Origin of the sequence: Salegentibacter sp. UBA1130, assembly GCF_002311535.1 — a bacterium.
Lineage (GTDB): Bacteria > Bacteroidota > Bacteroidia > Flavobacteriales > Flavobacteriaceae > Salegentibacter > Salegentibacter agarivorans.
Genome location: NZ_DCAP01000038.1, coordinates 346,028 through 440,664, shown reverse-complemented (window position 1 = coordinate 440,664; position 94,637 = coordinate 346,028). Strand labels below are relative to the sequence as shown.

The following is a 94,637-nucleotide window of genomic DNA, read 5'->3' as shown; positions in this document are numbered from 1 at the left end:
GGTCCAAAATGCGGCAATTGAATATCTAAAAGACCTGGGCTACCGGCACCGGGAGGGAAATTCCCTAAACCGGGACCTTAAAAAGGTAGTGCTGGAAGACGAGCTTAGAGATTTTTTGGTTTCCACTTATCACGATGTTCCGGCTACAGCCATTAATGAAGCGATGGCTAGTTTTATACAGCATTCCGGGATGGATTTAGACCACCGCAACCGTGATTTTCACCGTAAACTTACCCAGGGAGTTTCTGTTTCCTGGAAAGATAAAACCGGCAAAGAACTGGCCAAACATATTTATCCTATCAATTACCGTGAACCGGAGAAAAACCAGTTTATCTGTTCCGATGAAGTAAAGGTGATCGGGAAAAACAGTAGGCGGGCAGATTTGGTGATCTTTATCAATGGCCTTCCGCTTATCGTTTTTGAGTTCAAAAATATGTTTGATGCCGAGGTTGGCGTAGACAACGCCCACCGGCAAATTGGCCATTACCTGCAGGATATTCCGCAACTATTCGATTTTAACGCTATTACCATCGTTTCAGACGGGATGCAAACGCTGCACGGGATGTATAACTCTTCCCTAAAATGGTTTGCTCCCTGGAAAAGTTTAAAGGGCGATGATATAAAACAGGAAACCGAGCTTCAGTTGGAAACCTTGCTTAACGGCCTTTTCCCTAAAGCCACGCTGTTAAACTACATTCAGAATTTTATTTTCCACGAAGATCACAACGGGAAGATCATCAAAAAAGGAGCGAAATACCACCAATATTGGGGTATTCAAAAAGCCGTAGAGAGTGCGGTTGAAAATATAAAACCCCGGGGTGATGGTCGGTTGGGAGTCATCTGGCATACTCAGGGATCGGGAAAAAGTATTTCAATGGCCATACTTACCGGGATATTACGCCAAATGCCGGAAATGAAAAATCCTACCATAGTAATCCAGGTAGACCGTTCCGATCTCGACCAGCAGTTATACGAAAATTTTGTGCTGGCCAAAGACCTGGTAGGCGATGTACAGCACGCCGACACTACAGAAGAATTAAGGAATCTGTTACATTCAGATGGGGGCGGGGTAATTTTTACCACCATTGAGAAATTCCGTTTAAAAGACCTGGAAACAGGAAAAGAAACCCGGCACCCGGTACTTTCAGAAAGATACAACCTAATTATTATGGCCGATGAAGCCCACCGTACCCAATACGGGTTTCACGATGGCGGCTTCGCACAAAACATACGAAGGGCTTTGCCAAATGCATCTTTTATCGGGTTTACCGGTACGCCGGTAGACAGCAAAGATGCCGATACGCAAATGGTGTTTGGTCCTACCCTGCACAGCTATGATATAGAACAGGCGGTGAAAGATGGCGCTACAGTGCCAATTTATTACGAGCCGAAGATGGTTCCTTTAAATATAAAAGCCGCCTATAGCGCGCAGCTCGATGAAATTGAAGACGATGAAGATAATCCTTCAAATGCAGTTTGGGCTGCGATAGAAGATGCCGCAGGAGCACAGAGCCGGGTAGAAAAAGTGGCCGGGGATATCCTGGAGCATTTCCTGGCAAGAACGGCTACGCTGGAAGGAAAGGCGATGGTGGTTTGTATGAGCAGGCGGAATTGTGTAAAAATGTATGATGCATTAACTGCTTTAAATGGTTGCCCTGAAATTGCAGTGATAATGACCGGAAATATCAGTAAAGATCCACCGGAATGGAATAAGCACATTCGCACTAAAGATGCAATGGAAGCGATTAAAAAACGTTTCCGAAATCCTGATGACCCTTTAAAAATGGTAATTGTACGGGATATGTGGCTTACCGGATTTGATGCGCCTATTATCCATACGATGTATGTAGATAAGATTATGAAAGGTCATAACCTTATGCAGGCCATCGCCCGGGTGAATCGGGTGTTTGAAGACAAGCCCAGCGGTCTGGTGGTTGACTTTATTGGTATTTCGGGCTACCTGGCAGAAGCTACTAAGAAGTATACTTCAGGCGGGGGAAAAGGAAAGCCCGCAGTAGATATTGAAATGGCCGTCAACTTATGTTTTGAGCAGCTGGAAACGGTAAAGGAGTTAATGGGCGGTTTTAGTAAAGATGAAATTGATCAAATGGACGATCGTGAAAAACTGCGGTGGTCTAAGAAAGTGATAAACGATCTACTGCAAACCGATCCTATAACCGATAACTTTCTACGGGAAGAAAGAAAATTGTCGGAGTTGGTGTCGATGACCAGCTCAGATAAGCGCATTTGGGAAATTCAGGATGATGTGGCGATTATTCAGAAAATAAGAAAGACTATCAGGAAGATTAAATTTCCGCCGGGCCCGCAGCGAGAGAAAAACGAGCGGATTAAAGATCTTATCAGTAAATCTTTGGAATCCCAGGAGATTGTAGACCTGGCAAAGATGTATGACCTGGACAAGATTGATATCTCCATTATAGATGATCGCTTTCAGGCAACAGTAAAAGAAAAAGGAGATGAGAATGTAAAAATTGAATTGCTGCGGCGCATTATCAATGATGAGTTGCGGGTACGAATGCCCAAGAATATTAAAAAAGCCAGGAGACTTCGAGACGAACTTGAAAAGGTGCTGAGTAATTATCATAAAAACAGCCTGGATTCCATAGCCGCGATTAAGCATTTGCTTGATATAGCCGATGAGTTCCAGCAGGATGATATTAGAACCAAACAACTCGGTTTAACCGAGGATGAACTGGCTTTTTACGATTTGCTTTCTGCCAATGAAAAAATATTGAATAAAGCAGGGCCTATACAGGATTTAGTACATAAAGTAGTGGATTCTGTAAAGAAAAATCTGCAACTGGATTGGACTAAGAAAGAAGATGCGCGGGCAGCCATACGCCTGGCCGTAAAAAAAGAACTCCGCGGAAAAGTGGCATTTTCTGAGCTGGATAATTTATTGAAAGAAGTAATTGAACAGGCAGAGGGGCAGTATAGGGATTGGCCGGTGGAGGCTTAAATTTTAAAATGAAAGATTACATAAAATGAACTCTGTTAATTAAAAAATGAAAAAACAAATCTTATCTCTTGTTGCATTAAGCCTATTCCTATTTTCATGTTCAAAAGACGAGCAAGAACCAGAATCCGAACCTTTATTTGAAATACCTGCGGGTAATGACCAACTTAATATTGATGATTTTAGTATTAAACTCAATGCCCAACTAGATGCTTCACAGATGGGGGGCTGGACTATTGTATCTGGACTCATCGATGAAAAAGTATTTTTTGATAAGGTAGATGAACCACAAACAGTGTTTCATGGTTTACCGGGAGAAGAATACCAATTGGAATGGAGAGTTACCTCAAGAGGAATGGTATCTCGAGATACAATTACCATTAGTTTTGAACCTCTAAAAACGGAAATTACTGATAAAAGTTTAGACTTCTACACCACTAGAAAACATCTTGAAGCAATAGAGTACGATGGGGGGATTTGGAAAATAGAAGGAGACGATTACCGGTGGATATGGAATCAAAATTTTGGAGGAACTGTTATACCAGATGAAGAGTCTAATCATATAAAGTTCTTCGGATACGAAAATAAATCATATAAAATTATTTGGGAAACTTGGTATGGTAGCGTTTCTGCAACTGACACCCTATATTTTGACAGCAAAGAATATCATCAATATGAAGCTTTAGAGTCACTCAACATATTGGGAAATGAATATTATTACAAATTAGATGATAATGGCAATGTAGTCCAATTATTGCTTGGTGGTGATATGGAAGGAACCAAATTCGATAGAATAGATTCCTATCCCAGTCTAAAATCACTGGTACATCTAAAAAGGCTTGATTTATCAGGAGACGGTTTACACGAAAGTCCGGAAGTAATTACAAATAATTATCTTGAACTCGAATATTTAGACCTGGGGGCAAATCATTTTGAAAGAATACCAGGGAATATTGGTAACCTTAAGAAACTGGATACTTTAATTCTTGATCATATGCAAGGCGGGCATAAAATGAAAATGTTGCCCGAAAGTTTTGGTCAACTGGAATCACTCAAGTTTCTTGAATTGGGATCAATGGGCCTTGAAAGTCTACCGGAAAGCTTTTCTGAATTGACTAATTTAGAGTTTTTAGACCTGGAAGGAAATCATATTGCTAGCCTACCTACGGAATTCGGTAATTTGAGAAAATTAAAGCGTTTTCGCGGACCAGCAATTTATACAAATTTACCAGAATCATTCTCTGAATTGGAAAGTTTAGAATTTGCCTTCTTTTATCTTCAAAATTCTAATCCTAGACTGCCTGAAAACTTTGGTGACCTGGATAATTTGGAAACCCTATGGCTTTTTTCAGACATTCATCAGTTGCCTGATAGTTTTACTGATTTAGAAAAAATAAAGGATTTAGAATTTACTGGGGCTACGGAATTGCTTCATAACCTACCCGAAGATATAGGAAAGCTAAATACTCTTGAAAATCTTAGAATACACGGTAGTTTTAAAACCCTACCAGAATCAATAGGCAACCTTAAAAAGCTGAAATTTTTACATATCTCTGGAACACTGGAAAATTTACCAGCTAGTATTGTTGATTTAGAACAATTGGAATACTTGAACCTATATGCAATGAATGTAAAAGCTTTGCCAGAGGACATAAATAAGCTAAAGAATTTAAAAACTATTCGCCTAGGCAACAATAAAGTTGAAGCTATTCCTGAAAATCTCGGATATATGGAAAGTCTTACAGAATTGGATTTGAGCTATAATAGACTTTCAAGCTTTCCAACAAGTCTTTCAAATCTCAAGGATGTTCTAACAAAATTTTATATCAGAGGTAATAACTATTCTAGCGAGGAGTTACAAAAACTGAAAGAAATGTTACCCAATACATATTTATACTATGATTGATTTTCAATTACTCCTAAGTTGAAAATAATTAAAGAATGTTGGTATAAAATATAATTAATAAACCTAAAAGAATGGAAAATAAATTATGGATGGTTAGGTCTGGCGAAAGCGGATATCTCTTTGAGAAGTTTATGGAACAGAGTATCGTTGCCATAGGATGGAATGAAATTGGTGATATCTCTAAAAAACTGAACCTTGAAGATTTAAAAGATAAAATTCAAGCTAGCTACCCTAACTATAAAATAAGCCAGGTCAATAACTTTGCCGGTCAAATTTTTAGGTTTAAGAATGAGTTTCAAAAAGGAGATCATGTGATTACTTATAATCCCGAAACCCGCCAGTACACTTTAGGGAAAATTACTTCTGATTATAAATATTCTGCTGAAAAGGAATTTAACCATTACCGCGAGGTAAAGTGGGAAAGAACCATTCCCAGGGATAATTTAAGTACTAAGACAAAAAACACTTTAGGTTCTGTTTTAACTATTTTTAAAATTACCGGGAATGCCTGGGAAGAAATTCTTGGTAAAACCAGGACTGCAACTTCCAGTGAAAGTTTAGAAGATAATTCAGAGGATGAAGAAGTTGAAGAAACTCTAGATTTACTAAAGGAGAATTTTGAAGCTAAATCCCACGAGTTTATAAAAGACAAAGTGCAGGCACTGGACTGGGAAGAAATGGAGGAGTTAATAGCCGGGATTTTAAGGGGAATGGGATATAAAACAATCTTAACTCCTAAAGGCCCGGATAGAGGAGTAGATATAGTGGCGTCACCAGATGGACTAGGTTTAGAGAATCCTAGAATTAAAGTAGAAGTAAAACATCGTCAAAATGCTATGGGAGCTTCCGAAATAAGAAATTTTATAGGAGGGCTTAGAGCCAATGATAAAGGACTGTATGTTTCAACCGGAGGCTTTTCAAAAGATGCCAAATACGAAGCAGAACGATCCAATAATCCATTAACCTTAATTGACCTCGATTTGTTGGTACATCTCATAGTTCAACATTATGATCAGTTTGATCCCGGTCCCAGGTCCCTTATTCCTTTAAAGCGAATTTATTGGCCGGTATAATTTTTTAGAAATGGATAATTTGCTTAAAGAAGTAATTGACCAAGCCAAGGGACAATATAGGGATTGGCCGGTGTGGGCTTAGATATTAATTAACAATCTTCAACAAATGACAAAAGTGGAATATTTGAAGAAAATGGGTTTTGAAATAAACCCTTTTCAATATACAAACGCAGATAAAGAAAAAGACTATATTGAAAGATACTTTATATTCCCAGACTATTTTGAGGACGTTTGGGGAGATCCTGTAAATCCTGTTTCGAATATAATATATGCTCCAAGAGGAGCGGGAAAGACAGCCCAGAGGATAATGATCGAAAAGAGAGCTCAAAAACATGAGAATCTTATAACTATTACTTATACCGATCATGATTTATCAAATTTCACTAGTGCATCTGAGATTAGTTTAAATTATCATTTAGAATATTTAAATAGGTTACTTTTACTTTCATTCTTTACAAGATTATCAACTCTTGAGGACATTAAATTTGTCAACCTTTTTTCCTTCAATGAGAGACAGTACTTATATAAACTTTGTAAAATCTATTTATATGATACTCCAGCAAGTTTCCCTAAACAGGCACTGAAATCTTTAAAAACAATAGAAGACATTGGACTTGATTTATGGAAAAAATTTAAAGCTCCTTTTTCTGAAGTTATAAAAAACATAAGTAAAGCTAAAGGGGTGGAAATTGACTTATCAAAAATTGAGGTAGATAAAAGTCTAAAATTCTCACATAAAGATAATTTAAGTAATATTTTAAGCCTATTAGGAAAATTAAATATAGATTCAGTTTATATTCTAGTGGATAAAGTAGATGAGCAGAGCTTAACAGGAAACGATCCAAAGGCTAGTTATCAGTTTATATCATCTCTAATTAAGGATCTAGAATTATTAGAAATGCCAAAGCTGGCCTTTAAGTTTTTCCTTTGGGATGCGTTAATACCATTGTGTGCCATTGATGCCAGACCGGATCGAGTGTTCTCATTTAAATTAAAGTGGACCGACCATCAAATTAAACTTATGCTTGATAAGAGGTTGGCTGCATATAGCCAGCAGGCAGTCACTGATTCTTTTAAATTATTCCAGGAGAAGAAAAACTTAGGACGAATAGTTTTATTCTCAGAATTTTCTCCTCGCGACAGCATTAGGATATGTAATCGTATTCTTTCTGAGCAATATAAACATGATTTTACATCACCGATTTTTCAAAGTAGTATTGTTAATAATGCCATAGATGAATTTTCGAAAGAAAAAATAAAAGAAATATTACCGGATTTAAAGAGTATTAATTATCTGATTAAAACAAATACCGCATCTTTTACCAATGGACAGCTTGTAAATGACAAAGTTGCTGGTACTGCGGCAGCCATTAGAAATATTACAAGACCTTGGGCGTCTCATAATATTTCAAAAAAAATAGGTTTAGTAACTAGAAAAGGTAAAAAAGCAGTAAACGAATATGCCTTTATCGATATTAGAGCTGCGCGAGTAGCTTGTTCTTCAATGAGTTTAGACAATTTTATAAATAATAAAGTCAGAAGATGTTCAGGGGAAAATTGTTCAGAAATCTACTATAGAAACTTTGATAATGCAATATATACTTGTCCTGAGTGTGGAACTATTGGAGATCCCCATTAATAATTATCGTTAAAATTAAGTTAAAGGTGTCGAATTAGGAGACACTCTAAAATTATCTATTCTAAACCCATTATAAATACTGGCTACAAGAGATTCCAAGCACTCCCGCCTCGAGTACTTTTTAGACTTCAAATAACATCAAAATCCCGTAAAACGCCCTGTTTACGGAGTTTTTCTTTTTTTACAATATCAAATCATATCATTTAAACTGGTATTAAAAGTGTTCATGTGGCGGAGCCTTCTATTTATAATTAGCTGTCAAAATTGAGTATAAACAGGATCGGCTAATAGTTGAGAAATGAATTTCAATATCCCGCGATAAACTTGTTTCTAAATTTTTAAAATAAAGAAGAATTGTGAAAAAAGTTCGCATCTTAAACTCCTACCAATACTGGTCTCATATAAAAAGTAAGGATTTTCCTTACTTTTAGTAAGGATTAAATTTCTACTTTTTGATTATCAAGGTTTAATTTTCCGGTCTATTAACTTTTTAATCAAACATTTTATGAAGACCCAAAATCTATTACTAGGCATCCTGGCAACAGGTGCATTATTCACTTCCTGCCAAAAGGAAGAAGCTACAACACCCGAGCAAACTCAAATGGAGGAAACCACTCAGGAAACTAAAATCTCTAAGGAAGACCTTAAACAAATTGCAAATTTACACTTTAACACAGAAGATGCTGAGACTATAGATTTCCTGCTTCCTAGTGGGGAGACTAAAAAATCTTTCCTTATTGAAGGAGATATTTTACTGGACGAGCAGCAATTAGAAAGTATGAGCTCTGCCAGCGTAACCGATAAACAGTACCGAACTTACAATTTGGTTTCATCACCAAGAAACGTAAATGTAATTGGTTTTACAGGTGGTTCCGGGCAGGGATTAACCTCAAAACAGCGTACCGCCTTGCAGCGAGCAATTACCAATTATAATTCCCTGAATATCGGACTTAACTTCACGCTTACTTTTGGTACAAATTATGGGCCGTACGACATCGTAGTATACCAAAACTCTAATGGCCAGGCTGGCGGGGTAGCCGGTTTCCCAAGTGGAGGAGATCCTTATAAATATGTACAAATTTTCTCTGGAATGGAAAACTACAGTACCGCAACTAACGAGCACGTGATTACTCACGAGATAGGCCACTCGGTAGGTTTACGTCATACCGATTGGTATAGCCGCCAAAGCTGTGGGCAAAGTGGTGAATCAGCCGGTTCTGATGGAGCTGTTCATATTCCCGGCACCCCAACGGGATTTGACTCCAACTCTATTATGCTTGCCTGCTTTAGCTCAAGCGAAAGCGGAAATTTTGGTTACTATGATGAAGTAGCCCTGGAATATCTTTATTAATGTTAGACAATTTGAAATAGTCTTAATTTGTTAGCAGAAAATGGATGTCTGCAAAGGCATCCATTTTATTATAAAACCCGAAACACACGAACGGGAAAAAATTCTATAATTTAAAAACATAAACGATTATGAAACTTAGAGCAACATTATTTGGTACACTTATTTTAGCAACTTTTTTTATGTCTTGCGAGCCGGAAGCGCTGCCCGAAGACCAACCTCAAATGGACCACGAAATAATAAATATTGAAAAAACTGCTTCAGGGGATGAAAGCAACCCGATTGATGATGATAAAAGTGATGATTAATAGTGAAAATATTGATTAATTATATTTTTCTATTTTTACCTGCATAGATGCAGTTTCCCAAATTTACTTATTTTAAATTCTTAATACTATATTTTCTATTCTGCGCCTGCGGCTCCAAAGAGAAAGAAAATAGTAGGGAGTATAATGAGTTAAAAATTCTGGCTAATCAAATAATATCAGAAGATAAGCCCGAAGATTACAATAAGAGAAAAAATAAGTTTTTAAGCACTCCAAATGATTCTATAAAGAATTCCTTAATTTTTGATATTAGTTATCACTTCTACATTGAAGATGATTCTGTGAAATTTAGGGAGTGGAATAAGTATTCTTATACGAATTCCAAAATGCAGAAAAATGAATCCGGTACTGCAGAAGCCTTTTGGGATCTTGGTAATTTCTTTTTTAAAAAAAATATAATAGATAGCTCCTATTACCATTATAATCTTGCCTATGAAAAATATTTAGAAGCAAATGATGATCTAAAGGCAGGCCGGATGTTGCTTAATATGGCTATTCTGCAAGAAAAGGTAAAAGATTATATAGGTAGTGAAAATACCACCTTTCAGGCGCTGGATTTAATAGAGGAATCAACTGATAGTCAAAATTATGTTTATCCTGCAAATAATAATCTTGGTATTATTTATAATGGTTTAGGAGATTATTCACAGGCTCTTAAATATCATCGAGCAGCACTGAAAAATGCGGAATTTTTGGAAGATCGAGTAAAATCGGCACGATCTCTAAATAATCTGGGCGTTGTTTATCAAAAATTAGAAGACCATAATAATTCTATTCTTAATTATACCAAGGCTTTACAAATAGACAGTATTCTTCAGAAGGATACCGAGCTTTACGCAATGCTTACCGATAATTTGGGCTATTCAGAATTTAAACTTGGCAATTATCAGGTAGCATCATTTCTTTTTCATAAAGCCCTTAAAATTAGAGATAGCATTCAGCACGAATCGGGAATTGTAATCAATAAACTTCATTTAGGGGAATATTATCTTAAAAATAGTGATACCACTAAGGCATTGCAATATACCAAAGAGGCTAATAGCCTTGCTAATACAACTAGCAATAACCGCGATTTGCTAGCGTCCTATCGTCTTCTAGCAAAAATTGAACCGCAAAAAGCACCAGAATACCTGGACAGCTATATTCAGTTAAACGACAGTTTATTGCAAGAAGAACGGGCTATTAGGAATAAATTTGCCAGAATTAGATTTGAAACCGATCAATATATTCAAAAAACACAAGAGCTTAGTAACGAAAAATTGTGGCTTGGTTTAATTGCCGTAATTCTAGCTTCAGTATTATTCCTTTTATACCTGTTAAGCTCACAAAGGGCAAAGAATAAAGAACTTAAATTTCAAAAAGAACAACAGGAATATAACGAAGAAATTTATAAACTTCTGCTTAAACAACAAACCAAACTGGAAGAAGGTCGACAAGAAGAACGGGCACGAATTTCAGGAGAATTACATGATGGTATACTGGGTAAACTTTTTGGAATTAGAATGAATTTCGGCTTGTTAAATTTAAATGCTCCCGGCCAGGTTTCAGCTAAATACAACCAACTTTTAGATAAATTACAACTTACCGAAGAAGAGATTAGACAAATTTCGCATAACCTTATTAGAGAAGTTTCTGGCTCTCATCTTAATTTCGCAAAACTCTTAAAACAGCTTGTAGCCGACTACCAAAACCTGACTTCAGCAAAAATTGAATTTTCTTTTGATGAAAATATTGATGGGGAATTAATTGATGAAAATATTCAAATTAATTATTATCGTATTTTACAGGAAGCTTTACAAAATGTGGTTAAACACGCTGAAGCTACGCTAGTAAACATAAAAATAACCCGGGAACAGGACGTGCTTGTAATGGAAATTAAGGATAACGGAAAAGGTTTTGACAAACGAAAAAAAGTTAAAGGTATTGGTTTAAAAAATATGCGGGACCGAATGGAAAAAATTGATGGTATGTTTACATTTAAAACTTCAGCGATGGGTACAGATCTCTTATTTAGAGTTAAAGTTTATAAAAATGGATAAATCGGTTTCCGTATTAATTATAGACGATCATCCAATTATTGCCAATGCCTACGAGTCTGCCTTAGAAAGTTTTGTAAACCAGAATGCCTCGTACAATTTTAAAATTACCAGCGTTTATAGCCTGGACGAAGCGCAGTTATTGCTTGATAACACCAATTTTATAGAAGATCTTGATCTGGTTTTTTTAGATATGCGTTTACCGGCGAGCACCGATGGAAAGCTTGTCTCTGGAGAAGATTTTGGAAAGGTGCTTAGATTAAAGAAACCCAACATTAGAATTATAGTTTCTACTACTTTTAATGATAATTACCGGTTACACAATATCCTCCAGTCATTAAATCCCGAAGGTTTTTTAGTGAAAAATGATATTAATCCTAAAGAATTATTAAGCGCTATAGAAAATGTTCTTGCAGGTTCTCCTTATTACAGCAAAACGGTTTTAAACCTCCTTAGAAAACAAGTGGGAAGCGATATTTATTTAGATGAAGTAGATCGTAAAATGCTTTATGAACTTTCTATTGGCGCGAAACTAAAAGATCTAACAGATCTTCTCCCATTATCTATTGCTGGGATTGAAAAACGCAGGAGAAATCTAAAAAAAATGTTTGGTATTTCAGGAGCCGAAGATCGGGAGCTTGTAAAAATCGCCAGAGAAAAGGGTTTTTTATAGTCTGGGCTAAACCTTAATCACATAACAGGCTAAAACAAAAAAACCAGCCTTTTTCAAAACTGGTTTCTTCTGTTTTGCTCCCCCTCTTGGGCTCGAACCAAGGACCCTCTGATTAACAGCCGCGAAAATGGTGTTTCAGATAATTTCATTTAGCTTCTTATATGTTGATAATCAATATTTTACAACTTTTTCCTTGTCATTTAGTTTTACAATATTTACCTTTATTTGCCCATTTGTTGTACCTATGTTGTACCCAATTTAAGCCGTATGATTACTATAAAAATTGTACAGAGAACAAAGAAATTAACCGATGGGTTGTACCCAATCTTCTTGCGTGTCACCAAAAATCGGCAAACTAAATATTATAAAACCCCATTTAGTTCAGAGATTTCCGAATGGTCAGCTTCAACAGGAACCTTTAACAAAAAACTGAAAAATCATTTTCAGTATAATCGGTTACTGGTAAAAATTAAGGATCGGGCTTACCAGGTAGCAGCGGAAATTGAAATTCAAAATCCTGACTATACACTTGAAGATTTTGATAAGCTTTATAGAGTAACCTACAACCCGGTTAAAAATGATGTCTTTGCCTTCTTTGATGAATAGTTGAAGAAATGACCTATGCTGGGCGTGTAGGAAATGCAAAGTCTTATAAGGATACCAAAACCTCGGTGCAAATATTTCATAAGAGCAAAAAACTTAGTTTTCGCGAAGTGAACTCTACTTTTTTAAGTAAATATGATGCTTTCTTAAGGTCCAGAGGTGGAACCGACGGAGGGGTTGGCGTAAAGATGAGAGCTATAAGGGCATTGTTCAACAAAGCCATAAAACGCGGTATTGTGAAAGAAAGTTTATACCCCTTTAAGAAATATAAAATTTCAGGCTTGAGAGGCAAAGGTTTTAAACGTGCCCTGGATTTTGAAGAAATAATGCGCATTGTTAATGTAGATTTGAATAAGCATCCGCATTTAGTTGATACCAGAAACTACTTTGTTTTTAGTTTCTATACCAGGGGAATGAACTTTGCCACATGATGGGGCTCGAATGGAAAGATGTGGAAAAAAATGTTATTTATTACACCAGGGCTAAAACCAAAGGAAATTTCTCAATTGCCATAATGCCCCCTGTAAGAGAAATTCTTGACCATTACCGAATTACTGGGTATGGAAATAAATATGTATTTCCATTACTGTATCGTGAAAACTATACTCCTACCCAACTTGCAGATCGAAAACATAAAATGTTAGGGGTCTACAACAAAAATCTAAAGGAACTGGCTACAATTTGTGAGATCACGAAAAATGTTAGCAGTTATGTAGCCCGGCATAGCTTTGCAAACTGCCTTAAACAAAAAGGAGTTGCTACTGATGTGATTAGCGAATCTCTAGGACATCAAACCTAACTGTAACCCAAGCATATTTAAAAGAATTAGATACTCAGGTTGTTGACAAAGCGCTAGAAGTATTGTTGTAATGGTACTATATCCAGATCTCATTTAAAATGGAAGTACAGATTTATATTTTTTAATTATTCCTTATTATGTAAAGCAAATTCCTTAAGACTTTATAATTAAGCATTTTTGATTCATCCTGATACTTCATTCTGTAATTCCTGTTTTAAATTCAAAAAGGATTTCCTGAGCCAAATCAAAATCCCATTCTTCAAGACTAGCCCATTTTTTTTAAAAATCAGAAGAAGCAGCCGATGAGGTATGTTTTTCAAGGATTTCCAGGACTCTTTTTTTCAGCCTTTCTGAAGCATTAAGATACTTGTGGGCATTTCTCCCCAAGACACGAGCAGCTATTTTTAACTTTCCTGTTTCATCTAATTCCCCTTTCGGAAAAACATCATTATGTTCTTCCAGAATTTCATCAAAATTATAATCAAAGTAATGCTTAATTATCTTAAAGATATCCCCCGGGTCCTGGCCCCGGTCTTCAGGCCTGTCACTCCAGGCAACCAGTTTTAAAATAATCATTCCCGGGAGCGGAGGAATTTGTCCTAATTTTTCGTCTATATACACCTCCCGAGAATCTTCCAATACTTCCTTTAGGCCAACAACGTGAAGATCTATTTGGCGTTTATCAAAATTCTGGTTGAATTCCTGCTCAATTTCTCCAAAGGGAAGCACATCTATTACAGCATTAAAAGCTTTATTATAAAAGGTCCAGGGAGCTTTTACTTTTGTAAAAATTTTTTCCTCCAGGTCTTTGGTGATTTTTTTATAATCCTCACCGAAAGAAATCATAACCGCAAAATCGATATCCTTGGTACCCCGGCTGGGTTTAATGCCCTCTTTTAATAATTCCAACGCAATGGCATTAACGCCGATTAAATAATAAGGAATTTGGTCTTTTGCATTCCTCATCGATTAATTCAAAAACCTCTTTAAAATAAGGAATGGCAAGTTCTTTATAGGTCTGTTTGGATATACTCATCAAAAATCTTTTGTGCGGTTTCCCGGCAGCGTTTGTCTTCTTTTAGAAATAGGTCAGCATAGACTAGATAAGGTGGTACAACAGGACCTGAATCTCCTTTCCAGAACTTTTCATAAACGAATAATTCTCCTTCAGCATTAGGTCTAAGATTGTAATTTTTCATCAGGTTTACCGAAGACTCGTTGCTATACAATATGAATTCTTCCGGCCTCAAATAACCGGTCAATAAATCACCTGCAGGCTCTCCTCCCCATTGGGTTTTTCCCTAAGTTAATTCGAGGTTTCGCCAATCTTTCCGTAGTTCATAACGAGCCCGAAATAATTTAGGTTTTAGATGTTGGTCATAATCGTTAGTCCAGCGATCTAATAAACCTTTACAATCTTCCCAGAGATAGTGGTTTTTGTGGGCGATTAAAAAGCCTTGATCTTTTAAAGTTTTAATCACTTTAGGCACTGTTCCCAGACTCACACCACTCTTTTCTGCTATGGTTCTTTGTCTGGCATTTACTAACTCAGGATGAATTAAAAGACTAAAGACCAGTTTTAGTCCTGTTTTAGTAAAAGCTTTTTTGCTGCTGCTTTTTTCTGTTTTTAAAGGTTTATTGGTATCGATAAAGACATAAGTTCCATCAATTAAGATATATATATTACCATTCTCTTCCAGGTAAGTTATCCTTTCTTCCTGCAAGCGTTTTTTTATCGCCGGATGTAATTTTCCCGCTACCAGCATAAAATTCTTATATTCCTGCTTTCTCTCTAAAAGCTGGAGGATTTGATGGTGGCGTAACTCCTTTTTGATCTCTATTACTAATCTAAGTGGAGGCTGGTAGGGAAAATGTAGAATGATTTCCCCGTCTAAGCTATCTCCCTGTTCAAATTGCCCGGAGATATCTCCGGGATTTTCCAGGTTTTTCAAAGCATTATGAACGATTTCTTTTTCCATCTGTTCACATTTTTTCTTTGTTCACGATTCGTGAACAGTGTAAATTTATGAACAAATATACAATCCCATTCTGTTCTATACTCTTAAAGTAGCGATATCATAAAATTGTAATAGACCTTCATCTTCCATAAGCAGCTGATTTAAGAAAACCAAACGTATACTATTCCAAGTAATTCAATGAAAAGCTCGGGATTGATTAGTTTTTTTCCTTTTTGGTGTTTTTCTGCCCTTCTACGAAAATGGCCAGGTCTTGATGTTTTATATATGTATTGCCTACAACATCAATATAATTTATGCCTCGTTTTTTAAGTTCCTGGGTGGACTTTTGTGAAATAAATTAAGCAAGTAAAATAATAGATTTGCTAAGATTATTTTTCAGTTCCTCTAGCTGAGATAAGACATTGATTAGAGGTCCTAACTGCAAATCTACTCTCGACGATGAACTTTGTAAGTCAAAAGCACTTCATTGGGCTCATTGGAATCTACTGAATGGAAACTATGCTAAGTTCGTCAAGCTTAGAAGCCGCCTGGTAAATTAAGTCATTATTCTTATACATTGCTCTTTACGTTCATTATTATACATTGTTCAGTGACAATGAACATTAAAATATAATGAACATATTTTAAGGTAAAGAAGATAAATTGGTTTCTCTCACAATCTTCTGCACCTCTAAATTAGTTGCAGATTCGTGATTACTGATTTTGATTGTATAAGCTGCACCCAACAGTTTCAATTTAGTGTGCTTTCATTCTTGTGGATGCTGACCTCGTTAAAAAAACGATGAAAGCTAGTATTTTAAATTATTTGGGAGTATGTTGACCCCTGGCGTAATTCTTTTTTTAATACAAAACCCAACCCTCCAGCTTCTTCTCAATGACTAATGGAGGGAATTACTTTTGCGGTTTAAGAAATACCGAAAAAATTGAACCTTCCCCTACTTTACTGGTTACTTCAATTCTACCACCGCGGTTTTCTACCATTCGTTTAACAATAAAAAGGCCTAATCCAGATCCTTCAACAGCCCGGTTAATTCTAAAGTATTTATTGAATAAATCTGGAAGATGTTCTTCCTTTATTCCGCCACTATTATCTTCAACTTCGAGAAGAATTTCTTCAGAAATAAGCTTTGTGCGCACCGATATAATCGGAGACCTACCGGGAGGCCCATATTTTATGGCATTGGAAATAAGGTTAAACAAAATACTCCGTATTTCTTTACGGGGATAGTGAATATCCCGAACCTGAAATTCAAATTTTATTACAGTTCCGGTTAGTTTAATTAGATGTCCCAGATCGTTCTTAATTTCCTCTAATAAAACAGATAAAGTTATATCATGCATTCCATTGCTACCCTTGGCTGTTTTAGCAATCAGGGTCATGTCGTTAACAACCTCTTTAAAGTGCTTTACCGATTTATCTATTAAGCCAAGTATTTCCTGCTGATCTTCTTTAGTGTTTTTTGCTTGTTTTAACAGCGCAATAAGCCCTTCCAGGTTATTTAAGGGAGTTTTAAGGTCGTGCGATGCAGAATACACAAAATTATCGAGCTCAAGGTTTATTCGACTTAATTCTTCAAAAGATTTATTTAAATCCTGATTCGATATTTTAAGTGCTTCTTTAGTTCTTTCCCGTTCTTCTAAGATTTCTTTTTGCTCCTGAATATCGGTACAGGTGCCGAACCATTTTAGAATTTTACCATTATCATCTTTTAGTGGTTCGGCACGGGCAAGGAACCAGTTATAAGTCCCATCAAACCTTCTCATGCGATATTCTATATTGTAAGGCCTGCCGGTATCCCACGAATGTTTCCATATTTCCCAGGCACGTTCATAATCGTCTGGATGAAGAACCAGGGACCAACCTTTATCTTTAGTCTTTTCATAAGTTAAACCGGTAAAATCGTACCAGCGTTGGTTATAAAAGTCGTGATAACCATCCGGTCTAGTTGCCCAAACCATATGCGGCATAAGATCTATTACAAATTTAAATTCCCTGGCATTTTGCTCTAAAGACATTTTTGAGAAACTACGCTCAGAATCGGTGATATTATAAGGCATGATATAGGTTAAGGGTTGGGTAATGAACCTACCAAGATAGGTTTCTCATAATTTAACAATAGGTAACTACTTACGAAGTAATTTTGAAAGTTTAACTATGATAATGTATAATATTTAACAATTGAAGATTTCTATAGGTCGTTTTTAATCTCTTCAAGGTTATTAATTTTTAAAGGTTTGGAAATAAATCCTTTTATACTAGTATAGATCTCTGCTTTCTCCTTAAAATCTTCAATAGAGGATGAAAGTATATAGATGGTAAATTGATTTTTCACACTTTCTTCAAATTTCAAAAATTCATCCAGAAATTCCCAACCAGTCATAGTAGGCATATTCACATCGAGAAATAGAATAGTTGGCCGTTTCTTGTTTTCTACACTGTATTCTTCTGCTATAAAACTAAGTGCTTCTTCCGGTATCGAGAAAATTTTTATATCTCCAGCGCTATCAAAACGTTTAATAGTAAACTCACAAATCATATTATTGGTAGGGTCGTCGTCTACTACCATATAGCGTTGGTTATACATATTCAGAAATATAATTATAGGTTTTCTCCTTAAAGGTAATTATGAATTTGGTCCCGCCATTAACTTTACTTTCAATTGAAATTTTCCCTCCAAGTAGTTCAACCTGGGTTTTTACCAAGAACAATCCCATCCCCTTACCTTCTACATGATTATGAAATTTTCTATAAAGACCAAAAACCTGATCTCCTTTCTTTTCCAAATCTATTCCAAGGCCGTTATCTTCAAAAGCTATAACTATTGTACCATCCTTAATTTTAGAACTTATTTTTATTTGAGGAGGAATATTTGTTTGACGATATTTAATACTGTTAGAGATAAGGTTGTAAAAAATACTATGTAGATAACTCTGTACCGTATTTAAGGTAGATACCTCAAAATTGGTCTTGATCTGAACTTTTTCTTTTTCAATTAAATTTTGAATACTGCTTCTTATATCTGCTACTAAATTATTTAAAATTACCGGCTCTTTTTTTGCATCCATTTCTACTTTTACCTGTAGAATAGTATTCAAATCTGAAATTACTGTATCCAGGCGCTTCACATTATCAAAGAGAGATTGCAAGAATTTATTTTGCACCTCCTTGGGGTAATCTTCTTGATTAATCAAATCTGAGAGACCAATAATATTAGCCACCGGAGACCGCAGGTTATGCGATACTATAAATGAAAACTGCTCTAAGCCCTTATTGGCTTCTACAAGCTCCTCTGTATAGATTTTGAGATTTTTATTAAGCTCTCTAATTTGTAATTCTGCTTCTTTTCTTTCGGTGATATCTCTAAAATATACTGAAAGTCCATTCTGGGACGGATAGGCAGTAACTTCAAGCCATTTATTTACTCGCTTAAAATAGGCTTCAAAATTTTCTATAGTCTGTTCTTCTACAGCTTTGAAGTAGTGGGTTTCAAACATAGTGCCCAGGGCATCACTAAACACTTCCCAAAGGTTTCTTCCTATTATCTGCTTCCTGGGACAATTCAATACTTTTTCAGCATGTTTATTCCAGTAGGTCACCGTCCAATCGTTATCTACCATCCAAAAGGCGTCTCCAATACTTTCAAGAATTTTTTCTTTTTCTTCCGAGGCTTTTAAAGCCTGCATTTCTGACATTTTAAGGTTGGTAATGTCCTGAAAACTTCCGTTTATCCGAACGCATTTTCCATTAACAAAAGTTGGTCGACCAATTTTTCTAACCCATCGTTCCTCTCCTTTTGCGGTTATTAACTGTAACTCAAGATCATATGGAATGTTATCTTTGTAAGCTCTTCTATAGGCATTATTCATAGCCGTTCGGCTCTCTCCCTCCTTATAGAAATAAATTCCTTTTTCCAATGTAGGCTTATAATCTAAAGGTACCCCGTGAATTTCTTTAGTTACAGCAGACCAATACAGGGCTTCTTTCTCGCAATCTATTTCAAAGCTTCCGATTTGCGCTAATTTGGTGGCTTCATCTAGTAGCGCTTCCAGCTTCTTTCGCTCTGTTATATCTTGCATAGCTCCCACCATTCTATATGCCATTCCGTTTTTATCGCGAAGGATAAAGCCTTTTTCGATTACAGTAGCGTAGGTCCCATCTGCTTTTTTAAACCTGTATTCTTCTTTCCAGCGGTTATCTTTTCCTTCAATTACGCGGGTAAGACTTTTGGTTATTTGATCTTTCTCGTCAGGATGAATTTTTTCCAAATAGGCCTCTATTGTTGGCTGAAATTCATCCTGAGAATACCCGAAAATAGCATAAAACGCCTTCCCCCAAATTAAAAAGTTTGCGTTGATATCCCAATCATAAATTGCATCTGAAGTGGCCTTAGATACCAGTTCGTAGCGAGTATTGCTTTCCTTTAATTCTCGTTGTGCTTTAATCCTGTCTGTAATATCTATACCTACTCCCTGTACTTCAAAAGGGTTTCCCTTGGTATCTGGAATACAAATAAAATCCCATAGCGTTGTCCTTTGGCCACCATCCTCTTTATATTTATCTATTTCCAGCTGAAAGATGGTATTAGGATTAGCCACGCATTTCTTAAAGGTTTCCCTTACCCTATCGTGATGGTATGGCTTTACACTGGAGAGAGCCGATTGCTGTTCTATTTTTTCAGTTTTATAAAGCCACTTAAAATCTATTACAAACTTATCATTCACATAAGTATAGTTTCCCTGTAAATTTATACGAGTGAGATAATTTGTTTGAGAATGGAGAATTCCACGTTGCCTTGCTTCACTTTGCATTAGTTTTTCCAGGCTGTTTCTTCGTTCCGTAACGTCTTGTACGGTTCCTTCAAAAGTTGCTTTACCTTCCCTGTTTTTAATCAATTTTCCTCTCTCGTGCACCCATTTTATTTTACCATCAGGTAAAATAATTCGGTGCTCAAAATCCAACAGTTCCTTGCCATTAAGTGCCAGTTTATTTGCTTCAATAAAATTTTCAAGGTCTTCGGGATGAATTGTATCTCTAAAAGTGCTTACGCTTGGTTGAAAAATCTCCTGATCCCTTCCCCAGATATTAAATACCTCATCAGACCAAAAGAATTTATTGTTCTCCAGGTTATGAGTCCAATAACCCATTTTTGCAATCTTTTGGGCAGTAATAAGTTTTTCAGTTTTATCTTTTAATTTTTGAAGGGCAATCTCTTTTTCTGTAACATCAAGTAAGATTACTAGCCTACAGTTTTTATGTTGATACTGCATTCCATACCCAAAAGTTTCTACAATAATGCGTCGTCCATTTTTTTCTAAAGTTATATTACGATGGTGGGCGACCTCCCCTTCTTTAAAAGGAAGGGTGAAAATATTCTTCTTAATATCAGTGATCTCTTCTGTCGGAATAAAATCAAGTAATGAGGCGTTTAAAAGATCATCGCGGCTAAAACCATAGTTTTCTGATGTAGCTTTATTAACATCAAGGATTTTAAGGGTATCTTTATCATAAATAATATTTGGAAGTGGACTGTTTTGAAATAATTTACGGTATTCTTTTTCGGATGCTTTGAGTTCTTCCTCAGCGCGTTTAGATTCTGAATTATCCCTAATAATCATTGAAGTAAGCTTTTCACTTTTAGCACCTTCAAAAATTGCGGAAGACAATGCTGCTGAAAAAATACTTCCGTCTTTTCGCCGCATATTTAATTCAGCGTTTACTTTTCCTGTTCTTTCCCTTTCCCTAATAGCTTCTTCTACCCTCGGATCATTTAAATCAACCAAACCATTTCGGCCAATTTCACAAATTTCCTGTTCTGTTCTTTGAAATAGTTTGCAGGCTGCATTATTGGCAGCGAAAATTTCTCCATAAGGGTTGGTAAGTAAGATTCCATCCAAACTGCTTTCAAAAAAAGCCCTGTATTTCTCTTCATTTTCTTTTAATGCCTTTTCTGAAAGTATTCGATCGGTAATATCGTGGGAATTAGTTACAATTCCTGCTATTACTGGATCATCGATAAGATTAGTTGCTTTTGTTTCAAACCATCTCCATTCTCCCTTTGCATTTCTATACCGAAAAGGCGCTATTGCAACCTGGTTTTTCGTTTCTAATTCTGAAAAATTAGTTATTACTCTTTCTTTATCTTCAGGGTGAATAAAATCAAAAGCCGTTTTGCCAATAAACTCTTCGGGGGTAATACCAAGTACCGAATAGGAAGTTTCACTTACAAACTTATACTTACCCTCTAGGTCAAGAATACCTATAAGATCAGAACCTTCCTGAACCAGGGCTTTAAATTTTCTTTCACTTTCTAAAAGAGCCACTTCACTTTCTTTAAGCTTTGTAACGTCCTTTGCAATTCCATAAACCCCTGTTATAATTCCATTAGATCTAAAGGGAATTAATGAAATATCTAAAACCATTTCCCTGCCTCTACCGGAAACGAATTTGGCTTCAAATTTTTGATTTTCACCCTTCAAGGCATTATTAAATCTCTCCACAATCCTATCCCGATGTTCCGGATCACAGAAAGGTAAAAAGTTCATTTTAATCAATTTCTCTTCAGGAGTTTCAGTAATATCTATTAATCCCTGATTAAGACTAACAAAATACCCATCCTGGTCTAGGGTATAAATACCATCGGTATTTCTTTCTATAAATTTTTTGTGCTTTTCAGTTTTAGCGTCTAATTTAACCTGAAGCAAATCACCCCTGTCTTTTTCAATAATTTGAGTTGTAATATCTTTCACTATATTTAAAATATACCAGGTGTTTTCAACCTCATCAAACACGGGTATATTTTCTACTTCCCAGTACTTGAGGTCATAGGTTATATTTTGATTATCATAAAGGTCATATCGAAGAACATCTATCCTGTGAGATTCCTTACTGGTATAAGCATTATTGAAAGAATCCAGAATATCTTTTAAACCCGAAAAAGTAGGATTGTCAGGAAAAACTTCTTCTACAGTTTTCCCAATTAATTCCTTTTCAGATTTATCTGTAACCTTACAATAGAGGGAATTAGCCTCTTTGATTACATATAGATTTTTCTTTTTTTCAAACAACAAGCACGGAAAGGGTAGATTTCTGAAAATACTCTTATGATAACTCATTAATTTGTTTTTATAATTTTTGTTAACGGATTGGAAATATAACCAAATTTTAAAGTTTTTGAGAGTGATTTATTATCGAAACACTAATTTTGACGTTTTATTTTTTATTTTGTCGATTTCTATATAAACCGTCTGTAATCTTATTCCTTCGTAAATTTCTTAAACATTACTCTGGCACATTGAATAATTGTTCTACACTGAGTTTAAAAATTTGCAAATAACATTAGCGTATTTTACTTAAGTTTTTTGCTTATTCTGAAGGAGAAATAACCGCGGAAGTCAAATAGAAGTGTTCATAAAACTGTTGTAGTATGATAAAACATTTTAATAGCCCTCTGCCGAACCAAATCTCCACACTTAGATTACAAAGAGATCATTTTCATAACTGTATTGGGATTATTCACAAAACCTCCTGCCCCATATCTACCATAACTGGCGCGGGATCCTATGCTGTTTTTATAGTGTACGGGAAGTTAAGCGTAAAGTAAAAACAGCATAGAGCGCAACCTATTAGATTTTTTAAAACCAGTAAATTTTAACCTGTTTTTAGGCTTTCCCAAGCCATTTACTGGTAATCTGCTCGCTTTTGACCACTCATTTAAAAAAAATTGCTTTTTTTACTAAATTTTTGACGCAATTTTCAACGGTTTTACTGAGGGTTTCAGGGCATTTGCCGCAATTTTACTAAGTTTTTCAAAGGGGCATTTGTCATTACAAACCTTGTTTTTCATTGGGTTTATACATACCTCACTAATAATTCTATTAAAATATTATTTCAGTTCGATATTCCATTCAATGGTCAGCAACCTATCCCTAAGGTTGTTTAAAGTTGAGAACAGTTCCTTTTCATCGGGAAATTCCCCATAGACCAAATTTTGAAATTCATCCAAATAAACTTTCTTTAGCTCTGTTCGGAGCTTATTTGAATCACTAAATATGAGAGCTTTTGAAGGATGGTATATTAACCACGCATTATCGTTCCTATAACTTTTCACATCATCATTTGCTACTTTTAAAAGCATCTCCTCAAAATCCTTAGAATTAAAAAAGTTTGCAAATTCTTTTTTCTGTAAGAGTTTATGCAAATCATAAAGATGCCTTATCTTTTTCTTTAAATCTTCAACGGGATTATCACTATATGAAAAACGCACAAGGCTCATTATTTTTTCACAAATTGTTCTTGTAGGTTCCAGTACTAAAACTTCAAAAGGCAATAGCTCATATTCATTTACAATATCGACTTGATCATTTTCAATCATCATTTCCCCGATAAATGAAGAGATTTTCTTTTTTGTATATGGTTCGAAATATCCCAACCAGGTGGCTTCAACTATGATGGCGTCTCTAACCTGACCGTAGTTACCCTCGAATTCTTTGGAATAAGAATGGGCAGTTTTACGATTCATACCCATTTTTTGTGTGAGTCCTTCTATATTAATTTCCGGTAAAACTTCTTTAACTACCTTACTAATTTCTCTAATTTTTGTAGTTAGCATATTATTGGACTCTCCCTCATTTCTTAGAACCACCAAGTCAATATCCTCAGAAAATCTTTCAATGATCTTATAACATTTTGACAAAGCTGTACCTCCTTTAAATATCGTATCCTTTCCTATTCTATTATTATATATTGTATAGAGTACATATGTTACCCAATAGTCTTTTTCAACATGTATAGGTCGTATTTGCATCTGGTCAGAAGTAAATTGTATGGCTTGCTTAAAAAGCTTTTTATTCTGATGAAGTCTCATATAATGTTCCAAAGATTTGTATTTGACAATATTCTAGAAGCTCCGGGAATTTTATACTTTGTAATTGGATTCAGAGAAGCTTTTAAGGATTTTGTAGACACTTCGTTTAGTTCATCTAGCATTGCACCTAGCAGTGCTCTAGTAGAAGGTGGATATTTTAAAGATAATCTGACGAGTTCCTTCTTGTCATTATCTGATAGTTTTTCTATTATTTTCAACAGTCGTTCTAAAGATCCTTTTAAAGTGCTATCAGGTATTTTTTTGATGTACCTTATACTATCTAAAATTTGAAGTAAAGGAATGTTCTGCCTGGTGATTATGTTTTTCTGTTTTATAAAAGAAATTGTGTAACGTTCTCTTTTAAACTTTGGCCGTACTTCATTTCTTCCAATCTGAATAGTATTACTTACCTGGCTGGTCAAACCTAATTTATTATAAATACTATAACCGGTAAGATAGCCTATAGGCTTTCCATCATCTTCCAATAGATCTTTTACAACCTGTTCCTGATCCGGTTGCAATTCTCCAAATGGAGTTTTTTCCGGTTTGTAATATTTTCCTTTGGATAGTTTAGAAATTTTCCCTGCTTCCACCATTCGGTTCAAAGCTTTAATCACAGCTTCTTTTCTTTCCACCTCTATACTAAAATCCTCATAGGTGAAAACATAACCTTTTGGGAATCTATTAATCTTATTTGTTATATATTCGGTTGTTTTCAAGAATTATACTTTTTCAAATATAATATTTTGTCCAGTTTATTAAATAAATAACTGGACAATTTTCAAATATTTTTATTGAGTGTATTAAAAATTTTAAACTAATCTCATGACATATCTACCATAATCTGCGCTGGATCCTCTGCTGTTTTTATAGTGTACGGGGGGTAAGCGTAAAATAAAAACAGCATAGGACGCATACAATTAGATTTTATCAAAAACCAGTAAATTTTCGCCTGTTTTCAGGCTTTCCCAAGTCATTTACTAGTAATGTCCACTCCTTGTCCACTCACTGTCCACTCATTTAAAAATTTGCTTTTATTTTTTACTAATTTTTTGCCGCAATTTCGACGGTTTTACTGGGGGTTTCAGGCCATCTGACGCAAATTTACTAATTTTTTCAAAGGGGCATTTGTCATTACAAACCCTGGTATCCACCCTGTAGCCACTCGCAGTATGCCTCCTGGATTCCCGGATATGCTGCAAAATAATCTTGGTAAGATTTATTCCGTGATTCCATAATCGTTTGGTAAACTTCAAAGTTTTCTTCTACATTTTCTTTCGAGGTATACCCAAAATAACCCACTGAACTCAAGGCAATGATTCCTGAGATTCCAAAAAGGATCAGGAGGTAATTAGGTATGATCCTGGCGTGTTTTAATTTTCTGTCTATCTCCTTTAGGATTTCATCTGTTTTTTCTTTTTCTGCCTGCTGCTTTAGCAGGAATGTGTTCAGGTTCTTTTCCACAGCTTCCGTGCTTATGGGGATGCTCATCTTGACCAATTGTCCCGAAAGCTTTTGAAGCTCCAGCACTGCCGTTTTGAAATCCTTCATTTCATCGGCCATCAATTCCATAATTTCATCTAGTTTTTTCATCACTTAAAGTTTTAATATCCTATACCTATTCCGGTATCTTTTATAATTTTTATTGTTCCTTTTAAAATCTCTTTAGCTATTTTGGTTGAAAGGTTGCTGCTTAGTTGCACTGTCTTACCCAATACCTGAAAAGTTTTAGGTACTTCTTTTAGCCTTGTGAAACTTTTGTTTTGGACGATCTGGGGAATTAATCTATTCCCGCTCATCGACCGGTCCACTTCACTTGCTTTGAGGTTAACTCCTTTGTATTCCACTCGAAAGCCCGGTAGTTGATTCGCTTTATTGATGGTGGGAATCACTTCAACCTTTTGGGCTTTCATTTTACTGATATATTCATCCAGGGATTTTGGTCTCGACTGAAGTACGCGGTCATGTATATTTTTGATCTCCTGTCTGAGGCCCTTCAACTCATTAAGTCTTTCCTGCTGTACTTCCCGAACCCGTATATTGTGCCAGGTCTTCCACGTTCATTACTTTTTTGGTGTGGGAGAGAAGTACTTTAATATCTTCCAATAAACCCACTACTTGTTCCTGCTCATTCATAATTATATGGTTAAAATTAGAAATGAGTAAAAGGCCTTTTACTTTTTTGTACAGGACAAACTTAGGAAAGTAAATACCTATAAATCAATAGGATAAATCAAATAAGAAGCGAATTATGCTATAATTATTCTTTATTTAGCATCTGCCGGATGAATTTTCGCTGATTTCGGGAATTAATAGTAAATATATACCCCAGGAGTCACTTTTTGACACTTATATAAACAGTGATCTATTAATCCAAAAAGAATGTCTGACTAATTAAAACTGTGCAATAAATAGCTTATGAACCTATGGTTGAAAGTGAATAAAATATCATATTTTTAACTTCCTAGCAATCTATTTGCCAGCTCATACTTATAATATTTAAAAATTTTTAATGAAATCATTACTTTTCACTTCTCTGTTTCTCCTCTCATTTACCATTAATGCCCAGGAGGAAGAAGTCATCAACTGGATCAATCAAAATGCGATAGAAATTGAAGATGCAGATCCTAATACAGACCTGCCAAATTTCAATGACCAAATCCCTGAAAAGTTTAAAAACGCGAAGATTTTCGGGTTTGGAGAAGCTTCTCATCATGGAAAGGAGTTTTTCAATATAAAGGCAAAATACTTCAAATATCTGGTAAAGAACCAAGACGTAAAAGTCTTCATAATGGAAGAGTCTTACCCCGCGGAAGCTGGTATTAATGAGTGGATAGGCGGTGGCAAAGGGAACGCTAAGACCATAGCCAACAATTTCAGTATCCTACCCTGGTATAATCGGGAAGTTGTAGATCTTTTGGAATGGATGAGGAACTATAACCTTGCACATCCTAATGAAGAAAAAATCCGTTTTTATGGAATGGATATTCAGAATGTAGAAGGCATAAACCAGGAAATTCGTGATTTTGTAAAGGAATATCAAGTGCCTGTGAGAGAAGAACTTCTTTCTGTAGTAGACAGCACTACTCACAAGAAAATTGATTATGATAAATCGACAAACTGGGCCGATATTCAGCTCCCTAAACTTCGGGAAGTTGAACAGATTATTACAGATCACCAGAAAAACCATTATCCGAAACAAGAAGAAGAATTCACTGCCATTCTAAGGGCACTTAATTACTTGAAAGCTTATACCTACTATTTACAGCATTCTAAAAGTGACGTTAGGGATCGTAAAATGTTTGAAAGTGTAAAATGGATCATTGATAATAATACAAGCAACGGGAAAGCATTTATCTGGGCTCATAATGAGCATATCAATAACCACGAAATGCTATCCTACGGGAGTGGTTGGATTAGTGCGGGAGGACATTTAAAGGATTTCTACAAAGAGGACTATTATAGTGTATATTTTGATTTTGGTACGGGTAAAGCAATAGGCTTTGTTACCAGAAAAAACAAACCAAATTACTGGGATCTTTATGAAATAGAAAAACCATATCGCAGAACTTACTCAAGAACACTTTATGAAGCAAATAAGGATATTTACTTTATAGATATGGATATGGCTTTGAAAAATATTCATATGAACGATTTTTTTAGTGACAAGAAGAAACAATTACTATTAGGCGGTCCAGGTTTTGATCCAAAAAATAAAACGCTGATTTCGAAAAAATTCTCTAAGATGTTTGATGGCTTGATCTATATCAAGAGTATTTCCAGTGCTAATTATGACTTGAATTAGGAATAATATATGCGAAATGAAGAGAATTCTACTATTAATTATGATTATCGCTGGGTGTAAAAGTCCAAAACAGCAAAAAGAGAAACTCAACCTCGGATTTGAAACCCATACTAGCACGAGTAATTTACCGGAAGGTTGGATCAAATGGGGTAAATACAATTTAGAAACGGATACCCTGGAAGTCTATTCCGGGAAAAGCTCTGGTAAAATAGTGGCAGATGGTGGTTCCTTTGGAAGTATAGCCTATAAAATTCCTGCAAATTACACCGGAAAAACCATTCGGCTGGAAGGCTATATGAAAATCAGAAACGTGGAGAATGGATATGCAGGGTTATTGATGCGTATTGACGGAAATGGCATTCCACTGGAATTTAACAATATGCAGGATCAAAGTATTACTGGCACCAAAGACTGGAAGCAATATAGCATAACCTTAAATTATCCCGAGGATGCCCAAAACATATATGTAGCCGGGATTCTGGCCGGTGATGGAGAGGCCTGGTTTGATGATTTTGTAGTAAAAATTGACGATAAGAATATTCAGACCTTAAAAGAAGTTAATAAAGAACGAACTAAAGCTGAGTTAGACACGGAGTTTGATAAGGGTTCAAATATTGAATTATCGGAATTAACCTCGGAAAAGATCAATGACCTGGAGCTTTTAGGTCGGGTTTGGGGTTTTTTAAAATATTATCATCCTGCCATCGCGCAGGGAAACTACAACTGGGATTATGAATTATTCAGGTTTCTTCCTGGCTATATGGAAATTACAAGTGAGCAGGAAAGAAACAAATGGCTTATCAACTGGATCGATTCCCTGGGTGAGCTGACACCACGTGAAAACTGCGAAACCACGGCTAAGAGTTCACCTATTAAACCTGATTTCGATTGGATAAAGGTTCAGGAAGAAGAACTTCAGGAAAAATTGCGCTCCGTTTATGAAAACCGCTCACAGGGTAAGCATTTCTATTTGAGGACTGCTCCTACAGGAAATGCCATATTTAAAAACGAAAACGCCTATTCAGAAATGACTTATCCCGATGATGGATTCCGGTTGCTAGCACTTTACAGGTATTGGAATATCATTAATTACTTTTTTCCCTATAAACATTTAACCGATACAGACTGGAACCTAGTGCTTGTTCAATACATACCAGATTTTATCAACTCAGATAACGAGCTGGAATATGAGCTAACTGCACTAAAGATCATTGCGGAAGTCCGGGATACCCACGCAAATTTAAGTGAGGGAGGTGATAAAATTCAAGAATGGAAAGGAAAAAATTACCCTCCCTTTCAACTTCGCTTTATTGAAAATAAACTAGTGGTGACCGAATATTATAACAGTGAGCTAAAGGACGAAGGAGTTTTAAAAGCTGGTGACATCATCACTCACATAAATGGGAAAAGCATTGAAGAAATCATTGATGAGAAAAAAAAATATTATCCTGCTTCGAATATTCCTGCCCGATTAAGAGCTATGGCTTCTGATCTCTTACGTTCAGATTCCTCAGAAATTACAATTAAGTATACTTCCGCGAATTCCGAAAAACAAAGTATAAACCTAAAATTATATCCCAGGAATGAATTAGATATCTCACAATGGTATAATAAAAGTAAACCAGAATCTTATAAACTATTAGAAAATAATATTGGCTATATATACCTCGGCACCATACAGAAAAATGATATTCCCAAAATTAAGGAAACCTTCAAAGACACCAGGGGAATTATCATAGATATCAGAAATTACCCTTCCACTTTTGTACCTTTCAGTTTAGGTTCCTTCTTTGTTTCGGAATCTACCCCATTTGTCAAGTTTACAAAAGTAGATATTGATAACCCTGGAGAATTCACCTTCACCGAACCCATAGAAATCCCGGGCACAGCTAATTCTTATAAGAACAAACTTGTTGTACTAGTCAATGAAGAATCTATAAGCCAATCTGAGTATACTGCAATGGCTTTTAGAGCCGGGGACAATACCACTATAATTGGAAGTACGACCGCAGGAGCAGATGGAAATATCTCTCAAATTCTATTACCCGGGGGACTAAAAACTATTATTTCAGGGATTGGGGTTTATTACCCTAATGGGGAGGAAACCCAGAGAACAGGTATTATTCCGGATATTAAAGTGACTCCAACCATCCAGGGAATTATAAACGATGAGGATGAACTGCTGGAAAAAGGGATCGAAACAATACTAAAAGAATAATAAACAGCCTAATTCTTATCAACTCCCAACATCTGACGGATGAATTTCCGTTGATTTCGGGGAGATTACTTTTGCCTGGTCATTTTTCCAGGCGGAAAAACTGGTTTTTAAAGTGTTTTCTTTAAGTGGTTCGTTGTTCATCAAAAAGGAATTCATCAGCAGCTGGAAAAAGTCACGTTTCCTTTCTCCCGAGAAATCTTGAATTCCACCAACTAACAATTCATCGAATAAGACAAAGAGAATCCTATGGTTTGCAGAATCCCCGCTTTTATTACCAACGGTGAAATTTATCTTCTCCTGTACCTTTCGGCCTTTGAGCAGTCTAAGAAACTGCTCTTTAGCGTTTTTATCAAGATTGATGTATTCTTATCTGGTATTTATCAATAGGTTCCACCTTAAAATAATGCCGATCGGTCTCCAGGTGTTTATCTGATTCATAGAATATGGCCAGCCAAACCAAAACTACCGCCAGCACTATAAGAAGTACTAGAAAATAGACGTAACTGTCTATTATAGTTTCTACACCAAAAATTAAACTGAAACTTAAAACGACAAGGATAAAGAAGGAAAGGATAAAAAGAATCAGATTGGTAGTACTCCCCTCAATTTTATCTTCTATGAAATCATTGATTCCAGATCTTAACCTGGCCACTGCTTTTCAGACTCAAGAATAAATTTTTCCATAGTTACCAACTACCTTTCAGGCTATTAAATATAGTAAAAAGAAAAATAGGTGGGAAATCATAATAACGCTCAGACCACCCAGTATGAAGTTTCCATCTGCAAATTATCTACCAGAAAGAGTAGGCCTTTATACGTGTGGGAATACATCAAATGGAGTAAAATCTACAATTGCCATAAGAAGTTTTGCGTTATTCTTCAATCTTTGAAACTTAAAATAAAAGAAGTCCCAACTCCGGTTTTGCTCTTAACATCAATATCACCACCTAAGCTATTCATATAACTCTTTACCAGATATAGACCAATTCCCTTACTGTCCTTATGATCTGTAAACTTTTGGTGCAATTCAAATAGCCTGTTCTCACTTTTTTCCATATCGAAACCAGTTCCGTTATCTACAAAATGAATTTGAGAACCGGTCTCATTTTTTTTAGAACTAATAGAAATTATGGGTGGAATTCCCGGTTTAGCATATTTTATGGAATTGGTGATTAGATTTAGAAAGATGCTATTCAGGTAAAATTTGTTAACCTTAAGAAATTCAATTTCAGAAAAATCAATTTCAAAACTAGTCTCGGTTTCTTCAATTAGAGATTGTAACGAACCTACAATGTTGTGAATTATATCTTTTAAATTCACCGGTTCGAAATTGCGATTTAGCAAACGGTTTTCCTGAAGATGATCAACCTGATCGTTTAAAGTAGCTTTTAATTTATGAACCGATTTTTCTAATAACTCCAGATACAGCAAGGTTTCATCATCCTGAATTTTGGAGCGATCTAGTAGATTAACAAGAGAAATTAGATTGTTTACCGGAGACCTTAGATCGTGAGCCGTAGTATAACTTAATTGTGTAAGCCCTGAATTTTTTGATGTAAGGTCTCGTATTCGGATGTGACGATCTTCTTCTAGCTTTTTAAGATGGGTAATGTTCTTGGAAATAGCGTAGATTAATTCTTTATCAGGTACCGGAATGGAGGTCCAGGTGAGCCACACAATTTCACCTGATTTTTTTAAATAACGGTTTTGAAAATGTAACAAGGGTACTCCTTCCAAAATCTTTGCTCGCGTATCGGCCGTATTCTTTTTATCCTCGGGATGAACAAAATGACTAATGGGATTCGCAAATAACTCTTCCTGAGTATATCCCATTAATTTTACGAAGGCTGGATTTATTTTTCTAAAGTATCCATCATATCCGGCAATACATAAATAATCGTGCGAAAGCGAAAAGAAGGGTTCCAGATCAAATTCATTTTTAATATTTTTTATTTCCATTTTAGCTTAGGGCTTCAGAAGTAAAAGTAGATAAAAATATTACGAATTTTTGGGATAATTCCTGGCAGAAAAAAATGTTGTACCTATGTTGTACCCAGTAAAAAAAGAAAGCCTTCCGATTTCTCGAAAGGCTTGTCTTTACTAAGCTCCCCCTCTTGGGCTCGAACCAAGGACCCTCTGATTAACAGTCAGATGCTCTAACCAACTGAGCTAAGGAGGAGTGTTTCGCTCTTTTGCGGTTGCAAATATAAACCAAATTTTAAATCACCGCAAAACAAAAATTGAATTTTTTTCAGGTTTTTTTCGAGAAAAAATTCAATCTAATTCTATCACTCAAATAACCAACGGTATACATCATTCCCATTGGCATAAAGTACCAGTGCGATTAAGATAAAAAAGCCAACCATTTGGGCAACTTCCATAAATTTATCGTTAGGTTTCCTGCCGGTTACCATTTCATATAAGAGGAACATCACATGCCCGCCATCTAAAGCCGGTATTGGCAAGATGTTCATAAATGCAAGGATTATAGAAATTAAGGCTGTAGTATGCCAAAATCCCTTCCAGTTCCAGGTATCGGGAAATAAACCGCCAATGGCACCAAATCCACCTAATTGTGTGGCTCCTTTTTGAGTAAAGACATATTTAAACTGGGCCACATAGTCGTGTAAAGTCCAATAACCATAGTCAAAACCTTCTTTTATACTTTCAGCTAAACCATATTTTTGTTGTTTAATTTCAAAGTTACGTTTAACCGAAAAACCAAGAATGCCTTCCTCATCTGGCGCTATCATCACACTCTTAATTTCATCACCTCGCTTAAACACGAGTTCCATTTCCTTTTCCTTATTTTCCAGGCTTATTTGCTTTATTTCATGCCAGTAACCAATCTCCTGTTCATTTAATGCTATTAAGCTGTCTCCTTTTTGAAGTCCGGCAATTTCGGCAGCCTGCTGGGGCATCACACTATCCAATACCGCATTCTGAATAGGAATAAAAGGTATCATAATGCCTTTCTCCCACATTTGCTCCCCTATATCTTCAGGAACTTCAATAATTTCTTCTTCGCCATTTTGGTGTAAAACGGTAATACTATTTACATCGCGCATAAATAAATACCGATTTACATCGTCGCTATTTTGAAGGTCTTCCCCGTTTATTTGCAAAACGCGGTCGCCATCTTCAAACCCGTATTGTTTAAATTCTTCAGCAATTGCAAAACCTTCAGGCATTTCATCTGGACCCACATAATTCTTACCCCAAACAAACATGATCATCATATAAATAAGAAAACCAAGTACCAGGTTTACGGTAACTCCTCCCAGCATAATTATGAGACGCTGCCAGGCAGGTTTACTTCTAAATTCCCAGGGTTCTGGCGGTTTTGCCATTTGCTCCCTGTCCATGCTTTCGTCTATCATTCCTGAAATTTTCACATAACCTCCTAAAGGCAACCAGCCAATACCGTAAACGGTACCGCCAATTTTCTTCTTGAACAATGCGAATTTCACATCAAAAAAGAGAAAGAATTTTTCTACTCTGGTTTTAAATATTTTAGCGGGAATAAAATGCCCAAGTTCGTGTAAGACTATAAGTAAAGACAAGCTTAACAGTAACTGTATGGCTTTAACTATAAATGGATCCATGCGTAATGCTTCAAATTTTAAATCGCACAAAAGTAAACTTTTATAATCTCCTAAAAAAGTTTAAAGCCCTCCTGTTTTAGACATCTGAAATTTTAAGTTTTAAACTGCGACTAATTGATTGTTAGCACTTAATTTTGCAGTAAACAATTGTCTAATTTTCGAGACAAACCTCGGAGCATTAAAATCTCGATTATCGAGTAATTTTGCCTGAAAATCTAAAAGTATGCGTGATCTTTTTGCCTGGCTCAAGAAATTTGCCATCGTCCTGTTTATACTTTCGGTAATTATAATCTATAGTATTTACACGCTCTTAAATCCCAAAGAACGTTTGCCTGTTTTTCAGCCCGATATGGTAAATGCCGAATTGGTAGATTCTACCGTTCAATATGTTCGTAAATACCACACCGTAAAAGATTTTAAACTCATTAATCAAAACGGCGATACTATTACTGAAGATTTTTATGAAGATAAAATTTATGTAGCCGATTTCTTCTTTACAACCTGCCTAACCATTTGCCCAGTGATGACTGATCATATGCTGAAAATTCAGGAGAAAATTAAAGACGATCCTGAAGTTTTATTACTTTCCCATACTGTTTTCCCAAAAACAGATTCGGTACCGGTTTTAAAAGAATATGCTATAGAAAAAGGGGTGCTTGATGAAAAATGGAATCTTGTTACTGGGGATAAGAAACATATTTACGACCTCGCCCGCAAATCTTACCTCGCTTCAAAAAGCAATGGTGATGGCGGACCGTATGATATGATTCATACCGAAAATTTTGTGCTGGTAGATAAAGAAAAACGCATTCGAGGTTTTTATGACGGAACGGATGCCGAAGCTATAGAAGACCTTTTACACGATATAAAAGTGTTAAAAGCTGAATATAAATAACTCCGAAAGTTTAACTGCAGCCAGAAGCACTTTAAGCCATAATTAAAGGCTAAACCGACTTTTTTATCTGAAATTTTTTCCTGCTGAAATTTTACCTTACTTTTGTCTTGTTTAAAATCAATCTAAATAAAAAGTGAAACTAACCCTGGCCGATTTAAAACGTGGTGAACGCGGAATTATCAAAGATTTTTCTGAAGAAAATATTCCGCTTAAATTACTCGAAATGGGTTGTTTGCCGGGCAATGAAGTTCAAATGCTGCAAATGGCTCCTTTTAGGGATCCAATGTACCTTAACATAAACGGCAGCCACCTGGCCATTAGAAAAGAAATCGCTTTACTTATAGAAATTGACCTTATAAGCTAACATGGCTAAACAAATAAATGTCGCTCTCATAGGAAACCCCAATACCGGGAAAACCTCTGTTTTTAATCAGCTCACCGGGCTTAACCAAAAAGTGGGAAATTATCCCGGAATTACGGTTGAAAAAAAAGAGGGAATCTGCAAACTTCCCCGCGGACTTAAAGCTCATATTTTAGATCTTCCGGGAACTTACAGTCTTAACGCTTCGTCTTTAGATGAAAACGTGGTCATAGAATTATTGCTGAATAAAAGCGATAAAGATTATCCCGATGTTGCTGTTGTTGTTAGCGATGTAGAGAATTTAAAACGAAATCTGCTTCTTTTCACCCAAATTAAAGACCTTGGGATTCCAACAATCCTGGTAATTAATATGGCCGACAGGATGGAGCGTAAAGGAATTTCTCTGGATGTAGATTTACTTGAAGAGCGTTTAAAAACAAAAGTTACCCTGGTCAGCGCCCGAAAAAATACCGGGATTGATGAGCTTAAAGAAGCAATAATCAATTATCGCCATATTTCAGACGAGCCTTGCGTAAATGCCTCAATTATTGCCCCAGAATATTTTGACAGACTGCGCAAAGCATTCCCCAACCAATCACTTTATAAACTTTGGTTAGTAATTACTCAAGATGTAAACTTCGGTAATATTAATAGAAATGAGATAAGTAGTTCTGAACTTTTTGAGACCAAATCTCACACCGAATTAAAGAAACTTCAGCATAAAGAAACCATTTTAAGGTACCAGTTTATAAATGGTGTGCTAAAGGAAACTATGAAGGTAGACGCGAGTTCTGCCAAAGATTTACGTTCTCGGTTAGATCGTGTTCTTACGCACAAAGTTTGGGGTTACGCCATATTTTTTGGAATTCTTTTATTAATTTTCCAGGCAATTTATAGCTGGTCCAGCTACCCAATGGATCTCATTGATGAAACTTTCGCTTTTTTAAGCGAATGGATAAAAACCACCCTACCGGCTGGAGCTTTTACAAATCTTATTGCTGAAGGAATTATACCAGGCCTCGGCGGAATTGTAATTTTTATTCCCCAAATTGCTTTCCTGTTTTTCTTTATTTCAATTTTAGAAGAAACCGGTTATATGAGTCGGGTGGTATTTTTAATGGACCGAATAATGCGAAAATTCGGACTTAGCGGAAAAAGCGTTGTCCCCCTGGTTTCAGGAACCGCCTGCGCAATTCCGGCAGTGATGGCTACACGTAATATTGAAAGTTGGAAAGAGCGTTTAATCACCATTTTAGTGGTGCCTTTTACCACCTGTTCAGCACGATTACCGGTTTATTTAATAATAATCGCCCTGGTAATTCCAGATCGCGCCGTATGGGGTTTTAACCTGCAGGGATTAACCTTAATGCTGCTGTATCTTTTAGGATTTGGTGTGGCCATTGGTTCTGCCTGGATTTTGAATTTAATTCTGAATATAAAAAACCGAAGCCATTTTGTAATTGAAATGCCCAATTACAAGTTACCAATGGGAAAAAACATTGCCATAAATGTGGTTGAAAAAACCAAATCTTTCGTCTTTGGAGCAGGGAAAATAATCCTCGCAATTTCAATTATTTTATGGGTTTTAGCCAGTTATGGGCCGGGAGATAATTTTAATAACGCGAGTGAAATTGTGAGCGAGCAATATGACGAGCAAAGCAATATCACAGAAGATGAGCTTGACGAAGAAATTGCCTCATTCAAATTAAAAAATTCCTATATCGGGATTATGGGAAGAGGTATTGAACCGGTTGTAGCGCCTTTGGGTTATGACTGGAAAATTGGAATTGCGATAATAAGTTCTTTTGCCGCTCGTGAAGTGTTTGTAGGAACTTTGGCTACAATTTACAGTGTAGGTAGCGATGAAGAAGAAACCATTAAAAACCGGATGGCCGCAGAGATCAACCCAATTTTAGGTGGGCCGCTATTTACTTTTGCCAGCGGGGTTAGCTTGTTGCTTTTCTATGCTTTTGCAATGCAATGTATGAGTACTCTGGCCATTGTGAAAAAAGAAACTAATACCTGGAAATGGCCTGTTTTGCAGTTGGTGGTAATGACCTTATTCGCCTACTTTGTAGCTTTAGCGGCTTTTCAATTATTAAAATAAGTGTAAGTTAAATATTATAAAACGACTTAAATATTATGGAATTAATACAGGAAATTCTCGTTTTTATAACCTTCGCGATCGCATTAGGATATATCCTAACAAAATTTATATGGAAACCTGCATTCTTAAAGAAGAAATCTGAAAAGACCAAAGCTTGCGGAGTTTCGGGTTGTGGTTGTGATTAGCGCTTTACTGTTTCAGTTATTTTAAACTGAAGTTGATAATCTGAAGCTTTTATCTTTCTTGAAGTTTTTGGATATAGGGAAAGCGACAGGAATTCTATATCTAATTCTTCCTCAAAAAAAATAGCCAGGCTGGTTTTAAAGGAATTTACATTTGCTCCCAGGCTAATAGTTTCTTTTCCCAAAGATTTTTCACCTTTAAATATTTCTACCAGAATTTTTGCCTCCCCGGCTCTCACACAGGTTACATCGCTGGGACATCTTGAATCTACCAACACTTCTTTAAAATGGATTGTTCTTTCATTAAAATTAAAAGATTCTCCCAACTTAGTTTCAGCAAAATATGTTTCAATTTCGGCCTCATCTTGCGCTGATGCAGAAATAGCAAAAAGAAAAAGACTGAAAACCAACAAAGCTGGTTTTAAAAGATGAAAAACGCTGTTAGCGTAAGTCAATTTCATATTTCTGGGGTTTACTTGCATAGTTCTTTATTATAAAGACTACACTTCAACTTAAATGTTGCAAGAGATTTTAACCTAAACCAACATCCAGGGTCATCATCACCATAAAGCCTACAATAAAGCCCATAGTTGCAATATCGGTAAAATTCCCCTTTTGAGATTCCGGAACAACTTCTTCTACCACCACAAAGATCATCGCACCGGCGGCAAAAGAAAGTGCATAGGGTAAAATAGGCTCAAAAGTCATCACCGCCCAGGCACCAAGCACCGCGGCAAAAGGCTCTACAATAGCCGAAAGTTGACCAAAATTAAAACTTTTCCAACGGCTCATTCCCTGCCCACGAAGCGGCATGGCAACCGCAAAACCTTCAGGAAAGTTTTGTAAACCAATTCCTATGGCAAGAGCCACAGCACCACCAATACTGGCCCCTTCCAGACCCGCACCCGCAGCTCCAAAAAGCACCCCTACGGCCAATCCTTCAGGAATATTATGCAAAGTAATGGCAAGGGTAAGTAGAACAGATTTATGCCAGGGGGTTTTAATTCCTTCAGTCTCACTCATTTTAAAGTTTACGTGCAGGTGAGGCAGTACTTTATCAAGTCCGAATAGAAAAAGTGCTCCCAGTCCAAATCCCACAAGCGGCGGAACTGTTTTTTCAAAACCTTCTCCGGGGCTCATTTCTATCCCCGGCGCCAATAAACTCCAAAAACTGGCAGCCACCATAACACCACCGGTAAACCCAAGCATCCCGTCAAATAATTTTCTATTCATGTTTTTAAATAGAAAAACCAAAGAAGCTCCCGCAGCGGTAAGTAACCAGGTGAAAATTGTAGCCAGTAATGCTGCCATTACCGGGTCTAATTGTTCAAAATAAGCGATTAATTCTTCCATCTATTGGATTTTTATATATAGATTATTTGATATTAATTGTGAAATTCTCAATTCTCTTTCTTCTATTAGAATTAGCATAGACCCATCAAAAGCTTCCTTTTCAAGCACTTTTATATCTTTCCCCAAGGCAATATTATTCTTGTCTAAAAACCTTAAAAATTCAGATGAAGAATCTTTTACGCCTACACAAATTCCCTTTTCTGCTTTCCCCAATTCAGAAAGCAGCATTTTATTAGCTACACTAAAGTTTCCTTCAGCATCAGGAATTGGATCTCCGTGAGGATCGCGTTTAGGAAAACCGAGAAATTTATCTAATTCGTGGGTAAGTTTTTCAGATTTAATATGTTCCAGTTGTTCGGCTATATCGTGTACTTCATCCCAATTAAAATTGAGTTTTTCTACCAGAAAATATTCCCATAAGCGGTGTTTTCTAATTACCTGGATAGCGGTCTTGTCTCCTAATTCACTTAGTTTTACTCCCTGGTATTTCTTATAGATCACCAGTTCCTTTTCCGATAGTTTTTTAATCATATCAGTCACCGAGGAAGCCTTGGTATCCATTTCTTCCGCCAGTGCGTTGGTGCTTACACCAGCCTGGTATTTTCTTTCTAAATGAAAGATTGCTTTAAGATAATTTTCTTCTGAAAAACTAAACATACTTCAAATTTGCTCGATAATCGCGATTTAAAACCAATAGCACCTCGTTAGCTTACTCCGAGGCAGTTTTCATTTCCCAAAAATACATTTTTAAAATTAAAAACCTATTTTTAGACTTATCTAAATATATTTTATAGTTTTGGCAAAAATGAGAAAATGAAAACATTAGCAATAATATTTTTGACACTAATCAGTTTTTCTGGCTTTGCCCAGCACGGAAAACTTTCGGGGGAAATTACTTCAGAAGGCAGTACTGTGGCTTTTGCAAATGTTTATATCAAAGCTTCCGCCCTTGGTACTACGGCCGATAAAGACGGTAAATTCCTATTGAAAAATATTCCGGCAGGGAATCATAGTATTGAGGTTAGCGCTATTGGTTTTAAAAAGTTTAGCCGTGATATTCTAATAAATGAAGGACAAAGCAAAACGCTTAATGTACAACTGGAGAAATCTTCTGAAGAACTTAATGAGGTCTTGATTGTAGATACACAAACCGGGCTTACACGCCGCACGCCTTATAATGTGTCCAGTATAGATATGCAGGGCATTGAAAGCAAAGGAAACCCTAACGGGATGATGGGAAGTTTACGAGAAGTTCCCGGTGTTTATGGAGCAGAATTCGGCCAGGGTATAGTGAAACCTTTTATCCGCGGACTTGGATTTTCCAGGGTGGTTACTATTTACCAGGGAAATAAGCTGGAAAATCATCAATGGGGCGCAGATCACGGCCTGGGAATTAACGATCTCGGCATTAAAAAAGTAGAAGTTATTAAAGGTCCTGCTTCAGTTTTATATGGTTCCGGTGCTTTGGGCGGCGTTCTACTCACTCGGGATGACGAATTTTACAAAGAATCCCCAAGGTTTTCCGGAAATATTGGTGCCACTTTTAATAATGTTTCCAACGGAATTCGCACCTATGCTTCTCTAGGGAAATCTTTTGAATATGGGATTTTTATAGCTACCGATCTTGCTTATGAGAATCACGCAGATTATAAAAACGGGAATGGAAGATTAATTGGAAACAGCCGATTCAATACAAAGACACTTAGACTACACACCGGAATAGAAAAAGAAAACTTTCAGAATAAATTATCATTTTCTTTTAATGATCAAAATTTAGGAATTATCCTGGATGAAGAAATGGAGGATTCAAAAAGCCTCGCCACCGGTCGAAATGACAGGGATATGCAATTGCCGTTTCAGGAGGTAAAAGACTATTTGCTTTCTTATAATCAAACTACGCAACACGAGAATTTTGAGACCTCTCTACACCTTTCACACCACTCAAATAATAGAAAGGAAGTGGAGCAGGATTTTGATCTTGTAGATCTTGGATTGCAGCAAAACCACAGCTTCTACAATGCAAGAATAACTTTTCCTAACGGAAAAATAAAGCATAGCCTGGGAACACAGGGAAGTTTTGTAAAAACCCAGAACATTAAAAATTCACAGGAATTTCTAATTCCTGATGCCGAAATCTTTGAAAACGGAATCTACTACCTGGCGAGTTTAGATATTGACAGTTGGTTTCTCCAGGGCGCCCTTCGTTACGATTATAGAAATGTTACCGCAGATGCCAGTTCAGAAGAACTAATTGCAGACGACTATATCCTTCCCGGGAATCCTCAAAATCGAAAACTTACCAGGACATTTAACGGATTTACCGGTTCTATTGGCGCCACTAAAAAATTTAACGCCAAGAATCAACTAAAGTTTAATTTTTCCACCGGTTTTAGAGCTCCAGATCTGGCTGAATTATTCTCTAACGGTCCACATTCCGGCACCAGCCGATTTGAAAAGGGAAACGATCAATTTGGCAGGGAACAAAGCATACAGGCAGATTTAAGTTATACTTACCGCAACAACAGGTTTGAAAGTACTTTTTCAGCATTTGGTAGCCGGGTAAACAATTATATTTATTTCACCGCTACCGATGAAACATTGCCAGATGAAAACATGGAAATTTGGTCTTATCTCCAAACCGATGCTAACTTATACGGATTTGAATTTGAGATAAAACATACCTGGCTTGACCAGCAACGCCTGGAAACAAAATTTTCAGGAGCTATTGTAAGGGCAGAAGATCTTAAAAACGATAGAAATTTAAGTTTTATCCCACCGGATAATTTTAACCTGGAAGTTGGTTATTTCGGCTTAAATGATAGATCATTCTATGCTTTTTCAAAATTAAGAATGGTAAGCGACCAAAACAGGGCAGGTTTCAATGAAGAAACTACAGCCGGTTATTCATTGCTTAATTTAGGAATAAGTAAGAAATTTAATTTAGGAAACGATGAGCTGGAGACGGGAATTACAGTTTATAACGCCTTAAATAAAAACTATGTAGACCATATGTCAATTTTAAGAGCGTTTAACGTGAGTAGCCCAGGCAGGAATTTTATGCTGAATTTGAAATATAAATTTTAAATTCCGCGTTCTTTTTGAATTTGTTCGTAAGCTTCCTGCACTTTATTAAATTTTTCCTGCGCTCCTTTTCTATAAGCTTCGTCCATATGGCCTAATTTATCGGGATGATATTTTTTAACCATATTTCTGTATGCTTTTTTAACCTCAGCATCAGTAGCCGATTTTTCAATTTCAAGGATTTTATAAGCATTATCGGCAGATTTAAAGAACATAGCTTTTAAGCTTTCAAAATCCATTCGGCCAATTCTAAGATAGCCGGCAATTTCCTGGATTACGCGAGCTTCAGCTTCACTAACACGGCCATCGGCTTGCGCTATTCCGAAGAGAAAGTGAATTATTTGCAAACGTGCAGGATACTTTGTTCTGGCAGCCAAATATTGTGAAATTCTTGATGCTGAAATTTCACGATTTTTAATTAATTCATTAAAAGTTCTAAATGTTGCATTGGCACGTTCTTTCCCATAGGCCTGCACAAAATAGGAGCGTACATAATCCATTTCAGACTGTGAAACCTGTCCATCTGCCTTAATTACCAGGGAACATAGGGAGAGTAAATTTAGTTCAAAATCCCCGGGAGATACAGTTTGATCTTGCTGCCCGAACATTTGCTTAAAGGCTCCACCACTTCCCTTGGTCCAGTTATCTATTAACGTTCCTATTATAAAACCTAAAATGGCTCCCGGAAACCGGAAATACATATAGCCAATCACGGCTGCAATCCATTTAAACATGAAGAAAATTTTAAATAAGCGGCAAAGATACCATTTTACTCATTAAATGAGATTTATTTGCTTAAAGCCTTCACTCAAAATTCAAATCAATTCTAAGTACAAACGAGCTTAGATTCATCAATTTAGCCTATTAGCACATAATTAATTGAAATATGGGCAGCTGAAGTTAATTTGGTATCTTTGTAACTTACTAAAGTTTAATACAAAAAAACAAATATATGTATCCAGCAGATTTAGTAAAACCTATGCGTGAAGACCTTACCAGCATTGGTTTTGAAGAATTACACAGTGTAGAAGATGTAGAGAACGCAATGAAGAAAGATGGAACTACCCTGGTAGTTGTAAATTCAGTTTGTGGATGTGCTGCGGCCAATGCAAGACCAGGCGCCAGAATTTCTTTACAAAATGCAAAAAAACCTGATAATCTGGTAACAGTTTTTGCAGGTGTAGATAAAGAAGCTACCGAAAAGGCTCGTAGTTTAATGGTTCCTTTTCCTCCATCTTCACCTTCTATGGCACTTTTTAAAGATGGTGAATTAGTACACATGTTAGAGCGTCACCACATTGAAGGCCGCCCGGCTGAAATGATTGCTGAAAACCTTATTGGAGCTTATAACGAGTTTTGTTAAGCAGCGATCTAGTATAATAAATTATTGAAAAAAGGTCTGAAAGAGCTTTAAGAACGTCATTCTGAAATAAATTCAGGATCTAACTTATAATTAGGTTAGAAGCTGAAACAAGTTCAGCTTGACGAAAAGTGATCTTTCAGACCTTTTTTATTTCCCTTTCCCCCATTAGTATTTGTAGGTTTTCGGCTTAAATACTTAATTTAGCCGCATAATCTAAGTGATGAAAAAAATACTTTCATACCCCTTATCGGTTTTATTCTATTTTTTCTTTTTTTTAAACCTACTGGTTTTTCATCCCATCCAATGGTTGTGCTTAAAACTTGGTGGCTACCAGCCGCATAAAAAAAGTGTAGATATCTTTAATTTCTTTTTAATGCGTTGCTTAAATATTCTGGGCACACGTTTTACTATAGAAAACCCCCACGATATTCCAATAGAAAAACCCTGCATTTTCGTCGCTAACCACCAGGGAATGTATGATATTCCCCCAATAATCTGGTATTTAAGAAAACACCATCCAAAATTTGTAAGCAAAAAAGAATTGGGAAAAGGAATTCCAAGTATCTCTTTTAATTTACGGCACGGAGGTTCGGTATTGATAGACAGAAAAAATCCCAGGGAATCGCTTATTAAAATGGCGAAATTTGCCAAATACCTCAACAAGACAAACCATTCTGCGGTAATTTTTCCAGAAGGAACCCGCAGCCGAACCGGGGCACCAAAAAAGTTTGCCAAAAGCGGAATGCAAATGCTTTTTAAACAAATGCCAGAAGCTTTAATAGTTCCCATAACCATCAATAATTCCTGGAAACTCTTTAAATACGGTAATTTCCCTATGGAACCGGGCGTCCATATTAAACTGAAAGTTCACGAACCTATTGCCGTAACATCAGACGATCCCGAAGGTTTGGTTGCCAAAGTAGAACGAACTATTATTGCTGATATTAAATAAATATAAAAAATAACCGCCTGTAGGTATATTAAAGCGTCATCCTGAATTTATTTCAGAGCCTGCTCCGAAATTTATTCGGAGATCTAAGATCCTTAGAAGCTGAAACGAGTTCAGCTTGACGAAGCGACACTTCCAAAAATATTCTTTGATTTAAATATGAATAAACCCCAGATATTAAAAAACACTGAAGCCTTCGTAAAAGAAACCCTTAAAAATGCTGAAGGAGGTCACGACTGGTTTCATATTCAGCGGGTTTGGAATAATGCGAAACTGATTGCAAAAAATGAAAATGCGGATCTTTTTATCGTAGAATTAGGCGCTTTGCTTCACGATATAGCCGATTCAAAATTTCATAATGGCGATGAAAGTGTGGGTCCAAAAGTGGCTTCAGAATTTCTTCAGAAACAAGAGGTTTCAGGTGAAATTATTAATCACGTAGTGAAGATTATAGAAAATGTATCTTTTAAAGGCGGAAATATTCAGCAGGAATTTAATTCTATAGAGTTGGAAATAGTTCAGGATGCCGACAGATTAGATGCGCTGGGTGCAATAGGTATTGCCAGAACCTTTAATTACGGCGGCTTTAAAGGCCGTGCCCTTTATGATCCTGAAATTGAACCCGATTTAAATATGACCAAAGAAGAATACAAAGCTTCTACCGCACCAACAATTAATCATTTTTACGAAAAGTTGCTTTTACTAAAAGACCGAATGAATACTAAAACAGGAAAGGAGATTGCCAAAAGGCGCCATGAATTTATGGAACTTTATCTGGAGCAATTTTATGCAGAGTGGGAAGGCACAAAATAATAAAGGCCAGTGCAAATTGGACCAGCCTTTTAATTTAACTGTACGAATAACTAGCCTTTAACCGGCTCTGCTTGTTCTACTTTAAGATGTTCTGCAAAAAAGCCCATCATAACTTTATACAGGTCCAATCGGTTTTCTTCTTTACCGAAGCCATGTCCTTCATCATATTTCACCATATAAGGAACCTCTACACCTTTTTCTCTAAGGGTTTCCACAATTTGATCAGCCTCGTTTATATTTACACGAGGATCGTTGGCTCCCTGCACCACTAACAAAGGATTCTTTATTTTATCTACATGCAATGCCGGAGAAATTTCGTCCATAATTTCTTTTTCTTCCGGAATACCTGGATTGTACCATATTTTATACAATAACTCGCGGTATTTTTCCCAGTAGGGTGGAATAGTTTCCATAAAGGTGTTTAAGTTGCTAACTCCAACATAATCTACACCACAGGCATATTTATCGGGTGTTTTCGTCATTCCGCGCAATACAGCATAACCACCGTGACTACCGCCATAAATCGCCACACGGTCTTTGTCTACCCAACCTTGTTCTACCACATAATCTATCCCGTCTTCTACATCGTCCATGGCTTTACGACCTATCTGCCCAAAGCCGGCTTTTAAAAACTTCTTCCCATAGCCCCCGGAAATTCTGAAATTAACGTGTAAAGTTGCATACCCACGACTTGCAAACAATTGTGCTTCAGGGTTAAAACCCCAGCTATCACGAATTCCTTGCGGCCCGCCGTGCGGATTTACAATCAAAGGTACACGTAATCCTTCTTTATATTCGTTGGGTAGTGTAATATATCCATGAAGCGTTAACCCATCCCGACTTGTAAAGCTAATAGGCTTCATGCTTGCCATATCTTCAGCTTTTAACTGTGGCAACAATTTATATAATAAGGTCACACTATCTTTCTCTACATCGTATAGATAGTATTCACCCACAATTTTATCGCTGGTAACCGCAACCATATATTGCGACTCATCATCGGTTTTTCCAACAGTGAAAAACTGCTTATCGCCAAATTCTTTTTGTAAACGTTTATAGATTTTCTTATAAGTCTCACTTACCGGAACAACCACTGTTTTTTCTCCTGTATAGCTAAAATAATCTATTTCATAATTGCGTTTTCTGGAAAGCGAGATACCCGAAACATCAAAAGTATCATTACTGAAAACAGTTTTTATCTTTTTGTCCTTCTTTAAATCGTAAAGTTGAATCTCTATTTTATCATCTTCAAGATTAGAAACCACATAAGCATCGTCTGGATTTTCAGTATTCGGGTTGAAAGAAGAAATGCCAAAGGTATCACCAAACTCGGTAAGTTTCACCCGTTTAAATTCGCCGTCAATCTTATAAAGCAGCTCTGTATTTACACCATCCACAATTCTTGTAATAGCTCGCAAGTTGCCTTTACGATCAAAATTGTATCCAGCAACCGGTGGGTCCCCATCTTGTACAGTGTACAATTTGGTAACCTCGCCCGTATTTATATTAAGACGATACGGCTCTTCCTGTTGCAAATTGTCCTTATTCATCTGCACAATCACGTGGTTTTCGTCTTCTTTTAAAGACTCTATTATATTAACCCTTACTCCCTCAAAAGGTGTAAGCTCCTTACCATTTTCGCCAGTAACATCTACCCCGAATACGTGATAGTTTTCATTACCTCCTTTATCCTGAAGGTATAAAATACGTTCATTGTTTGCCCAGGAAAAGCCACGAATTAAGTCTTCCTCTTGTTTTTTCAGAAGGGTTTCTTTTTGGGTTGCAGTTTCCTTTAAATACAGGTCGCGCTCACCGGTTTTTCTTCGCTTCATATATGCTATGTATTTTCCGTCTGAAGATAGCTGAAACGAAAAGGCTTCGGGGGTTGTAAAATAATCTTCTACTGAGTATTTGTAATCTCCAGTTTCTTTCGCAGCGAGTTTATCTAATTCGGCATCGGTAGATGGCAATGCAATGTTTCCTGGTTTTTTCTTCACAGTTTTCTTCAATATTAGCGGGTATTCTTTGCCCATTTGTTTGTAAGTCCCTTCAATACAATCATCGGTTAATGTGCCTGTATAGGTCATTTGCATTTTGGCCGATTTAATGGTTAGGGTATCGTCTTGCAAAACTACCGAATCCAGTTCGATTCCTGAAGCTCCCTGGGCAGGAACATCCAGGGTGGCTTCACATCTATCTTCACCCGATGAAATATTAAAAATTAACTCCAGTTGCGTGCCCTGTACATCAAGGTTGCCACTATAGGATCCATACAAATCCTGAGCTTTTATAGAGCCTCCTATCAACAATAAGGCTATTACGAATGGGAATTTTAAAAGTGTTTTCATAATTTTTGGTTTAGAATATTAGTTGTACGATTAGATAAATTGTAACACCTATTAAGATGCCGATAGCAAATTTTATAAGTTTAATGCGTTTTGTAGTGGAATTTTTCACGATTAATGATTTTGTAAATGAATATATTGGGTGACAAATATGTAGGCTATAAAGGCAAAGGCTATGAGCCATAAAATTGATTACTTTTTGAAGTATTCATTGCAGTAGTTTTTAGTTTATCTTGAGTGTTTGTAGCTTACAGGATATTTCCATCTTTAATTTTTACAGTTTTAGTTCTGCCTTTTGACTTAAAATTAAAAGTGATAAAATCCACCGATTTAAAATTTTGAACGTCTTTTTTCAGAATACGGTTTAATCGGTTTGTTCCTTTTCTGCAGAAGAAGAATAAGAGGGATTTATTAATGTGATGCCTAATTTTGAATTACTGAAACCGTCTAGTTTATTGAATTGAATTCCAATGGCGCGATCTTCTACTATTACACTTTCACAATTACAGTTTTGCTGAAGACTCTTTTCAATAGAATTCACTAAACTCCCATTGGATTTGACCATTTTCCCAATTCCAAATCCAAAGGAAATACCTATAATAAACCCCAGGATTATTTTTAATACTAATCCTTTCTTTCGTTTTTTCTCATTCTGTATTTTCATAATAACGCTTTTATATGGTTAACTTCTGAAACCAAATTTGCATCACAAAAACTCATTAAAAAAGAAAAGGAAACCCAGTTTTAGAAAATTAGGGCACAAGAAAAATTACGTTAAACACTGCAAAGAAAAGGATTAAAAAGAAAATAGATTACTTTCAAAAATTGAAATTATACTAAACCTATATTTATATTTAGGGTGCCAACGGGAATTTTAAGTGATATTCTTAATTTCCTTAATGTAAAAAGAAGGGTTAAGACCCGTGTCTTTTTTGAAATATTTAGTGAAAGAATCTGCCGATTTATAACCCACTTCCTCTGCGATGGATTGAATAGAATACGATCTAAAAATCGCATCGTTCTTTAACCTTGTAATGGCATAATTTATACGAAGGTCGTTAATGTAAGTATTAAAATTCTTTCCATAATAGTTGTTAATCACTTTAGAAAGATAAGAGGTATTTGTTCCAATTTTTCTGGCTACATTATAGGAATTGCATTCTTGTTTTAAAAAATATTCTTGTTTTTCCAGTTTTTTGAGACCCTCAAGTATTTGTTGTTTTGTTTCTTCCGGCACTTCGGTGATATTTTTTTCTTCCAGCTCTTCGTCTCTGGTATCAATAATACCTTCAGGAGATGGGGCTGCCTCAATTTTTGCCAATAATGTTTCAAATTTTAATTCGTCTGCTTTCTTATTTCGGTAAAATTTCAGCAATAGAAAGAGGAGCGCCAAAATAAGGATAGCACCTCCTAATAGTAAATACTTAAAATTTGATTGATTTTTTTCTTTTTCAGAGACCAAAGCATCAAAATCTTTTTTAAATGCGGCCCTTTCTTTTTTTATAAAGCTTTCTCTGGCGTTTTCCTTAAGTTGGTTAAATTCAGCTTGCGTACTAAGGTATTTTTCAAAATAATAACTTGCGCTTTCAAAATTGCCTGTATTTTTATAAGCTTCAGCCAACTTATCGTAATAATCTCCCATAAATCCTTCTTCTACCGCAGTTACCTGATAATCGTCCAGACCTTTCTGTAATATTCTTATAGCCTCAGGATAGTTTTTTTCGCCAACTTCTATTTTACCCAAAGCATAGGCTTTGTTTAGTTGTATTAAATCATATTCGCTGGGACAAACAGCGTATGCTTTTTCATAGTTTTGTCGGGCGGCTTTAAACCTTTTTTCTTTGTATGCTATTTCAGCATCTATAGTATACTTATAAGCTGCATAGCAAGTATCCAGTTCTTTTTCTTTAAACTTTTTAATGTTGGTACTATATAACTTTGCTGAATCCAGTTGATTTAATTTTAAATGCGAAATAGCCAAACTGCTGTATATTGAAAGAATATTGCTATTCTTTTTTATTTGATTAAAATTAGAATCAAGAGGTTTGTTTTGATAATATTCCAATGATTTTTTATAAGTGTTTATTGCTTTTTCCGTATTGCCACTAAAATCCTGAACAGCAGCTATTTTATTAAGCGCAGTTTCCCTATACACCTCATCATTTCGGGCTTCAGCAAGTTGTAATAACTTATTATAATAGAAAGGTTGCTTATCAACTGTAGTTACCGCTTTTTGCAAGTCTCCAAGAAAAGAAAGCGACCTCATCTCCTGCTTTGGAAGGTTGTTATTTTTGGCAAATTCTAAGGTTTTTTCAGCCTGCTCATTGGCTTCCTTATACATCCGGAACCTAACATAAATTAGAGCAATAGATTCCATCCCTAACCATTCTTCGGTTTTATCTTTCTCCCTTTTTCCTTTTAAAATATATGCTTCGGCAGCCTTGATTGCTTTCGGCCTATCAGAAAATTTATATTTATGAATGGAGTCTCTAATAGCATCAAAAGGTAATTGAGATAGCTTCTCTTCGGTTTGTGAAAATGAAGAAAACACAAATGTGACCGTAAAAAAAGCAAAAGGTAATATCTCATAAATAGTGAGTAGCCAGAAAGCTATTTTTGTAACACTATGCTAAACATACCAAATAAATCTTTTAGGAAAGCTAAATGCCAGACTTATTTCTCCCTTTGGCAAGTGGGACAAAAATAAGTGGTTCTGCCTGAAACTTTAATTTGTTCTATTTTACCATTATTCCTGGGACAATCGGCACCTTTTTTACGAACGGTAGTGATATAGCTTTCGGGTAGTTTTCGCCCTTCTTCCCTGACTTTTTTAACTACCTCCAGAACTTCTTCAATCTTTTTAAAAATTTCGATTTTCTCTTTTTCTGAAAGTTGATCTACTTTTGTTGTTGGATGAATTTTAACCTGAAAAAGTATTTCATCAGCATATAAATTCCCAATTCCAGCGAGGAGTTTTTGATTCATTAGCAGAGCTTTTATCGTCCCGGTTTTACCTTCTAAAATTTCGAAAAACTGTTCCTTTTGAAGAGCAAGCGCATCAACTCCCAGACCGTTCTCTTTCTGAAATTTAACCAGACTTTCAGCTAAATAAAGCTTTCCAAATTTACGCGGGCAGGTAAAGGAAACTTTAGAATGGTCTTCAAAGGTAAGGGTGAGTTGCGCATATTTAGGTATTTCTTCGTGCTGATAATACTCCAGTTTCCCGGTCATCCCAAAATGTACCACCAAAACTCTTTTATTTTTTAAATTCAGGAAAAGATATTTTCCTAAACGATCACTCCCAATAAATTGATTGTCTTTTAGGGTTTCCTCAAATTCATTTTTATCCGACTGGTAGATCTTTTTATCACCGGTCTCTACTTTTACGATCTTCTTATGCAGAATAGTAGCATCGGCATATTTTTTCTGATAGGCAACTTCGGGTAGTTCTGGCATATTCTCTGTTCTCTGTTCTCTGTTCTCTGTTCTCTGTTCTCTGTTCTCTGTTCTCTAAAATATTAATGATTTCAGCTTTAGGCTTATAAATTCATCTTAAATTTCACGACAGTCTTTCAAAAAAGCTTCATTTGTCCATCTTTGTATTGCTCGTGTAGATCGCAATTTAAAACCGGCCTTTCTCTTTCCTTTAGATATTTTGCTTTAGCAATTTTAAACTGCTGTGCCACCTGGCTGGCAAATTCACCTTCGCCTTTCATTCTTGTTCCAAACCTGCTATCGTTTAAACTTCCACCGTGAACACTTTCTATTTGATGCAAAACTTTATCGGCCCTGTCTGGCATCGCTTTCCTAATCCAATCGGTAAAAATGCCTCCAATAGCTCCGTTTAATCTAACAATTGTATAGCCAACACCCAGCGCACCCCTCTCAGCTACTTCTTTCACCAGCGGCATAATTTCGTGGGAATTTATTGAGGGAATTATTGGCGCCATCATCACGCTCACCGGAATACCTGCTACAGAAAGCTTTTCTATAGTTTCCAGTCGTTTTTTTATACTAGCCGTTCTGGGTTCCAAAATTCTTCGGGTTTCTTCCTCGAGGGAAGTGACCGATAAGCTAACCTGAACCAAATTATCTGCCGCCAGGTCTTTTAATATATCTATATCCCGCTGTATCAGGGCGTTTTTGGTGATAATACCAACCGGATGTTTATACTTTAAAAAAGTTTGAAGCAGCTGCCTCGTAATTTTTAGTTTTTTTTCGATTGGCTGATAACAATCTGTATTACCAGATAGCACAATAGGGGTAGCTTCCCAATTTTTGCTACTAATCTTCTTTTGCAGCAGTTCTACCGCATTTCTTTTTACCAGGATCTTTTGTTCAAAATCAAGTCCCGCACTATAGCCCCAATATTCATGAGAATTACGGGCGTAACAATAAATACAACCGTGTTCACAGCCCTGATAAGGATTTAACGAAAATCCCATCCCAACATCTGGGCTGGTCACTTTATTTACAATAGTTTTTGGAAAAGTATCTATTAAGACCGTTTTAGAATTTTGCACCTCATCGCCTTCAGTAGCGCAATGGTTGAGAAAATCATCACGAAACTCATGATCGTGTGCGTCAAATCGGTTATGCACATTTAGCTGCGCACCTCTTCCGTAGATAAAATCTTTATTATTGGACATATTACAAATTTATGGAATATATCCTATTTATAAAATAAAAAATAAGCTTTAACATCCAAAAATTAAATTCTGAATGCTAAAGCTTTTATTTTAGTTACCCGGGAAATCGGCTTTACGTTTGTTTAAAAATGCCGAAGTGCCTTCTTCAAAATCTTCGGTACCAAAAGAGTTTCCAAATTCACTAATTTCCACTTCATAACCATTTACGCCATCTTCGTAATTTGAATTTATAGCTCGAATTGCGGCGCTTATAGCCACTAAGGAATTCTTCATAATTTTTCCTGCAATCTTTTCGGTAAATTCTATCAGTTCTTCGGGCTCACAAACGTGATTCACAAGATTATACTGAAGCGCCTGGTTGGCATCTATCATTCCCGCGGTCATAATCATTTCCATCGCGCGACCTTTTCCTACTAATTGCGGAAGTCTCTGCGTGCCGCCGTAACCGGGAATCACCCCAAGTGAAGTCTCAGGAAGTCCCATTTTGGCATTATCACTGGCTATTCTAAAATGTGCTGCCATTGCTAATTCGAGTCCGCCACCAAGGGCAAAACCGTTTACCGCGGCAATAACCGGTTTTGGAAAATTTGCTACAAAATCGAATAATTTCGCCTGACCTTCAGCTGCAAGTTCGCGACCTTCTTCAGGAGAGAAATCGGCAAATTCACTAATATCGGCACCGGCAACAAAAGCTTTTTCTCCCGTTCCGGTTAGAATAATCACTTTTACTTCTTCATCTTCTTTTGCTTCAGTAAAAGCCTGGTGCAATTCTTCAATGGTATCGCGGTTTAAAGCGTTTAATTTTTTAGGACGGTTAATTGTAATTTGTAAAATACCGTCGTTATTTTCGGTTAAAATATTTTCGAATTCCATATTTAAAATTTTTGGTTCGTTCTTTATTATTTAGGAAAACGCAACTTAAACGTAGTGCCCCTTCCTGGCTTAGAAGTAAAGTTAATACTTCCATTATAAGTTTCCACAATATTCTTTACCATAGCAAGGCCAAGCCCCATTCCGCTGGATTTAGTAGTAAATTTAGGTTCAAAAACTTTCTCTATATTTTCTTCGGAAATACCCGCACCGTTATCTGAAATGATCACGCAAACATTCTTTTCTTCCTCGTGAATGCTTACCATTATACGTGGATTTTCCTGCTTATCCATTGCCTGAATGGCATTTTTTACCAAATTGGTAATTACCCTAATGAGTTGCGTTCTATCAAATTTTGCGAGAATTTCTTCTTTTTCGCTGGAAAACTGAATATAATCTTCATTAAAAATATCCAGTGCAAGTTTTACAATTTTTGGAACATTCAGCATTTCGTTTTGCTGAGCGGGCATTTTAGCAAAATTCGAAAAAGCTTCAGCAATAGAACTCATCGTATCTATTTGATTAATAAGCGTGGTAGAATATTCGGCTACTTTTGCTTCAATTTCGGGATCGTTTTTATCAAAATTCCGTTCAAAACTTTGTACGCTTAAGCGCATTGGAGTTAACGGATTTTTAATTTCATGAGCTACCTGTTTGGCCATCTCCCGCCACGCCTGTTCCCTTTCGCCGGCGGCCAGTTTAACCGCGCTTTCTTCCAACTCGTCTATCATACTATTATACGCTGTCACGAGCGTATAAATCTCTTCGGAAGCGTTATTTATATCTATTTTCTGGTTGCGTTTATCCAGGCGGGTTTCGGTAATTTTATCTGAAATAATTTTAAGGGATTTCGTGATATATTTTGAAAGAAAATAAGACATAATAATCGCCAAGGCAAGCATAAACAGATACACTTCCAGCATCCTTATAAGGAAATTATTCAAATCTCGGTTTAAAACCGTATCATCCTGAACATAGGGAAGATAGAGTATCGCCAGGGGTTTAAATTTCTTATCTAAAATATAAGTATATGAAGATTGAAATTTTTGACCGTTAATTTCGGTTTTCTCAATATACCGTTTGCTTTCTGAGCGTTCCAGTTTTCTAAGAATGTCTTTGTCCAGCTGATTATCTGTAGTATCCCTGAAAAAAGACTGATCTGATTTTATTAAAAGCCGACCCTGAAAATCATAAATATTAATTTGCATCTCGTGCACCTGGGCCATTTCGTGAATCTTATTCCGCTCCCCAAAGATCATATCAATATTCTCGGTATTGATTAGGTAGGTTGTACTGGCGAGAATAAATTTTATATTTTCCCTAATAGCCTGCTCCTTTCTTTCCAGGCGTTCGCGGTGGTAGTTTTCGGCTTCCAGCTTATATTGATAAACTGTGATCCCAACAATTAAAATTGAAGCTCCCAACACCAATAAAATCATGGAGATAAATATGCGGGTACTTAAAGAAAGTTTTGAAAGCTTCATAAACAATTATTAGCGCAAATTAATCAATTATCACACCAATTAGGCATCGGGGTTTTTAGTTCTAATTCGCTTATACATTTTAATTCCCAGCATAAGCATGCCCGCCAATAAAAATATTCCTAAAACTCCGTAGATCCAGTTTAGAGCATCTTTTATAATCACTAAAAAAATAACCGCAAAAAGAATTAAAGTAGAACCCTCGTTCCATAATCTCATTTGATTGGAAGTCCACTTCACAACATCTTGTTGAAGTTCCTTAAAAATAAGATGACATTTAATATGGTAGGCATAAAGTAACACAACGAAACCCAATTTTACCAACATCCAATCTTGCGAAAGCCATCCCGGTGCTAAATAAAGTAAAAGAAAAGCAAATAAACTCGCTAAAATAGCCGAAGGCCAGGTAATTATAAACCACAACCTTTTAGTCATTAGTTTAAACTGGTTGGCAAGAATACTTTTATCAGGTTCAGGTTTTTGAGTAGCTTCTATATGGTAAATAAATAAACGCGGAATATAAAAAAGCCCGGCAAACCATGTGATTACAAAAATAAGGTGCAAAGCTTTTATGTACTGGTAATATTCTATCACAGATTAAGGTTTTTTAGTTGGGTTTTGATGGGTGTTGAAGACAGACTGAATTAAAATTTGATCTTTAAAAATCCTGTAAATAATGAGAAATGGAAATTTTTTTAAAGGTACCTGCCTATAACCTTTCTTAATTTCACTAAATAAATAAGGATCAAAACGTAAAAGATTATATATTAAGTTAATTTCCTTTAAAAGCTCTTTTCCCGCTTTCAGATTCCTGGATGAATACCATTTTAAAGCATCACTTATTTCTAAACTAGCCCTGGGTAAAATCCTTATCTTATAATCCATATTTTTCTTTCAACTCATGCTCAACTTTCTCCCATTTTTCAGATTGTATCTCTTCATTTTGATAGGCTATGAAATCTTTTTCCAATTGCTCATAAATTCGATCTGGAACAACGGAATTTGTAGTAGTTAATTCATATTCTTCCCCCGGTTCAAGAGCATTTACTCTCTGCAATAATTCTTCAACTTGCTTCAACAAAGCAATATCGTTACAGGCAATAATCTTCTGAATCAATTCTATTTTTAAAGCATTTGTATCCATGGTATTTCCAGCTTTCTAACAAAGATAGGGATTTATGAATTTTTCTTCGGCAGAAATATCAGGAGGTTTTAGGCTTTAATTTTAATCTCATTTCCCGGTTTAAAAAATAGGCAGTAACCAGCGTTGAAAGTAAATCGGCTATAGGAAAGGAGATCCACACCCCTATTTCACCAAAATAATTAGGTAAAATTAAAATTAACGGAATAAAAAAGAAACCCTGCCTGGACAAAGTAAGCAACAATGCCGGTACGGCTTTACCCACGGCTTGAAAATAAGCAGCACCAATAAGCTGAATTGCAACAATAGGAGTCGCTGCAAAAACCCAACGCATCGCAGCGGGAGTTTCAGCAATTATCGTTGGATTTTTAGTGAAAATGCGAACAATTTCTTCAGAAAAAAACATTATCCCCCCAAATACCAGCAAACCCAAACCACAAGCATATAAGATAGCAGTATTTATACTTTTGCGAACCCTTTGATATTTTTCAGCACCATAATTAAATCCGGCAATTGGCAAAAATCCCTGCGTAACCCCCAATACCGGAAAGAGCGCAAACATGAGCATTCGGGCTATAATTGCATAAATCGCCACAGCATCTTCCCCGCCCAGGTCGAACAAAATATTATTCATAAGCAGGTAGATTACACTTACTACCGCCTGCCGGGATAAGGTAACAAAGCCAAGGGAACCAATTTCTCTAAGAATGCGTTTATTAAGACCAAAATCTGGTAAACTAATTTTAAGTTCAGAATTTTTGGAAAGGAAAAACCAAAAAACATAGCCAAAACAAAAAAGATAAGAAGCCGTGGTAGCCCAGGCCGCACCCCACATACCTAGCTCCATTTGATTTATAAAAATATAATCTAGAACTAAGTTTGCCACAGAGGGAATTATCATGGCAATCATGGCGAATTTTGGTTTCCCTTCGGCCCGAATTACCGTATTGCCCATCATACAAAGCGCCAGGAAAGGCACTCCATAAAGTACAATGGTATAGTAAACTTTTGCCGGTTCAAAAATATCGCCTTTTCCGCCAAAAGCAGGAATAAGCGAATCCACAAAAAGAAGACCTATAATTACTAACCCAATAGTAAGAATTAGCGTAAGACTTATCTGGTTTCCAAAAGTTTTAAGTGCCTTTTTACGATCATCGGCACCCAGCGCTCTTGATATTATGGAAGAACCACCAATGCCTATGGCCATTCCCAGCGCGGCGATAAAAAACGAAACCGGAAGCACTACATTTATCGCTGCAATAGCGGTAGAACCAATCCAGTTTCCTACAAAAATGGTATCGATTAAAATATTGAGCGACATAACCAGAATTCCTACCGAAGCCGGTGCCGCTTGCTGTACAAGTAATTTACCTATTGGTTTTTCTCCGAGGTTTCGAGAATTCACCGAGGCCATTACGCTTCAACAGGCTTTTGATGCGCCCACTCATCTACCCAACGAGAAAGTACATTTACCCAATCGCCCCTATCGTTAAGACAGGGAACTACTGTAAATTCTTCCCCGCCAACTTCGTGAAAAATTTCTTCGCCCTCCATCGCTATTTCTTCTAAAGTTTCCAAACAATCTGAAACAAAAGCCGGTGTTACAATGGCCAGTTTTTTCATTCCCTGTTTTCCGAATCGTTCTATAGTTCTATCGGTATAAGGTTGTAACCAAGGGTCGAAACCTAAACGCGACTGAAAGGAAACGCTATATGAATTCTCTTTTAATTCTAAATATTCAGCTACAAGCCTTGTAGTTTCAAAACACTGGTGACGATAGCAAAATTGATGCGCTGCTGAAGGCGTTTGGCAACAACTTCCATCAATTTTACAGTGGGATTTAGTAACATCACTTTTCCTAATATGTCGCTCTGGCACCCCGTGATAAGAAAACAATAAATGCTGAAAATCTTTCCCTTTTAATTTCTCTGAAATACTTTCAGCTAAAACCCGAATATAGTCTGAGTGATTATAAAAAGGCGGCATTGTGGTGAATTGCATTTCCGGAAAATGTTCTTTCCTAAGCTCTTCGGCTAAAACTAAAATAGTTTCGGTAGTAGCCATGGCGAATTGAGGATATAATGGAAAAAGCAAAACTTCGTCTACTCCTTTATCATACAATTCCTGAAGCCCCGATTTTATACTTGGTTCTCCATAACGCATTGCCAAAGCAATTGGCACAGAGGTGTTTTTATCCATTTTGTACTGAAGGCGTTCTGATAAAACAATTAGGGGTGAACCCTCGTCCCACCAAATTTTTTGGTAAGCTTCCGCCGATTTTTTGGGTCTTGTATTTAGTACAATTCCCCTTACCAAAAGTACCCTGGCCCAATAGGGAACGTCAATTACACGTTCGTCCATTAAAAATTCGTCCAGGTATTCCTTTACATCTTTCGGGTCGGTGCTTTTTGGAGAGCCCAAATTTACCAATAGTACGCCTTTACTCATATTTTTCTTTTTCAACTTCAAAAATAGGTTTATTAAAAGTGTAATTAAGTATTACATTATTACACTTTTTTATGCCTTAATAGAGGATTTAGTTTTTTGTTTTGTCTAACGCAAATAAAATACTCTGTAGAATATGTTCCTGAAATAACGGCTCAATATAAGACTGAATGGTATGTCCCAACCCAGTATAAATTGAAACTCCGCCGTGGCCCGTTTCCCTAAACCAGGCAATGGGATGTTCTTCACCGTTAGTACCACCCTGGTACGAATTCTCATCAAGATACAAAAGTACCTGCATTTTAGGGTTTAGGTTTCTGTAATTATACCATTCGTCAGTTCTGGTCCATACTTTTGGCAGGTGAGAAACCGCGGGATGTTTAGGCATATTTAATTTTATATCAGCTTGTTGAACTTCTGGATGCCCATCAAAAAAGCCACCAACCAGTTCTACAAACCAGGGCCAATCCCCTTCGGTATCTGCAGCAGCATGAATTCCGAAGAAATTACCGCCATTTTCTATATAATTTTTGAAGCCTTCCTGTTCCTTTTCATCAAAAACATTTCCGGTAGTATTCAAAAAAATCACTAAATCATATTTTTTAAGATCTTCGCTATGAAAATTATCGGCATCTTTAGTAGAGGTCACTTCAAAATCATGGTCTTCGCCGAGGTCTTCAATAAAAGTTCTCCCGGTGGGAATGGAATTATGCCAGAAACCTTCGGTTTTATAAAATAAAAGCACTTCTTTTTTATCTTTTTCATCTTCATCTTTTGTTCCTTGGGCATTTCCTGAAAGGAAACCGAAAAAGATGAGCATATAAACGGCGACAAATTTTTTAAACATAGAGCTAAGAATTTGAAGTTAAAGACATAATATACTTCTTGGGCGTAGTGCCAAATTTTTTCTTAAAAGCAGCAATAAAATGACTTGCGGTACTGTAGCCCACTTTTAAACCAACTTCGTTCACGTTAAAATCGCCACTATCTAAAAGTTTCCGGGCATATTCCATTTTATAATCGAAAAGAAAACTGTACACCGAATCGCCATAAATTTGCTTAAAACCTTCTTTAAGTTTTTTAAGACTCAGGCCAATTTCATCTGATAATTCCTGAAGCGAAGGCGGCTCGGCCATCCTGGAAATTACAATATCTTTAGCTTTTCTAATTTTTATAATATTTTCTTCGTCACTAAGAAAAGGACATTGTTCTACATTAGGGTCTTCTGTTCTGTTAAAATATAGACTCAACAATTCATAAGCTTTTCCTTTAAAATAGAGATTTTTAATACTTGGTGTAAGATTAAAATTCATTACCTGGTTGAGTACAATGGCCATAGATGGAGAAATGGGTGCATCTTTATAATACTTTTTATCTTTATTATCGGCACTTAAAAAAGTGATATAACCGGCTTCCTGTGAAAAGAGAGAATGGAACTTTTTAATAGAAATTACCAGCGAAATTAACCAGGAATTTGGTTCCAATACCAAATTTAGGGGCAGATCTTGCTGCGGATTGTACAAAAGCAAAGAGCTTTCTCCATTAAGCGGAAGTTCATATTTATTATTGTTGAACAAAAACTTGCTGGCGCCTTTTAAATTAAAATGAAACTGGATAAAGCTACTATCTATATTCCTAATAATTTTCTGATTCTCAGTGGTTTCATTTTGAAACTTTAAAAGATAAAAACCATCTTCAATTTTCAGCTCTTCAATAAATCCTACAGCGTTATTTTTATCTTCTAAGATCATTTTTTTGAATTTAAGTCTATTTAGAATAATTCTAAACTGTTTGCTCTAAACCGACTATCACTACTGCAAAAGTAAGTATTTACTATATTTTAAAGTTATAAAAAACCTAAAATAACTGAAAGCGATACAAAAAGTACTTTGAGCGTTACTTTTTGGTTTAGGATTAGTTTAATTTTGTCCCGAATACCCTAAATAGGTTCATGGAAGATTATCATATTGCAAGCGGAAAACATTTTTACACCATAGGTCTTAGCTACAAGAAGGCCGATGCAGAGATAAGAGGACATTTTAGTTTAAATGAAGAAGCTAAACAAGGCTTGCTTAAACAAGCTAAAGAGGAAGGTATTGATGCCATTCTTGTAACCTCTACCTGTAACCGCACCGAAATCTACGGTTTTGCACAACACCCTTTTCAACTTATTAAATTACTTTGCGAGCATACCCACGGCACGGTAGAAGAATTTGAAAAAGTGGCTTATGTACATAAAAATAAACAGGCAATCTCTCATATGTTTAGGGTGGGTACCGGTTTAGATAGTCAGATTCTTGGCGATTTTGAAATTATTAGTCAGTTAAAAGTTGCTTTTGCTCGTTCCAAGAAACACGGCCTGGTAAATGCTTTTTTAGAACGACTGGTAAATGCCGTAATTCAAGCCAGTAAACGTATTAAAAATGAAACCGAAATTTCTACAGGGGCCACATCAGTGTCTTTTGCTTCGGTTCAATACATATTAGATAACGTTCCAAACGTTTCAGATAAGAATATTTTGCTTTTTGGGACAGGTAAAATTGGAAGAAATACCTGTGAAAATCTTATAAAGCACACACAGAACGAACATATTACCCTTATTAATCGCACCAAGGACAAAGCGGAAAAAATTGCGGGTAAATTCAACCTTATTGTAAAAGATTACGCCGATTTACAGGCAGAAATTAGAAATACCGATATTTTAATTGTCGCCACAGGGGCACAAAACCCTACTATTTCTAAAGAATTAATATATTCCAACAAAAATTTGTTGGTTTTAGACCTTTCTATACCTAAGAATGTTTCAGAAGATGTAGCGCATTTGCTTAACGTAAAATTGGTGCACCTGGATCAGCTTTCAAAAATTACCGATCAGAATTTAGAACGTAGAAAACAGTTTATTCCGGAAGCCGAAGCCATTATTAAAGAGGTAGAAACCGATTTTAATAAATGGCTGGAAACCCGAAAATTTGCACCTACCATAAAAGCTTTAAAGAAAAAGCTTAGAAGTATGAAAGATGCCGAACTTGATTTTCAGCGTAGAAAAATTTCAGATTTCAACGATGAGCAGGCAGAGATTGTGAGCGACAGGATTATTCAAAAAATTATGAAACACTTTGCCAATCATTTAAAAGGAGATTCCACAACTACCGATGAAAGCCTGGAATTGATCCAGAAAGTATTTCAGCTTGAAGAACAGGTAAAATGAGCAAAGTAATTCGTATTGGCACCAGGGACAGCGAACTCGCGCTTTGGCAGGCAAAAACTGTGCAAAACGCACTGGAAAAAGCCGGTCATAAAACCGAGCTAGTTCCCGTTAAATCTACCGGAGACCTAAATTTAGATCAGCCGCTTTACGAAATGGGCATAACCGGGATTTTTACCAAAACCCTGGATGTAGCCATGATTAAAGGTAAAATTGATATTGCGGTACATTCTATGAAAGATGTACCCACAGCACTACCTAAGGGTATTGTTGAAGCTGCGGTTTTAAAACGTGCCAACACCAAAGATATTCTTATTCATAAAGGCCTGGATTTCCTGGAAAGCGATGGTACAATCGCTACTGGAAGTTTACGCCGTAAAGCCCAGTGGCTCAACCAATATCCTACTCATAAAGTGGTAGATTTACGTGGAAACGTAAACACCAGAATGAAAAAATTAGACGATAATAACTGGAACGGAGCTATTTTCGCTGCCGCCGGATTGGAACGTATCGCATTAAAGCCAGAAAATTTTTTAGATCTCAACTGGATGATTCCCGCACCCGCACAGGGCGCAATGCTCGTAGTAGCGATGGAGGAAGATGAATTTACCCGTAAAGCACTTGCATTATTAAACCATAAAGAATCTGAAATTACCGTACATATTGAACGTGAATTTTTAAAGGTTCTGGAAGGTGGTTGTACCGCACCAATTGGAGCTTTAGCTACGGTAGACAAAGATCTTGTTTATTTTAAAGGTGCACTTTTTAGTTTAGACGGAAAAGAAAAGATAGGCGTTGAAAAAACAGTTGCTATAAATGAAATTGAGAATTTTGGAAGGCGATGTGCAGAAGAAATTCTTAGCAATGGTGGTGCAAAATTGATGCAGGAAATTAAGACTGAAATTAATACCGAAGGCTAATTTTCAGCTAAAAAACTTATGAATGAAGAGCATTCTCTCTACCAAAAAACTGAGCACTTCCCAGAAACAATTATTTCTAAATTCTGGCTTAAGTTTGGTGGAATATAATGCGATTAATACTGAAACTACCAATTTTAAACTTCCTTCAGAAAATATAAAAAATGCCATTTTTACCAGTAAAAATTCGGTAAATGCGGTTTCAGGAAAGGTTCAGGTTAAAAATTGCTTCTGCGTAGGAGAAAAAACCGCAGATTTAGCCAATGAAAGCGGATTTCATATTCAGGAAATTGCAGATTACGGGAAAGATTTAGCTGAAATAATTATTCAAAAATATTCTGAAGAAAACTTTAATTTTTTCTGTGGAAATAAAAGAAGAGATGATATTCCGGAAATCCTTAAAAAGAATCGAATAGATTTTAAGGAAATTGAAGTCTATAAAACTACATTAAGCCCCAGGGCATTTTCCCAGGAATTTGATGGGATTTTATTTTTTAGCCCCAGTGCAGTGCAGAGTTTTACAGCCAAAAATCAGTTGAACGACACTACCGCTTTTTGCATAGGAAACACCACCGCTGCAGAAGCCAGGAAACATACAAACAATATAATAACCGCTACCAAACCTTCTATTGAAAATGTGATTGTACAGGTGGTGAAATATTTTAAAAAATGATAAAAAACGATCTATTTCTAAAAGCTTTAAAAGGAGAAACGGTAGAACGTCCACCGGTTTGGATGATGCGCCAGGCAGGCCGTTACCTTCCCGATTTTATGAAGCTTAAAGAAAAATACGACTTTTTCACACGCTGTAGAACCCCGGAATTAGCAACAGAAATCACTGTGATGCCTATTCATCAAATAGGGACTGATGCCGCAATCCTATTTAGCGACATTTTGGTGATTCCGCAGGCGATGAATATCGAGGTAGAAATGAAACCCGGTATTGGTCCCTGGCTACCAAACCCAATTCGCACTTCTAAAGATGTAGAGAGCGTAATAGTTCCCGATATCGATGAAACGCTGGGTTACGTGATGGATGCCATTAAAATGACCAAACAGGAATTAAATAATGAAGTTCCGCTAATTGGTTTTGCCGGTTCCCCTTGGACAATTCTATGCTATGCCGTGCAAGGGCAAGGTTCAAAAAACTTTGATAAAGCGAAGAAATTCTGTTTTACTAATCCAGTGGCTGCGCACCAATTATTACAAAAAATCACCGATACAACTATCGCTTACCTTAAAGCAAAAGTTGCAGCCGGAGTTGATGCGGTTCAAATTTTTGATTCCTGGGGCGGAATGTTAAGCCCTGTAGATTACCAGGAATTTTCCTGGAAATATATTCAGCAGATCATAGATGCTTTAAAAGAGGAAATCCCGGTAATTGCATTTGGAAAAGGATGCTGGTTTGCCCTTCACGAGATGGCAAATTCAGGAGCTTCAGCTTTGGGTGTAGACTGGACGCTTAGCGCCAGGAATGCCCGTTATTTAAGTGGCGGTAAAATCACATTGCAGGGTAACTTTGATCCTTCAAGATTATATTCACCACCTGCAGAGATCAAAAGAATGGTGACCCAAATGATCAATGAATTTGGTAAGGATAGCTATATCGTAAACCTGGGACACGGTATTTTACCCGATATTCCGGTTGAAAACGCAAAAGCTTTTGTAGATGCGGTAAAAGAATATAAAGCTAATTAGTGGCAGTCTGGGCGCGGATTAAAAATATGAATTTTAAAGAGCTATTCGCAGTCTCTAAAGTTTTTATAAGTAAACCGCGCTATATTTTACCAACCTACCGGGCAACTATTGAAACCATAAAAATATGTGACGATCTTTATAAAAAGCAACATCATAAAAATGGAAAAGAAAATGCCTTTAGACACGCCCTGTGGAATTATTTAATTTGCCAGAAATGTTTTAAAATTTCAGGATCGGTTGAAGCTGCCAGAATTTGGAGCGATCATTTTACAGGTTTACACGAAAAACTTTCTCCAAATCAAAAACTGGCTAAAGCAATGGATTTACACAACAACCGGTTTGGGCAGGCTTTATTTAGAGGAAATGAACTTCCAACTGAGGAGATTACTCTTCTGTTTCAGGAAAAAATGAAAGTGGCAATTAAGGTTTCCAAAGTAGAAGAAATAGGAAAAACGAAAGATAAACTGGTTTATATTGAAGATTGAAAATGAGAGCGGAATTTTATAAATATATTGAAGATTTACAGGATCGCATTTGTGAACAACTGGAAGAAATAGATGGTTCCGCCAAATTTCAACAAGACCTTTGGGAACGAGAAGAAGGTGGTGGCGGCAGAACCCGGGTTATAGAAAACGGTGCTGTTTTTGAAAAAGGCGGCGTAAATATTTCAGCAGTACACGGGCCTTTAGCGCCGGCAATGCAAAAATATTTTAAAGTTGGCGATGTAGACTTTTTTGCCTGCGGACTCAGTTTGGTGATTCATCCAAAAAACCCAATGGTACCCACAGTGCACGCTAATTGGCGCTATTTTGAAATGTATGATAAAGAAGGAAATGTTTTAGACCAGTGGTTTGGCGGCGGGCAGGACCTTACGCCTTATTATCTTTTTGAAGAAGATGCCGAACATTTTCATAAGGTTTCAAAAGAAGCCTGTGATAAACACTCCCCGGAATTTTACCCGGAATACAAGAAAAAATGTGATGAGTACTTCTGGAATTCCCACCGAAACGAAGCCCGAGGAATTGGAGGATTGTTCTTTGATTATTTAAAAGCTTCCGAAGAAAAAAGTATTGAAGACTGGTATAGTTTTGTAACCGAAGTTGGGGATAGTTTCCTGGAAGCTTATGTCCCAATTGTTGAAAAACGTAAAAAGTTATCATATTCTGAAGCAAATCGGAATTGGCAGGAAATAAGGCGTGGCCGGTATGTGGAATTCAATTTAGTACACGATAAAGGCACGCTTTTCGGTTTAAAAACCAATGGAAGGATAGAAAGTATTTTAATGAGTTTGCCTCCCCATGTACAGTGGGTTTACGACCATCATCCTGAACCCGGCAGCGAAGAAGAGAAAATATTAAAAGTTTTGGAAAAACCGAAATCCTGGGTTTAACTGAAAACTGATTTACTGAGAACCGAAAACTGACATTATGTATCCACTAAGAAGAAATAGAAGGTTAAGAACCAGCGAAGCGATGAGAAGCTTAGTTAGGGAAACCGCAATAACTCCAAACGATTTTATCGCGCCACTTTTTGTGGTTGAAGGAAAAAACAAGAAGGAAGAAATCGCTTCTATGCCTAATTATTTTAGGTTTAGTCTTGACTTGCTGGAAAAGGAAGTTAAAGAGCTCAGGAGTTTAGGAATAAAATCGGTTTTGCTTTTTGTAAAAGTTCCTGATAATTTAAAAGACAATGCCGGAACGGAAGCTTTAAATGCTGACGGACTAATGCAACGTGCTATTAAAACAGTAAAAAATGTAGTTCCCGAAATGCTGGTTATGACCGATGTTGCGCTAGATCCATATTCTGCTTATGGACACGATGGCGTGATTGTCGATGGAAAAGTGATCAATGACGATACTACCGCTATTTTAGCTGAAATGGGACTTTCTCACGCTAAAGCAGGCGCCGATATTCTTGCTCCAAGTGATATGATGGACGGCCGAATTTTTGAAATGCGCAGTCTATTGGAAGATGAAGGTTTTCACGAAACCGGAATTATGAGTTATAGCGCGAAATACGCTTCAGCGTTTTATGGGCCTTTCCGGGATGCTTTGGATTCTGCACCTGTTGATGCCGAAAATATTCCGAAGGATAAAAAAACCTACCAGATGGATCCTGCAAATCGCGAAGAAGCGGTTAAAGAAACCCTTATGGATATTGAGGAAGGCGCAGATATTGTGATGGTAAAACCGGGCTTGTGCTATTTAGATATTGTTCGTGATATTAGAAATGCTGTGGATGTTCCCGTGGCGGTGTACCAGGTTAGCGGCGAATATGCGATGATTAAAGCTGCAGCCGAAAAAGGCTGGTTAGACCACGATGCTGTAGTTCTAGAACAATTAACTGCCATAAAACGAGCCGGTGCTTCTGTGATTGCCAGCTATTTTGCTAAAGATGCGGTAAAATTGATTTCCTAATTTTATAACTAAAATTTAGCGATAACCAATTAGGTTTTTATATACATTTACAGGGTGAAAAACCAGAAAAATTTAAAAACTTTATATGCGCTGTTTGCCATATTTTTTATGTCCTTTTCAGGACAGGGCTTCGCTTTTTCTGGTTTTCCTGCTCATAATCTTGATTCCCGAAATTATGATTACCTGCAGGCTGACCAAAATCAGCAGGCAGTAATATTTTCTGAAATAATTTTTTCTGAACATATTACTTCAGAAGAAAATTTTCCCGGCTTTGCGGGTTACTTAGTTTCTGCATATTCTTCAAAGGAAGAATTCCTAATCCCGATTGGAAAAACTTCAATTTTTAGCTTTTTAGATCGGCGGCAATTAATACTTCAACATATTTATCCCTTCCATTTTTTCTGGTGAAATAGAGTTTTTATTGAAAAAACTATAAGCTTTAAAAAGCACAACAATAATTTCACCTTAAAAATTTAAAAAAATGGATACCGCATCTACGCTAATAGGCCTTGGGCTTTTAGCTGTGTTTGTGCTGCCAATATTATTCTTAATCTGGCAACAAAACACCAAAGAAAAAAACAGGCTTAAAAACCTTAAAGAATTAAGTATAAAAAACAATTTAAACACCGATACGATAGAAATTTCGGCTACTTTACTTTTGGGATTAGACAGCAAGGCTAAAAAATTACTGGTTATAGAGCCTACCAACAATATGCAACACCAGGTATTGGACCTTAGTTATATAAAAAATGCTAAGGTAAGTTCACACCCATTTCCAGATAAACCCGAGCTAATAAAAAGGATTAGCCTGGACCTTTCTGAAAACAGAAATAATAAAAAACTTACCGAAATTATTTTTTATGATGAAGATGATAACTCTAGTAATAATGCTTCAGAAAGGCTGGTTATAGCGCAAAAATGGAACCGAATAATTAGCGAAAAACTTTCTGCTTAAATCCCATTACATTCTATTTTAACTGCCCCATCCCTAACCGGTGGGGTTATTTTTTAGGTTTTACCATTTCTTTGCGACGGATTGTTAGAATTATCTTTAAATTAGTATTTCAAACAACTAAAAACCAATATGGGATTACTCATTTTATACGCTACTCTTTCCATTTTCTTTTCTTTTATGTGTTCTATTTTGGAAGCAGCTTTATTGAGTGTAACTCCTTCCTACATCAAAATAAAAAACAAGGAGGGGAAAGCATACGCCACAACACTTGCAAACTTTAAACAGGATATAGACAAACCGCTAATAGCCATTTTAACCGTAAATACCATTGCGCATACAGTTGGAGCTATTTTAGTAGGTGTTCAGGCCGAAAAAATTTACGGAGATGGAGGGAATGCTGTGGGAATTGTTTCGGCGATTATGACGCTGGCTATTTTAGTTCTTTCCGAAATTATTCCAAAGACCATAGGTGCCACCTACTGGCAGGCCCTGGGAAATTTTACTGCAAAAACCCTTAAAATAATGATTTTCCCGCTGAAGTATACCGGTATACTTTGGCTTATGATGCTTACTACTAAATTAATAGGAAAATCGGCCCACGTTTCTTCTATGAACAGAGAAGAATTCGCAGCAATTACAGATGCTGCCGAAGAAGAAGGCGTTTTTGATGAAAGTGAAACCACGGTTATAAAAAACCTTCTCGTGTTTAGATCGGTTAAAGCAAAAGATGTAATGACGCCTTATTCCGTTGCCATTATTGAAGATGAAGATACCAGTATTGAAGAATTTCACCGAACCCATAAAAACCTTAAATTCTCCCGAATTCCCGTTTATAAGAATAAAACTAATAATGTTACCGGTTTTATTTTGAAAGATGATGTGTTGGAGGAAATGATAGACGACAAAGGCCCTGAACCGCTAAGCAAGCTAAAAAGGGAAATTTTTATGAGTTCTGAAGACACTCCAATTCCAGAGCTTTTTGAGAATTTTGTTAAGAAAAGAGGGCATATTTCCATGATTGTAGACGAATACGGAAATACCGTAGGTTTAGTAACTATGGAAGACATAATAGAAACCTTGCTGGGCCTTGAAATTATGGACGAGAGCGACAGTATTGAAGATATGCAGATGTTGGCCCGCCAGAACTGGGAAAAACGCGCAAAACGCCTTGGGTTAATTCAAAGAAAAGATAATGAAGAAAATGAGGAGTCACCAAAACCAGATATTTCTGAAAACACCCCTCGGGACAGCCAAAATTAGGGGCGACGAAGCCGGGATTTCGGCAATTCAGATTTTGGATGAAGAAATACCGTCTTCAAAAGAAATCCCCGATTTTCTTCAGTCGGCTGCAGAACAATTAAATAAATATTTTAAAGGAAATTTAGAGGAATTCAATTTAAGACTTAACCCTAAGGGTACCGATTTTCAGCAAAAAGTATGGAAAGCTTTAAGTGAAATTCCGTTTGGAAAAACCTGCAGTTACCTGGAACTTTCCCGAAAATTAGGTGATGAAAAAGCCATACGGGCAGTTGCGTCGGCAAACGGGAAAAATCCGCTTTGGGTGGTAATTCCATGTCATCGTGTAATTGGCAGTAATGGATCTTTAACCGGTTACGCCGGCGGCTTACATAGAAAACAATGGCTTTTAAACCACAAAAATAATACTTCGCAAATCTCAATGTTCTAAACTTTCAGCTGTATGATTAGATTTTTAAAAATTTCCGGAACCGTAATTTTTGTACTTCTAATCGCTGTTATTATTCTTATTATTTTCGATTTCGGATATATTTTCCGCGGAATGCAGGCCACTTATTTCCAGGGAGAAAAAACAGCATTTATAGATGATTATCCGCATTTTGAGAACCGACTTATTGAAGCGGGAACTGAAGTGGATACCTGGCCCAAACATTCAAATTATAACACTGCCGCGCCTACTGATGATCTTACCGAATTAAACGAAGAACTGGAAACTGCGGCTTTTTTAATCATACAAAATGATAGTATTTGGTTTGAAGAATATTACCAGGAATATGGCCCCAATTCTAAGACCAATTCGTTTTCTATGGCTAAAAGTATTGTTTCGGCAATGCTGGGAAAAGCAATTAAGGATGGCCATATTACCAGTTTAGAACAACCCGTTTCCAATTTTTTTCCGCAGTTTAAAGAAGAATTAAAAGTTGGGGATTTGGCTTCCATGGCTTCCGGGTTAAACTGGAACGAGAATTACTATAATCCTTTTGGGATGACTGCCAGAGCTTATTTTGATGAAAACATTCGGGAATTGGTTTTGCGTCTTCAAGTTACCGAAACCCCGGGAGAAAGCTTTAAATACCTTAGCGGAAACACTATTCTCCTTGGGATGGTTATAGAAAAAGCCACGGGAGAAAATCTTTCAGAATATTTAAGTAAAAGTTTCTGGAAACCACTGGGAATGCAAGAAGATGCGCTTTGGCAATTAGACAGCGAAGAAAGCGGAATGGAAAAAGCTTATTGCTGTATTGCCTCCAATGCCCGCGATTTTGCAAGATTTGGCAAACTCTACAAGAACAAAGGAAAATGGAACGGAAAACAAATCCTGGATTCAGAATTTGTAGTACGATCTACCGAACCGCGTTTTGAAGAAAGCCCGCAATATGGCTATGGGTTTTGGCTGAGTGATTATAAAGAAAAAGATATTTTTTATATGCGCGGCATTCGCGGGCAATATGTGATTGTAATCCCCGACGACGATTTGATTATTGTAAGATTGGGGGAAAACCTTATTAAAAAAGACGAAAACGAAGAACACGCGCCCGATTTCTATAAGTATATTGATGAGACTTATAAAATGCTAAACGATGCTGCAAACAATTAAGCTGGAGAATATTCTACTTCTCGATATTGAAACCGTGCCCGAATTTGAAAATCACGGTCAACTTTCTGAAGACAAAAAATTGCTTTGGGAAGAGAAAACCCAATACCAGCGTAAAGATGAATTTACTGCAGAACAGTTTTATGATCGGGCCGGGATTTGGGCAGAATTCGGTAAGATTGTGTGTATCTCTGTTGGTTTTTTCAGCTTTAAAAATGGGGAAAGAACTTTTAGACTCACCACTTTTAGAGATGAAGAAAAAAACCTGTTACAGGAATTTGCTAATTTATTACAAGAACATTTTTCAAAACCGCATCACTTGCTCTGCGCGCACAACGGTAAAGAATTCGATTTCCCCTTCATAGCCCGCCGAATGTTAATTCACGATCTGGCGCTTCCTTTAAAACTCAATTTATTTGGTAAAAAACCCTAGGAAGTTCCACACCTGGATACGCTGGAACTATGGAAGTTTGGAGATTATAAACATTTTACTTCGCTAAAATTACTCACCAGTGTTTTAAAAATCCCATCGCCAAAAGATGATATTTCGGGTAATGATGTTAGAAATGTGTTCTACAATGATAAAGACCTAGATAGAATTATAAACTACTGCGAAAAAGATGTACTTGCCATTGCACAGGTTATTTTAAAACTTAGGCAGGAAAAATTGCTGGAAGCTTCTGAAGTTGTAAGCGTTTAAGAATATATTTTTAAATATGAGTTTTATCAGCAATAAAGCATTTTAACCTTCCCTAAAGATTTAACTATCATTTTATTACTAACTTTAGGTTATAACCAATAAAACCAACAATTATGTATTTGTATATTGAAATGTGGAATGTAACCGGGAAGTGGATAGACCTGTCTAAAGATAAAAGGCGGGAGCTCATGGAAAATATGCAGGATAGAATTACCGGTTTAAAAGAAAATGGAGTAGAAAATCTTGGTTGGGCTCTAAACGACGAGCACACGCATTACCGAAGTCAATATCGCTACGTTACGGTTTGGAAAATGCCTTCTTTAGATAATGTGGAGACTTTAGAGGAAAACTTAAAGAAAGTAGGCTGGTACGACTATTTTTCTCAAGCCAATACCCGTGGAAAAATTATTTCGCAGGGAGAAGCTATAGACTTTCTCGTTAATCTTGAAGCAGAATCTACTTCACTCACCTAATGTGAATTAAAACAGAAATATTTTCCGGCAGTAATTTGGAGTTACTGCCGGATTTTTTTTATAACTGCATTTCAGGAATATCACCTTCTAAAAGTAACTTTCCTTCTGTAGCCTTTTGAATCTCCTCTACACTTACTCCGGGGGCTCTTTCCAGCAATTTAAAACCATCTTTAGTAACTTCAATAACCGCAAGGTTAGTTACAATTTTAGTTACACAGGCTACGCCGGTTAAAGGCAGCGAACATTTTTTAAGCAATTTAGAATCTCCCGCTTTGTTGGTATGCATCATCGCTACGATAATATTTTCAGCACTGGCTACAAGATCCATGGCGCCGCCCATACCTTTTACCATTTTCCCCGGTATTTTCCAGTTGGCGATATCACCGTTTTCGGCAACTTCCATAGCTCCTAAAATAGTAAGATCTACGTGCTGCCCGCGAATCATCCCGAAGCTCATTGCGGAATCAAAGAAACTCGCACCGGGAAGTGCAGTTATGGTTTGTTTTCCAGCATTAATAAGATCGGCGTCTTCTTCTCCTTCCAATGGAAATGGTCCCATTCCTAAAATTCCGTTTTCACTCTGAAATTCTACTTCTATATCATCGCGTACAAAATTGGCTACGAGGGTAGGAATTCCAATTCCCAAATTCACATAATACCCGTCTTTCACCTCTTTGGCAATACGTTTTGCTATTCCTTCTTTGTCTAACATAATTCTAATTTTGTCATTTCCGCGAAGGCGGAAATCTATATTTTTTCAAAAAAACAGATTCGAAAAGACTCTAAAATCACTACTGAAAAATGAATGATTCTCAAATTACCACGTTTTCAAATCTTCAAATCATCGTTTATCAAATATTCGTTAATCAGTTATTTGTTCAATGGTCACTTTTAACCATTAACCTTTAACTTACTTTTCGAACTGTTCTTTTCTCAATTCGCTTTTCGTAATTTTTTCCTTCAAAAATGCGTTGTACAAAAATCCCTGGAATATGAATCTGGTTTGGGTCTAATTCTCCCGGTTCAACCAGTTCTTCCACCTCAACAACGGTTACTTTCGCCGCACCACACATTAGCGGATTAAAATTACGGGCTGTTCCTTTAAAAATAAGGTTTCCGGCTTTATCGCCTTTCCAGGCTTTTACAAAAGCAAAGTCTGCTTTAAAAGCTTTTTCTAATACATACATTTTCCCATCAAACTCACGGGTTTCCTTAAACTGGGAAACTTCGGTACCATAACCGGCAGGTGTGTACATTGCAGGATACCCTTGTTGGGCTGCCTGGCAACGTGCTGCTAATGTTCCCTGCGGAATAAGCTCTACCTCCAGCTCTTCGCTAAGCATTTGGCGCTCAAACTCGTCGTTTTCTCCCACATAGGAAGAAACCATTTTATCTATTTGTTTCTTTTGAAGTAAAAGTCCGAGGCCAAAGTCGTCTACCCCGGCGTTATTGGAAATGCAGGTAAGATTTTTTACGTTAAGACGTACTAATTCTGAAATGGCATTTTCTGGAATCCCACTAAGGCCAAAACCACCAAGCATAAAGGTCATACCATCTTCTACGCCCTGCAAAGCATCTTCTACATTTGCTACAGTTTTTCTAATCATCGGTATTTAATTTTACCGAAAAATACGAAAATAAAAATGCTGTTACAATGCTTTTAGGCTTGTAGATTATATTTTCCTGAAAAATAAAGCTGAATTTTTGCTAAATCCTAAAAGTCAAGTTCATCTGGAACACTATTATTCTCAGAATCACTTTCCTGATTATACTCGTCACAATTTATTTCAATAGAGAGATTATCTGGTCTGGGAAAAGCATCCTTTGAAATATCCAGTGCTTCATCGGCATAAAGATCTTTCATATACATTCCCCAAATAGGTAAAGCCATAGTAGCACCCTGCCCGTATGTTAAATTTGGAAAATGCACCGCTCTATCTTCGGCACCAACCCAAACGCCGGTTACAAGATTAGGAACCATTCCCATAAACCAGCCATCACTTTGGTTTTGGGTAGTTCCGGTTTTACCGGCAATAGGATTTTTAAAATCGTAAGGATAGCCGGTTACCCCGCGTTTGTAATGATCAAAATCTTTAGCGTAAGTTCCGCGTAAGCGAACCCCAGATCCGTATTGAGTTACCCCCTCCAGAATATTTACCGTCACGTAAGCCGCTTCTTTATTTAAAACATCACGGGTTTCTGGTACGTGCTGGTAAAGAACCGTTCCATTTTTATCTTCAATACGGTTTACAATTACCGGTTTAACATATACCCCTTCATTTACAAAAGTGCTATATGCTGAAACCATCTCGAAAAGGCTCATATCTTCCGTTCCCAAAGCAATCGCAGGGCCTTCGGAAAAGTTTTCAGTATCAACTCCTAATTTTTTTACTAAGTCTATGACCGGTCCCGGACCTGTTTTGTCTATTAATCTTGCAGTTACTGTATTCACAGATTGGGCAAGCGCATTTTTTAAGCTTATCATCCCTTCATATTCTCCATTAGCATTTGAAGGTGTCCAATCTTTAATATTTCCATATTTCCCCGCCTCAATAGTAAACCTGTTTTTAGGCATAACATCACAAGGAGAAAGCTTTAACTGATCTATAGCTGTAGCATAAACAAAAGGCTTAAAGGTAGAGCCAACTTGGCGTTTTCCCTGTTTTACGTGATCGTATTTAAAATGTTTAAAGTTGGTACCACCAACCCAGGCTCTAACTTCGCCGGTTTGAGGCGTCATAGACATAAGACCTGCCTGTAAGAATCCTTTATAATAAAAGATAGAATCCTTAGGCGTCATAATAGTGTCTTTTATTCCATCCCAGGAGAACACCCGCATTTTAGTTTCTTTATCAAAAGAAGCTAAAATATCTTCTTCAGATTTTCCCTGGTCTTTCATTTCTTTCCATCGTACAGACCGGCGCATTGCACTTTTCACAATACCATCAACCTGTCCCTGATCTATATCCCGAAACGGAGCAGTCTTGTTATTTTTATTCTGCCTGTCAAATTCTTTCTGAAGGTGGGAAATATGCTTTTCTACCGCAGTCTCAGCATATTGCTGCATTTTAGAATCTATGCTGGTATAAATTTTTAATCCGTCCCGGTAGAGACTATATTCACTTCCATCTGGCTTTGGATTTTTTTGAATCCAATCTTTCATAAATCCTTGTAGGTAAACGCGGAAATATGTTGCCATCCCTTCGTCGTGACCTTCGGGAGAGAAATCAAGGTTTAAAGGTAGCTTCTGAAGTGAATCTTTTTCTTGTTCAGAGAGATATCCGTTTTTATTCATTTGAACAAAAACCTGGTTACGGCGTTGTTTTACCAATTCGGGTCTACGAACCGGGTTATACAAAGCGGCATTTTTTAACATCGCCACCAAAACTGCCGATTCTTCTATATTAAGGTTTTTGGCTTCTTTCCCAAAGTAAATTTTTGAAGCCGAACGAATTCCTACTGCCTGGTACACAAAATCGTATTTATTAAAATACATGGTAATAATTTCTTCTTTTGTGTATTGCCTTTCCAGCTGGGTAGCAATATTCCATTCTTTAACTTTTTGTAAAATCCGGGCAAAAGGATTGTTTGAAACCTGCTCGGTAAACAAAAGTTTAGAAAGTTGTTGGGTTATGGTACTGGCACCACCACGGGTTCCCAGGTAAAAAGCAGCTCTAAGGGTTCCTTTTGGGTCTATCCCGGCGTGTTTGTAAAACCGCTCGTCTTCAGTAGCTACAAGGGCTTCAATAAGATGATCGGGAAGATCGTCATACTTTATAGGAGTTCGGTTTTCACTGTAATATTTCCCTAAAGTTTCCCCATCTGATGAGAAAATTTCGGTTGCGAGATTGGTTTCAGGATTTTCCAGCTCTTCAAAATCTGGCATCTTACCAAATGCGCCCCAACCGGCCAGTAAGAAAATTAAAACTACAGCTAATAAACCAATGCCAAAAATCGTCCAAAAACCAATTATATAAGATCTTTTGCTGGTTTTAGACTTTTGCTGCTTCTTTTTTGTTGCGGCCATTTATTCAAAAATTATTGTAGGTTTTCTTCTATTCTAAAACCTATGTGGGTAATTCCTTCTAAATTTTTTATTCCTTCCACCTGGTCGTTTTTACGCATTGCCTGTTTAATGGCAATTTTATATTCGCCGGGTTCAGTAAAACTCACATTTTCTTTATACCACAGCTTACTTTCTTTTACATCACCAAAACCCGTACCAAGCCAACTTCCATTTGGCGCCGCCATTTCATATTCAAGGGTATCGGTTACCACTTTCCCCTGTGGAAATCGCATTTCGGTTATTAAAAACAGGTTTCTGTAATTATAATCTTTATTATTTCTAACGTTTATAAATAGGTTATAATTTTGCAAAGAATCAAGCTCGCCTAAATTAAAAACTAAAGTAGAATCTCTTTCCCATCCTCCCTGTATGGGCTTATACTCATCATAAACCCGTTTTTCATCACAGGAAACTATTAAGGTAAAAAGACCAATAAAAATTGAAAATACTGCAGCTTTACGCATTATTCGAAGGTTTTCCTTTACGTTTTCTCCGTTTCTTTGACTTGTGTTTTTTCTGTTGACCTTTAGGTTTATCAAAACGGGTTAAGCTATCCTGCCCCACCACATTATTGAAATCTCGTTTTTCTTCTAACTGAAGCTGAACTTCAAACTCTTCAAGGCTGCCAACGTCTTCTTTCTTTCTATTAGCTGCAATTATTTTATTAGCCTGCTCTGCGGTTAATTGATGCCAGTTCATCCATTCGCCTTCATAGGCATACCACAACACTCCTTTAAAAATGTCTATTTTTTGACAAACAGCCGTCCCTTTTTTGGTAAAAAGCTTGGTATCGGTTCGTGGAAAGGTTTTTAAAGCTTCCAGGTAAGAATCAAGCTCATAGTTAAGACAGCATTTTAGCTTTCCGCATTGTCCCGCTAATTTTTGGGGATTTAAAGATAATTGCTGATATCTCGCTGCTGAAGTACTTACCGATCTAAAATCTGTAAGCCAGGTAGAACAACAAAGTTCACGCCCACAAGAGCCAATTCCGCCAAGGCGTGCAGCTTCCTGGCGCAACCCAATTTGCCGCATTTCTATACGGGTATTGAATTCTCTCGCAAACTCTTTAATTAACTGACGGAAATCTACGCGATCATCTGCTGTATAATAAAAAGTTGCTTTTGAAGCATCTCCCTGAAACTCAATATCGCTAATCTTCATACTAAGATTAAGGCGAATTGCGACTTCTCGGGCTCTTTTCTTTATCGCTTCTTCTCTACCACGCACTTCCTCCCAAACGTCAATATCTTTTTGGGTGGCTTTTCGGTAAATCTTTAAAACTTCTTCGCTATCGGTTTTTACTTTTTTCTTTTTCATTTGTACCCTAACCAATTCTCCGGTAAGGCTTACCATACCCACATCGTGGCCGGGAGAAGCTTCTACAGCTACTACATCGCCCATACTTAGGCTTAGGTTTTCGGTATTTTTAAAAAAATGTTTCCTTCCGTTTTTAAAACGAACTTCTACATAATTAAAAGGTTCTACACCATTAGGCATAGACATATTTGAAAGCCAATCGAATACAGAAAGTTTATTACAGGAATCTGTACCACAGGTTCCGTTGTTTTTACATCCTTTTGGCTGACCGTCTTTGGTTGAGCAACTGCTACAAGCCATAAATATTTATATGTTGTAAGTCTTGCAAATTGCTTTGCAGACTTTTTGGGTTTATATTGAGTTTCTAATCAAGAGCCTTGGGGCAATCCCACAAGTTATGAAACGAAAATTTATTAATTCACTAGAGACAAATCTCAGTACAATTAAATCTCGATTATCGAGTAAATATACCAATATTAATTGGCACTCTCTTTTTAGAACGCTTTGTTAACTTTTATATTTTAAAACCTCTGAACGTCCTTTTTTAAATATTTTATTACTGTTGCCTTTTCCTTTTCGCAAAGCTTTTTGTTCCTCATAAGGTAAAGCGGCAATTTCCATACAATCTTTAGAACAGCAATTATTCATTTTCTCTGCACATTCTTCACACTGAATAAAAAGTAAATGACAGGCTTCATTTACACAGTTCACGTGCTTATCGCAAGGTTTTCCACACTGGTGGCAGTGCGCAATTACTTCTTCTGAAATCTGCTCGGCGCGGCGATGATCAAAAACGAAGTTTTTTCCTATAAATTTATTTTCCAGTTTTTGGTTTTCAACCTGGCGGGCATATTCAATAATACCACCTTCCAACTGATACACATTTTTAAAACCTTTGTGTTTATAATATGCGCTAGCCTTTTCACAACGAATTCCGCCGGTGCAGTACATTACCAGGTTTTTATCTTCTTTATGTTCTTTTAGATCATTTTCAATAATGGGCAAAGAATCTCTAAAAGTATCTACATCTGGAGTAATTGCTCCTTGAAAATGACCAATTTCACTTTCATAATGATTTCGCATATCTACCAAAACAGTGTTGGGATCGCTAATAAGTTCGTTGAATTTTAAAGCATCAACATGAACTCCTTTATTGGTTACATCAAAAGTCGCGTCGTTCAATCCGTCTGCAACTATCTTTTTACGCACTTTTACTTTCAGTTTTAAAAAGGCTTTTGCATCGTGTTCTATGGCGATATTCAGCCTAACACCTTCCAAAAAGTAGATATTATCTATAAACTCTTTAAATTCTTCAAAACGTGTTGCAGGAACTGAGAGTTGGGCGTTAATCCCTTCGTGGGCTACATAAATACGGCCAAGCACATCCATTTGGTCCCAGGCAATAAAAAGGTGATTTCTAAATAAATGTGGATTGCCAATTTTGGCGTAGGCATAAAAAGAGAGCGTTAAACGGTCTTCTCCCGCTTCGTCTATAAGTGCTTCCCTCTCTTTAGCGCTTAATTTATTGTACAGTTGCATGCTATACTAATTAGTTAAGGTTAAAGATATTTTTTGCAAAGATACTTAAAATTGAAGGAAGAAAAAATGCCCTGAAAAGTCATTTCCCAGGGCATTTTTTGTGTGGCTAATTCGGTTTGTAATCTTTTTTACTTTGTTTCATAAATTAGATTTTTAGATTCTAGCCACCATCAACCCGGCAACTTACGTTCAACAAAATAATTGCTGAAGTACTACAACCACCAGGCATAATCAGACTTTTTTTCAAAAATCTCATAGGCAGGGTTAATTTTAAATTTTCACTCGAAAATCGAGATTTAAAACATTTTCTACAAATTCAAATATGCTTTAAACCTCAGGTTAGACAGTAAATATACAAAAGCTGCCCATATAAAATTGTGATGAAGGAAAACTTATAGTAATTTAGCAACTCTCTAAATAGATTATTCAAATTATGAGCAACGATAAAGAAAAAGAAGCAAAATTAAAGGCCTTAAAGCTTACCCTGGACAAAATGGATAAAACCTATGGAAAGGGTACCGTTATGAAGATGAGTGACCAGGCCATATCTGATGTAGATGCGATCTCTACGGGTTCATTAGGCTTAGACCTGGCTATGGGTGTAGGCGGATATCCAAGAGGAAGGGTTATTGAAATTTATGGACCGGAATCTTCGGGTAAAACCACTTTAACTTTACACGCCATTGCCGAGGCACAACAAAAAGGAGGTATTGCGGCTTTTATTGATGCAGAACATGCTTTTGACCGTTTTTATGCTGAAAAACTTGGCGTAGATATAGAAAACCTAATTATTTCTCAACCCGATAACGGGGAGCAGGCTCTAGAGATTACCGATAATTTAATTCGGTCTGGAGCTATAGATATTATTGTGATAGATTCGGTTGCAGCACTTACTCCTAAAAGTGAAATTGAAGGGGAAATGGGAGATTCTAAAATGGGATTGCACGCCCGTTTAATGTCTCAGGCCCTTAGAAAACTTACCTCTTCTATTAGTAAAACCAATTGTACCGTAATCTTTATTAACCAGCTTAGGGAAAAGATTGGTGTAATGTTTGGAAATCCTGAAACCACTACCGGTGGTAATGCCCTTAAATTTTATGCTTCGGTTCGATTAGATATTAGACGTTCTACGCAAATAAAAGACAGCAATAGCAATGTAATGGGTAATAAAACCCGGGTAAAAGTTGTAAAAAACAAAGTGGCTCCACCTTTTAAAATGGCTGAATTCGACATTATGTATGGCGAAGGAATCTCTAAAATTGGTGAAATTATAGATATTGGGGTAGATTATGAGATCGTGAAGAAAAGCGGTTCATGGTTTAGCTACGAAGACACAAAATTAGGTCAGGGTCGTGATGCGGTAAAAATCTTATTGAAAGACAATCCAGATTTAATGGAAGAGCTTGAAGAAAAAATTAAAAATGCTATAAAAGTAACCAAAGAAGCTTAATATCAGCTATTAAGCTCACTTAGCTTTTTGTATTTTTAAAAGCAAATAATAATTGAATCTTAAAAATCCCTTAAAAAGAGGGATTTTTTTGGTTCTGGACGCAACCTTTTCATTAGTTCTGCATCTATGAAATAGATAACCCTAAAATAAATAATTTAAAATGAAAAGAATTGCCTTATTAATGATTTTAGCCCTAAGTCTTTACAGCTGTAGTAGTGATGATGACGGTCCTAATGTAAATTATGCCTTTGCAGAAATTACCGAAGCAGATTTACCTGATTTTTTTGAAACTGGTGAAGTTTATGAGTTAGACATAACCTACGAATTGCCAAATGCATGTCACACTTTTGCTACATTTGATTTTAATGAATATGCAGATGAAGAAAATGACTCTACTTATGTTATAGAAATTGCTGCAATAACTTCTTATGATGCTAACTTAACAGAATGTGATGAAGAAGGAGAGTTAAGCCAGACAAAATCAATTCGGGAAATATCAATAAGCAGCGAAAACTACAATAATTACCAGTTTAAGTTCCTTACCGGAGTTGATGAAAATGAAGATGGGGAATTTTTAATTATTGATGTACCGGTAGGAGAGCCTGAGCCGGAAACTCCAGAAGAGAATACTAACGAATAACAATCTAAGTGAGTGAGTTTAGAAAAACTCATACTTCAGTGTAAAAAACAGGATATTAGGGCACAGGAAAAGCTTTACCGTATGTACTCCGGTAAACTTTTTGGCCTGTGCCTTAAATATTCTAATAACTACCAGCAGGCCCAAGACAACCTGCAGGATGGTTTCATTACTATATTCAATAAAATAGATCAATATGAAGATAAAGGATCTTTTGAAGGCTGGATGAAACGAATTGTGATAAATACCACCCTACAAAAGCACCGAAAAGAAAAATATTTTGAAATCATTAATGAAAACCTCCTGGAAGATCCGGTTGTAGAAATTGATGACGATGAAATTACTACTGATTTTCTATTAGAAAGCATTCAGGAATTACCTGAACGTTACCGACAAATTTTTAACCTCTATGCGTTAGACGGTTTTTCTCACAAAGAAATTGCCGAAATGCTAAACATAAGTGTTGGAAGTTCAAAATCTAATTTGGCCCGCGCCAGGAATATTTTGAAAGAAAAAATAGAAAACCACCTCAACGACAATAAGGTGCAATCACTATGAAAGAAAGAAAGAACATAGACCGGCTCTACCAGGAAAAGTTCAGGGATTTTGCCCCCGAACCACGACCTGAGTTATGGGATAATATTGCCGGCAAACTGCAGGAGAAAGATAAGAAAAAGCCTTTTATAATTCCGTTATGGTTTAAAGTTGGCGGTGTGGCCGCTGTTTTAGCATTAATGCTTGGCGGCTATTTTTTTAGTCAGAATAATTTTACCAATACCGAAGTAGTTTTTGAAGTAGAAGAAACTGCAAAACCCCAAATAAATTTACCCGAAATCAATAAAAATGAACAGTTTGTAAATGCTTCAGAAATTCTTAAAAATGTTAATGAAGCTACTTTTTCCACTTCTGAAGGTGCCAACACCTCATCAGCTAATAACAATTCGGCTTTAGCTTCAGAAAATACTAATTCAGAAGCAACAAAAAACTCTAATGATTCAGCTGAAGAAGAAAATTCAGGAAATACCGCAGAGAAATTAAATGAGCAAAATTCAGCAATAGCGGGAGAAGATCATCAAGGTTCCGAAGAAGAAAATTATAAAAATCAGGATTTCATCAATCCAAATTCAAAAAACGAACAGCCTGAAGCAATTGCCGAAAACAGTGATGAAAATACTGAAAAAGAAGAAGTAATTTCCCTTAAAGATAGCCTGGAAGTTGCAGAGCAATTAGCCCAAATTGAAGAAGAAAAAAACCTTGATAAAGAAGAAGAATTAATTGCAGAGGCTTCTAAAAAGAAACTACGCTTAAGCACTTTTGCGGCTCCTGTTTTTTACGATAATATCGGCAGTGGGAATGCAATAGATCCGCAATTTGCCGGCAATAACACCAGCTCGCAGGTAAGTATGGCTTACGGGATGAATTTAGCTTATGCTATTTCAGAAAAAATTAAAATAAGAAGCGGAATTTCTAAAGTTGCGATGAGTTATAATGTAGAAGATATCGTGTTTTCTGCCTCCATAAATCCAAATACCATTAGTTCTATAAATTATGAGTCTGGGGGAAATAATGTGCAGTTAGAGAATGCGGCACCAAGCGGTTTACCAGGCCATAGTGATAGGGACAATTCTAACTTTACATCTGTCAATAATATGGCATTACCCGGTGAGATAAATCAGCAATTTGGTTTTATTGAAGTTCCGTTAGAAATTGAATACAGCTTACTGGACAGTAAATTTGGGCTTAACTTAATAGCGGGAGGAAGCAGCTTGTTTTTAGACGAAAACAGCATACAGGTAAATACCAATAATCAAAATACCAGGATTGGTGAAGCCAACAATATTAATAAAGTAAGTTTTACCACTAATGTTGGTGTAGGATTAGATTACAAATTAACCGATAGTTTTAAGTTGAATGTAGAACCTATTTTTAAATATCAACTTAATACTTTTGATGATGCTCCCGGCGTACGCCCATTTTACTTTGGCGTATATTCTGGAATAAGTTTTAGTTTTTAACACCTATGTAGTGAGTGGAATCCTTCAGAAGTTTTATTCTGAAGGATTTTCATTCTTTAAATCTTTAGAAAGCTCTTCAAATATTACCTGCCGGGTTTTATTTCTTAATTCCCTTCTATCTCCAGGCTCCATTCCTTCGGTATTAATAAATTGGTGGATTTTCACTCTAAGCTTCCCCGGCGATCCCGATATAAATTTATACGAAAAACGCTTTTTATTATCGTAAAAAGTAATGGGCACAATAGGAATATGATGCGCAATTGCCAGTCTAAATGCTCCATCTTTAAAAGTATCTAAAACCAGCGATCTATCTGCTGGCACGCCTCCTTCAGGGAAAATGCAAATGCTTTCACCCATATCTAATCTTCTGCGAGCCTCAGTAACTACGTCCTGTTTGCTTTTAGCGCAATTTCTATCTACGGTAATATTTGTTTTTCGGTAGAAAAAGCCAAAAACAGGAATCTTTGCCAGCTCTCGTTTTCCCACAAAAATGAATGGTTGCTTAATAATAACCAGCATCATCATAATATCTATCATAGAAGTGTGGTTGGCAACCAACATATAATTCTTCCTGGGGTCAAGCTGTTGCATTCTGGTAATTTCAGGATAAAAACCCATTCCGTATAAGATACATTTTGCCCAAATACGAGCGCAAACATAATATTTAGGATAAAGCCTTTCAGAAGAAGAGAAAATTACAAGCACGGGAAACATTACTAAAATTGGTAATACAAGAAGAATATAAAACCAAATTCTCCATAAAATAGTAAGTATTGTGCGTAGCATGTTCATAGAAACCAAAAGTACTAAATTGAACCGAGGGAATTCGGCAAAAAAAGTACCTTTGCAGAAAACAGAAAAAGCAGATGTCCAGAATTCTTACAGGAGTACAAAGTACAGGAACTCCACACTTGGGAAATTTATTGGGAGCAATTTTACCGGCTATAGAAATGGCCAATAAACCCGATAACGATTCTTTTATTTTTATTGCAGATATGCATTCGTTAACCCAAATAAAAGATGCCGAAACCTTAAGAAACAACACTTACTCTGTGGCCGCAACCTGGCTGGCTTGCGGTATAGATATTGAAAAAACGGTTTTTTACCGCCAAAGTGATATTCCGCAAACGGCAGAGCTTTCCTGGTATTTAAGCTGTTTTTTTCCTTTTCAACGCCTAACCTTAGCGCATTCTTTTAAAGATAAATCTGATAGATTAGAAGATGTAAACGCGGGGCTTTTCACGTACCCAATGCTAATGGCCGCAGATATTTTACTTTACGATGCCGAAATTGTGCCGGTAGGAAAAGACCAGCTTCAGCATTTGGAAATTACGCGAGATGTGGCTTCCCGTTTTCATTCAAAAATGGGCGAAACTTTTGTAATTCCTGAAGCGAAAGTCCAGGAAAATACGATGTATGTTCCGGGCACGGATGGTGCTAAAATGAGTAAATCTAAAGGTAATACCATAAATTTATTTGTAACCGATAAAAAGCTTCGGAAACAAATAATGGCCATCGCTACCGATAGTACTCCTTTAGAAGAACCTAAAAATCCTGATACCTGCAATGTTTTTGCATTATACAAATTAGTAGCTTCTGAAGAACAAATCGCTGAAATGCGAAAGAACTACGAGGCCGGCGGATTTGGTTACGGACACGCCAAACAGGCTTTATACGAAGTACTTTTAGAACAGTTTGAAGAACCCAGAAAAAAATATGATTATTATATGAATAATCTGGCTGAATTAGATAAACCTTTGGAAGTTGGTGCTGGAAAAGCGAGAAATGTAGCCAATGAAGTTATAAAAAGAGTACGAACAAAAGTGGGTTACTAAATTAATTCAAATAGTTTACCGGGTAAGGGGCGTACCACGCCTTTTAATTCCATATTAATTAAAATACCCGCAGTTTTATATGAGGGAAAGTTACAGTTTAGTGCAATGCTATCTAACTGAGCTTTCCCTTCTTTTTGTAAAAATGCAAATACGCTATTTTCTTCATCATCCATGTCTACAAAAAGCTGTTTTTGAACGGCTTTTGTCTCTTTCTCTGGTTGCCAGTTTAAGAGATAAACCAAATCTGCCGCAGAATTTAATAACTGCGCTCTTTGGGATTTTATTAAATTATTGCAGCCTTTACTCAATTTATCTGAAGGTCTTCCCGGCACCGCGAAAACTTCCCGGTTATAAGAATTCGCAATATCTGCAGTAACCAGTGAGCCACCTTTTTCGGCACTTTCTATAACCACGGTTGCTTCGCTTAAACCTGCGATTATTCTGTTTCGCTTTAAGAAATTATTCCTGTCGAAGTTATCACTACTCCAAAAATCGGTAAAAAAACCGCCGTTTTCTTCTACCGAAGCTACATATTTATGATGCACTCTAGGGTAAATCTGATCAAACTCATGCGCCAAACAACCAATTTTTTGTAAATTATTAGCAATGGCTGCCTTTTGGGCGGCAATATCCACTCCATAAGCAAAACCCGAAACGATTACCGGGTTTAACGGACTCAATTCTTCGATGAATTTTTCACAAAATGCGATCCCGCTTTGTGTAATCTTACGGGTTCCCACCACACTAATTATTCTTTGATTCTTTAAGTTGATATTTCCACGTTGGAACAACAATAACGGGCCGTCTATACAATGTTTTAATTTTTCAGGATAGTTTTCATCCTTAAAATAAAGCGTTTCAATATTGTTCTTTTCAATAAAATTTAGCTCCTGCTCTGCTGCCTTTAGGTGAGAAGCATCAAAAAAATCTTTTAAGCGAGAAACTCCAATTCCGTCAATTTTAAGTAAAGTTTGTTTCTTTTGCTCTAACACATTTTTTTGCCGATCCAAAATGCCTGATTAATTTTTTCGAAAGGGTATCTCCCAGATTTTTAATGTGTTGTAACGCCAAGACATACTGTAATTCTTCAGTAGACATAATTCTATTTTCATTAAAATTACAGAAAAAAAGGTTTGTTAATAAAATTTCTTTGGGTAACTTTAGGAGGTTCAAAATAACACCTTATTTTTGCGGCAATGAAGATAGCTAACTACATCCAGGATTTACTTTATCGTTACGAATGCGTAATATTACCCGGTTTCGGGGCTTTCCTTTCCCAAAAAGAGCCGGCTTATATAGACAAAAAAAGTGAGGTATTACATCCACCCAAGAAGGTAGTTTCCTTTAATTCGCAATTAAAAAAGAACGATGGGCTTTTAGCAAATTATATTGCTGCCACACAAAATGTATCTTATTCCACTGCGGTTAATAAGATTACTGAATTTGTGGGTAAACTGGAAGAATCTTTTAAGGAAGACGGAAAGGTTGAACTGGAAAATATTGGCCGTTTTTATTATGCCGAAGAAAAACTTCAATTTGAACCTGTTGAAAAGGTAAATTACCTAACCGATTCTTTTGGCCTGGAAAACGTAAAAGCATCTGCGATTAGTCGGGAAGTTTATAAAAAGCAAGTTGAAGAACTTGAAGAAAAAGCTCCAATACATTTCACTCCGGAAAGAAGAAAATCACCTGCTTATCTTAAGTATGCTGCTATTGGTCTTATTGCCCTGGGAATTTCAGGCTTTGCGGGTTTAAATATATATAGCAGCCAGGTTTCTAAACACAATATTGCCGAGCAACAACAAGCGCAAGAACAACTCCAGGAGCAAATTCAGCAGGCAACTTTTATAATTGATAATCCATTACCGGCAGTTACTTTTAACGTAGCCAAACAAACCGGAAATTACCATATTGTAGCAGGAGCATTTCGTGTAGAAGAAAACGCAAAAACAAAGGTTGCAGAACTTAGAAAAGAAGGCTTTAAAGCGCATCTTCTTGGCGAAAACAAATATGGCCTTCACCAGGTTGTTTATGCCAGTCACGAAAAAAGACGTGATGCCATAAATATGCTACGCAAGGTAAAATCTTCTAACGAAGGTGCGTGGTTATTGGTGCAGGAACTTTAATAGTTCTTTAAGCGGTAAATTGCGCAAAGCACCTTATTTTTGCCCAAAATTGGCAAAATGCAGGCAAAACACCCAAAGGAATCCAGAACTACTTTAACAGATTTAGTTTTACCCAGTGAAACCAATCCGCTCAATAATTTATTTGGCGGAGAACTCCTTGCGCGAATGGACCGGGCAGCCAGTATTGCTGCCAGAAGACACAGTCGCAGGATTGTGGTTACTGCTTCGGTAAATCATGTGGCTTTTAATAAAGCAATTCCGCTAGGAAGTGTAGTTACTGTAGAAGCTGCGGTTTCCCGTGCTTTTAAATCGTCTATGGAAATCTTTATCGATGTTTGGGTGGAAGATAGAGAAAGCGGAAACCGTTCTAAAGCCAATGAAGCTATCTATACATTTGTAGCCGTAGATGAAACGGGTTCTCCTGTTGCAGTGCCGCCTTTAGAGCCTGAAACAGAACTCGAAAAACAACGTTACGCCGCCGCTTTAAGAAGAAAGCAACTTAGCCTTGTTCTAGCCGGTAAAATGAAGCCAAACGAAGCTACAGAGCTTAAAGCTTTGTTTAAAGACTAACCGTCTGGGTTCTGTAAATGAAGCCTTACTCCAAAGCCAACCAGTAATAAGCTTTGCTTATTGAAATAATCGTTCAGAACTGGCGGGGTATCTATTTCCATTCTGTCCCAGCGCAATGTAGCTTTAATAAAAATCGCGGCGGTTTTATCTAACCGATATCCTAATTCGCTTCGCAACATTAAACTGTTTCCATCTTCGGTAAAACGAGAATCTGGAGCTCTACTTCCATTTTGTACCCTCCCAAAACCGGCAAGGCTATGTAAATTCCATTCTTTATTAAAAGCGTGATAATAACCCAAATGAAGGCCAAAATAATGGGAGTTAATTCTATTTATACGCCCGGTATTGCTTATATTTTCCTCTTTAAGATTTCCGCCCATAAAATTATATTGAGCTCCAATTGTCAAAAATGGAAACACAAACCAGTTAAAATCCAAACCAAAACCTAATTGGGAATAGTTCTCCAAGCTTGAATTATTTACACTATAACCTCTAAAAAATTCTCCAACAAAAAATACGGTTTCAGGATCTGTAGCTACATATTGATTTTTATGAGGTTCAGGAATGGTATCTTGCGCAGTAAGTAACAGCGGAAAAAAGATGGTGATTAGGAAAAGCTTAATAGCTAAACTCATACACAGGATTTTCGGGAGTTATTTCAACATTTATAGTATCGTAAACCGCTTCAGCACTAAATTTATAATAAAACTGAAGATCGCTGTCTTCTATAGTTTTAGCTGAAATTGTCATTTCATCTTCTCCAGGCAATATTCTATTCCAATATTCACTCTCCCCCTGAAACCAGAGGGGATTATCAAATGAATCTTCGTGAAGTTTTCTATATATTTCAGTAGAAGAATAAGAAAATTCAAAAAACAAAGTATCGTTTCTGTCCGAAGTATTATTCAGCTTAACCTGAAATTCTTGAATTTTAGGTAATTGTATATTTGTCAATTCAAAAGAATTTCCTCTCGAGCCAATAGAATCTAAAAAGTGAATAGTGCTAAATTCTTCCCGGAAATCGTCGTGATTTGGATGGTTTACACTTACCCCATAAAAACTATTATCGGTATCTAAGCTTACAAAAGAAAATTCCCCGGAAGCATTTGTAGAACTTTCTCCAAGCATTTGGGCCGGCCTTGCCCATAGCCTATCGTATTCTGAGCCCGATGCAATTACACTTATATTTTCTATCGGTGTATTTTCAGCATTTAAAATATTTCCCGATATCAGCATTCTCTTACTGCCAACCACTCCCACGTTATGCCTGACGCAACCGGTAAAAACAATAAATATTAAAAGAAGTAATACTTTTTTCATAATAATGAAGAATGAGCTTCTCTTTCTAAGATGCAGGAATTATCAAAAGGTTGCGTAAGAAAACTACATTTCCAGAATCCAATCTGCCGGATCCATCTTCTGCATGTTTTTGTAAATCAGGAAGTGTAAGGTAGTTTTTCCTGAAGTTCGGCTCGTAGCCACGGCGCCCAGTTCCTGCCCGGTATTTACCACGTCTCCTCTTTTCACAAAAACTTTCTCAAGATTATCGTAAATAGTTATGTAATCTCCATGCCTTACCATAACCGCTTTATTAGCTCCTTTCAACACCTGAACTTCACTCACGGTACCGTTAAAAACAGCGCGGGCTTTTCCGCCGGGATCAGTATCAATATTTACCCCGTTATTATTAATACTAATGGTTTTTACAACCGGGTGCGGTTGTTTTCCAAAACGGGAGGTAACAACACCAGACCTTACCGGCCAGGGCAAACGGCCTTTGTTTTTCACAAAATCGGCTGCGAGAGCTTTTGCTTCGGGAGTTAACTCGTAAACATCTCTTTCAGCAGAACCACTTTCTTCGTTGGATTTTGCAATAGACTCACGAATCATTTTCTCAATTTGCGCGTCTATTCTATTTATTTCCTGCTGTTTCTGTCTTATTTGTGCAGCAAATTCCCCTTCTTTACTTCTAATATTCTGCATTAAATCTTGCTGTGCCTTTTTATTTTTTTCCAATTGGGCACGGGTTTGCCTGTTCTCTGCGATAAGGGCATCTTTAGTTTCTTTTTGGTCGGCTAAATCGGCGTTTAGTTGCTGTAATTCTTCTGTACGCGCCTGTATCTCATCGCCCTGTTGTTTTCTGTAGTTTGTATATTGCTTCATATATTGCAGGCGTTTATAGGCCTGCAAAAAATTTTCTGAAGAAAGCAAAAACATAATTCTACTTTGGGTAGATTTACTTTTGTAAGATTTCTCAATCATACGGGCATAATCTTCCTTAAGCTGTTCTAATTCTTGCCTAAGACGGGAAATTTTATTTGTATTTGCACTAATTTGATTAGTAAGAAGGTTTGCTTGCTGGTTGGTTACTTTTATTAAATTCTCTGTGCTTCTAATTTGTTGATCCAGGTCTTCTACCTGGCTTAAAACTGAACGCTCTTTTTGTTTATTACTGCTTCGTAATTCGTTTATACGCGTAATTTCATTTCTAAGCTCTATCCGTTTTTTTTCCAGCGCCTCCCGGGTAGTTTGAGCTGATAGATTTCCAACAGAAAGCAGTAAAAATATTAAGCAAAATAAGATGTTAGAAAATTTCTTAAGCTTCATTATAGACTAATTTCTTCATAACCCGACGGAATATCAAACGGAAAACTCAATTCTCCGCGATCAAATTCAAGAGAGCGGTATGTGAGTTCTATCCTGGTGCTGCTTCCAGCTTCATTAGCAATAATATTAATTTCTTCCGGAAAAATTTTTCCTTCTACTTCCTGAAAATCTGAATAAGTTACCGTTACACTTTTATTCTCCTGGGTTTGCGCCAGTTGCTGGGCAGCGGTTTTAAAATTTTTGGGATTCAACAGGAACATTTTCTTTATTAATCCTTCTTCAGCAGGCATAAATTGAAAGCCTTTGGCGGTTTGAGAGAATTCAAATTCTTCTTCCCTAAGATCGTAAATTGCCTGCCCTATTAGCAAATTTTGAAGTTTTTGAAAATCTAAAGGTGTCCCTAACAAATCACTTAGCAATCTAAAATCACCATCAAAATAAGTTTGACTCACTTTTTCGTAATAGCTTACTCGCGAAGGGGTAATGTAGGCTTTTGCCACCGGGAATCCCAGCACTGAAGCACTCATCCAAATCGCCTTATCTTTTTCCATTCTAAAACTAAGATTTACCGATTGGGTGCGTTCTTCGCTTTGATAAACCGTTCTTAATTTTCCGCTAAGAGTTTTAAAATCGGTTTCAGAATTATAATGACTTTCTATAATATTAGCGGCTTCGGCATTTTTAGTAGCAATCCCTTTTACTCCTTTTCGGCTTCCGCAGGAAACAACAAAAAGGCTTAACAATACCAATCCTAAAATCTTTCTATACATCTATTCAATTTCTTTAATTAATGCTTCGGCCTTCTTCAAAAATTCAACCGATTTTTCTTCTTCTCCCAGTGCTTCATGTGATCTGCTTAATTGGGTATAGAAGTCTACCTGCATTTTGGGACTATCTATTAAATAATCCAGGCCAAATGTAAGTATTTCTATGGCTTCCCGATATTCTTCCAGTTGATTTAAAGCAATTCCCTGTAATAAAAACAAAACAGGCTGTGCGGGAAATACCTCTAGCATTTCCTTACTCAAATCCCGGGCCTCTTTATACTTTTCTAACTCTATTTGCAATAAAATAGTATTCTTAACTAACTGAAAATCTTCGGTACTTTCTGCCAGCCCGGCTTCAAAAAAATTAAGCGCCTCTTCAATTTCACCTCTATTTAAATAATATTGCCCCAATTGGCCATAGAGTTTTGGAGCATTCTCACGTTCACTAAGCATTTTGCTTACCTCCATTAATTCCTCTTCAAATTCTGGATTATTATCTACAAAAAGCAGAAAATCATTTAGTACTTTAAATTTAGATTCGGGATCTATTTCTTCACTTTCAAAGACAATTTTCATTGAATTTACAGCGTCTTCTGGTTCTTGCCTTTCCAGGTGAAATTTATAAAGTGCCAAATGTACAAGGCTTGATCCAGGATTTGCAGCTAATAATTCCTGTGCAGTATTGTAAGCTTCTTCATTTTCCCCTAAATCGCTGTAGATATAAATGAGGTTGAGATAATTCTGTTCGTTTTCAGGATTATTTCTAATACTTTCTTCCAGATTTTCTATTTGTGCCGCGGTATCACCGGTGCGGGCAAAAATTTGTGTTCGTAATTTATTCCGGTAAGTGCTGGGGCCTTCCTGTTGGTCTAGTTCATCTATAGTTTGCAATGCCTCGTCATACTGCTGATTCAGTAAATAAATATTGGCAAGCTTTTCTTTATAATCATCGTCAAACTTTTGAAGTTTTACCAGGGTTTCTATAGCAGCATTATATTGCTGCGCCCGGGTGTAGCTTTTATAAAGTTCATTTAAAACATCTTCTCTTTCTGGGGCTAACTGATGGGCTTTTTCAAGGTTTGCAATCGCCTTATCATAATTCTCTAATTCATTATAATTTCTGGCCATTTCAAAATACACCACCGGATTACCAGGTTCTAACTTTTGGCATTCTTCTAATGCAAGTATAGCTTTTTCGTAATTTTCAATGCCTTTCTGTTTTAAGGCTTCAAAGAATTGCTCCTGAAATTCGTCGGTTACATTTCCAAGATCATCCTGATTTAGATCTTCAAGCACCACTTCTTTTTCCTGGGCAGAACTTTGTTGAAAGGAAAACAAGGCTCCTGAAAGCATAGCAATAATGAAGAAGTACTTTTTCATAAATAATTTTCAGGATAAAATTGAAGTAAAGAGGTTGTTTGAAGCTGAAACCAGTTCAGCCTGACGAAACCGCATTTTTCAAACAACCTCTTCAATAAGCTTATTCTAAAGTTGAATAATCGCCAATGCTAATTTGGGTAAAGTTCCCGTCAAATTTCGCAAAATTACCTATCATCGCATTATCCAGTTTTGCATTTCTCACTTCAGCAAAAGTTTGAATTAAGCTATTCTTTACTTCAGCATCAGTAATTTTAGTTCCGTCGCCTACTGAAACATTCGGGCCAATTTTAGCATTTACCAGCTCTACATTTTCGCCAATATAACAAGGCTCAGTAATTTCAGAATTAGTGATCTTTACAGAATCTGAAATCAGTTTTTCACCATCTTGGTGAAGGAAATTCAGCATTCTGCCATTGGTTTCCACTGTTACATTTTTGTTTCCGCAATCCATCCATTCATCTACGGTTCCGGTCTTAAAGATCCTGTCTTCAGCCATCATTTTCTTAATACCATCATTAATCTGGTATTCGCCACCGTGCATCAGGTTTTCATCAAGCACTTCTTCCAGCTTTTCTTTTAAAACCGCGATATCTTTAAAATAGTAAATACCAATAACCGCCTGGTCACTTACGAATTCTTTTGGCTTTTCAACCAATTCTATAATCTCGTTCTTTTCATTAAGGTTTACCACCCCAAAAGCTTCGGGATTCCCTACTTTTTTAGTCCAGATCACCGCATCTGCATCTTTGTCAAGTTTAAAATCAGCTTTTATTAAGGTGTCAGCATAAGCTACAACTGCGGGACCAGAAAGGGATTCCTTGGCGCTCATAATAGCGTGACCGGTCCCTAAAGGTTGATCCTGACGGTAAATAGAAGCTTTTGCATTTAAACCCTTTGCCAGTCCTTCTAAACTTTCTACGATATCATCTCCGAAAAATGCAGGATCACCCAAAATAAAAGCAATCTCGTCTATAGGTTGGTCAAGAACCTTTGCAATATCTTCTACCAGACGATGCACGATTGGCTTTCCAGCTACGGGAATTAAAGGTTTTGGTACTGTTAACGTATGAGGACGAAGTCGTGAACCACGACCCGCCATAGGAACTATAATCTTCATTTATTTAATATTTGTCATTTCCGCGCAGGCGGAAATCATTGATTAAAATTAATTTTATATAATATAAGCTTATTAGATAGCTTAATTACTTCCTGTACTGCCAAATCCACCCGCGCCACGAGTGGTTTCTTCCAGCGTTTCAACTTCTTCCCAGGAAATATGTTCGTGTTTAGCAATCACCATTTGAGCAACACGCTCACCATTTTCTATGGTGAATTCTTCGTTGGATAAGTTCACCAAAATCACGCCTATTTCTCCACGATAATCGGCATCTATGGTGCCGGGTGCGTTTAATACAGTGATTCCCTTTTTGGCAGCCAGGCCACTTCGTGGTCTAACCTGGGCTTCGTAACCTACCGGAAGTTCTATAAAAAGTCCGGTTTTAACGATAGCTCTTTCTAATGGTTTTAACGTAACAGCTTCAGAAATATTGGCTCTAAGGTCCATTCCTGCTGAAGCTTCAGTCTCGTAATGCGGCAGTTTGTGTGCCGATTTATTGATGATCTTTACTTGCATAGTTAAGATTGTAATATTTTAATGAGTTGTTTTCTTTCAGAAACATATACTGTTCCGAGAAAGACTATTAATAAGCTAATTCCAACGAAATAATTTCCGCGGAAAACATAAAAGGAAAATACCGAAAATAAGACGGAAAGTACTAAATAACCGCCTATTTTTTTAAGGTTATATGGAATAGGATAATATTTTCTTCCGTAGAAATAAGAAAGGAGCATCATTACTCCGTAAGCAACCAAAGTTGCGATCGCAGAACCGGTATAGCTTATATACGGAATTAAAATAATATTGAGCACCAGGGTAAATAGTGCACCTACTACCGAGATATAACCTCCAAACCGGGTACGATCAGTAATTTTATACCAAACCGAAAGATTATGGTAAATGCCCAGAAACAGGTTTGCCAGTAAAATAAGCGGAACAATATGCATTGCCTCCCAGTAAGTACTATTCTGAATTAAAAGTTCTTTTAAAATATCTATAAAAACAATTACGGCTACGAGGATAAAACTTCCAAAAACCACGAAATACTTGGTAATAATCGCATAGGTTTCCTGGGCGTTTTTAGCTTCAGCGTGACTAAAGAAAAACGGTTCTATTCCCAGTCTAAAGGCCGTAGCAAAAAGCGTCATAAACAAGGCTAATTTATAGCAGGCCGCATACGCACCAATCTCATCTCTGGCAATATTCTGCGGAAGCAGATAATCCAACATTATCCTATCAAAAACTTCGTTTATCGAGAAAGCAAGTCCGGCGATTAAAACCGGAAAAGCATAAGACATCATAGCTTTCCAGAGTTTGCTATTAAACCTGAAATCTATTTTAAAATAGAAAGGAAGCATCATTAACAGCGTAACACTGCTGGCCACCAGGTTGGAAATAAAAATATAACTGATCTCAAAATCTGGAACATAAATACTTTGGAAAACTGAATTTTCTAAAGCCAAATCTTCCAAAAACAGTAAAAAGAAAATATTTAACCCCAGGTTTATGCAAACATTTATGATCTTAATTACAGCAAAACGCATAGGTTTTTCAGCTGCTCGAAGCCAGGTAAACGGGATAATAACCAGGGCGTCCAGGAATAGAATCCAAATAACCAGTTGAATATATTTAACCGGGATATTTACCATTTCCGCAATAAAATCCTGCACTAAAAAAGCCGCAGCGAAGAACACTAAAGAAGTCGTAACCAGAGACCAGCCGGAAGTACTTAGTACTTCTTTGCTATTCTTCATTTTATTGTAAAACCTAAAAAATGCGGTTTCCATCCCATAAGCAAGGATGACATTAAAAAACACAAAATAGGCGAAGATTATAGAAACTTCGCCATATTCTGCTTTTGGTAAAACGTGGGTATAAAGTGGTATTAATAAAACATTCAGCATACGCGGCAACACCGTGGCGAGGCCGTAAATAAATGTTTGCTGAAATAGTTTTTTAAAGGTACTCAACAGGAGAGAAAATTAGATTTTAGTTCTGTTCTTGGATTCCTGTTAACTTGTAATATTTGGTTTTCTCATTCTGGGAAAACACGAGAATTGCTTCATCATCTTCAATCTCAAAAGGCATTTGTTCTGTTTTTTGTGGTAC

Annotated in this window: 89 protein-coding genes, 1 tRNA gene and 3 pseudogenes (1 of these 93 cut by a window edge); 42 read left to right on the top strand and 51 right to left on the bottom strand. The window is 36.7% G+C overall.

What is annotated here, in order from left to right; all coding sequences use genetic code 11:
• The 11 genes from B4F31_RS16915 to B4F31_RS16865 form a co-directional block, all read left to right on the top strand.
• The coding region (locus tag B4F31_RS16915; RefSeq protein WP_286761808.1) for a type I restriction endonuclease subunit R at nucleotides 1-2,980 on the top strand (2,980 nt) is incomplete at its 5' end.
• A gap of 46 nt (nucleotides 2,981-3,026) precedes the next feature.
• Nucleotides 3,027-4,883 (top strand): leucine-rich repeat domain-containing protein, encoded by a 1,857-nt coding sequence (locus tag B4F31_RS16910; protein WP_286761807.1) that lies wholly within the window; start codon nucleotides 3,027-3,029, stop codon nucleotides 4,881-4,883.
• A 71-nt stretch (nucleotides 4,884-4,954) separates the two neighbouring features.
• Complete coding sequence (locus B4F31_RS16905) at nucleotides 4,955-5,956, top strand: restriction endonuclease (protein ID WP_286761806.1); 1,002 nt, start codon at nucleotides 4,955-4,957, stop codon at nucleotides 5,954-5,956.
• A gap of 106 nt (nucleotides 5,957-6,062) precedes the next feature.
• The gene (locus tag B4F31_RS16900; RefSeq protein ID WP_286761805.1) at nucleotides 6,063-7,595 is read left to right on the top strand and encodes a P-loop ATPase, Sll1717 family; all 1,533 of its coding nucleotides are present in this window, start codon (nucleotides 6,063-6,065) and stop codon (nucleotides 7,593-7,595) included.
• 505 nt (nucleotides 7,596-8,100) lie between these two features.
• Nucleotides 8,101-8,946 (top strand): M57 family metalloprotease, encoded by an 846-nt coding sequence (locus B4F31_RS16895; protein WP_286761804.1) that lies wholly within the window; start codon nucleotides 8,101-8,103, stop codon nucleotides 8,944-8,946.
• A 128-nt stretch (nucleotides 8,947-9,074) separates the two neighbouring features.
• Entirely contained in the window at nucleotides 9,075-9,251 is a 177-nt protein-coding gene (locus B4F31_RS16890) for a hypothetical protein (RefSeq protein ID WP_156858130.1), read from the top strand.
• Between the two features lie 47 nt (nucleotides 9,252-9,298).
• The gene (locus B4F31_RS16885) at nucleotides 9,299-11,308 is read left to right on the top strand and encodes a tetratricopeptide repeat-containing sensor histidine kinase (protein WP_286761803.1); all 2,010 of its coding nucleotides are present in this window, start codon (nucleotides 9,299-9,301) and stop codon (nucleotides 11,306-11,308) included.
• On the top strand, nucleotides 11,301-11,978 hold the full coding sequence (locus B4F31_RS16880) for a response regulator (RefSeq protein WP_075325533.1): 678 nt from the start codon (nucleotides 11,301-11,303) through the stop codon (nucleotides 11,976-11,978). The genes B4F31_RS16885 and B4F31_RS16880 overlap by 8 nt, the downstream gene beginning before the upstream one ends.
• A 267-nt stretch (nucleotides 11,979-12,245) precedes the next feature.
• A complete protein-coding gene (locus tag B4F31_RS16875; RefSeq protein WP_286761802.1) occupies nucleotides 12,246-12,584 on the top strand; it encodes an Arm DNA-binding domain-containing protein in 339 nt (112 codons plus the stop codon).
• An 8-nt stretch (nucleotides 12,585-12,592) separates the two neighbouring features.
• Nucleotides 12,593-13,012: a phage integrase SAM-like domain-containing protein gene (locus B4F31_RS16870; RefSeq protein WP_286761801.1), complete on the top strand. Its 420-nt coding sequence runs from the start codon at nucleotides 12,593-12,595 to the stop codon at nucleotides 13,010-13,012.
• Nucleotides 13,009-13,380: a tyrosine-type recombinase/integrase gene (locus tag B4F31_RS16865; protein WP_286761800.1), complete on the top strand. Its 372-nt coding sequence runs from the start codon at nucleotides 13,009-13,011 to the stop codon at nucleotides 13,378-13,380. Before B4F31_RS16870 ends, B4F31_RS16865 begins: the two co-directional genes overlap by 4 nt.
• Nucleotides 13,381-13,659: 279 nt before the next feature.
• Here B4F31_RS16865 and B4F31_RS16860 read toward each other — a convergent pair whose 3' ends face one another.
• The 11 genes and pseudogenes from B4F31_RS16860 to B4F31_RS16810 all read right to left on the bottom strand — a co-directional run bounded on the left by B4F31_RS16860 (nucleotide 13,660) and on the right by B4F31_RS16810 (nucleotide 26,359).
• Nucleotides 13,660-14,346, bottom strand: coding sequence for a hypothetical protein (locus B4F31_RS16860; RefSeq protein ID WP_286761799.1), 687 nt, complete (start codon nucleotides 14,344-14,346; stop codon nucleotides 13,660-13,662).
• A 44-nt stretch (nucleotides 14,347-14,390) separates the two neighbouring features.
• Nucleotides 14,391-14,660: pseudogene (locus B4F31_RS16855) on the bottom strand (type IV toxin-antitoxin system AbiEi family antitoxin); the annotation flags it as partial.
• A 21-nt stretch (nucleotides 14,661-14,681) separates the two neighbouring features.
• Nucleotides 14,682-15,359: a replication/maintenance protein RepL gene (locus B4F31_RS16850; protein ID WP_286761798.1), complete on the bottom strand. Its 678-nt coding sequence runs from the start codon at nucleotides 15,357-15,359 to the stop codon at nucleotides 14,682-14,684.
• An 891-nt stretch (nucleotides 15,360-16,250) separates the two neighbouring features.
• On the bottom strand, nucleotides 16,251-17,417 hold the full coding sequence (locus B4F31_RS16845) for a sensor histidine kinase (RefSeq protein ID WP_286761797.1): 1,167 nt from the start codon (nucleotides 17,415-17,417) through the stop codon (nucleotides 16,251-16,253).
• Nucleotides 17,418-17,548: 131 nt separating this feature from the next.
• Nucleotides 17,549-17,944, bottom strand: coding sequence for a response regulator (locus B4F31_RS16840; RefSeq protein ID WP_286761796.1), 396 nt, complete (start codon nucleotides 17,942-17,944; stop codon nucleotides 17,549-17,551).
• Complete coding sequence (locus B4F31_RS16835) at nucleotides 17,937-22,472, bottom strand: PAS domain S-box protein (protein ID WP_286761795.1); 4,536 nt, start codon at nucleotides 22,470-22,472, stop codon at nucleotides 17,937-17,939. The genes B4F31_RS16840 and B4F31_RS16835 overlap by 8 nt, the downstream gene beginning before the upstream one ends.
• A gap of 770 nt (nucleotides 22,473-23,242) precedes the next feature.
• A complete protein-coding gene (locus tag B4F31_RS16830) occupies nucleotides 23,243-24,223 on the bottom strand; it encodes a nucleotidyl transferase AbiEii/AbiGii toxin family protein (protein ID WP_286761794.1) in 981 nt (326 codons plus the stop codon).
• Complete coding sequence (locus tag B4F31_RS16825; RefSeq protein ID WP_093306656.1) at nucleotides 24,220-24,942, bottom strand: DUF6088 family protein; 723 nt, start codon at nucleotides 24,940-24,942, stop codon at nucleotides 24,220-24,222. Before B4F31_RS16825 ends, B4F31_RS16830 begins: the two co-directional genes overlap by 4 nt.
• A 415-nt stretch (nucleotides 24,943-25,357) precedes the next feature.
• Nucleotides 25,358-25,816 (bottom strand): DUF6730 family protein, encoded by a 459-nt coding sequence (locus B4F31_RS16820; protein WP_286761793.1) that lies wholly within the window; start codon nucleotides 25,814-25,816, stop codon nucleotides 25,358-25,360.
• 11 nt (nucleotides 25,817-25,827) lie between these two features.
• Nucleotides 25,828-26,223, bottom strand: coding sequence for a hypothetical protein (locus B4F31_RS16815; protein ID WP_286761792.1), 396 nt, complete (start codon nucleotides 26,221-26,223; stop codon nucleotides 25,828-25,830).
• Between the two features lie 4 nt (nucleotides 26,224-26,227).
• Nucleotides 26,228-26,359, bottom strand: a complete 132-nt coding sequence (locus B4F31_RS16810) for a hypothetical protein (RefSeq protein ID WP_262506685.1) — start codon at nucleotides 26,357-26,359, stop codon at nucleotides 26,228-26,230.
• Nucleotides 26,360-26,735: 376 nt separating this feature from the next.
• On the opposite strand from B4F31_RS16810, the gene B4F31_RS16805 reads away from it, so the two are divergent.
• Together B4F31_RS16805 and B4F31_RS16800 are read left to right on the top strand one after the other, a co-directional pair.
• On the top strand, nucleotides 26,736-28,028 hold the full coding sequence (locus tag B4F31_RS16805; RefSeq protein ID WP_286761791.1) for an erythromycin esterase family protein: 1,293 nt from the start codon (nucleotides 26,736-26,738) through the stop codon (nucleotides 28,026-28,028).
• A 16-nt stretch (nucleotides 28,029-28,044) separates the two neighbouring features.
• Nucleotides 28,045-30,246 (top strand): S41 family peptidase, encoded by a 2,202-nt coding sequence (locus tag B4F31_RS16800; protein ID WP_093306665.1) that lies wholly within the window; start codon nucleotides 28,045-28,047, stop codon nucleotides 30,244-30,246.
• 18 nt (nucleotides 30,247-30,264) lie between these two features.
• Here the strand turns inward: B4F31_RS16800 and B4F31_RS16795 are convergent, their stop codons facing one another.
• The 5 genes from B4F31_RS16795 to rseP form a co-directional block, all read right to left on the bottom strand.
• The gene (locus B4F31_RS16795) at nucleotides 30,265-30,387 is read right to left on the bottom strand and encodes a hypothetical protein (protein ID WP_262506686.1); all 123 of its coding nucleotides are present in this window, start codon (nucleotides 30,385-30,387) and stop codon (nucleotides 30,265-30,267) included.
• A 208-nt stretch (nucleotides 30,388-30,595) separates the two neighbouring features.
• Nucleotides 30,596-30,898, bottom strand: coding sequence for a hypothetical protein (locus B4F31_RS16790; RefSeq protein WP_093306669.1), 303 nt, complete (start codon nucleotides 30,896-30,898; stop codon nucleotides 30,596-30,598).
• A 227-nt stretch (nucleotides 30,899-31,125) separates the two neighbouring features.
• Complete coding sequence (locus B4F31_RS16785) at nucleotides 31,126-32,205, bottom strand: PAS domain-containing sensor histidine kinase (protein ID WP_286761790.1); 1,080 nt, start codon at nucleotides 32,203-32,205, stop codon at nucleotides 31,126-31,128.
• Between the two features lie 146 nt (nucleotides 32,206-32,351).
• Nucleotides 32,352-32,425 (bottom strand) — tRNA-Asn (locus B4F31_RS16780).
• Between the two features lie 109 nt (nucleotides 32,426-32,534).
• A complete protein-coding gene (gene rseP / locus B4F31_RS16775; RefSeq protein WP_075325532.1) occupies nucleotides 32,535-33,851 on the bottom strand; it encodes an RIP metalloprotease RseP in 1,317 nt (438 codons plus the stop codon).
• 223 nt (nucleotides 33,852-34,074) lie between these two features.
• Between rseP and B4F31_RS16770 the strand changes: the two genes are divergently transcribed.
• The 4 genes from B4F31_RS16770 (at nucleotide 34,075) to B4F31_RS16755 (ending at nucleotide 37,399) form a co-directional block, all read left to right on the top strand.
• Complete coding sequence (locus B4F31_RS16770; RefSeq protein ID WP_075325531.1) at nucleotides 34,075-34,746, top strand: SCO family protein; 672 nt, start codon at nucleotides 34,075-34,077, stop codon at nucleotides 34,744-34,746.
• A gap of 133 nt (nucleotides 34,747-34,879) precedes the next feature.
• The gene (locus B4F31_RS16765; RefSeq protein WP_075325530.1) at nucleotides 34,880-35,110 is read left to right on the top strand and encodes a FeoA family protein; all 231 of its coding nucleotides are present in this window, start codon (nucleotides 34,880-34,882) and stop codon (nucleotides 35,108-35,110) included.
• Nucleotide 35,111: 1 nt separating this feature from the next.
• On the top strand, nucleotides 35,112-37,214 hold the full coding sequence (feoB, locus tag B4F31_RS16760; RefSeq protein ID WP_075325529.1) for a ferrous iron transport protein B: 2,103 nt from the start codon (nucleotides 35,112-35,114) through the stop codon (nucleotides 37,212-37,214).
• Nucleotides 37,215-37,249: 35 nt separating this feature from the next.
• The gene (locus B4F31_RS16755) at nucleotides 37,250-37,399 is read left to right on the top strand and encodes a hypothetical protein (protein ID WP_177195687.1); all 150 of its coding nucleotides are present in this window, start codon (nucleotides 37,250-37,252) and stop codon (nucleotides 37,397-37,399) included.
• Here the strand turns inward: B4F31_RS16755 and B4F31_RS16750 are convergent.
• From B4F31_RS16750 to B4F31_RS16740, 3 genes are all read right to left on the bottom strand, one after another.
• Nucleotides 37,396-37,857: a hypothetical protein gene (locus tag B4F31_RS16750; RefSeq protein ID WP_286761789.1), complete on the bottom strand. Its 462-nt coding sequence runs from the start codon at nucleotides 37,855-37,857 to the stop codon at nucleotides 37,396-37,398. The two genes, B4F31_RS16755 and B4F31_RS16750, sit on opposite strands and share 4 nt — an antisense overlap.
• Before the next feature lie 70 nt (nucleotides 37,858-37,927).
• Entirely contained in the window at nucleotides 37,928-38,749 is an 822-nt protein-coding gene (locus tag B4F31_RS16745; RefSeq protein ID WP_075325527.1) for a ZIP family metal transporter, read from the bottom strand.
• Nucleotides 38,750-39,406 (bottom strand): metal-dependent transcriptional regulator, encoded by a 657-nt coding sequence (locus B4F31_RS16740; RefSeq protein ID WP_075325526.1) that lies wholly within the window; start codon nucleotides 39,404-39,406, stop codon nucleotides 38,750-38,752.
• Between the two features lie 156 nt (nucleotides 39,407-39,562).
• Here B4F31_RS16740 and B4F31_RS16735 point away from each other — a divergent pair, with 156 nt between their 5' ends.
• A complete protein-coding gene (locus B4F31_RS16735) occupies nucleotides 39,563-41,833 on the top strand; it encodes a TonB-dependent receptor (protein WP_286761788.1) in 2,271 nt (756 codons plus the stop codon).
• On the opposite strand, the gene B4F31_RS16730 is transcribed toward B4F31_RS16735, so the two are convergent.
• Complete coding sequence (locus tag B4F31_RS16730; protein ID WP_075325524.1) at nucleotides 41,830-42,564, bottom strand: TerB family tellurite resistance protein; 735 nt, start codon at nucleotides 42,562-42,564, stop codon at nucleotides 41,830-41,832. The genes B4F31_RS16735 and B4F31_RS16730 overlap by 4 nt on opposite strands.
• A 218-nt stretch (nucleotides 42,565-42,782) precedes the next feature.
• Between B4F31_RS16730 and B4F31_RS16725 the strand changes: the two genes are divergently transcribed.
• From B4F31_RS16725 to B4F31_RS16715, 3 genes are all read left to right on the top strand, one after another.
• Nucleotides 42,783-43,193: a BrxA/BrxB family bacilliredoxin gene (locus B4F31_RS16725; protein WP_075325523.1), complete on the top strand. Its 411-nt coding sequence runs from the start codon at nucleotides 42,783-42,785 to the stop codon at nucleotides 43,191-43,193.
• Nucleotides 43,194-43,413: 220 nt separating this feature from the next.
• On the top strand, nucleotides 43,414-44,145 hold the full coding sequence (locus B4F31_RS16720) for a lysophospholipid acyltransferase family protein (RefSeq protein WP_286761787.1): 732 nt from the start codon (nucleotides 43,414-43,416) through the stop codon (nucleotides 44,143-44,145).
• Nucleotides 44,146-44,301: 156 nt separating this feature from the next.
• Nucleotides 44,302-44,955, top strand: coding sequence for an HD domain-containing protein (locus tag B4F31_RS16715; RefSeq protein WP_286761786.1), 654 nt, complete (start codon nucleotides 44,302-44,304; stop codon nucleotides 44,953-44,955).
• A 50-nt stretch (nucleotides 44,956-45,005) separates the two neighbouring features.
• On the opposite strand, the gene B4F31_RS16710 is transcribed toward B4F31_RS16715, so the two are convergent.
• From B4F31_RS16710 to B4F31_RS16645, 14 genes are all read right to left on the bottom strand, one after another.
• Nucleotides 45,006-47,303, bottom strand: a complete 2,298-nt coding sequence (locus tag B4F31_RS16710; RefSeq protein ID WP_286761785.1) for an alpha/beta hydrolase family protein — start codon at nucleotides 47,301-47,303, stop codon at nucleotides 45,006-45,008.
• 361 nt (nucleotides 47,304-47,664) lie between these two features.
• On the bottom strand, nucleotides 47,665-47,964 hold the full coding sequence (locus B4F31_RS16705; protein WP_286761784.1) for a hypothetical protein: 300 nt from the start codon (nucleotides 47,962-47,964) through the stop codon (nucleotides 47,665-47,667).
• Nucleotides 47,965-48,174: 210 nt separating this feature from the next.
• Nucleotides 48,175-49,851, bottom strand: coding sequence for an AraC family transcriptional regulator (locus B4F31_RS16700; RefSeq protein WP_286761783.1), 1,677 nt, complete (start codon nucleotides 49,849-49,851; stop codon nucleotides 48,175-48,177).
• A 122-nt stretch (nucleotides 49,852-49,973) separates the two neighbouring features.
• Nucleotides 49,974-50,756: an Fpg/Nei family DNA glycosylase gene (locus B4F31_RS16695; RefSeq protein WP_093304502.1), complete on the bottom strand. Its 783-nt coding sequence runs from the start codon at nucleotides 50,754-50,756 to the stop codon at nucleotides 49,974-49,976.
• A 116-nt stretch (nucleotides 50,757-50,872) separates the two neighbouring features.
• Entirely contained in the window at nucleotides 50,873-51,949 is a 1,077-nt protein-coding gene (locus B4F31_RS16690; RefSeq protein WP_093304504.1) for a PA0069 family radical SAM protein, read from the bottom strand.
• A gap of 90 nt (nucleotides 51,950-52,039) precedes the next feature.
• The gene (locus tag B4F31_RS16685; RefSeq protein WP_093304506.1) at nucleotides 52,040-52,822 is read right to left on the bottom strand and encodes an enoyl-CoA hydratase/isomerase family protein; all 783 of its coding nucleotides are present in this window, start codon (nucleotides 52,820-52,822) and stop codon (nucleotides 52,040-52,042) included.
• Between the two features lie 26 nt (nucleotides 52,823-52,848).
• Complete coding sequence (locus B4F31_RS16680; RefSeq protein WP_075325511.1) at nucleotides 52,849-54,303, bottom strand: sensor histidine kinase; 1,455 nt, start codon at nucleotides 54,301-54,303, stop codon at nucleotides 52,849-52,851.
• Between the two features lie 39 nt (nucleotides 54,304-54,342).
• The gene (locus tag B4F31_RS16675; RefSeq protein ID WP_075327884.1) at nucleotides 54,343-54,891 is read right to left on the bottom strand and encodes a CopD family protein; all 549 of its coding nucleotides are present in this window, start codon (nucleotides 54,889-54,891) and stop codon (nucleotides 54,343-54,345) included.
• Nucleotides 54,892-54,897: 6 nt separating this feature from the next.
• Nucleotides 54,898-55,185 (bottom strand): type II toxin-antitoxin system RelE/ParE family toxin, encoded by a 288-nt coding sequence (locus B4F31_RS16670; protein WP_286761782.1) that lies wholly within the window; start codon nucleotides 55,183-55,185, stop codon nucleotides 54,898-54,900.
• A complete protein-coding gene (locus tag B4F31_RS16665; RefSeq protein ID WP_075325509.1) occupies nucleotides 55,175-55,444 on the bottom strand; it encodes a hypothetical protein in 270 nt (89 codons plus the stop codon). Before B4F31_RS16665 ends, B4F31_RS16670 begins: the two co-directional genes overlap by 11 nt.
• A gap of 58 nt (nucleotides 55,445-55,502) precedes the next feature.
• Nucleotides 55,503-56,855: an MATE family efflux transporter gene (locus tag B4F31_RS16660; RefSeq protein WP_075325508.1), complete on the bottom strand. Its 1,353-nt coding sequence runs from the start codon at nucleotides 56,853-56,855 to the stop codon at nucleotides 55,503-55,505.
• Entirely contained in the window at nucleotides 56,855-57,889 is a 1,035-nt protein-coding gene (gene hemH, locus B4F31_RS16655; RefSeq protein WP_075325507.1) for a ferrochelatase, read from the bottom strand. The genes B4F31_RS16660 and hemH overlap by 1 nt, the downstream gene beginning before the upstream one ends.
• An 88-nt stretch (nucleotides 57,890-57,977) precedes the next feature.
• Complete coding sequence (locus tag B4F31_RS16650) at nucleotides 57,978-58,733, bottom strand: ThuA domain-containing protein (RefSeq protein ID WP_075325506.1); 756 nt, start codon at nucleotides 58,731-58,733, stop codon at nucleotides 57,978-57,980.
• A 4-nt stretch (nucleotides 58,734-58,737) separates the two neighbouring features.
• Nucleotides 58,738-59,637 carry an AraC family transcriptional regulator gene (locus B4F31_RS16645; protein WP_075325505.1) on the bottom strand — a complete coding sequence of 300 codons (900 nt, stop codon included), beginning with the start codon at nucleotides 59,635-59,637 and terminating at the stop codon, nucleotides 58,738-58,740.
• 200 nt (nucleotides 59,638-59,837) lie between these two features.
• Between B4F31_RS16645 and hemA the strand changes: the two genes are divergently transcribed.
• The 14 genes and pseudogenes from hemA to B4F31_RS16575 all read left to right on the top strand — a co-directional run bounded on the left by hemA (nucleotide 59,838) and on the right by B4F31_RS16575 (nucleotide 71,102).
• The gene (hemA, locus tag B4F31_RS16640; RefSeq protein ID WP_075325504.1) at nucleotides 59,838-61,094 is read left to right on the top strand and encodes a glutamyl-tRNA reductase; all 1,257 of its coding nucleotides are present in this window, start codon (nucleotides 59,838-59,840) and stop codon (nucleotides 61,092-61,094) included.
• Nucleotides 61,091-62,011 (top strand): hydroxymethylbilane synthase, encoded by a 921-nt coding sequence (hemC, locus tag B4F31_RS16635; protein WP_075325503.1) that lies wholly within the window; start codon nucleotides 61,091-61,093, stop codon nucleotides 62,009-62,011. Before hemA ends, hemC begins: the two co-directional genes overlap by 4 nt.
• Before the next feature lie 22 nt (nucleotides 62,012-62,033).
• Nucleotides 62,034-62,681 carry a uroporphyrinogen-III synthase gene (locus tag B4F31_RS16630; protein ID WP_286761781.1) on the top strand — a complete coding sequence of 216 codons (648 nt, stop codon included), beginning with the start codon at nucleotides 62,034-62,036 and terminating at the stop codon, nucleotides 62,679-62,681.
• A complete protein-coding gene (gene hemE, locus B4F31_RS16625; protein WP_286761780.1) occupies nucleotides 62,678-63,706 on the top strand; it encodes a uroporphyrinogen decarboxylase in 1,029 nt (342 codons plus the stop codon). Before B4F31_RS16630 ends, hemE begins: the two co-directional genes overlap by 4 nt.
• 26 nt (nucleotides 63,707-63,732) lie before the next feature.
• Nucleotides 63,733-64,191: a DUF6973 domain-containing protein gene (locus tag B4F31_RS16620; protein WP_143083640.1), complete on the top strand. Its 459-nt coding sequence runs from the start codon at nucleotides 63,733-63,735 to the stop codon at nucleotides 64,189-64,191.
• Between the two features lie 2 nt (nucleotides 64,192-64,193).
• Nucleotides 64,194-65,096 (top strand): oxygen-dependent coproporphyrinogen oxidase, encoded by a 903-nt coding sequence (hemF, locus tag B4F31_RS16615; protein WP_075325499.1) that lies wholly within the window; start codon nucleotides 64,194-64,196, stop codon nucleotides 65,094-65,096.
• Between the two features lie 37 nt (nucleotides 65,097-65,133).
• Entirely contained in the window at nucleotides 65,134-66,123 is a 990-nt protein-coding gene (gene hemB / locus B4F31_RS16610; RefSeq protein ID WP_093304512.1) for a porphobilinogen synthase, read from the top strand.
• 54 nt (nucleotides 66,124-66,177) lie between these two features.
• A complete protein-coding gene (locus B4F31_RS16605) occupies nucleotides 66,178-66,531 on the top strand; it encodes a hypothetical protein (protein WP_075325497.1) in 354 nt (117 codons plus the stop codon).
• 73 nt (nucleotides 66,532-66,604) lie between these two features.
• Nucleotides 66,605-67,078 carry a hypothetical protein gene (locus tag B4F31_RS16600; RefSeq protein WP_093304514.1) on the top strand — a complete coding sequence of 158 codons (474 nt, stop codon included), beginning with the start codon at nucleotides 66,605-66,607 and terminating at the stop codon, nucleotides 67,076-67,078.
• A gap of 129 nt (nucleotides 67,079-67,207) precedes the next feature.
• Nucleotides 67,208-68,338 carry a CNNM domain-containing protein gene (locus B4F31_RS16595; RefSeq protein ID WP_075325495.1) on the top strand — a complete coding sequence of 377 codons (1,131 nt, stop codon included), beginning with the start codon at nucleotides 67,208-67,210 and terminating at the stop codon, nucleotides 68,336-68,338.
• Nucleotides 68,280-68,765: a methylated-DNA--[protein]-cysteine S-methyltransferase gene (locus B4F31_RS16590; protein ID WP_286761779.1), complete on the top strand. Its 486-nt coding sequence runs from the start codon at nucleotides 68,280-68,282 to the stop codon at nucleotides 68,763-68,765. The genes B4F31_RS16595 and B4F31_RS16590 overlap by 59 nt, the downstream gene beginning before the upstream one ends.
• A 12-nt stretch (nucleotides 68,766-68,777) precedes the next feature.
• A complete protein-coding gene (locus B4F31_RS16585) occupies nucleotides 68,778-69,932 on the top strand; it encodes a serine hydrolase domain-containing protein (RefSeq protein WP_075325493.1) in 1,155 nt (384 codons plus the stop codon).
• Nucleotides 69,916-70,629, top strand: a pseudogene (locus B4F31_RS16580) (3'-5' exonuclease). The gene B4F31_RS16585 and the pseudogene B4F31_RS16580 overlap by 17 nt, the downstream one beginning before the upstream one ends.
• Nucleotides 70,630-70,742: 113 nt before the next feature.
• Nucleotides 70,743-71,102 carry a DUF6616 family protein gene (locus tag B4F31_RS16575; RefSeq protein ID WP_075325492.1) on the top strand — a complete coding sequence of 120 codons (360 nt, stop codon included), beginning with the start codon at nucleotides 70,743-70,745 and terminating at the stop codon, nucleotides 71,100-71,102.
• Between the two features lie 58 nt (nucleotides 71,103-71,160).
• Here B4F31_RS16575 and B4F31_RS16570 read toward each other — a convergent pair whose 3' ends face one another.
• The 6 genes from B4F31_RS16570 to B4F31_RS16545 all read right to left on the bottom strand — a co-directional run bounded on the left by B4F31_RS16570 (nucleotide 71,161) and on the right by B4F31_RS16545 (nucleotide 78,024).
• Complete coding sequence (locus B4F31_RS16570; RefSeq protein WP_075325491.1) at nucleotides 71,161-71,814, bottom strand: CoA transferase subunit B; 654 nt, start codon at nucleotides 71,812-71,814, stop codon at nucleotides 71,161-71,163.
• Nucleotides 71,815-72,007: 193 nt separating this feature from the next.
• On the bottom strand, nucleotides 72,008-72,709 hold the full coding sequence (locus B4F31_RS16565; protein ID WP_075325490.1) for a CoA transferase subunit A: 702 nt from the start codon (nucleotides 72,707-72,709) through the stop codon (nucleotides 72,008-72,010).
• 107 nt (nucleotides 72,710-72,816) lie between these two features.
• Nucleotides 72,817-75,129, bottom strand: coding sequence for a penicillin-binding protein 1A (locus B4F31_RS16560; protein ID WP_286761778.1), 2,313 nt, complete (start codon nucleotides 75,127-75,129; stop codon nucleotides 72,817-72,819).
• Nucleotides 75,130-75,140: 11 nt separating this feature from the next.
• Nucleotides 75,141-75,632: a gliding motility lipoprotein GldH gene (locus tag B4F31_RS16555; protein WP_075325488.1), complete on the bottom strand. Its 492-nt coding sequence runs from the start codon at nucleotides 75,630-75,632 to the stop codon at nucleotides 75,141-75,143.
• Complete coding sequence (locus B4F31_RS16550) at nucleotides 75,625-76,785, bottom strand: PSP1 domain-containing protein (protein WP_286761777.1); 1,161 nt, start codon at nucleotides 76,783-76,785, stop codon at nucleotides 75,625-75,627. The genes B4F31_RS16555 and B4F31_RS16550 overlap by 8 nt, the downstream gene beginning before the upstream one ends.
• A gap of 207 nt (nucleotides 76,786-76,992) precedes the next feature.
• Complete coding sequence (locus B4F31_RS16545; RefSeq protein ID WP_075325486.1) at nucleotides 76,993-78,024, bottom strand: rhodanese-related sulfurtransferase; 1,032 nt, start codon at nucleotides 78,022-78,024, stop codon at nucleotides 76,993-76,995.
• Nucleotides 78,025-78,457: 433 nt separating this feature from the next.
• Between B4F31_RS16545 and recA the strand changes: the two genes are divergently transcribed.
• From recA to B4F31_RS16525, 4 genes are all read left to right on the top strand, one after another.
• Nucleotides 78,458-79,474, top strand: coding sequence for a recombinase RecA (recA, locus tag B4F31_RS16540; RefSeq protein ID WP_286761776.1), 1,017 nt, complete (start codon nucleotides 78,458-78,460; stop codon nucleotides 79,472-79,474).
• 160 nt (nucleotides 79,475-79,634) lie between these two features.
• Nucleotides 79,635-80,114 (top strand): hypothetical protein, encoded by a 480-nt coding sequence (locus tag B4F31_RS16535; RefSeq protein WP_075325484.1) that lies wholly within the window; start codon nucleotides 79,635-79,637, stop codon nucleotides 80,112-80,114.
• A gap of 12 nt (nucleotides 80,115-80,126) precedes the next feature.
• Entirely contained in the window at nucleotides 80,127-80,669 is a 543-nt protein-coding gene (locus tag B4F31_RS16530) for an RNA polymerase sigma factor (protein ID WP_075325483.1), read from the top strand.
• Nucleotides 80,666-82,126, top strand: a complete 1,461-nt coding sequence (locus tag B4F31_RS16525) for a hypothetical protein (RefSeq protein ID WP_286761775.1) — start codon at nucleotides 80,666-80,668, stop codon at nucleotides 82,124-82,126. The genes B4F31_RS16530 and B4F31_RS16525 overlap by 4 nt, the downstream gene beginning before the upstream one ends.
• 33 nt (nucleotides 82,127-82,159) lie before the next feature.
• On the opposite strand, the gene B4F31_RS16520 is transcribed toward B4F31_RS16525, so the two are convergent.
• On the bottom strand, nucleotides 82,160-82,840 hold the full coding sequence (locus tag B4F31_RS16520; protein ID WP_317040659.1) for a lysophospholipid acyltransferase family protein: 681 nt from the start codon (nucleotides 82,838-82,840) through the stop codon (nucleotides 82,160-82,162).
• Between the two features lie 152 nt (nucleotides 82,841-82,992).
• Between B4F31_RS16520 and trpS the strand changes: the two genes are divergently transcribed.
• Complete coding sequence (gene trpS, locus B4F31_RS16515; RefSeq protein WP_286761774.1) at nucleotides 82,993-83,961, top strand: tryptophan--tRNA ligase; 969 nt, start codon at nucleotides 82,993-82,995, stop codon at nucleotides 83,959-83,961.
• Here the strand turns inward: trpS and dprA are convergent.
• A pseudogene (gene dprA / locus B4F31_RS16510) lies at nucleotides 83,958-85,059 on the bottom strand (DNA-processing protein DprA). The gene trpS and the pseudogene dprA overlap by 4 nt on opposite strands.
• 98 nt (nucleotides 85,060-85,157) lie before the next feature.
• Here dprA and B4F31_RS16505 point away from each other — a divergent pair.
• Nucleotides 85,158-86,087, top strand: coding sequence for an SPOR domain-containing protein (locus B4F31_RS16505; protein WP_075325479.1), 930 nt, complete (start codon nucleotides 85,158-85,160; stop codon nucleotides 86,085-86,087).
• 57 nt (nucleotides 86,088-86,144) lie between these two features.
• The gene (locus tag B4F31_RS16500; protein WP_075325478.1) at nucleotides 86,145-86,657 is read left to right on the top strand and encodes an acyl-CoA thioesterase; all 513 of its coding nucleotides are present in this window, start codon (nucleotides 86,145-86,147) and stop codon (nucleotides 86,655-86,657) included.
• On the opposite strand, the gene B4F31_RS16495 is transcribed toward B4F31_RS16500, so the two are convergent.
• The 9 genes from B4F31_RS16495 to B4F31_RS16455 form a co-directional block, all read right to left on the bottom strand.
• The gene (locus B4F31_RS16495; RefSeq protein ID WP_286761773.1) at nucleotides 86,654-87,292 is read right to left on the bottom strand and encodes an autotransporter domain-containing protein; all 639 of its coding nucleotides are present in this window, start codon (nucleotides 87,290-87,292) and stop codon (nucleotides 86,654-86,656) included. The two genes, B4F31_RS16500 and B4F31_RS16495, sit on opposite strands and share 4 nt — an antisense overlap.
• Entirely contained in the window at nucleotides 87,276-87,977 is a 702-nt protein-coding gene (locus B4F31_RS16490; RefSeq protein ID WP_075325476.1) for a hypothetical protein, read from the bottom strand. The genes B4F31_RS16495 and B4F31_RS16490 overlap by 17 nt, the downstream gene beginning before the upstream one ends.
• A 63-nt stretch (nucleotides 87,978-88,040) precedes the next feature.
• Nucleotides 88,041-89,264 carry a murein hydrolase activator EnvC family protein gene (locus B4F31_RS16485; RefSeq protein ID WP_286761772.1) on the bottom strand — a complete coding sequence of 408 codons (1,224 nt, stop codon included), beginning with the start codon at nucleotides 89,262-89,264 and terminating at the stop codon, nucleotides 88,041-88,043.
• Nucleotides 89,264-90,034, bottom strand: a complete 771-nt coding sequence (locus B4F31_RS16480; RefSeq protein WP_075325474.1) for a DUF4292 domain-containing protein — start codon at nucleotides 90,032-90,034, stop codon at nucleotides 89,264-89,266. Before B4F31_RS16480 ends, B4F31_RS16485 begins: the two co-directional genes overlap by 1 nt.
• The gene (locus B4F31_RS16475; RefSeq protein WP_093304524.1) at nucleotides 90,035-91,411 is read right to left on the bottom strand and encodes a tetratricopeptide repeat protein; all 1,377 of its coding nucleotides are present in this window, start codon (nucleotides 91,409-91,411) and stop codon (nucleotides 90,035-90,037) included.
• 100 nt (nucleotides 91,412-91,511) lie between these two features.
• Nucleotides 91,512-92,528 (bottom strand): sugar phosphate nucleotidyltransferase, encoded by a 1,017-nt coding sequence (locus tag B4F31_RS16470; protein WP_075325472.1) that lies wholly within the window; start codon nucleotides 92,526-92,528, stop codon nucleotides 91,512-91,514.
• 81 nt (nucleotides 92,529-92,609) lie between these two features.
• Complete coding sequence (gene dut / locus B4F31_RS16465; protein WP_093304526.1) at nucleotides 92,610-93,044, bottom strand: dUTP diphosphatase; 435 nt, start codon at nucleotides 93,042-93,044, stop codon at nucleotides 92,610-92,612.
• A gap of 2 nt (nucleotides 93,045-93,046) precedes the next feature.
• A complete protein-coding gene (locus B4F31_RS16460; RefSeq protein WP_075325470.1) occupies nucleotides 93,047-94,498 on the bottom strand; it encodes an oligosaccharide flippase family protein in 1,452 nt (483 codons plus the stop codon).
• A 19-nt stretch (nucleotides 94,499-94,517) separates the two neighbouring features.
• Nucleotides 94,518-94,637 carry the 3' end of a hypothetical protein gene (locus B4F31_RS16455; RefSeq protein WP_075327883.1) on the bottom strand. The gene runs 321 nt beyond the window's last position, so 120 of the gene's 441 nt are visible here — the last part of the coding sequence; its start codon lies beyond the right edge, outside the window; it ends in the stop codon at nucleotides 94,518-94,520.

Bases quoted from the DNA above. Each gene is read 5' to 3' on its own strand.
- B4F31_RS16665 (WP_075325509.1), bottom strand. From the start codon at position 55,444: ATGGATACAAATGCTTTAAAAATAGAATTGATTCAGAAGATTATTGCC.
- B4F31_RS16670 (WP_286761782.1), bottom strand. From the start codon at position 55,185: ATGGATTATAAGATAAGGATTTTACCCAGGGCTAGTTTAGAAATAAGT.
- B4F31_RS16525 (WP_286761775.1), top strand. From the start codon at position 80,666: ATGAAAGAAAGAAAGAACATAGACCGGCTCTACCAGGAAAAGTTCAGG.
- B4F31_RS16495 (WP_286761773.1), bottom strand. From the start codon at position 87,292: ATGAGTTTAGCTATTAAGCTTTTCCTAATCACCATCTTTTTTCCGCTG.
- B4F31_RS16750 (WP_286761789.1), bottom strand. From the start codon at position 37,857: ATGAAATTGACTTACGCTAACAGCGTTTTTCATCTTTTAAAACCAGCT.
- B4F31_RS16810 (WP_262506685.1), bottom strand. From the start codon at position 26,359: ATGAATGAGCAGGAACAAGTAGTGGGTTTATTGGAAGATATTAAAGTA.
- B4F31_RS16505 (WP_075325479.1), top strand. From the start codon at position 85,158: ATGAAGATAGCTAACTACATCCAGGATTTACTTTATCGTTACGAATGC.
- B4F31_RS16870 (WP_286761801.1), top strand. From the start codon at position 12,593: ATGACCTATGCTGGGCGTGTAGGAAATGCAAAGTCTTATAAGGATACC.
- B4F31_RS16905 (WP_286761806.1), top strand. From the start codon at position 4,955: ATGGAAAATAAATTATGGATGGTTAGGTCTGGCGAAAGCGGATATCTC.
- B4F31_RS16485 (WP_286761772.1), bottom strand. From the start codon at position 89,264: ATGAAGCTTAAGAAATTTTCTAACATCTTATTTTGCTTAATATTTTTA.
- B4F31_RS16890 (WP_156858130.1), top strand. From the start codon at position 9,075: ATGAAACTTAGAGCAACATTATTTGGTACACTTATTTTAGCAACTTTT.
- B4F31_RS16570 (WP_075325491.1), bottom strand. From the start codon at position 71,814: ATGTTAGACAAAGAAGGAATAGCAAAACGTATTGCCAAAGAGGTGAAA.
- B4F31_RS16630 (WP_286761781.1), top strand. From the start codon at position 62,034: ATGAAGAGCATTCTCTCTACCAAAAAACTGAGCACTTCCCAGAAACAA.
- B4F31_RS16590 (WP_286761779.1), top strand. From the start codon at position 68,280: ATGAGGAGTCACCAAAACCAGATATTTCTGAAAACACCCCTCGGGACA.
- B4F31_RS16680 (WP_075325511.1), bottom strand. From the start codon at position 54,303: ATGAAGCTTTCAAAACTTTCTTTAAGTACCCGCATATTTATCTCCATG.
- B4F31_RS16690 (WP_093304504.1), bottom strand. From the start codon at position 51,949: ATGTCCAATAATAAAGATTTTATCTACGGAAGAGGTGCGCAGCTAAAT.
- dut (WP_093304526.1), bottom strand. From the start codon at position 93,044: ATGCAAGTAAAGATCATCAATAAATCGGCACACAAACTGCCGCATTAC.
- B4F31_RS16755 (WP_177195687.1), top strand. From the start codon at position 37,250: ATGGAATTAATACAGGAAATTCTCGTTTTTATAACCTTCGCGATCGCA.
- B4F31_RS16710 (WP_286761785.1), bottom strand. From the start codon at position 47,303: ATGAAAACACTTTTAAAATTCCCATTCGTAATAGCCTTATTGTTGATA.
- B4F31_RS16470 (WP_075325472.1), bottom strand. From the start codon at position 92,528: ATGAAGATTATAGTTCCTATGGCGGGTCGTGGTTCACGACTTCGTCCT.
- B4F31_RS16715 (WP_286761786.1), top strand. From the start codon at position 44,302: ATGAATAAACCCCAGATATTAAAAAACACTGAAGCCTTCGTAAAAGAA.
- feoB (WP_075325529.1), top strand. From the start codon at position 35,112: ATGGCTAAACAAATAAATGTCGCTCTCATAGGAAACCCCAATACCGGG.
- B4F31_RS16860 (WP_286761799.1), bottom strand. From the start codon at position 14,346: ATGAGGAATGCAAAAGACCAAATTCCTTATTATTTAATCGGCGTTAAT.
- B4F31_RS16560 (WP_286761778.1), bottom strand. From the start codon at position 75,129: ATGGCCGCAACAAAAAAGAAGCAGCAAAAGTCTAAAACCAGCAAAAGA.
- rseP (WP_075325532.1), bottom strand. From the start codon at position 33,851: ATGGATCCATTTATAGTTAAAGCCATACAGTTACTGTTAAGCTTGTCT.
- B4F31_RS16720 (WP_286761787.1), top strand. From the start codon at position 43,414: ATGAAAAAAATACTTTCATACCCCTTATCGGTTTTATTCTATTTTTTC.
- B4F31_RS16535 (WP_075325484.1), top strand. From the start codon at position 79,635: ATGAAAAGAATTGCCTTATTAATGATTTTAGCCCTAAGTCTTTACAGC.
- B4F31_RS16480 (WP_075325474.1), bottom strand. From the start codon at position 90,034: ATGTATAGAAAGATTTTAGGATTGGTATTGTTAAGCCTTTTTGTTGTT.
- hemA (WP_075325504.1), top strand. From the start codon at position 59,838: ATGGAAGATTATCATATTGCAAGCGGAAAACATTTTTACACCATAGGT.
- B4F31_RS16475 (WP_093304524.1), bottom strand. From the start codon at position 91,411: ATGAAAAAGTACTTCTTCATTATTGCTATGCTTTCAGGAGCCTTGTTT.
- B4F31_RS16705 (WP_286761784.1), bottom strand. From the start codon at position 47,964: ATGAAAATACAGAATGAGAAAAAACGAAAGAAAGGATTAGTATTAAAA.
- B4F31_RS16745 (WP_075325527.1), bottom strand. From the start codon at position 38,749: ATGGAAGAATTAATCGCTTATTTTGAACAATTAGACCCGGTAATGGCA.
- B4F31_RS16830 (WP_286761794.1), bottom strand. From the start codon at position 24,223: ATGAGACTTCATCAGAATAAAAAGCTTTTTAAGCAAGCCATACAATTT.
- B4F31_RS16840 (WP_286761796.1), bottom strand. From the start codon at position 17,944: ATGTATAACCAACGCTATATGGTAGTAGACGACGACCCTACCAATAAT.
- B4F31_RS16545 (WP_075325486.1), bottom strand. From the start codon at position 78,024: ATGCAACTGTACAATAAATTAAGCGCTAAAGAGAGGGAAGCACTTATA.
- B4F31_RS16650 (WP_075325506.1), bottom strand. From the start codon at position 58,733: ATGTTTAAAAAATTTGTCGCCGTTTATATGCTCATCTTTTTCGGTTTC.
- hemF (WP_075325499.1), top strand. From the start codon at position 64,194: ATGAGAGCGGAATTTTATAAATATATTGAAGATTTACAGGATCGCATT.
- B4F31_RS16600 (WP_093304514.1), top strand. From the start codon at position 66,605: ATGGATACCGCATCTACGCTAATAGGCCTTGGGCTTTTAGCTGTGTTT.
- B4F31_RS16850 (WP_286761798.1), bottom strand. From the start codon at position 15,359: ATGGAAAAAGAAATCGTTCATAATGCTTTGAAAAACCTGGAAAATCCC.
- B4F31_RS16500 (WP_075325478.1), top strand. From the start codon at position 86,145: ATGCAGGCAAAACACCCAAAGGAATCCAGAACTACTTTAACAGATTTA.
- B4F31_RS16785 (WP_286761790.1), bottom strand. From the start codon at position 32,205: ATGGAAATAAAAAATATTAAAAATGAATTTGATCTGGAACCCTTCTTT.
- hemE (WP_286761780.1), top strand. From the start codon at position 62,678: ATGATAAAAAACGATCTATTTCTAAAAGCTTTAAAAGGAGAAACGGTA.
- B4F31_RS16845 (WP_286761797.1), bottom strand. From the start codon at position 17,417: ATGCCTTATAATATCACCGATTCTGAGCGTAGTTTCTCAAAAATGTCT.
- B4F31_RS16910 (WP_286761807.1), top strand. From the start codon at position 3,027: ATGAAAAAACAAATCTTATCTCTTGTTGCATTAAGCCTATTCCTATTT.
- B4F31_RS16730 (WP_075325524.1), bottom strand. From the start codon at position 42,564: ATGTTTAAATGGATTGCAGCCGTGATTGGCTATATGTATTTCCGGTTT.
- B4F31_RS16875 (WP_286761802.1), top strand. From the start codon at position 12,246: ATGATTACTATAAAAATTGTACAGAGAACAAAGAAATTAACCGATGGG.
- B4F31_RS16900 (WP_286761805.1), top strand. From the start codon at position 6,063: ATGACAAAAGTGGAATATTTGAAGAAAATGGGTTTTGAAATAAACCCT.
- B4F31_RS16490 (WP_075325476.1), bottom strand. From the start codon at position 87,977: ATGAAAAAAGTATTACTTCTTTTAATATTTATTGTTTTTACCGGTTGC.
- B4F31_RS16865 (WP_286761800.1), top strand. From the start codon at position 13,009: ATGATGGGGCTCGAATGGAAAGATGTGGAAAAAAATGTTATTTATTAC.
- hemH (WP_075325507.1), bottom strand. From the start codon at position 57,889: ATGAGTAAAGGCGTACTATTGGTAAATTTGGGCTCTCCAAAAAGCACC.
- B4F31_RS16555 (WP_075325488.1), bottom strand. From the start codon at position 75,632: ATGCGTAAAGCTGCAGTATTTTCAATTTTTATTGGTCTTTTTACCTTA.
- B4F31_RS16620 (WP_143083640.1), top strand. From the start codon at position 63,733: ATGAATTTTAAAGAGCTATTCGCAGTCTCTAAAGTTTTTATAAGTAAA.
- trpS (WP_286761774.1), top strand. From the start codon at position 82,993: ATGTCCAGAATTCTTACAGGAGTACAAAGTACAGGAACTCCACACTTG.
- B4F31_RS16685 (WP_093304506.1), bottom strand. From the start codon at position 52,822: ATGGAATTCGAAAATATTTTAACCGAAAATAACGACGGTATTTTACAA.
- B4F31_RS16585 (WP_075325493.1), top strand. From the start codon at position 68,778: ATGATTAGATTTTTAAAAATTTCCGGAACCGTAATTTTTGTACTTCTA.
- hemC (WP_075325503.1), top strand. From the start codon at position 61,091: ATGAGCAAAGTAATTCGTATTGGCACCAGGGACAGCGAACTCGCGCTT.
- B4F31_RS16835 (WP_286761795.1), bottom strand. From the start codon at position 22,472: ATGAGTTATCATAAGAGTATTTTCAGAAATCTACCCTTTCCGTGCTTG.
- B4F31_RS16770 (WP_075325531.1), top strand. From the start codon at position 34,075: ATGCGTGATCTTTTTGCCTGGCTCAAGAAATTTGCCATCGTCCTGTTT.
- B4F31_RS16805 (WP_286761791.1), top strand. From the start codon at position 26,736: ATGAAATCATTACTTTTCACTTCTCTGTTTCTCCTCTCATTTACCATT.
- B4F31_RS16895 (WP_286761804.1), top strand. From the start codon at position 8,101: ATGAAGACCCAAAATCTATTACTAGGCATCCTGGCAACAGGTGCATTA.
- B4F31_RS16740 (WP_075325526.1), bottom strand. From the start codon at position 39,406: ATGTTTAGTTTTTCAGAAGAAAATTATCTTAAAGCAATCTTTCATTTA.
- B4F31_RS16820 (WP_286761793.1), bottom strand. From the start codon at position 25,816: ATGAAAAAACTAGATGAAATTATGGAATTGATGGCCGATGAAATGAAG.
- B4F31_RS16695 (WP_093304502.1), bottom strand. From the start codon at position 50,756: ATGCCAGAACTACCCGAAGTTGCCTATCAGAAAAAATATGCCGATGCT.
- B4F31_RS16645 (WP_075325505.1), bottom strand. From the start codon at position 59,637: ATGATCTTAGAAGATAAAAATAACGCTGTAGGATTTATTGAAGAGCTG.
- B4F31_RS16550 (WP_286761777.1), bottom strand. From the start codon at position 76,785: ATGGCTTGTAGCAGTTGCTCAACCAAAGACGGTCAGCCAAAAGGATGT.
- B4F31_RS16735 (WP_286761788.1), top strand. From the start codon at position 39,563: ATGAAAACATTAGCAATAATATTTTTGACACTAATCAGTTTTTCTGGC.
- B4F31_RS16660 (WP_075325508.1), bottom strand. From the start codon at position 56,855: ATGGCCTCGGTGAATTCTCGAAACCTCGGAGAAAAACCAATAGGTAAA.
- recA (WP_286761776.1), top strand. From the start codon at position 78,458: ATGAGCAACGATAAAGAAAAAGAAGCAAAATTAAAGGCCTTAAAGCTT.
- B4F31_RS16595 (WP_075325495.1), top strand. From the start codon at position 67,208: ATGGGATTACTCATTTTATACGCTACTCTTTCCATTTTCTTTTCTTTT.
- B4F31_RS16880 (WP_075325533.1), top strand. From the start codon at position 11,301: ATGGATAAATCGGTTTCCGTATTAATTATAGACGATCATCCAATTATT.
- B4F31_RS16575 (WP_075325492.1), top strand. From the start codon at position 70,743: ATGTATTTGTATATTGAAATGTGGAATGTAACCGGGAAGTGGATAGAC.
- B4F31_RS16885 (WP_286761803.1), top strand. From the start codon at position 9,299: ATGCAGTTTCCCAAATTTACTTATTTTAAATTCTTAATACTATATTTT.
- B4F31_RS16520 (WP_317040659.1), bottom strand. From the start codon at position 82,840: ATGTTTCCCGTGCTTGTAATTTTCTCTTCTTCTGAAAGGCTTTATCCT.
- B4F31_RS16565 (WP_075325490.1), bottom strand. From the start codon at position 72,709: ATGATTAGAAAAACTGTAGCAAATGTAGAAGATGCTTTGCAGGGCGTA.
- hemB (WP_093304512.1), top strand. From the start codon at position 65,134: ATGTATCCACTAAGAAGAAATAGAAGGTTAAGAACCAGCGAAGCGATG.
- B4F31_RS16725 (WP_075325523.1), top strand. From the start codon at position 42,783: ATGTATCCAGCAGATTTAGTAAAACCTATGCGTGAAGACCTTACCAGC.
- B4F31_RS16800 (WP_093306665.1), top strand. From the start codon at position 28,045: ATGAAGAGAATTCTACTATTAATTATGATTATCGCTGGGTGTAAAAGT.
- B4F31_RS16795 (WP_262506686.1), bottom strand. From the start codon at position 30,387: ATGAACAACGAACCACTTAAAGAAAACACTTTAAAAACCAGTTTTTCC.